General features: G+C 69.6%; 81 protein-coding genes and 1 pseudogene. 41 read left to right on the top strand and 41 right to left on the bottom strand.

The window, feature by feature from the left end:
• Window positions 1-500 precede the first annotated feature (500 nt).
• Window positions 501-1,667 carry an ATP-grasp domain-containing protein gene (locus AAFO60_RS17095; RefSeq protein ID WP_424326946.1) on the bottom strand — a complete coding sequence of 389 codons (1,167 nt, stop codon included), beginning with the start codon at window positions 1,665-1,667 and terminating at the stop codon, window positions 501-503.
• Between the two features lie 82 nt (window positions 1,668-1,749).
• Here AAFO60_RS17095 and AAFO60_RS17090 point away from each other — a divergent pair, with 82 nt between their 5' ends.
• Window positions 1,750-2,688 carry an EamA/RhaT family transporter gene (locus AAFO60_RS17090; protein ID WP_347957430.1) on the top strand — a complete coding sequence of 313 codons (939 nt, stop codon included), beginning with the start codon at window positions 1,750-1,752 and terminating at the stop codon, window positions 2,686-2,688.
• Between the two features lie 269 nt (window positions 2,689-2,957).
• Here the strand turns inward: AAFO60_RS17090 and AAFO60_RS17085 are convergent, their stop codons facing one another.
• From AAFO60_RS17085 to AAFO60_RS17075, 3 genes are read right to left on the bottom strand one after another with little or no spacing between them, the layout of a single operon-like run.
• Entirely contained in the window at window positions 2,958-3,725 is a 768-nt protein-coding gene (locus tag AAFO60_RS17085; protein WP_347957429.1) for a thiazole synthase, read from the bottom strand.
• A gap of 49 nt (window positions 3,726-3,774) precedes the next feature.
• Window positions 3,775-3,972: a sulfur carrier protein ThiS gene (thiS, locus tag AAFO60_RS17080; RefSeq protein WP_347957428.1), complete on the bottom strand. Its 198-nt coding sequence runs from the start codon at window positions 3,970-3,972 to the stop codon at window positions 3,775-3,777.
• Window positions 3,973-3,974: 2 nt separating this feature from the next.
• Entirely contained in the window at window positions 3,975-5,078 is a 1,104-nt protein-coding gene (locus AAFO60_RS17075) for an FAD-dependent oxidoreductase (protein WP_347957427.1), read from the bottom strand.
• 167 nt (window positions 5,079-5,245) lie between these two features.
• Here AAFO60_RS17075 and thiE point away from each other — a divergent pair, with 167 nt between their 5' ends.
• Together thiE and AAFO60_RS17065 are read left to right on the top strand one after the other, a co-directional pair.
• Window positions 5,246-5,911: a thiamine phosphate synthase gene (gene thiE, locus AAFO60_RS17070; RefSeq protein WP_347957426.1), complete on the top strand. Its 666-nt coding sequence runs from the start codon at window positions 5,246-5,248 to the stop codon at window positions 5,909-5,911.
• Between the two features lie 587 nt (window positions 5,912-6,498).
• Complete coding sequence (locus AAFO60_RS17065; RefSeq protein WP_347957425.1) at window positions 6,499-6,864, top strand: hypothetical protein; 366 nt, start codon at window positions 6,499-6,501, stop codon at window positions 6,862-6,864.
• Window positions 6,865-6,959: 95 nt separating this feature from the next.
• Here the strand turns inward: AAFO60_RS17065 and AAFO60_RS17060 are convergent, their stop codons facing one another.
• Window positions 6,960-7,421, bottom strand: a complete 462-nt coding sequence (locus AAFO60_RS17060) for an NUDIX hydrolase (RefSeq protein ID WP_347957424.1) — start codon at window positions 7,419-7,421, stop codon at window positions 6,960-6,962.
• Between the two features lie 128 nt (window positions 7,422-7,549).
• Between AAFO60_RS17060 and AAFO60_RS17055 the strand changes: the two genes are divergently transcribed.
• From AAFO60_RS17055 to AAFO60_RS17045, 3 genes are read left to right on the top strand one after another with little or no spacing between them, the layout of a single operon-like run.
• Entirely contained in the window at window positions 7,550-8,998 is a 1,449-nt protein-coding gene (locus AAFO60_RS17055; RefSeq protein ID WP_424307743.1) for a hypothetical protein, read from the top strand.
• Window positions 8,995-9,978 carry a glutamate ABC transporter substrate-binding protein gene (locus tag AAFO60_RS17050; protein WP_347957422.1) on the top strand — a complete coding sequence of 328 codons (984 nt, stop codon included), beginning with the start codon at window positions 8,995-8,997 and terminating at the stop codon, window positions 9,976-9,978. The genes AAFO60_RS17055 and AAFO60_RS17050 overlap by 4 nt, the downstream gene beginning before the upstream one ends.
• Window positions 9,979-9,983: 5 nt before the next feature.
• Complete coding sequence (locus AAFO60_RS17045; protein WP_347957421.1) at window positions 9,984-12,413, top strand: serine/threonine-protein kinase; 2,430 nt, start codon at window positions 9,984-9,986, stop codon at window positions 12,411-12,413.
• Between the two features lie 115 nt (window positions 12,414-12,528).
• Here the strand turns inward: AAFO60_RS17045 and AAFO60_RS17040 are convergent, their stop codons facing one another.
• From AAFO60_RS17040 to AAFO60_RS17015, 6 genes are all read right to left on the bottom strand, one after another.
• Entirely contained in the window at window positions 12,529-14,220 is a 1,692-nt protein-coding gene (locus tag AAFO60_RS17040; RefSeq protein WP_347957420.1) for an AMP-binding protein, read from the bottom strand.
• Window positions 14,221-14,648: 428 nt separating this feature from the next.
• On the bottom strand, window positions 14,649-15,863 hold the full coding sequence (locus AAFO60_RS17035) for an acetate kinase (RefSeq protein WP_347957419.1): 1,215 nt from the start codon (window positions 15,861-15,863) through the stop codon (window positions 14,649-14,651).
• The gene (pta, locus tag AAFO60_RS17030) at window positions 15,860-17,968 is read right to left on the bottom strand and encodes a phosphate acetyltransferase (protein ID WP_347957418.1); all 2,109 of its coding nucleotides are present in this window, start codon (window positions 17,966-17,968) and stop codon (window positions 15,860-15,862) included. Before pta ends, AAFO60_RS17035 begins: the two co-directional genes overlap by 4 nt.
• Window positions 17,969-18,033: 65 nt before the next feature.
• Window positions 18,034-18,582: a TetR/AcrR family transcriptional regulator gene (locus tag AAFO60_RS17025; RefSeq protein WP_347957417.1), complete on the bottom strand. Its 549-nt coding sequence runs from the start codon at window positions 18,580-18,582 to the stop codon at window positions 18,034-18,036.
• 78 nt (window positions 18,583-18,660) lie between these two features.
• On the bottom strand, window positions 18,661-19,074 hold the full coding sequence (locus AAFO60_RS17020; protein ID WP_347957416.1) for a DUF5709 domain-containing protein: 414 nt from the start codon (window positions 19,072-19,074) through the stop codon (window positions 18,661-18,663).
• 35 nt (window positions 19,075-19,109) lie between these two features.
• Entirely contained in the window at window positions 19,110-20,009 is a 900-nt protein-coding gene (locus tag AAFO60_RS17015; RefSeq protein ID WP_347957415.1) for a cation diffusion facilitator family transporter, read from the bottom strand.
• 98 nt (window positions 20,010-20,107) lie between these two features.
• Between AAFO60_RS17015 and AAFO60_RS17010 the strand changes: the two genes are divergently transcribed.
• A complete protein-coding gene (locus AAFO60_RS17010) occupies window positions 20,108-20,677 on the top strand; it encodes a hypothetical protein (RefSeq protein WP_347957414.1) in 570 nt (189 codons plus the stop codon).
• 29 nt (window positions 20,678-20,706) lie between these two features.
• On the opposite strand, the gene AAFO60_RS17005 is transcribed toward AAFO60_RS17010, so the two are convergent.
• Complete coding sequence (locus AAFO60_RS17005; RefSeq protein ID WP_347957413.1) at window positions 20,707-21,279, bottom strand: HdeD family acid-resistance protein; 573 nt, start codon at window positions 21,277-21,279, stop codon at window positions 20,707-20,709.
• Window positions 21,280-21,303: 24 nt separating this feature from the next.
• On the opposite strand from AAFO60_RS17005, the gene AAFO60_RS17000 reads away from it, so the two are divergent.
• Together AAFO60_RS17000 and AAFO60_RS16995 are read left to right on the top strand one after the other, a co-directional pair.
• Window positions 21,304-22,146, top strand: a complete 843-nt coding sequence (locus AAFO60_RS17000) for an acyl-CoA thioesterase domain-containing protein (protein ID WP_347957412.1) — start codon at window positions 21,304-21,306, stop codon at window positions 22,144-22,146.
• Between the two features lie 81 nt (window positions 22,147-22,227).
• Window positions 22,228-22,449, top strand: coding sequence for a hypothetical protein (locus AAFO60_RS16995; RefSeq protein ID WP_347957411.1), 222 nt, complete (start codon window positions 22,228-22,230; stop codon window positions 22,447-22,449).
• 42 nt (window positions 22,450-22,491) lie between these two features.
• Here AAFO60_RS16995 and AAFO60_RS16990 read toward each other — a convergent pair whose 3' ends face one another.
• Window positions 22,492-23,823, bottom strand: a complete 1,332-nt coding sequence (locus AAFO60_RS16990; protein ID WP_432211723.1) for a phosphatase PAP2 family protein — start codon at window positions 23,821-23,823, stop codon at window positions 22,492-22,494.
• A 156-nt stretch (window positions 23,824-23,979) separates the two neighbouring features.
• On the opposite strand from AAFO60_RS16990, the gene AAFO60_RS16985 reads away from it, so the two are divergent.
• Window positions 23,980-24,747, top strand: a complete 768-nt coding sequence (locus AAFO60_RS16985) for a deoxyribonuclease IV (RefSeq protein WP_347957410.1) — start codon at window positions 23,980-23,982, stop codon at window positions 24,745-24,747.
• A gap of 169 nt (window positions 24,748-24,916) precedes the next feature.
• Window positions 24,917-26,743, top strand: coding sequence for an acyl-CoA dehydrogenase (locus AAFO60_RS16980; RefSeq protein WP_347957409.1), 1,827 nt, complete (start codon window positions 24,917-24,919; stop codon window positions 26,741-26,743).
• Between the two features lie 106 nt (window positions 26,744-26,849).
• On the opposite strand, the gene AAFO60_RS16975 is transcribed toward AAFO60_RS16980, so the two are convergent.
• Window positions 26,850-27,170, bottom strand: a complete 321-nt coding sequence (locus AAFO60_RS16975; protein ID WP_347957408.1) for an ArsR/SmtB family transcription factor — start codon at window positions 27,168-27,170, stop codon at window positions 26,850-26,852.
• Window positions 27,171-27,266: 96 nt separating this feature from the next.
• Here AAFO60_RS16975 and AAFO60_RS16970 point away from each other — a divergent pair, with 96 nt between their 5' ends.
• Window positions 27,267-28,505 carry an MFS transporter gene (locus AAFO60_RS16970; RefSeq protein WP_347957407.1) on the top strand — a complete coding sequence of 413 codons (1,239 nt, stop codon included), beginning with the start codon at window positions 27,267-27,269 and terminating at the stop codon, window positions 28,503-28,505.
• Between the two features lie 337 nt (window positions 28,506-28,842).
• On the opposite strand, the gene AAFO60_RS16965 is transcribed toward AAFO60_RS16970, so the two are convergent.
• The gene (locus tag AAFO60_RS16965; protein WP_347957406.1) at window positions 28,843-29,361 is read right to left on the bottom strand and encodes a glycine cleavage system protein R; all 519 of its coding nucleotides are present in this window, start codon (window positions 29,359-29,361) and stop codon (window positions 28,843-28,845) included.
• Window positions 29,362-29,790: 429 nt separating this feature from the next.
• Here AAFO60_RS16965 and AAFO60_RS16960 point away from each other — a divergent pair, with 429 nt between their 5' ends.
• From AAFO60_RS16960 to AAFO60_RS16950, 3 genes are all read left to right on the top strand, one after another.
• On the top strand, window positions 29,791-30,288 hold the full coding sequence (locus AAFO60_RS16960; protein WP_347957405.1) for a MaoC family dehydratase: 498 nt from the start codon (window positions 29,791-29,793) through the stop codon (window positions 30,286-30,288).
• 52 nt (window positions 30,289-30,340) lie between these two features.
• Entirely contained in the window at window positions 30,341-32,020 is a 1,680-nt protein-coding gene (locus AAFO60_RS16955) for a PHA/PHB synthase family protein (RefSeq protein ID WP_347957404.1), read from the top strand.
• Between the two features lie 107 nt (window positions 32,021-32,127).
• Window positions 32,128-32,412, top strand: a complete 285-nt coding sequence (locus AAFO60_RS16950; RefSeq protein WP_347957403.1) for a hypothetical protein — start codon at window positions 32,128-32,130, stop codon at window positions 32,410-32,412.
• An 80-nt stretch (window positions 32,413-32,492) separates the two neighbouring features.
• Here AAFO60_RS16950 and AAFO60_RS16945 read toward each other — a convergent pair whose 3' ends face one another.
• A complete protein-coding gene (locus tag AAFO60_RS16945) occupies window positions 32,493-32,861 on the bottom strand; it encodes a helix-turn-helix domain-containing protein (protein ID WP_347957402.1) in 369 nt (122 codons plus the stop codon).
• 119 nt (window positions 32,862-32,980) lie between these two features.
• Window positions 32,981-33,757: an SDR family NAD(P)-dependent oxidoreductase gene (locus AAFO60_RS16940; RefSeq protein WP_347957401.1), complete on the bottom strand. Its 777-nt coding sequence runs from the start codon at window positions 33,755-33,757 to the stop codon at window positions 32,981-32,983.
• Window positions 33,758-33,936: 179 nt separating this feature from the next.
• Here AAFO60_RS16940 and AAFO60_RS16935 point away from each other — a divergent pair, with 179 nt between their 5' ends.
• Entirely contained in the window at window positions 33,937-34,890 is a 954-nt protein-coding gene (locus AAFO60_RS16935) for a sulfotransferase domain-containing protein (RefSeq protein ID WP_347957400.1), read from the top strand.
• A 6-nt stretch (window positions 34,891-34,896) separates the two neighbouring features.
• Here AAFO60_RS16935 and AAFO60_RS16930 read toward each other — a convergent pair whose 3' ends face one another.
• A complete protein-coding gene (locus tag AAFO60_RS16930) occupies window positions 34,897-36,585 on the bottom strand; it encodes a VanW family protein (RefSeq protein ID WP_347957399.1) in 1,689 nt (562 codons plus the stop codon).
• A 242-nt stretch (window positions 36,586-36,827) separates the two neighbouring features.
• Complete coding sequence (locus AAFO60_RS16925) at window positions 36,828-38,135, bottom strand: acetyl-CoA C-acetyltransferase (protein WP_347957398.1); 1,308 nt, start codon at window positions 38,133-38,135, stop codon at window positions 36,828-36,830.
• Window positions 38,136-38,355: 220 nt separating this feature from the next.
• Between AAFO60_RS16925 and AAFO60_RS16920 the strand changes: the two genes are divergently transcribed.
• The 3 genes from AAFO60_RS16920 (at window position 38,356) to AAFO60_RS16910 (ending at window position 42,224) form a co-directional block, all read left to right on the top strand.
• A complete protein-coding gene (locus tag AAFO60_RS16920; protein WP_347957397.1) occupies window positions 38,356-39,717 on the top strand; it encodes a 3-oxoacyl-ACP reductase in 1,362 nt (453 codons plus the stop codon).
• A gap of 14 nt (window positions 39,718-39,731) precedes the next feature.
• Window positions 39,732-40,616 (top strand): MaoC/PaaZ C-terminal domain-containing protein, encoded by an 885-nt coding sequence (locus AAFO60_RS16915; protein WP_347957396.1) that lies wholly within the window; start codon window positions 39,732-39,734, stop codon window positions 40,614-40,616.
• 213 nt (window positions 40,617-40,829) lie between these two features.
• Entirely contained in the window at window positions 40,830-42,224 is a 1,395-nt protein-coding gene (locus tag AAFO60_RS16910) for a lipase family protein (RefSeq protein ID WP_347957395.1), read from the top strand.
• An 11-nt stretch (window positions 42,225-42,235) separates the two neighbouring features.
• Here AAFO60_RS16910 and AAFO60_RS16905 read toward each other — a convergent pair whose 3' ends face one another.
• Entirely contained in the window at window positions 42,236-42,859 is a 624-nt protein-coding gene (locus AAFO60_RS16905; protein ID WP_347957394.1) for a TetR/AcrR family transcriptional regulator, read from the bottom strand.
• Between the two features lie 28 nt (window positions 42,860-42,887).
• Window positions 42,888-44,096, bottom strand: a complete 1,209-nt coding sequence (locus AAFO60_RS16900; protein WP_347957393.1) for a glycoside hydrolase family 3 N-terminal domain-containing protein — start codon at window positions 44,094-44,096, stop codon at window positions 42,888-42,890.
• 55 nt (window positions 44,097-44,151) lie between these two features.
• On the opposite strand from AAFO60_RS16900, the gene AAFO60_RS16895 reads away from it, so the two are divergent.
• Window positions 44,152-44,349, top strand: coding sequence for a DUF2613 domain-containing protein (locus AAFO60_RS16895; protein ID WP_347957434.1), 198 nt, complete (start codon window positions 44,152-44,154; stop codon window positions 44,347-44,349).
• Complete coding sequence (locus AAFO60_RS16890; protein WP_432211724.1) at window positions 44,346-48,800, top strand: alpha-(1->3)-arabinofuranosyltransferase domain-containing protein; 4,455 nt, start codon at window positions 44,346-44,348, stop codon at window positions 48,798-48,800. The genes AAFO60_RS16895 and AAFO60_RS16890 overlap by 4 nt, the downstream gene beginning before the upstream one ends.
• Here AAFO60_RS16890 and AAFO60_RS16885 read toward each other — a convergent pair.
• Both AAFO60_RS16885 and AAFO60_RS16880 read right to left on the bottom strand, forming a co-directional pair.
• A complete protein-coding gene (locus AAFO60_RS16885) occupies window positions 48,768-49,196 on the bottom strand; it encodes a hypothetical protein (RefSeq protein WP_347957392.1) in 429 nt (142 codons plus the stop codon). The two genes, AAFO60_RS16890 and AAFO60_RS16885, sit on opposite strands and share 33 nt — an antisense overlap.
• A complete protein-coding gene (locus AAFO60_RS16880) occupies window positions 49,193-50,365 on the bottom strand; it encodes an acyltransferase family protein (RefSeq protein WP_347957391.1) in 1,173 nt (390 codons plus the stop codon). The genes AAFO60_RS16885 and AAFO60_RS16880 overlap by 4 nt, the downstream gene beginning before the upstream one ends.
• 102 nt (window positions 50,366-50,467) lie before the next feature.
• On the opposite strand from AAFO60_RS16880, the gene AAFO60_RS16875 reads away from it, so the two are divergent.
• Entirely contained in the window at window positions 50,468-51,562 is a 1,095-nt protein-coding gene (locus tag AAFO60_RS16875; protein WP_347957390.1) for a porin PorA family protein, read from the top strand.
• On the opposite strand, the gene AAFO60_RS16870 is transcribed toward AAFO60_RS16875, so the two are convergent.
• A complete protein-coding gene (locus AAFO60_RS16870; RefSeq protein ID WP_347957389.1) occupies window positions 51,507-52,775 on the bottom strand; it encodes a lipopolysaccharide biosynthesis protein in 1,269 nt (422 codons plus the stop codon). The genes AAFO60_RS16875 and AAFO60_RS16870 overlap by 56 nt on opposite strands.
• Window positions 52,776-52,855: 80 nt before the next feature.
• On the opposite strand from AAFO60_RS16870, the gene AAFO60_RS16865 reads away from it, so the two are divergent.
• From AAFO60_RS16865 to AAFO60_RS16855, 3 genes are all read left to right on the top strand, one after another.
• The gene (locus AAFO60_RS16865; RefSeq protein WP_347957388.1) at window positions 52,856-53,770 is read left to right on the top strand and encodes an HpcH/HpaI aldolase/citrate lyase family protein; all 915 of its coding nucleotides are present in this window, start codon (window positions 52,856-52,858) and stop codon (window positions 53,768-53,770) included.
• A gap of 15 nt (window positions 53,771-53,785) precedes the next feature.
• Window positions 53,786-55,519 carry a hypothetical protein gene (locus AAFO60_RS16860; protein WP_347957387.1) on the top strand — a complete coding sequence of 578 codons (1,734 nt, stop codon included), beginning with the start codon at window positions 53,786-53,788 and terminating at the stop codon, window positions 55,517-55,519.
• A 245-nt stretch (window positions 55,520-55,764) separates the two neighbouring features.
• Window positions 55,765-56,418, top strand: a complete 654-nt coding sequence (locus AAFO60_RS16855; RefSeq protein ID WP_347957386.1) for a ScbR family autoregulator-binding transcription factor — start codon at window positions 55,765-55,767, stop codon at window positions 56,416-56,418.
• Window positions 56,419-56,820: 402 nt separating this feature from the next.
• On the opposite strand, the gene AAFO60_RS16850 is transcribed toward AAFO60_RS16855, so the two are convergent.
• Window positions 56,821-57,951, bottom strand: coding sequence for a glycosyltransferase family 4 protein (locus AAFO60_RS16850; RefSeq protein ID WP_347957385.1), 1,131 nt, complete (start codon window positions 57,949-57,951; stop codon window positions 56,821-56,823).
• A gap of 28 nt (window positions 57,952-57,979) precedes the next feature.
• On the opposite strand from AAFO60_RS16850, the gene AAFO60_RS16845 reads away from it, so the two are divergent.
• Window positions 57,980-58,774, top strand: coding sequence for a class I SAM-dependent methyltransferase (locus AAFO60_RS16845; RefSeq protein ID WP_347957384.1), 795 nt, complete (start codon window positions 57,980-57,982; stop codon window positions 58,772-58,774).
• A 283-nt stretch (window positions 58,775-59,057) separates the two neighbouring features.
• Here AAFO60_RS16845 and AAFO60_RS16840 read toward each other — a convergent pair whose 3' ends face one another.
• The 7 genes from AAFO60_RS16840 to AAFO60_RS16810 form a co-directional block, all read right to left on the bottom strand.
• Window positions 59,058-59,561, bottom strand: coding sequence for a hypothetical protein (locus AAFO60_RS16840; protein WP_347957383.1), 504 nt, complete (start codon window positions 59,559-59,561; stop codon window positions 59,058-59,060).
• A gap of 34 nt (window positions 59,562-59,595) precedes the next feature.
• Complete coding sequence (locus tag AAFO60_RS16835) at window positions 59,596-62,181, bottom strand: ABC transporter permease (protein WP_347957382.1); 2,586 nt, start codon at window positions 62,179-62,181, stop codon at window positions 59,596-59,598.
• Between the two features lie 3 nt (window positions 62,182-62,184).
• The gene (locus tag AAFO60_RS16830; protein WP_347957381.1) at window positions 62,185-62,982 is read right to left on the bottom strand and encodes an ABC transporter ATP-binding protein; all 798 of its coding nucleotides are present in this window, start codon (window positions 62,980-62,982) and stop codon (window positions 62,185-62,187) included.
• 159 nt (window positions 62,983-63,141) lie between these two features.
• Window positions 63,142-64,968 carry a phosphoenolpyruvate carboxykinase (GTP) gene (locus AAFO60_RS16825; protein WP_347957380.1) on the bottom strand — a complete coding sequence of 609 codons (1,827 nt, stop codon included), beginning with the start codon at window positions 64,966-64,968 and terminating at the stop codon, window positions 63,142-63,144.
• Between the two features lie 117 nt (window positions 64,969-65,085).
• Window positions 65,086-65,379, bottom strand: coding sequence for a DUF6802 family protein (locus AAFO60_RS16820; RefSeq protein ID WP_347957379.1), 294 nt, complete (start codon window positions 65,377-65,379; stop codon window positions 65,086-65,088).
• Between the two features lie 98 nt (window positions 65,380-65,477).
• Window positions 65,478-66,650 (bottom strand): hypothetical protein, encoded by a 1,173-nt coding sequence (locus AAFO60_RS16815; RefSeq protein WP_347957378.1) that lies wholly within the window; start codon window positions 66,648-66,650, stop codon window positions 65,478-65,480.
• Entirely contained in the window at window positions 66,647-67,426 is a 780-nt protein-coding gene (locus AAFO60_RS16810; RefSeq protein ID WP_347957377.1) for a hypothetical protein, read from the bottom strand. Before AAFO60_RS16810 ends, AAFO60_RS16815 begins: the two co-directional genes overlap by 4 nt.
• 181 nt (window positions 67,427-67,607) lie before the next feature.
• On the opposite strand from AAFO60_RS16810, the gene trmB reads away from it, so the two are divergent.
• The 5 genes from trmB to AAFO60_RS16785 all read left to right on the top strand — a co-directional run bounded on the left by trmB (window position 67,608) and on the right by AAFO60_RS16785 (window position 74,039).
• Window positions 67,608-68,405: a tRNA (guanosine(46)-N7)-methyltransferase TrmB gene (trmB, locus tag AAFO60_RS16805; RefSeq protein WP_347957376.1), complete on the top strand. Its 798-nt coding sequence runs from the start codon at window positions 67,608-67,610 to the stop codon at window positions 68,403-68,405.
• A complete protein-coding gene (locus AAFO60_RS16800) occupies window positions 68,402-69,055 on the top strand; it encodes an NYN domain-containing protein (protein ID WP_347957375.1) in 654 nt (217 codons plus the stop codon). Before trmB ends, AAFO60_RS16800 begins: the two co-directional genes overlap by 4 nt.
• A gap of 94 nt (window positions 69,056-69,149) precedes the next feature.
• Window positions 69,150-72,389, top strand: coding sequence for an MMPL family transporter (locus AAFO60_RS16795; protein ID WP_347957374.1), 3,240 nt, complete (start codon window positions 69,150-69,152; stop codon window positions 72,387-72,389).
• Window positions 72,390-72,423: 34 nt separating this feature from the next.
• Window positions 72,424-73,608 (top strand): lysylphosphatidylglycerol synthase transmembrane domain-containing protein, encoded by a 1,185-nt coding sequence (locus AAFO60_RS16790; RefSeq protein ID WP_347957373.1) that lies wholly within the window; start codon window positions 72,424-72,426, stop codon window positions 73,606-73,608.
• Window positions 73,609-73,637: 29 nt separating this feature from the next.
• Window positions 73,638-74,039: a DUF3054 domain-containing protein gene (locus AAFO60_RS16785; protein WP_347957372.1), complete on the top strand. Its 402-nt coding sequence runs from the start codon at window positions 73,638-73,640 to the stop codon at window positions 74,037-74,039.
• 12 nt (window positions 74,040-74,051) lie between these two features.
• Here the strand turns inward: AAFO60_RS16785 and AAFO60_RS16780 are convergent, their stop codons facing one another.
• Window positions 74,052-75,683, bottom strand: a complete 1,632-nt coding sequence (locus AAFO60_RS16780) for an NTF2-like N-terminal transpeptidase domain-containing protein (protein WP_347957371.1) — start codon at window positions 75,681-75,683, stop codon at window positions 74,052-74,054.
• 130 nt (window positions 75,684-75,813) lie between these two features.
• On the opposite strand from AAFO60_RS16780, the gene AAFO60_RS16775 reads away from it, so the two are divergent.
• The 3 genes from AAFO60_RS16775 (at window position 75,814) to AAFO60_RS16765 (ending at window position 80,709) form a co-directional block, all read left to right on the top strand.
• Window positions 75,814-76,542, top strand: a complete 729-nt coding sequence (locus AAFO60_RS16775; RefSeq protein WP_347957370.1) for a pirin family protein — start codon at window positions 75,814-75,816, stop codon at window positions 76,540-76,542.
• 60 nt (window positions 76,543-76,602) lie between these two features.
• A complete protein-coding gene (locus AAFO60_RS16770; RefSeq protein WP_347957369.1) occupies window positions 76,603-78,597 on the top strand; it encodes a M13 family metallopeptidase in 1,995 nt (664 codons plus the stop codon).
• A gap of 72 nt (window positions 78,598-78,669) precedes the next feature.
• On the top strand, window positions 78,670-80,709 hold the full coding sequence (locus AAFO60_RS16765; protein WP_347957368.1) for an MMPL family transporter: 2,040 nt from the start codon (window positions 78,670-78,672) through the stop codon (window positions 80,707-80,709).
• Between the two features lie 25 nt (window positions 80,710-80,734).
• Here AAFO60_RS16765 and AAFO60_RS16760 read toward each other — a convergent pair whose 3' ends face one another.
• Entirely contained in the window at window positions 80,735-81,400 is a 666-nt protein-coding gene (locus AAFO60_RS16760; protein ID WP_347957367.1) for a PadR family transcriptional regulator, read from the bottom strand.
• Window positions 81,401-81,504: 104 nt separating this feature from the next.
• Between AAFO60_RS16760 and AAFO60_RS16755 the strand changes: the two are divergent.
• The 3 genes and pseudogenes from AAFO60_RS16755 to AAFO60_RS16745 all read left to right on the top strand — a co-directional run.
• Window positions 81,505-81,954, top strand: a pseudogene (locus AAFO60_RS16755) (PIG-L deacetylase family protein); the annotation flags it as partial.
• Window positions 81,955-82,379: 425 nt separating this feature from the next.
• On the top strand, window positions 82,380-83,633 hold the full coding sequence (locus AAFO60_RS16750; protein WP_347957366.1) for an FAD-binding oxidoreductase: 1,254 nt from the start codon (window positions 82,380-82,382) through the stop codon (window positions 83,631-83,633).
• A 196-nt stretch (window positions 83,634-83,829) separates the two neighbouring features.
• A complete protein-coding gene (locus AAFO60_RS16745) occupies window positions 83,830-84,792 on the top strand; it encodes a R2-like ligand-binding oxidase (RefSeq protein ID WP_347957365.1) in 963 nt (320 codons plus the stop codon).
• Between the two features lies 1 nt (window position 84,793).
• On the opposite strand, the gene AAFO60_RS16740 is transcribed toward AAFO60_RS16745, so the two are convergent.
• Complete coding sequence (locus tag AAFO60_RS16740; protein WP_432211722.1) at window positions 84,794-85,951, bottom strand: L,D-transpeptidase; 1,158 nt, start codon at window positions 85,949-85,951, stop codon at window positions 84,794-84,796.
• 65 nt (window positions 85,952-86,016) lie between these two features.
• A complete protein-coding gene (locus AAFO60_RS16735; protein ID WP_347957364.1) occupies window positions 86,017-86,322 on the bottom strand; it encodes a hypothetical protein in 306 nt (101 codons plus the stop codon).
• Between the two features lie 52 nt (window positions 86,323-86,374).
• Between AAFO60_RS16735 and AAFO60_RS16730 the strand changes: the two genes are divergently transcribed.
• The gene (locus tag AAFO60_RS16730) at window positions 86,375-87,232 is read left to right on the top strand and encodes an alpha/beta fold hydrolase (protein ID WP_347957363.1); all 858 of its coding nucleotides are present in this window, start codon (window positions 86,375-86,377) and stop codon (window positions 87,230-87,232) included.
• Window positions 87,233-87,297: 65 nt separating this feature from the next.
• Here AAFO60_RS16730 and AAFO60_RS16725 read toward each other — a convergent pair whose 3' ends face one another.
• The 5 genes from AAFO60_RS16725 to AAFO60_RS16705 are packed head-to-tail and all read right to left on the bottom strand — an operon-like array spanning window position 87,298 to window position 90,697.
• Window positions 87,298-87,921: a TetR family transcriptional regulator gene (locus tag AAFO60_RS16725; protein ID WP_347957362.1), complete on the bottom strand. Its 624-nt coding sequence runs from the start codon at window positions 87,919-87,921 to the stop codon at window positions 87,298-87,300.
• Window positions 87,918-89,099, bottom strand: a complete 1,182-nt coding sequence (locus AAFO60_RS16720; protein ID WP_347957361.1) for an NAD(P)/FAD-dependent oxidoreductase — start codon at window positions 89,097-89,099, stop codon at window positions 87,918-87,920. Before AAFO60_RS16720 ends, AAFO60_RS16725 begins: the two co-directional genes overlap by 4 nt.
• On the bottom strand, window positions 89,096-89,284 hold the full coding sequence (locus AAFO60_RS16715) for a rubredoxin (RefSeq protein ID WP_347957360.1): 189 nt from the start codon (window positions 89,282-89,284) through the stop codon (window positions 89,096-89,098). Before AAFO60_RS16715 ends, AAFO60_RS16720 begins: the two co-directional genes overlap by 4 nt.
• A gap of 1 nt (window position 89,285) precedes the next feature.
• The gene (locus AAFO60_RS16710) at window positions 89,286-89,453 is read right to left on the bottom strand and encodes a rubredoxin (protein WP_347957359.1); all 168 of its coding nucleotides are present in this window, start codon (window positions 89,451-89,453) and stop codon (window positions 89,286-89,288) included.
• Window positions 89,450-90,697 (bottom strand): alkane 1-monooxygenase, encoded by a 1,248-nt coding sequence (locus AAFO60_RS16705; protein WP_347957358.1) that lies wholly within the window; start codon window positions 90,695-90,697, stop codon window positions 89,450-89,452. Before AAFO60_RS16705 ends, AAFO60_RS16710 begins: the two co-directional genes overlap by 4 nt.
• A gap of 132 nt (window positions 90,698-90,829) precedes the next feature.
• Between AAFO60_RS16705 and AAFO60_RS16700 the strand changes: the two genes are divergently transcribed.
• Genes AAFO60_RS16700 through AAFO60_RS16690 form a run of 3 tightly spaced genes read left to right on the top strand, consistent with a single transcriptional unit; the run spans window position 90,830 to window position 93,471 of the window.
• Window positions 90,830-91,618, top strand: coding sequence for an SGNH/GDSL hydrolase family protein (locus AAFO60_RS16700; protein WP_347957357.1), 789 nt, complete (start codon window positions 90,830-90,832; stop codon window positions 91,616-91,618).
• Window positions 91,619-91,651: 33 nt separating this feature from the next.
• Window positions 91,652-92,647, top strand: a complete 996-nt coding sequence (locus tag AAFO60_RS16695; RefSeq protein ID WP_347957356.1) for an ATP-binding cassette domain-containing protein — start codon at window positions 91,652-91,654, stop codon at window positions 92,645-92,647.
• Window positions 92,644-93,471, top strand: coding sequence for an ABC transporter permease (locus AAFO60_RS16690; RefSeq protein ID WP_347957355.1), 828 nt, complete (start codon window positions 92,644-92,646; stop codon window positions 93,469-93,471). Before AAFO60_RS16695 ends, AAFO60_RS16690 begins: the two co-directional genes overlap by 4 nt.
• The last annotated feature ends 182 nt before the right edge of the window (window positions 93,472-93,653 follow it).

Below are 93,653 nucleotides of genomic sequence, written 5' to 3'. Positions count from 1 at the left end.
GAGCTGACAAGTCGAGACGAAGCCCACCATGATGGCCGCACATACGACACCAGTCCCACTCGGACAAGGAGCTAGAACCAAGCCTTCCAGCTAGCACCAGACCAGCCAATACCCATTAGAGATACGCTCGCTCACCCTGGGGGCGCTTCTCAGGCTGGTCGAGTAGGCCGAGGCGCTAGCCGAGGACGTATCGAGACCCCGTCACCACAGGTCTCGATACACTCGCGAACTCCGTTCGCGGGCTACTCGACCAACCTGGGGGACGCTGCTCAGGCTGGTCGAGTATCGACACCCCGTCACCTCGGGTCTCGATACGCTCGCTCACTCCGTTCGCGGGCTACTCGACCACCCTGAGGGACGCTCCTCAGGCTGGCCGAGTATCGACACCCCGTCACCACAGGTCTCGATACACTCGCGAACTCCGTTCGCGAGCTACTCGACCACCCTGAGGGACGCTGCTAAGGCTGGTCGAGGACGTATCGAGACCCCGTCGCCGGGGGTCAGATCTTGTGACCGTCCCACTCGTGGTCGTGCATGAAGGCTTCGGCGAGACCGACCTTGTATTTGACACCGTGGGTCAGGATCGCGGCGTAGGCGGGGATCAGCATGGCGGCGGGCTTGCGGTCGAGCGGATCGTAGATGACGTCGCTCGCGGCGCGGAAGTCTCGCAGGAACGTGCGGAACCGATTGTTCGGCAGCGAGTCCTTGCGCCACCCGTACAGCGCCATGCCGACCCCGATCATCCGCGTCCGGCCGACCGGCGGATGAATGATCTCGGTGTTCTCCCCGAGGAAGGCGCGGTCGATTCCGCTGTCGCGGGTGAACATCATGATTCCGCTGGTTCCGCGCGGATTGCACTCGATGGTGAACAGTCCGCGTTCGGGATGGTCGATGAAATCCAGGCCCATGTGGCCGGTGAAATTCACCGACTTGGCGAACCGCTGAACCCATTCTTGAATCGGCTGATGGTCGACCTGCTCGAAAGTCAGGCACGAGCTGCCCCCGATCGCATAGCGCACCGGATAGGTCGCGTGCGCGAAGACCTCACCCTCGCGACAGATCGAATAGGTGCAGTACCGCTCGCCCTCCAGCCACTCCTGGGCGATCCACGGATTGTTCGGATCGAAGGTCAGGTAGTCGAGCGACTCGCCCGGTCGGACCTTGTACACCTGCTGCGAACCGCGCGAATACGTCTGCTTGACGGCGAAGGGCGTGTCGAAGTCGAGCTGCGCGACGTCGTCGGACGACGCCACCCTGCGGAACTTCAACGTCTGGAATCCCCGCTCCACCAAAGCCTCCTGGAAGGAGAGCTTGTTGTGCAGCATGTCCTCGACCTCGAACGGCGACAGGAACAGATCACACGAGGCGGGGAACAGCCCGGCCATCATCGACAGGATGTCGGTCTCCTCGTGGATCGGGATCACCATGTCGATGCCCTCCGTCTCCACGATGTGCGCGACTTCCCGGCAGTACTCCTGCGGTTTGAACTTGGGGGCGCTGACCCGATGGAATCCGGAGACGGCATTCGAATAGCGGCCGACGGCGATCGGCAGACTGTCGCAGACCGACACGCGGTGTCCCGCCGCAGCCAGCAGTCGAGCCAGGTTGAGCGTCAGAAACGAGCGGCCGAACGTGATCAGGATGTGTTTGCGCATACCGGAGTCCACAAATACACAGTAGACACGGGAACAACCCTGCCGTGTAGCGTGTTCTTACCGAGGACTCATCAACAGCTCAGGGGAATCTTCGTTGTACGTAATCGGGATCATCGCGGCGTCGATGGCTGCGGTGGCCTACGGGGTCTCGACGGTTCTGCGTGCTCTCGGCGCCCGTCGGGTCGCTGTCGAGCAGCGCGAAGACGGTAAGGCCGGGATCGACGGCAGCACGTCGCCGTCGGTCGGTTCAACGTTCTCCACCATCGCCGACCCGGCGTTCATCTTCGGCACCGTCATGGTGGTCGTCGGCTTCGCGGGCGGCGCCGTCGCGGCGCGCTTCCTGCCGCTGTTTCTGGCCCAGTCGATCGTCTCGGCCAACCTGGTCGTGACGGCCCTGCTGGGCACCTTGATGTTGGGCATCACCCTGCACACGCGCGACTGGGTCGCGATCTGGCTGGTGGTGCTGTCGCTGTTCATGCTCGGCGTCTCCTCGGCTCCGGGGGCCGACGACGACGCCTCGATGACCTTCCACTGGGCCCTGCTGGCGGCGACGGTCGCGCTGTGCGCCGTCTCCCTGATCGGCGTGTACAGCGGCGGGAAGTTCGCGGCGCCGATCGGCGGCGCGGGCGCCGGCCTGCTGTTCGGTGTCATCGCGTGCTCGGTGCGCGTCCTCCACGGACTCGAGCCCTTCAACCTGCTGACCGTGCTCGCCGACCCGGCCGCCTGGTCGATCGCGATCGCCGGGGCGATCGGCTTCTACGTGCAGACCGTCGCCCTGCAGGTGGGCGCCGTCAGCGGGGTCACCGCCATGCTGGTCGTCGGCGAGACGGCAGGCCCCAGCGTCATCGGCGTCGTCTTCCTGGGCGACTCCGCACATCCGGGACTCGGCTGGCTCGCCGTCGTCGGCTTCGTCGGCGCGGTGGTCGGTGCGGTGCTGGTGGCCTGGTACGGCACCGGCGATCCCGACCACTTCGGCGAGGCTCCGCCGGAGAAGGGCGGCTGGCGGCGCGGCCGCGAAGACGTCGAGGCGTAGTCGCCCCGACGTCCGCGCGGCTCGAGCTGTCGGCTACGGCAGCCAGTCGGCGATCACCGCGGCCAGTTCGGCGACGAACGGCGCGCAACTCCGTGGAATCGGCGTTGCCCTCGTGGTAGACCTTCGGCATCAATTCGCCAGTGCAGTCCGCGTACTGGGTCGCGGACTGCAGTCGCTGAACGTTCCCGCCGTATGGAGGTACAAGAACTCGACTACAGACCAACGACTGTCAGCGATCCCGGAACCGTGTCGGGGTGCGGCCACGCGTCTCAGACCCGGGCCGGTGACGAGGCGCGCGCCCAGAAGCGCTTGGGGATGCGACCGGCCCGCGCCGCCAGGAACCCGCCGATCACGGCGTGACGCATGGCGGCCGCCATCGTCTCGGGATCGTCGGCCCGGGTGACGGCCGAGGCCAGGAGCACCGCGTCGCAGCCCAACTCCATCGCGAGCGCGGCGTCGCTGGCGGTGCCGATGCCGGCGTCGAGCACCACCGGCACCTGCGCCCGCGCCACGATCATCTCGATGTTGTGCGGATTGCAGATGCCCAGTCCGGTACCGATCGGTGCGCCCAGGGGCATCACCGCCGCGACACCGGCGTCCTGCAGCCGCAGCGCCAGCACCGGGTCGTCGTTGGTGTAGGCGAGCACCTGGAATCCGTCGGCCACCAGCGCGGCGGCGGCGTCGACGAGTTCGAGCGGATCGGGCAGCAGGGTGCGGTCATCGGCCACCACCTCCAGCTTGATCAAGTCGGTCTCGCACGCCTCCCGCGCCAACTGCGCCGTCAGCACGGCCTCGGCGGTCGTGTGGCATCCGGCAGTGTTGGGCAGCACCGCGATGCCCAGCCGTCTGAGCAGGTCGAGCACCCCCGTGCCCGATCCGGGGCTGATTCGGCGCATCGCCACCGTGGTCAGCTCGGTGCCCGAGGCCACCAGCGCCCGCTCCAGCGTCTCCAGGTCGGGGGCGCCTCCGGTGCCGGTGATGAGCCGCGACCGGAAGCTCCGGCCGCCGATCGTCAGCGGCGCACCTACATGCGCCATCCCCGCGTCCGGTGTTCCCGCGTTCGGTGTTCCCGCGTCCATCATCGGGTCAGCCGCCCTGGACCGCGGTGAGGATGTCGATCTCGGCGAAGGGTTTGAGCGGCCGATCCCAGTCGGCGCTGGGGCGGACGACGCCGTCGACGGCGACCGCGACCCCGCAGTCCGGCAGGTCGAGGCAGGTGAGCAGTTCAGCGACGGTCGGGGCCGCGTCGAAGGTGACGACGTCCCCGTTCACGGTCAGTTCCATATTCAGACTCCTGTGTCGATCGTGTTCTGTATCTGCTTGTCGGACAACGCGTTCGCCAATCCGTTCCGCGCCTCGTCGAGCAGGTCGACGAACCGGTCGGCGGTCCAGGGGGCCAGCGCGACGCCGTTGCGTCCGTGCCCCGCGGCGACCGTGATCCGGTCGTCTATCCGAGAGACGACGGGCACGCCGTCGGGCGACGAGGGCCGGATGCCCGCACCCGCCTCGGCGAGCTCGTAGGTGCGCAGGCCGGGCATCAGTTCGCCGGCGTCGGCCAGCAGGTCCGCGACGCCGCCGGCCAGCGGTGCGCGGTCGGCGTCGTCGTACGCCTCGTACTGGGTGGCGCCGAGGACGAGTCCGTCGGCGCGCGGGGCGAGGTAGACCGGGCGCCCGTGCCAGCGGGCGCGGATCACGTGCCGGGGCGGCGGCACCGACCATCGGGTCCGCCGCAGCCGGAGGATCTCGCCCTTCTCGCCGCGCAGATCGACCTCGGGCAGCAGCCTCCTCGTCCCGAGCCCGGCCGCGACCAGGACCTGATCGCCGGGCACCTGAGACAGGTCGGTCACCTCGGCGGCCACCCGCTCGACGCCCGCGGCGTCCAGCGAACGGTGGAGCGCGGCGATGAACTCCCGGTTGTCGACGGCGCCCTCGCCGACCGCGCGGAAGCCGCCCGCGGTCCCCCGCACCAGCGCGGGTTCGTCGGTGCGCAGCTCCCGCGCCGTGCGGGCGATCAGCCGATCGGCATCGGACGGCGCCTGGGACAGCAGGAACCCGACCTGCGACCGGAGATGCTCCACATCGGCCGGAGTCGCGCCGATCAGTAGACTGTCGGTGGCGACGCGGACGTGCGGGTCGTCGAGTCGCGCGAGCAGCGCGGGCCAGCGCGCGACCGAGTCCCGGGCGATCGCCAGCAACCGGTCCTGGCCGGGATGCCCTTCGGCGAGACAGCCGAGCATCCCGCCGGCGACGTGCGCCGCGCGCCATCGCGGACCGGCGTCGAAGACCCGCACCCGCCATCCGCGATCGGCGGCGGCGAGCGCGCAGGTCAGTCCGACGGCGCCGCCGCCGACCACGGACAGGTCGCCGACGGGCACGATGCCATCACTCATGGAGAGTCCTTCCTTCGCCGGCATGATCCGGATCAGGTGTGACGGTCAGCGCCGGCGCAGCGCACTCTCAGCCCGGCGGACCTCCGGACTCCCGTGTCGATATCTGCCTCCGACTCTACCGCCCGCCGCAAGTCGGCCGCGGACCTCGCACCGCTAGGGTGGCGGTCATGAACGCGCGCACCCGACTGGCCGACGCTCACCTGTACCTGTGCACCGATGCCCGACGCGAGCACGGCGACCTGGTCGACTTCGTGCGGGCGGCGCTCGACGGCGGCGTCGACATCGTCCAGTTGCGCGACAAGAACTCCCCTGGTGAGCGCGCTTTCGGCGAGCTCACGGCGCAGCAGGAGCTCGAACTGCTGGGGCAGATCGGTGAGCTGACCCGCGCCGCCGGCGCGCTGCTGTCCGTCAATGACCGAGCCGACCTCGCCGTCGCCGCGGGCGCCGACGTCCTCCACGTGGGCCAGGACGACCTGCCGCCCGCGGTCGCACGGCGGATCGTCGGACCGGAGGTCGTCATCGGCCTGTCGACGCACAGCGTGGAGCAGGCGCGCGCGGCGGCCGCCGACCCCGACGTCGACTACTTCTGCACCGGTCCGTGTTGGAGCACCCCGACCAAGCCCGGCCGGGCCGCGACGGGCCTGGACCTGGTCGTCGCGACCGCCGCCGACGGTCCGACCAAGCCGTGGTTCGCGATCGGCGGCATCGACGCCTCGCGCATGTCACAGGTCCGGGCGGCCGGGGCGCAGCGCGTCGTCGTGGTCCGGGCCATCACCGGTGCCGAGGATCCGGCCGCCGCCGCGCGCCTGCTGAGGTCGTCGGTCACGGCGTAGTGTGCTGCGGCGGGCGGATCTCGATGCGCTTCCTCCGCTTCGCTCCGGATGCTTACTCGATCACCCTGGGGACGAGCCCCGGTGGCGTCGGCCCCGGGCGACCTGAGCGAAACGCCGCCCAGCAGGCTGATCGAGAAACGACCCGAACGAAACGCCGCCCCAGGCTGATCGAGTGAGCGACCCGAACCAAGCGCCGCCCCAGGCTGATCGAGTAAGCGACCGGAGCGAAGCGGAGGCCGCGCATCGAGATCCACGTTCCGCTCCACCCACAAGCCGCGCAAAATCGGCTTGCCTTTCCCGCGCAGCCGAGTAGGCTGCACTCCAATCATGTTGTGGAATCTTCTTGTAGCCCGCCGCAGCGGGGTCTGATCACGGCCGACCCCCCGCTGCGGGTTCGTCGTCTCCACTCCTGGATCTGTCGGTCACCGATTCTTCGACCGAAATGAAGCCTCCAGATGCGCACCATTCAGTTCTCCTCGACATCCTGTATCCGCAATGGGTTCGACGCCGATCGGGCGTACGGACCGCAGGGGCGTCGCCAACCCGACCGGCGGTTGCCACACTGGTTTCCGCGGGAGGCGGCAGGAATGTCCACGCTCGATTTCGACCGAACCTATGCGCCGGACGGCGACATCACGCTGCAGACGCTGTCGATGGAACTCGACCGCGCCGACACCGTCACCTGCCGCGCCCGGATCACCCGCGGGCGCCGCAGCCACGACCTGGCCGCCACCGCCACCGGCCCCATCGGCGCGATGACCGAGATCCTGTACGCGCTCGGCGTCGGCGTCGAGATCGTCTCACTGTCGCAGGAGCGTGACGGCGACGAGACCGTCGTCTACCTCCTGTGCGAACGGGATGCACGCCGAGTCCGCTCGTACGGCCGGGGCCGCACGGGCGACGAGGCTGCCGTCAACGCGCTGATCGCGGGCGCCAACCGGCTCACCGCCTGACCGACCGTCGCACCACTTCCCGCGTATCGCACCGCTTGTGTTCTGCGCACTCGGTCGCGACCGGGTGCGCAGAACACAAGCGGTGCGATACCGGCTCAGGTCAGACGCGGACGCAGCCCCGGCCACGCCTCGGCCAGGCCCGGATGCAGCGCGAGGTCGGCGACCTCGTCGACCGGCACCCAGCGCAGTTCGGTGGACTCCCCGTTCCCGACCGTCGCGACGGGCGAATCGGCCTGCGCGATCACCGTCGTGTAGCTCCAGCCGCCCGGCGCCCGGTGGGTCATGATCGACTCGACCACCCGCACATCGCTGTCGCGGATCCCGGCCTCCTCGCCCGCCTCCCGGACCGCCGCCTGCTCGACGCTCTCGTGCGAGTCGCGGGCCCCGCCGGGCAGCCCCCACGTGCCGCCCTGGTGCGACCAGATCGCCCGGTGCTGCAGCAGGACCGCGACACCGCCGTCGACCGGCGCGCACAACAGCAGACCGGCTGCGCCGTGCCGTCCCCAATAGCGCGCACCATCGGCGTCGAACACCCAGCCATCACCGTCTCCGCGCACTCCGCGACCTCCTGCGCCCACGCCCTGCCTCGAAGCAGGGGTCTCTGACGAATCACCGTACCGGGCTGCTCACGCGAGCGCAGTCACGCCGACTAGGGTTGGACACAGTTCAGCCGAAGGGACAGCTCGTGGCCGGCCAGGTTTATCGAGTGCGCTCCGCACTCACCCACGCGGGCCGCAGTGTGCTGCCTGAGCGCGAGCCGAACAGTCCCACCCTGCGGCAGGTGATGGCCGACCGCCGCGAGATCTCGGCGATCACCCGCGAGCGGGTCGCGTCGCCGCTGGTCACCTTCCGTTTCTACGCCACCACGACGCCGGGGAAACTGCTGCTCATCACCTTGGCGATGGTGTTCGCGTGCGGGCTCACCGGCTGGTACTCGTCGATCTCCCTGACCGACCGCAGCCAGACCCTCGAAGCCCTGGTGAACCGCGCCGAACCCCAGGCCGAGGCCGCGGAAGTCCTGTACAGCTCGCTCTCGGTCGCCGACGCCGCCGCGAACTCCGCGTTCATCTCGGGCGGCCGCGAATCACCCGAGCTCCGGCGCGAGTACACCGATTCGATCGCGACCGCGTCGACCGCGCTTGTCGCCGCCGCCGACGGCGTCTCCAGCGGGGCCGAGACCTCGACCGGCGACCGTGCGGCACGCGCCGACCTGGACACGCTCGCCACCGCGATCCCCGTCTACACCGGGCTGATCGAGACCGCCCGCACCAACAACCGACTGGCCAATCCGGTCGGCTCGGCGTATCTCGGCGTGGCGTCGAACCTGATGCTGGGCACGATTCTCCCGGCAGCGCAACGACTGTACGAGGACCGCTCGTCGGCCATCTCCGACCCGCAACGCACGCTGACAGTGCCGCCGTGGGGTGTGTACATCGCGCTGTTCATCATCATCGCGATGCTGATCGTCACCGGCCGCTACCTGGCCAGACGCACGCGCAGGCATTTCAACATCGGTCTGATCGGCGCGTTGAGCGCCCTCGTGCTGGGCACGGTGTGGCTGCTCGTCTCGGGACTGCTGTCGGTGGCTGCGGCCAACACCGCCAAGAGCTCGGGGGCCGAGCCGCTGCACACCCTGACCACCATGCGCATCCTCACCCAGCAGGCGCGTTCGGCGGAGACGCTGTCGTTGGTGAAGCGGACCGATCCCGGCGAGATCGACGCCGGTTTCACCCACGACCTCGAGCAGATCGGCGTCTTCGCGAACCGGCTCTCCAGCACGCCGACCCATGCGAACAACCCGGGGCTGACCCAGCCGATCAACGACGTGCGATCGGCGTTGCAACGATGGCGCAGCGCCCACGAAGAGGTCAGCAGGCGTCTGGCCGGCGGCGACTTCACCGCTGCCCGATCGCTGACGATCGGAAGCGGCAGCATCAGCACCGCCACCGGATACACGGAGGTGAACGACGCGCTGGTCCAGGCGATCGCCGAGGCCCGCGCCACCTTCCGCGACAACATCAATGCCGCGCAGCGCCTGCTCGGCTACACCGGAACCGGGATCGGCGTCCTCTGCGGCATCGCCGCGATCGCACTGGTCGGCGGCCTCACCCCTCGAATCCGGGAGTACCGATGAGCCGACACGCTCGCCTTCGGCGCCTCGCCGCTCTGCTCGCCGTCGTCCTCGTCGGCGTCGCCGGGTGCGCCGCCCAACCGGCTTCGGCGGGAGCGCCGCCGTCGGCCACCGCCACCGTTCCGCTGCCTCCCGACGTGACCTTCGGCGCGCAACCGGACACCCCGCTCCCGACGACCGACTGCGATGCGACCGCGAGCCTTCGCCCCACTGCCATGCCTGCGCCGCGGCAGATGCCCGCCGGGTCGACGATGGCGCGGATCGCCTCGCGGGGACGCCTGATCGTCGGGACCGACCTGGGCAGCAATCCGCTGAGCTTCCGCGATCCGTTCACCGGCGATGTCGTCGGCTTCGACATCGACGTCGCGCACTGGATCGCCGAGGCGATCTTCGGCGACCCCAACGTGATCGAGTATCGGATGCTCTCGAACGAGAATCGCATCAAGGCCCTGGAATCGGGTGCGGTCGACGTCGTCGTCAAGAGCATGTCGATCACGTGCGATCGGCTCAAGTCCGTCTCCTTCTCGGCCCCGTACTACGCCGCCTCCCAGCAGCTCCTGGTGTACCGGAACTCGGGCATCTCGCAGGCCATCGACCTCGCCGACAAGAACGTGTGCGCCACCCGCGCGTCGACGTCGATCGCGCGGGTGCAGCGTCTGGTGCCGAGCGCGCGGTACGTGACGACGGCCAGTTGGGCCGACTGCCTGGTGATGATGCAGCAGGGGCAGGTGGAGGCCATCACCTCCGACGACCCGATCCTGGCGGGCATCGCCTCGCAGGATCCCTGGGTGCACGTCGTCGGCAACAGTCTGGGGACCGAGTACTACGGCGTCGGAATCCACAAGGGTCAAGACGATCTGCAGCGCTTCGTCAACGGCGTCCTGGCCGCGCGGGAAGCCGACGGCAGCTGGCAGCGTTCCTACAATGAGTGGTTGTCGCTGCTGGGTCCGGGCAGCCCGCCACCGATGACATTCCGGGATTGACGGCGATGAGCGAGAAGAAGCAGAAGAAGCGCAAGAAGCTGGCCGAGGAGCCGGTGCAGACGCAGGCGTCGATGATCGACTACGCGGCCACCGAGGGTGCCGATCTGCATGTCCAGACCCAGGCGGGCACCGTGCCGACGCCGATGGCGACGGTCGGCACGCAGGCCGGCACCGCGCCGACCTCCACGCTCACCCAGTCCACCCAGGTCCGACGCATCCTGGACGACATCGCCGCCTCGCGCCGCAAGAGCCGCAAGAGCGCCCACGTCCACGACCGCCGCCTCGGCAGCGAGCTGGTGCAGCTGCCGGAGATCACCGACATCGACCCCGCCGACGCCGTGCTGTCCGACCCGGTGATCGTGGAGAGCAAGCGGAGGTGCTGGAACTGCGGCGAGCCCGTCGGCCGCAAGTCCGGGCGCGGCAAGGGGCCGCTCAGCGGCACCTGCTGGAACTGCGGGTCGCGCTACTCGTTCGTCCCCGGCCTCAAACGCGGAACGCTGGTGGCCGACCAGTACGAGATCGCCGGCGCCATCGCGCACGGCGGCATGGGATGGATCTACCTGGCCGTCGACCACAACGTCTCCGACCGTCCGGTGGTCCTCAAGGGCCTGCTGAACTCGTCCGACTCGCAGGCTCAGGCCGTCGCGATCTCCGAGCGCCAGTTCCTGGCGTCGGTCAACGATCCCGGCATCGTCAAGATCTTCAACTTCGTCGAATGGGTCACCGACGACGGTCGGCCGGTCGGCTACATCGTGATGGAGTACGTCGGCGGTCACACCCTCAAACAGCTGACCACCGGCGACGACGGCAAACCGAAGCTGCTGCCGATCGAGCAGGCGATGGCCTACATCCTGGAGGTGCTGTCGGCCGTCGGCTACCTGCACTCGGTCGGGCTGGTCTACAACGACGTCAAACCCGACAACATCATGATCACCTCCGACGAGGTCAAGCTCATCGACATGGGTGCGGTGTCGGCAATCAACGGCACCGGCCATCTGTACGGGACACCGGGCTTTCAGGCGCCCGAGATCGTGCAGACCGGCCCGCAGGTGGTGACCGACATCTACAGCGTCGGCCGCACCCTGGCCGTGTTGACCGTCGACATGCCGATGACCGACGGTCGGTACGACGACGGGCTGCCCGACCCGCACACGACGCCGCTGTTCGTCGAGAACCCGTCGTTCTACTTCCTGTTGCAGCGCGCCACCTCCCCCGACCCGAACGAGCGGTTCTCGTCCGCCGAGGAGATGACGACGCAGGTCCTCAACGTGCTGCGCGAGACCGTCGCGCTGCACACCGGCGTCCCGCGGCCGTCGATGTCGACGGTGTTCACCCCGCAGCGCTCGACCTTCGGGACCGAGCTGCTGTTGGCGCCCGTCGACGGCTTCTTCGATCCCAAGGACGCCGCGATCCACGATCCGGCCGACATCGCCCACGCCCTCCCGGTCCCCCTGGTGGATCCGGCCGATCCGGCGGCCGGGGTGCTGACCTCGGCGGCGTTGTCGTACCCGCGGCAGACGCTCGACACCATCCGCGCGGCCCGCGCCGACGGCTTCAAGGCGCTGATCCACGCCGAGCCGAGCCGCGTCGACGTCGATCCGCTGCATCCGTCGCTCGAACTCGACCTCGCCGAGGCCCGCGCGCATCTGGAGCTCGGCAACCTCGACACCGCGCTGCAGTTGTTGCGCGAGGTCGCCGTCCACCACGGCGATTCGTGGCGGCTGCAGTGGTACCTGGGGATCTGCTCGCTGCTGAACGCCGAGCCCGAGCTGGCGTTCGACCGATTCCACGAGGTCCTGGAGGCCATGCCGGGTGAGGTCGCACCGAAGCTCGCGGTCGCCGGCACCGCCGAGCTGATCGGCTATTGGCTCTCGGCCGAGGAGTTCACCTCCAACGAGCAGTTGGCGCAGGTGGAGCGGTGGTACGAGATCGCGCGCCAGAACTACCACGACCTGTGGCTGACCGACCACGGCATCGTCTCCGCGGCCTTCGGACTGGCGCGGATGATCTTGGCCGAGGGCAGGCACGACGCCGCCATCGAACCCCTCGACGAGGTGCCGACCACCAGCCGCCACTACGGCACCGCGCAGATCTCCGCGATCGTCACCCTGGTCCACGGCCGACCGCCGAGTGAGGTGAGCCGGTGGGAGCTGTTCGAGGCGGCGGAACGGTTCGAGGAGATCAGCTGGGACGATCCGCGACGCGGCCGCCTGCAGCTCATCATCCTCGGCACGGCCCTGGGGTGGATCGACGCCCATCTCGACGAGGATTTCGCCGCGGACGACTTCCTCGGCTTCCCGTTCAACGAGCACGGTCTCCGCGCGGGCACCGAGCGGTCGCTGCGTGAGCTGGCGAAGGCGACGCGCGACAACCGCGCCCACCGGTTCCTTCTGGTCGACCTGGCGAATCTGATCCGGCCGGCGACACTGTGGTGAGGCACGGCGTCGGATAGTCGCCCATCCGCTCGGTTCATCGACAGACGCGGTGTCCCAGCCACCGCGTCTGTCGACGAAGCACGCGGATGCGCGCCGAGTCAGACGACGCGCCGAGTCAGACGAGCAGGTCCTCGTAGCGGTACTCGGTCGAGATGTCCTCGCCGGCGGCCGACGCGGCCGACTCCCGCTGCTGCAGCTCCACGCGCCGGATCTTGCCCGAGATCGTCTTGGGCAGTTCGAAGAACTCGACGCGACGTACCTTCAGGTAGGGCGCGAGGTGGTCGCGGGCGTACTCCATGATCGTCTTGGCGGTCTCCGCGGTGGGCTCCCAACCCGCGGCCAAGGTCACGTACGCCTTGGGCACCGCCAGCCGGGTCTCGTCGGGTTGCGGGACGATCGCCGCCTCCACCACGGCGGGATGCTCGATGAGCACGCTCTCCAACTCGAACGGAGAGACCTTGTAGTCCGACGATTTGAAGACGTCGTCGGTGCGGCCGACGTACGTGATGTAGCCGTCCGCGTCGCGGGAGGCGACGTCGCCGGTGTGGTAGTAGCCCCCGGCCATCACCGCCTCGTTGCGTTCGGGGTCGCCGAGATAGCCGGTCATCAGGTTGCGCGGATGCTTCGACAGGTCCAGGCAGAGCTCGCCGTCGTCGGACAGTTCGCCGGTCAGCGGGTCGACGAGCACCACCGGGACGCCGGGCATCGGCCGGCCCATCGAGCCGGCCTTGAGCGGCTGGCCGGGCGTGTTGCCGACCTGGAGAGTCGTCTCGGTCTGGCCGAAGCCGTCGCGGATGGTCAGTCCCCACGCCTGCTCGACCTGGCGGATGACGTCGGGGTTCAGCGGCTCGCCCGCTCCGAGGAGCTCGCGCAGACCGGTCGGCTTGGTGCCGAGGTCGGCCTGGATCAGCATCCGCCACACGGTCGGCGGGGCGCAGAAGGTGTTGACGGCCGCCCGGTCGAGCTGGTGCATGAGCGCGGCCGCGTCGAATCGGGAGTAGTTGTAGACGAAGATCGTCGCCTCGGCGATCCACGGGGCGAAGAACAGGCTCCATGCGTGCTTGGCCCAACCGGGCGAGCTGATGGTGAGGTGGACGTCGCCGGGTTTGACGCCGATCCACGCCATCGTGGTGAAGTGTCCGACCGCATAACTGACCTGGGAGTGCTCCACCAGTTTCGGCTTGCTGGTGGTGCCGGAGGTGAAGTAGATGAGCATCGTGTCGTCGACGGCGGTGTCGGAGACGAAGGGGCCCGCCGAGACGACGTCGGCGCTGTCGGCGTACGGCGTCCAGCCCGCCGCGTTCCCGCCGACGACGATGCGGCGGTAGTCGCCGGGCACGTCGTCGAACTTCGCCGTGTCGGCGACGTTGGCGATCACCGTGCCCGCCCCGCCCCGCGAGATCCGGTCGGTGAGATCGGCCGACCCGAGCGCCGACGTCGTCGGCATGACGACCGCGCCGAGCTTCGCGATCGCCAGCATGAGCTCCCACAGCTGCACCTGGTTGCCGAGCATCAGGATGACGCGGTCGCCTTTGCCGACGCCGAGGCTCTGCAGCCAGGTCGCGACTCGGTCGGAGTTCGAGGCCATCTCGTCGAAGGTCACGCGGACCTCCGAGCCGTCCTCCTCGGTGATCCAGAGGGCGAGGCGATCGTTGCCGCGGGCGAAGGCGTCGAACCAGTCGATGGCCCAATTGAAGGTGCCGGTGATGTCCGGCCAACGGAACTCGGCGACAGCACGGTCGTAGTCGTGGATCAGGTCGATCATCTGATCGCGGCTGCGGCGGTAGAGCTCAGTGTTCGTGGTCATGCTCACATGATCCACGTCACAGGAGGTGGAGAACACCCTCCGAAGGGGGGTGCGTGTCGCCGGGTCTCGATACGCGTCCTCCGCTTCGCTCCGGTCGCTACTCGACCAGCCTGAAAAGCACGCCCCAGGATGGTCGAGTAGCCCGCGAACGAAGTGAGCGAGCGTATCGAGACCAGGCGGGCATCGATACGCGTCCTCCGCTTCGCTCCGGTCGCTACTCGACCAACCTATGGAGAGCATTCCCAAGGCTTGTCGAGTAGCCCGCGAACGCAGTGAGCGAGCGTATCGAGACCAGGCGGGCCTCGATACGCGTCCTGCGCTTCGCTCCGGTCGCTACTCGACCAACCTATGGAGAGCATTCCCAAGGCTTGTCGAGTAGCCCGCGAACGAAGTGAGCGAGCGTATCGAGACCGGGCGGACGGCGACTCCTACGGGGTCTGGCCCACGACCTCCATCGCCTGCCGTGCGATCGCCAGCTCTTCGTTCGTCGGCACCACGAGCACGGTGACCTTCGAGTCGGCGGTGGAGATGACGCGCGGGTCCGGGGAGCGGATCGCGTTGCGGTCGGCGTCGATCTCGATTCCGTAGCCGGCCAGCCCGGCGAGGGAGTCGGCACGCACCTGGGCGGCGTTCTCGCCGACGCCGGCGGTGAAGACGATCGCGTCGACGCGGCCGAGTTCGATCATGTAGGCGCCGATGTAGCGGCGCAGTCGGTGCAGGTAGACCTCGTACGCGAGCTTCGCCGACTCGTCGCCCGCCTCGACGCGCTGCAGGACCGCACGGAAGTCGTTCTCGCCGCACATCCCCTTGAGCCCGGAACGCTTGTTGAAGAGGGTGTCGATGTCATCGATCGACATGCCGGCGACCCGCGCGAGCTGGAACACGACGCCCGCATCGATGTCGCCGGTCCGCGTGCCCATCACCAGCCCCTCGAGCGGGGTCATGCCCATCGTCGTGTCGATCGGCTTGCCGCCGGCAACCGCCGACATCGAGGCGCCGTTGCCCAGGTGCAGGACGATCTGGTTCAGCTCCGTCAGATCGCGGCCGAGCACCTCGGCGACCTTGCGGGACACGTACTCGTGACTGGTCCCGTGGAAACCGTAGCGACGCACCGCGTACTCGTCGGCGACCGCCGCATCGAGCGCATACGTCGAGGCGGCAGCGGGGAGATCGTGGAAGAAGGCGGTGTCGAAGATCGCGACGGCAGGCACCCCGGGCAGCAAGGCGGTGACGGCGTCGATGCCGACGAGGTTGGCCGGATTGTGCAGCGGCGCGAGCGGGCAGATCCGCTCGATCTCCGAGCGCACGGCATCGTCGATCAGGGTCGGCTCGAAGAACGACCGTCCCCCGTGCACCACTCGATGCCCGACGGCGGCCAGTCCCGAATCGGCGACGTCGACGCCGTCGGCCGCGAACAGCTCCAGCACCGCGGCGATGGCGGCGTCATGGTCGGCCAACGGTCCCTCGAGGACCACCTCGTGCCCCCGGTACCAGTGCTTGATCCGTGACGTGGACTCGCCGATCTGCTCGGCGAGCCCGTCGGCGATGACCTCCTCCGTCGCCGGATGCAGCACCTGGTACTTCAGCGACGACGAACCCGCGTTGACCACGAGCACCGAGCCGTCGATGGGCGCCTCGCTCATGCGTCGGCCTCCTTGCTGTTCAGGGCTTTCTTGTTGTTCTGGGCCTGGATGGCGGTGATCGCGACCGTGTTGACGATGTCGGAGACCAGCGCACCGCGCGAGAGATCGTTCATCGGCTTATTGAGTCCCTGCAGAACCGGACCGATCGCAATGGCGCCCGCACTGCGCTGCACCGCCTTGTAGGTGTTGTTGCCGGTGTTGAGGTCGGGGAAGATCAGCACCGTCGCGCGGCCGGCGACCGGCGAGTCCGGCATCTTCGACGCGGCGACCGTCGGCTCGATGGCCGCGTCGTACTGGATCGGCCCCTCCACCAGCAGTTCCGGCGCCCGTTCCCGGACCAGGCCGGTGGCGGTGGCCACCTTCTCCACGTCCTTGCCCGATCCGGACCCGCCGGTGGAGTACGACAGCATCGCGATCCGCTGGTCGATGCCGAAGGCGGCCGCGGTCCGCGCCGACGAGATCGCGATGTCGGCGAGCTCCTCGGCCGTGGGGTCGGGGACGACGGCGCAGTCGCCGTAGGTGAGGACCTTGTCCGCCAGGCACATGAAGAACACGCTCGACACGGTCGACACGCCGGGCACGGTCTTGATGATCTCGAAAGCGGGGCGAATGGTCTGCGCGGTGGTGTGGACGGCACCCGACACCATGCCGTCGACGAGCCCGGTGTGCAGCATCATCGTCCCGAAGTAGGACTCGTCGCGCACCACCTCCGAGGCCCGTTCCAAGGTCATGCCCTTGTGCTTGCGGAGTTCCACGTACAGCGGCGCGAACTCGTCGGCCAGCGGTGAGGTGGCGGGATCGATGACGTCAACCGCGGACAGGTCGATGCCGAGCTCGTTGCCGCGACGGCGCACTGCGTCGGGATCGCCGAGCAGGGTCAGTTTCGCGACGCCGCGGCGCAGCAGGCGGTCGGTGGCGCGCAGGATGCGGTCGTCGTTGCCCTCGGGCAGCACGATGTGCTGCGGATCGGACTTGGCCTGGGCGATGAGCTGATACTCGAACATCTGCGGGGTCATCACCGCGGGCTCATGCAGGTCGAGTTCGGCGAGCAGATCGGTCGGCGAGACGTACTTCTCCATCAGCGCGAGCGCCGCGTCGATCTTGCGCACCGAGCCGGTCGCCATCCGACCGCGCGTATGCGCGGCGGTGCGGGCCGTCTCGTATGTGCCGTGATCGCACGAGATGATCGGCAGGGTCGGCCGCAGGCCCTTGACCAGCGCGTCGATCATCGGGTGCGGGTGCAGACCGCCGTTGATGATGATGCCGGCCAGGCGCGGGAAGCCGTCGGCGGCATTGGCGTTGACCAGCGCCAGCAGCACGTCGGAGCGGTCGGCGGGTGCGATCACGACCATCGATTCGCTGAGCCGTTCCAGGATGTGCTCGACGGTCATGCCGCCGACCATCACCTCCATCGCCTCGCGTTCGAGCAGGTCGGCGTCGCCGGAGTACAGGGATCCGCCGAGCGCCTCGCACAGCTCGGTCATGGTCGGCGCCACCAGGATCGGCTCCTCGGGCAGCGCCCACGACTTGATGCCGAGCCCGGCGAGGGCGATGGACACCTCGCGGCGCCGCTCCGGATCGCACCGGTTGGCGACGACGGCGCAGGTGGTGGCGTGCGCGGTCTTGATGTCGGCGACCAGCAGATCGGCGACCGCCCGCACCTCGGCGGGCTCACGGTCGAAGGCCTTGACGACGAGGATGATGGGCGCGGCCAGGTTCGCGGCGATGCGGGCGTTGAAGCTCAGTTCGGACGGGGAGGCGACATCGGTGTAGTCCGAGCCGATCACCAGCACGTTGTCGCACTGCTGCGCGACGGCGTGATAGCGGGCGACGATCTCGGCGACGGCCGCGTCGGGATCGGCGTGCACATCGTCGTAGGTGACGCCGATGCACTGCTCGTAGGGCACGTCGACGGAGGCGTACTGATGCAGGAGGTCGAGGACGTAGTCGCGCTCGCCCGCTGCCGCGCGCGAGATGGGGCGGAAGACGCCCACCCGACCACCGGCGGCGGTGAGGACCGCGAGCACGCCGAGCGCGATGGTCGACTTCCCGGTGTCTCCTTCGGCTGACGCGACATAGATGCTGCGGGCACCGGTACTTGTCATAACCCCAGAGTACTGGCCGAGGCCGCTACTCCACAGTACGCGGCTCCGACCGGCGGGCCGACGGCTCAGCGCACCACAGCGCGCACCACGAGATCGGCGATCTCATCGTGCGACAGGCAGCTGTCGGGCACCAGCATGCACGAGTACACCACCCGCACCATGAATTCGCTGCCGCCGCGGACCGTCGGGTACAGCGCGGCTTCCTCGTCGGGTTCCACGTCGGGCAGGGTGGCGTCGACGATCATGTCGATGAGCGACGGCCGGCCCGAGCCGGAGGCGCTGATCAGGGCGCGCACGACCTCCTCAGGTTCGTTGCGCAGCACGTACTGGAGCGCCTCGTGCTCGGCGATGTAGGCCAGCGACCGCCGGACCCGTTCCCGGATCCGCTCGCTGACGTCGGACTCCTGCGCCCCCCACTCGATCATCTGCTGGCGCAGTTGCTCCAGTTCGCGGGACATGATGGCGGCGACGAGGGCGTCCCGGCCGCCGAACATCCGGTAGGCGGTGGCCCGCGCGACGCCCGCCTGTCGGGCCACCGAGGTCAGGCTGAGCGCCTTGGCCCCGAAGCGCGAGACGAGCGCGACGCCCACATCCACCAATCGGTCACGATCCATGGATTAGACGGTAGCGAATCTCACCGGCGCACCCGCATGAACTTCGATCCCCGGTGTCCTAGTGTCCGGTACCGGGCACTAGTCGTCGATGTAGTGCATCGCCGCCTCTTCGGCGGAGGCTCCGGCGCCGTCGACGCCGGCGTCGGTCGCCAGCAGCTGATTGTCGACGTCGGGCCCGAACCCCTCGTCGGGGGCGATCAACCGACCCGCACGACGGGTCCCGACCTCCTCGTGTTCCGGATAGTCGGGGTCGTCGCGTTCGGCATAGTCATGGTCGTCGCCTTCGGCGTCGTAGTCGACGTCCGGTTCCTCCTCGGCCAGCCGGGAGTCGAGGCAGTCGTGTTCGCGGTTCGCGGGCGCGTAGTCCGGCGGCGAGTACCCGCGGTCGAGGACATCGGCCAGCTCGGTGTCCTCGAGGGTGTCCTCGGGCTGCAGCTGGTCGGTGTCGTCCCTGTCGTACTCACCGCCGTCGTATGCATCGCGAGCGCTCATGTGTCCAGGCTATCGCGGTCGGCGACCGTCTGACATCACCTTCGCCAGGGCTCGTAGCTGCGCGGATCCTCGATCGGTTCGAGGTGGATCGTCGGCACCAGATCCGCCACCGCCTCATGCAGCGCGGCCTCGACCTCTTCGAGGAGATCATGCCCGCGCTGCACGCTCCAGGCGCCGGGCACCAGCATGTGCAGCTGCACGAAGCGCAGGTGCCCGGCTTCGCGCGTCCGGACGTCGTGGAAGTCGACGCCGTCACTGCGGAAGCGGTCGAGCACGGCGTCGATGGCGGCGCGTTCGGTGTCGGGGATGGCGGTGTCCATCAGTCCCCTGGTCGACTGCGACACCAGCCGGTAGCCGACGAAGACGATGTTGACGGCCACGACGATCGCGATGACCGGGTCGAGCACCGACCACCCGGTGAGGGCGACGACGGCGACGCCGATCACCACCCCCGCGGTGGTCCAGACATCGGTCATCAGGTGCTTGCCGTCGGCCTCCAGGGTGAGCGACCGGTACCGCCGGCCCACCCGGATCAGTTGCCAGGCCACCGCGGCGTTGATGACCGACGCCAGCACGGAGACGGCCAGGCCGATCCCGACCGATTCCAGCTCGCGCGGATTCAGGAGCCGCTCCACGGCGGTCGCGATGATCACCACCGCGGCGACGGCGATCATCACCCCTTCGATGACCGCGGAGAAGTACTCACTCTTGACGTGCCCGAAGTTGTGGTCGTCGTCGGCCGGTTTGGCGGCGATCCGCAGGGCGATGAAGGCGACCACCGCGGCGACGAGGTTGACCACGGACTCGGCGGCGTCGGACAGCAGGCCCACCGATCCGGTCAGCGCCCACGCCAGCATCTTGAGCGCGATGACCACGATCGACGTCGCAATGCTCAGCAGCGCCCACTTGCTCAGGTCCCGAGTCTTCTCCGTCACCGGGCCATCATCGCGCAGCCCGGCCGACGGCGCATCCGCCGACACGTCATTACCGCCATTGCGCTGCGGAAACCCGACGATCCGGGGACGATGGAGACATGCTCGACGAGTTGAACGACCAAGCCCTCGCCGACTACGACGCCGGCCGGTTCACCCTTGCCCTCGCGGGCTTCTCCGTACTCCGGGAGACCCGTGCGCGACGGGAGGGTCCGTACTCGGTCAAGTACCTTGCCGCACTGCACAACAGCGTCCGCTGCATGTCCAAGCTGGAGATGTGGACCGACTCGGATCTGCTGTGCAGCGAATTGCACAGCAAGTACGTGCGCACCCTCGGGCGCGGTCAGTCAGTGACCGTCGACGTGGCCAAGCACTGGGCGTGGGCGATGATGCACATGCGGGATCTGCGCGCGGCGATCAACCTCTACCTCACGACGGCCGACGCGATGTGGGACTCCGACTCGGCCGGGGCTCGCCGGTTGATCGGCGCCGCCGCGGCGGTCCCGGCGGTACGACCCGCGGCCCTGGTCTGGAAGGGCATCGTCGACGGCGTCGTCCTGCGGCACACCGACGAGTTGCTGACGGTCCTCGGCTCGTGGACCGAGGTGCTCTCCGAGGAGGAGAACGCCAAGCCGACCATCACCTTGGACGGGCTGGCCCTGACGGCCTGACGAGTTGGGGACGTGCCGGGGAGGTACGACTAAGCGAGCACGGCGCCGACCTTGCTCGGCACGGTGAACAGCGTCACCAGGCTGACCACGATCAACAGGACCGCCAGAATCCACAGGATCGCCGACAACGTCGCGACCGCAGGCAGGACGATCATCGCGATGCCCGCCAGCACCGAGACCACGCCGGAGACGACGACCAGCCACGCCGGCACCATCGTCTGAGTCAGCCGGGCCCCGAACAGGTCCTGGAAGCCGCCGACGATCCAGCCGACGCCGATGAACATTCCGAGCAGGACCAGCGACTGGGACGGGTTGATCGTGGCCAGGACGCCGACGGCCGACACCACGCCGCCGAACACCCCCAGCAGCAGTCGCAGCGACGACGGCGCGCGGGTGAGCGCGAACGCGGCGAACAGTCGAGTCACGCCGGCCACGATCAGCGCGATGCCGAAGAGCACACCGACGACGGCCAGCGATGCCCGCGGCCACACCAGCACGGCGATGCCGAGCGCGAGTCCGACCAGCGACGAGAAGATCACGAAGGTCCGGACCGCGCCGACCGCGTCGTTCGGCAAGGCGGACGGTGTTGCGTGAGTGGTCATGAACGCAGCGTAGCGTGAGGCCGTATGGCAACCATGAGCTTCTTCACCACCGACGGCGCCGGTCGCTTCGACCCGACCGACTACGCGTTGAGTCTGTGGGGACCGGATGCACTCAACGGCCCTGCCGTCTGCGCCGTCGCCGCCTACGCGGCCGAGAACGCCGGGGTGCCGAACGGTTTCGCGCCGGCACGGTTCACGCTCGAGTTGTTCAAGAGCGCCCGCAAGCTGCCGACCACCACGGAGACGAAGACGATCCGCGACGGTCATCGGATCCGCGTGGTCGAAGTGTCGGTGAACCAGTTCGACGGCGCCGAGTCCGCGACGGTCGCGCGCGGCAACGTGGTCTTCCTGAAGCAGGGCGACAACCCGCCCGGCGCCCGCTGGCAGCGACCGGCGCAGGAGCAGACCTTCACGCCGCCGTCGTCGGTCGGCGAGGGGTACCGGCCGTGGTTCCGGACCGAGTCCCAGGACTGGACCACCGATATGGGGTCGATGCAGAACGCCGACCGGCTGAGCCTCTACACGCGGCCCTTCAACGTGGTCGACGGCCAGACGCCCACAGCCTTTCAACGCGCCGTGATCGCCGCGGAGTCGACGTCCCTCGTCACCAACATCGGCGACGGCGGAATCGGGTTCATCAACTGCGATCTGACCGTCGCCCTCACCCGCCTGCCGGCCGGGGACCGGTTGGGCGTCGAGGCCGACTCGCACCTGGAGAGCGCCGGGCTGTCGGTCGGGACCGCCAACCTGTACGACGAGCACGGTCAGTTCGGGGTCGGGCTGGTGACCGCCGTCGACAACACGCGCGCCATGATCGACTTCTCGAAGATGAAGCCGAACTCGTTCCGCGCGCCCGAGCTGAGCTGACGCGACGGGTGAGGTCGGCCCCGCACCGCCGCCGGAGCGGTAGTGTCCTGTGTCACAGGGGTTTGTTCTTCGGAGGCAGTCGTGACCAACAGGTATCTCAGATACGGAGACCGTCGCTTCATCATCACGCGTGAGATCCAATCTCGCCTGGATCGCGCGCTGGACAAGGTCTACGCCAGCGGCAGCAGCGGGCACGAATGGCTCAGCCTCTACCCCGACAGCGAAGCCGAGTGCCGGCTCCTGATCGCTGCAGGCGTGCCGATCAGCATCGAGACCGAACCGCAGTTCGACGGTCCGCACTGATTCTCGCCCGCTCGGCATCGATCGCTGTGCACCGGCGGCAGGTCATGGAACCGCTCGGGTGCGGGCCGTCTCGGCGGCGTGGATCTCGTCGATCGTCGAGTCGACCGCCCGTTCCCGCTCGGCCTCGCGTCGGGCATGTCGCGGCGCGATGAGCCGAGCGTCGACGACGCGGTACGCCGTGTACACCGCCCCGGCCAGCCCCCACCCCAGCAGGATGTCGAAGACGTAGTGCTCGGCGGTGTAGACCAGCGCGAAGGCCATCGCCCACGCGTAGCCCATGAACATCGTCCTCCCGAGCCATCGGGTCCGCGGCCACATGAACAGCGCGAGGATCATCGTCAACCCGGCGTGCAGCGAGGGGATCGCGGCGACCAGGTTCGACTTGGCCTGCCCGATGTTGATCGCGCGCATCACCAGATCGAGTCCGACGACGCGCCACCCGCGGTCGGAGATCCTCTCCACGTAGGGGTTGGCGCCGTCGTGCTGCGGCTGCACCTCCCCCAGGATGTTGTCCGGAACCGCGCCGCCGCGGTAGTACATGCACGGTGGATCGTGCGGGTTGTCGGCGACCTGCGACGCCGTGCACCTGGCCGCCGCCCACGGCGGTGCCGCGGGCACCAGCGAGTAGCCCACCAGTCCCAGGAAGCTGACGGCGATGAAGCAGGCGGCGAAGCGTCGCCACACCTGCCGGTCGCGCACCCACAGCACCGCGGCCGTGGCGTAGGGGACGATGAAGTACGACATGTAGACGACGCTCACGACCACCTCCCACCACGGCGGCGAGGCCTCCTTCAAATGCGCCTGCAGCCAGACGGTGAGATTGGTCCCGAACATCCATCGGTCGACGTCGGGGGCGAGCAGCCAGTGGGTCGGCATGTCGAGCCACAGGGCGACGTCGCGCGTCCAGTCGTACAGCATCAGGATCAGCACGAACGGGAGCCAGTCGATGAACAGCGCGCTCATCCGCCGTCGGCCCACCGTCGCCGCCGCCATCCCGAAGGCCAGGATGACGATCAGGCTGGTCCGATCGGCGGCGATCCCCTCCCGCCAGAAGAACAGACCCACCGAGACCGCCCACACCGCGAGCAGCGATCGACGCAGCAGTCGGTAGTCGCGGGCCTTCTCCTCGACGACCACGATCGGAGCCGAGGGCGGGGCGGGTGCGGATTCGGTGGGACCTGCGACGGTCGGGACGTCGGCGGTCGAGGCGGCAGGCGGTTCGTCGGCTCGCGGCTCGTCGGCTCGCGGCTCGTCGGCTCGCGCTTCGTCGGCCGGTGGTTCGCCGACAGTCCTGTCTTCAACAGGAGAGTCGTCGACGGCCAGCGCCTCGTCCGGCTCCCCCGATCCGCGGATCGGCACCTCCCTGACACTCACGCGAGTCCTCCTGACGGCCGGGGCCGCACACCCGACGGCGTGCTCGACCGCCCGCGCCGAACTCTATAGAAGTTTGCTCGCAGTTTGGTTCGCGTACACATTTCGGCCGCACTCCACCCGGCCCGCGGGCTGCGGTCGAACCGATAGGCTGGCGGTATGCGTGTTGGAGCCCATCTTCGCCAGGACGAGAACCCGATCGCGACCGCCGAGGAACTCGGGATCGACATCTTCCAGATGTTCGTCGCCGATCCGCAGGGATGGAAGAAGCCGGTCCCGCATCCACATGCCGACGAGATCCGCGAGTCGCCGATCGACGTCGTGGTGCATTCGAGCTACCTGATCAACGTCGCAAGCCTGAACAACCGACTGCGGATGCCGTCGCGCAAGGCGGTCGAGCAGCAGGCGGCGGCCGCCGCCGAGCTGGGGGCGATCGGCCTCGTCGTCCACGGCGGGCACCTCAAGGACGGCGAGGACGCCGCCGAGGGGTTCGCCAATTGGCGCAAGCTGTTCGAGCGGCAGGCCGACAAGGGCGGCTTCGGGGTGCCGATCCTGATCGAGAACACCGCGGGCGGCGATCACGCGATGGCTCGCACGCTCGAGTCGATCGAACGCCTGTGGGATGCCGTCGGCGACTTCCCCGAAGCGGGCTTCTGCCTGGACACCTGTCATGCGTGGGCCGGCGGCGAGGACCTGGTCGGCCTGGTCGAACGGATCAAGGCGATCACCGGCCGCATCGACTTGATTCACCTGAACAACTCCCGCGACGAATTCGACTCCGGACGAGATCGTCACGCCAATCTGGAATCCGGACAGATCGACGCGGAGGTGCTGGCCGAACTGATGAGAACCGCCGACGCGCCCGGCGTGCTCGAGACGCCGGGCGACGGGATCGCAGCCGACCTCGAGTACTTGCGAGCGAACTGACCCGCCGTCCGCTTGCAATTGTCAGCGGGACCACACGGAGACCGTATTGTCCCGACGTGACGCTACCGGTATCGTGTCAATAGTTACCGGCAAGTAACTTATCGGCTCCGTGTCAGCCACCGGAGTGCGACCGGCAATCGAACTTCCAGAACAGCGAGTTAGGAAAACCATGGGCCATTACAAGTCCAACCTGCGCGACCTGCACTTCAACCTCTTCGAGATGTACGAGCTCGACAAGGTCCTGGCCTCCGGCGCCTTCGGCGACCTCGACCACGAGACCGCCGTCGACATGCTCCGCGAAGTGAAGAACCTCGCCGAAGGCGTCATCGCCGACTCGTTCGCCGATGCCGATCGCAACCCGCCGGTGTTCGACCCCGCCAACCACACGGTGACCATCCCCGAGAGCTTCGCCAAGAGCTACCACGCCTTCATCGATGCCGGCTGGGACAAGGTCGGCGTCGACGAGAACCTGGGCGGCCTGCCCGCACCGCGCTCGCTGTACTGGGCGCTGGGCGAGATGATCCTGGGCGCCAACCCGCCGGTGTTCATGTACGCCGCGGGCTCGGGCTTCGCGAACATCTTCTACGACAACGGCACCGATGAGCAGAAGAAGTGGGCCGCCATCTGCGCCGAGCGCGGCTGGGGCGCCACCATGGTGCTCACCGAGCCCGACGCGGGCTCCGACGTCGGCGCGGGCACCACGAAGGCCAGCCTCCAGGAGGACGGCACCTGGCACATCGAGGGCGTCAAGCGCTTCATCACCTCGGCCGACCAGGACATGACCGAGAACATCTTCCACCTGGTCCTCGCGCGCCCCGAAGGCGCCGGTCCGGGCACCAAGGGCCTGTCGCTGTTCTTCGTCCCCAAGTTCCACTTCGACCACGAGACCGGCGAGCTGGGTGAGCGCAACGGCGCCTTCGTCACCGGCGTCGAGCACAAGATGGGCATCAAGGCCTCGGCCACCTGCGAGGTCAGCTTCGGTCTGCACGGCACCCCCGCCAAGGGCTGGCTGGTCGGCGAGGTCCATTCCGGCATCGCGCAGATGTTCGACGTGATCGAGCACGCTCGCATGATGGTCGGCACCAAGGCCATCTCGACGCTGTCGACCGGCTACCTGAACGCCCTCGAGTACGCCAAGGAGCGTGTGCAGGGCGCCGACCTGACCCAGATGATGGACAAGACCGCTCCGCGCGTCACCATCACCCATCACCCGGACGTGCGTCGCGCCCTGATGACGCAGAAGGCGTACGCCGAGGGCTTGCGCGCGGTCTACCTGTACACCGCCTCGCACCAGGACCCGGTGGCCGCCGAGATCGTCTCCGGCGCCGACGCGAAGATGGCCCACAAGGTCAACGACCTGCTGCTGCCGATCGTCAAGGGCGTCGGCTCCGAGCGCGCCTACGAGAAGCTCACCGAGTCGCTGCAGACCCTGGGCGGCTCCGGCTTCCTGCAGGACTACCCGATCGAGCAGTACATCCGCGACTCGAAGATCGACTCGCTGTACGAGGGCACCACCGCGATCCAGGCGCAGGACTTCTTCTTCCGCAAGATCATCCGCGACAAGGGCCAGGCGCTCGGCCACGTCGCCGGTCAGGTCCAGGACTTCATCGAGAACGGCAAGGGCTTCGATGCCGAGCGCGCACTCCTGGCGACCGCCCTCGGCGACGTCCAGGCGATGGCCGCCAAGCTCACCGGCTGGCTGATGTCCGCCCAGGAGGACCCGAAGCAGCTGTACCTGGTCGGCACCGCCTCGGTGCGCTTCCTGCTCGCCGTCGGCGACTTGGTGATCGGCTGGCTGCTGCTGCGCCAGGCGGTCGTCGCGCAGGCCGCTCTCGACGCCGGCGCCACCGGCGACGACAAGGCCTTCTACGAGGGCAAGGTCGCCTCGGGCGTGTTCTTCGCCAAGAACATGCTGCCGCTGCTGACCTCGGTGCGTCACATCGTCGAGAACAACGTCGACAACGACATCATGGAGCTCGACGAAGCCGCCTTCTGATCGAACCTCGATCGACTCACGACACGCAGAACCCCGCCGGGCGACCGGCGGGGTTCTGCGTGTCCGGGGTGGCGTAGAGGCGCCCGGCGCGTAGGAATCGCTGCTGCTACGAGGCGTTCGCGGCGGCCAGGACCGCCGGGAGCAGCCCGGGATAGGCGGCCTCCACCTCGTCGGAGCGCAGTTCGTACCGCGCTCCCTGGCCGACGGCACGACGTTCGACGAGCCCCGCGGCCCGCAGGATCTTGAAGTGATGGCTCGCGGTCGCCTTGGTCACGGTGTCGTACAACTGGGCGCACGAGAGCGTGTCGTCGGCGTTGTGGAGGCGGCGGACCATCTCCAGCCGCACCGGATCGGCCAAGGCGCTCAGCACCGACTGGAGGTCGGCGACCGCCTCGCGCCCGTCGGTCGGGACATCGGTCGTCGTCATGGCTGAAGGCTCCTCGATCCATACCGTTTGATGACCATCGAACAGTGCCGTACTCTCGAAACAGTTCGATCGCCATCAAACATACCCGAGGATGCCATGGCCAGCACCGCCGTCGCCGCGACGCAGAGAACGCAGACCGTCCACCCACAGCGGTGGTCGTACCTGCTGCTCCTGTCCCTGCTGGCATTGGCCCTCGGATGCTCCGGTCTGCCGTCACCGCTGTATCCGATCTACCAGGAGCAGTGGGACATGAGCCCGCTGACCGTCACCGTCGTCTTCGCGGTCTACGCGATCGGCGCCCTCGGATCCGCGTTGACTGTCGGACCGATCTCCGACGCCGTCGGCCGCAAACCGGTGCTCATCACCGCGCTGGTGTCGATCCTGACCGGACTGGTGCTGTTCCTCATCGCCACCAGCGCCTGGCAGCTGATTCTCGCGCGCTTCCTGCACGGCATGGCGATCGGTGCGATCACCGTCGTCGCCGGTGCGGCACTGCTCGACGTGCGCCCGCACGACGGCGCCCGCAACGGCATGGCCAGCGGGGTCGCCCTCAACGTCGGCATCACGATCACCGTCCTCGGGGCGGCCGCCGCCGCGCAGTGGACGACCCATCCGCTCCGGGTGCCGTTCGCCGTGGTCGGCGTCGTGGTGTTGGCGATGCTGGCCGCGGTGATCGCCCTGGCGGAGCCGCACACGGGCCGCACCGGCGGACGCGTCCGAATCCAGCGACCGTCGATCCCCCAGGAGATCGCCTCCGACTTCTGGTTCTCGGGCATCGGCATCATGACGTCCTGGTCGGTGCTCGGCGTCTTCCTCAGTCTCTATCCGGCACTGACCCAGCAGGCGACCGGTCACACCTCGATCATCTTCGTCGGCATCGTCGTCGCGGTGATGGCCGCGGCGTCGGCGGCCTCGCAGTGGCTCAGCGGCCGCATCGACCCCCGCAAGGCCGCGATCACCGGCGACCTCGGGATGATCGTCTCGCTGCTGTGCGCCATCTGGGCGCTGCGCAGCGGTTCCACCGCGTTCGTGATCATCGATTCGATCGTCCTCGGTGCGGCGTTCGGCCTGGCCTTCGGCGGCTCGCTGCGTCACCTCAACGACGTGGCACCGCCCGAAGCCCGCGGCAGAGTGATGAGCGCCTACTACCTTCTCGGATACCTCGCCATGGGTATCCCGACGGTGATCGCCGGCGCGCTGTCGTCCCGGTTCGGCACCGCCGCGGTCTTCCCGTGGTTCGCCGTCGCCGTCGCGCTGGCCTGCCTGGTCGCCGCGTTGCTCGGCGCCCTCGGCGGGCGCACCAGACCCGTCGCCGAATCCCCGGTCAACCTCTGAATCCGTGGTCGGCGCGTATGCCCGCCGCATCGAGCAGGCTGAACCGGGGTCTCGATACGCCGCCTCGCTGCGCTCGGTGGCTACTCGACCACCCTGTTGGAGTCCGCTTCTGCCAGGGGCCGGTGAGCGAGTAGCCCGCAACGCCGTGAGCGAGCCTTCCGGGCTCAGCGAGTAGCCCGCGAACGAAGTGAGCGAGCGTATCGAGATGCCACACCACGACCGGGGTCTCGATACGCCGCCTCGCTGCGCTCGGTGGCTACTCGACCAGCCTGTTAGCCCGCGTCTTCCAGGCTCATCGAGTAGCGAGCGTATCGAGATGCAGCGCCGACCGTCGCGTCTACGAGCCGTCGATCCCGAGGTCGACGAGCAGTTCCTCGGCGATGCGCTCGAGATCGCCGCGGATGACGGCGAGGTCGGCACTCGGCGGAACCAGCACCTCGAACTGCGCCTCGAAGAGCATGCCGCCCGCCATCGGCGCCTCCCGCGTACCGGTGGTCATCTTCTCGATCGACACTCCGCTCGAGCTGAGCGCCGCCGAAAGCTCCTGAACGATCCCCGCACGATCGTTGCCCAGGACGCCGATCGTCAGACCCGCCCACTCGGAGGTGCGCGAGGCGCCCGCTCCCGCGTCGTGCACCGCGACTTCCAGCAGCCCGTCGAGTCCGGTCACCGCACCGATCAGTTCGTCGGCCTGCTCGGCCGACACCGCGACCACCACGATCCCGGCGAACTTTCCGGCCAGGTGCGCGAGCTGGCCGCGCTCCCAGTTGCCTCCATGAGAGGCCACCGCATCGGCCAGCGCCGACACCAGGCCCGGACGGTCGTCCCCGATTACCGACAGCACCAGATTCCGCATGTCTGCCAGCCTATCCGGCCGCACACGAACCGGCGGGAACTTCACAATCAGCACGAACATTCAAGCATCACAATGGAATTCAGACCCCCATCTAATTAGACAATTCGGTATCGCAGATACGCCCACGGAAACTACTCTTCAGTACGGGTCTAAATGTACTTACGGGTAACCCTTGCCGACAGATTCCCACCAGTCGGGAATCGACCGAATCTGACCCATGACCACGCCAGATGTGCGTCAAGTCGTACCGAGTCAGATTCCTCACAAACCATTGATGGCGGCAATTTATTTGCTTAACGTAATTCACATCAAGCCGAGTTCTCGGCACATTCTCACCAGTGAATGAACTCCTCGAGAACTCCGTTTGAATTCCCTGTTTCGTCATCTCATTGATCGACGAAACGGCAACTCTCGACAGATTAGGACGATGTGACCGACCTCCGCACCCCTGCCGCGACCACCGCTCCCTCCCACCGGATCTCCGTCGCCGAGCTCCCCTCCCTGGCCGGCCGAGATCTCGGAACATCCCAGCGCATCCGCATCACCCAGGAGCAGATCGACGCGTTCGCGGCCGCGACCGGCGATCACCAGTGGATCCACGTCGACCCGGAGCGCGCGAAGGACGGACCGTTCGGCACCACCATCGCGCACGGCTATCTGACCCTGGCGCTGGCCGTCCCCCTGTTCTGGGAGATCCTCGATGTCGACGACGCCACCCAGATCATCAACTACGGACTCAACAAGGTTCGTTTCCCGGCTCCGGTCCCGGTGGACTCCGAGGTCGGCGCCTCGGCCCGCATTCTCGCCGTCGATCCGGTGCGAGGCGGTTCGCAATTGACCGTGGCACTGACATTCACCGCTGCGGGAATCGATCGTCCCGTCTGCGTCGCGGAGATGATCATCCGCTACCTCGGCGCCGACGCATAATCCACCCGCGCCGCCCCGACACCTCCACTCCCCGAATCAGTAAAGCAGCAGTATGAAGCATCCCCTCCTCACCCGTATCAGCGCCGAGATCGATCCGGTCGGCTTCCTCGAAGCCACCGTCAGGACCGCAGGCGAGACAGCGAAGAACCCCCTCGGCGTCGCGCGAGCCACCGGCGACTTCGCGACCCGCCTGCTGAAGCTCCCCGGAGCGACCACCCGGGTCGCACTCGGCCTCGGCGACGCCCCGCGCGCCCCCGAGTCGCTGCGCGACCGCCGCTTCGCCGACACCGCCTGGCAGGAGAACCCCGGCTACTACGCGATCGCCGAGTCGTACTTCGCGACGCGTCGTTACGCACTGGATCTGATCGATCTCGCGGGCGACGACGCGGCCACCACCGCCAAGGCCCGGACCTTCGTCGAGTTGCTCTCGGACATGTTCGCGCCGACGAACTCGCCGCTGACGAACCCGACCGTCCTGACCAAGGCGATCGCCACCGGCGGCAAGTCGCTGGCGCGCGGCGCCCAGCACGCCGTGTCCGATGCCGTCAAACGTAACGGCCGCCCGCTGCGCGTGGACATGGACGCCTTCACCGTGGGTGAGAACATGGCGTGCACACCCGGCCAGGTGGTGTACCGGAACGAACTCATCGAACTGATCCAGTACACGCCGCAGACCGAGCAGGTCCATGCCGTGCCCATGCTCGCGAGCCCGCCGTGGATCAACAAGTACTACGTGATGGACCTGGCGCCCGACCGCAGCCTCATCGAATGGGCCGTCAAGCACAACCGCACGGTCTTCGCCGTCTCGTATCGCAATCCCGGCGCCGACATGAGCACCGTGACCTTCGACGACTACCTGACGCTGGGCATCCGCGCAGCGCTCGATGTGGTCCAGGAGATCACCGGCGCGCCCAAGGTCGACGTCACCGCGGTCTGCCTGGGCGGTGCGATGGCAGCCATCGCCGCGGGCACCGGCGACGAGCGGATCGGCGATCTGACCCTGATCAACACCCTGCTCGACTACTCCGCGCCCGGCGAGCTGGGCATGATGACCGACCCGGAGACGCTCGACAAGGTCGAGGCGCTGATGGCCAAGAAGGGCTACCTGGCCGGCGACGACATGGCCCAGACCTTCGACCTCCTGCGCGCCAACGATCTGATCTTCAACTACTGGGTCTCGCGCTGGATGCTCGGCGAGGAGCCGCCGGCCTTCGATCTGCTGGTGTGGAACGAGGACTCGACCAATATGCCCGCCGCCATGCACATCCAGTACCTGCGCGAGTTGTACGGACAGAATCTGCTGGCCGCCGGCGAGTTCGAGATCTGCGGCACCAAGGTCGACCTGAGCGCAGTCACCGGCAACGTCTACATCGTCGGCGCCGTGAAGGATCACATCGTTCCGTGGAAGTCGTCGTACGCCGGGGCACGACTGTTCGGCGACGACGTCCGGTACGTGCAGTCCAACGGCGGACACATCGCGGGCATCGTCAACCCGCCGAACAAGAAGAGCTGGGCCGCCGCGCTCGGCGAACCCGATGCACCCGCCATGCCCGCACTCCCCGAGGATCCGGACCAGTGGCGCGAGGCCGCCACGGTCTTCGACTGCTCGTGGTGGGAGGACTGGGTGCGCTGGTACACGCCCCGCGCCGGTGAACTGCAGGCTCCGCCGTCGATGGGCAGCAAGGCGCATCCCGTGCTGGCCGCGGCGCCGGGCACCTACGTGTTCAGCTGACCGGCGAACACCCCCTGGACAGTTAGCAATCATCGTGCTAACGTGTTAATTATCGAGCGGTCAAGCGCTCGAAGCCCCGAGACTTCCGAACCCACCAGGAGATTCACATGACCACGAACCAGAAGGTCGCCGACAAGGTCCTCAACACCGCCGACGAGGCGACCAAGCAGATCCAGAACATCTCGGAGACCCTGCTGGCCACCTCCAAGCAGACCGCGCTCGCGTCGGTCGAGGCCTACGCCAAGTCGGTCGACACCGTCCTCGACTTCCAGCTCAAGTTCGCCGGCGCCACCGGCGTCGCAGCCGTCGACGACCTCGTCGCCGCGCAGGTCAAGCTCTTCGGCGACCTGAACGCCGCAGGCGTCTCGGCCGCTCGCTCGGTCCTCGCCTGATCACAGCCGATCACAGCGCACGCGAGAAGGGCGCGAACCCCACTGGGGTTCGCGCCCTTCTTGCGTTCTGCACCTGGATCTCAGCCGTCACCTCGTCGCCGATTGGCGACCGTCACGCCGCGGAAGGTCTCGTACATCTCTTCGAGGGCCGCGCGTTGAGCACGGGTCAGGTCCGGGTCGCGGCGGATCGCCGCGACCACCTCCGGCTGCCCCTCGGGGTCCGACGGGCGCGCCGAGGCGGCCAGCGAGTCCGCCGACAGGTGGAGGTTGTGGGCGATGGCCTCCAGCACCCGGTCGCTCGGCTCGCGCAGGTTCCGCTCGATCTGGGACAGATACGGGTTGGAGATGCCGACCATCTCGGCGAGCTTGCGCATCGGCAGGGCCGCCAACTCCCGCTGAGTCCGGATCAGCTCCCCGAGCGTGGGCGGGCGGGGGTCTGCGTCACTCATGCCCCCATGTTAATGCCACGACGGCGTGGCGATCCGCCCCGGAAGACGAGTCCCCCGCGGGCGATGTCGGGAAGACACCGCGCGCGGGGGACTCGTTCTGCTGCCGGGTTGAGCCCGATCTACTTCGGAGGCATCCGGATGCCGCCGTCGACGCGGACGACTTCGGCGTTCATGTAGGAGTTGGTGATCAGCTCCTCGACCATCGACGCCAGCTCGTCCGGCACGCCGAGGCGCTTCGGGAACAGGACGCTCTCGCCGAGCTTGGCCTTGAAGGCCTCCGACTCGGGGCCGGTGCCGTAGATCGGGGTGTCGATCAGGCCGGGGGCGATGCAGTTGACGCGGATGCCCGCGGCCGACAGGTCGCGCGCGACCGGCAGGGTCATGCCGACGACACCGCCCTTCGACGACGAGTAGGCGGCCTGGCCGATCTGGCCGTCGAACGCGGCGACCGACGCCAGGTTGACGATCGCGCCGCGCTCGCCGTTGGCGTTGGGCTCGTTGCGGCTCATCGCGGTGGCGGCCAGGCGCACGGTGTCGAAGGTGCCGATCAAGTTGATCGCGATGACCTTCTTGTAGAGGTCGAGGTTGTGCGCGGAGGCGAACTCGCCGTCGCGGCCGATGGTGCGCTGCGCCCATCCGATGCCCGCCGAGTTGACGACGGCCTTCAGCGGCCCGAGCTCCACGGCCTTGGTGACGGCCGCTTCGATCTGCGCAGTGTCGGTCACGTCGACGGTGACGAAGGCGCCGCCGATCTCCTTGGCCAGGGCCTCGCCGTCTTCGGCCTTCAGATCGGCGATGACGACCTTGGCTCCGCGGGCGGCGAGCCGGCGGGCCGAGGCCGCACCGATGCCCGACGCACCGCCGGTCACGATTGCACTTGCTCCAGTGATATCCATGTCGCGAGCTTAGCGGTCGGTGACCGAAGGCACACCGCCGGGCTGCAACACGTTCCAGTTCGGAGTTTCGATAGTATGTCTACGTTACTCTGTTCAGCCGATATCGTGGTTCTGGCCCAGTAGTCCGTACAGATGACTATTGTGCCTTTGTGAGCTTATTCCGCAAGAGGCCGACTAGAGTGACCGACTTCGACGCAGACCTGTTCGCCACCTCGTACGAGTGGACGACCGAATTGTTTCTGCTCCGCTTCAACGACCGTCCGATCCGCGAGCGGCTCGCCCGGCGCGCGCAGTTGTTCGGGACCTGGCTGACCCGCCCGCTGCCCCACTACTGGGACACCCCGCCGCCGTGGCTGTACCTGGCGCGCAAAGCCACCGCGAGCAACCGCTCGATCCCGGACTTCCTGTGCCTGGGAGCGATCAAGAGCGGGACCAGCGACCTGGCGACCAACCTCATCGCCCACCCCAGCATCGGTACGCCGCTGTGCAAGGAGTTGCCGCACCACGACCCGGAGAAGTGGCGCCTCTACTACCCCACCGACGACGAGATGGACCTCATCCGCGAGTCGACCGGCACCGCGCGCAACGGGTACTTCAATCCGCATCTGATGGACCACGACTTCCCCGAGGCCGTCGCTGCGGCGAGACCCGACATGCAGATCGTGATCATGCTTCGCGACCCCGTCGATCGCATGTACTCGCACTTCAAGTTCGACTACATGTTCGGCGGCGCCAAGGCGCTGACCAATCCGGTCTTCGACGACTACGCCTCATACGTCGACTACGCCCTCGGCAAGTACCCGTACCCGTCGAACTTCTACACCCCGCAGGCGCCGCTGCATTCGGGCATCTACGCACCCCGGTTGAAGCGATGGTCGGAGTTCTTCCCGCCGGAGCAGATCCTGCTGCTGCAGGCCGAGGACTACTTCACCGACCCGGCCACGGTGCTGGCCCGGATCCACGACTTCCTCGACCTGCCGCCGGTCGACTACCAGCGCCTCCCGGTGGTCAACGAGAGCCCGGTGGCCGCGCCCGCCCAGGACGAGCAGTCCCGTCAGAAGCTGATCGACTTCTACCGGCCCCACAACGCCGAACTCGAGGAGCTGACCGGCCTGTCGTTCGGCTGGAACTGACACCCCTCAGCCGCAGCGGACGATCGGCTCCGGATCGTAGCGGACCGTCCGCGTGTGCCGGTAGGTCTCGCGCCCGGTGGCCGCGTCGCGGATGATGCGGGTGTTGGACGCGGTGAAACCGCCCTGCCCGCTGCTGGGCACGCAGCTCTCGGACGCGGGCACCTGTACCACCGTGGGCGAGGTCGGGTAGGTGCGCGATCCGGTCACCGACTCGACGTCGACGGTCTTGGTGCTCCACATCCGCACGGTGACGCTCGACGGACTCCATCCGGTCTCGATGACGATGCCGTACGGGGTGTTGTTCTTGAACTGCAGGTCTATGGCGCCCTCGTACACCGTCGCCTCGCGCGCCTCCGGGTAGCGCGAGATGTAGTAGCTGTGCTCGGTGTGCGCGACGTCCTCCAGGCCGGCGAAGTACGAGGCGTTGTAGAGGGTCGTCGCGAACTGGGAGATGCCGCCGCCGACGGCCTTCGACGGCCGCCCGTGGTCGATGATCCCGGACTCGACGTAGCCCTGCGCCGAACCGCGCGGTCCGGTGTAGCCGTTGAGCGAGAAGGTCTGCCCGGGCAGGATCAGTGCACCGTTCACCTGCTGGGCCACCAGGCGGATGTTCTCCCCCGAGGGACCGCTGAAGCCGCCGGTGGTGAACTCCGAGACCACTTCCTTCACGCCGAGCTTGCGGGCGCGTCTGGTGTCGACCTTCGGTTTGGTGATCCGATAGGCGACCTCGCCGGATCGGTGGTCGGGTTCGACGGCCAGGCCGGCGATGCGCTGGGAGGTCTGGCCCCAGTCCACTTTCGCCCCCTCGGCCGACGGGAGCAGCGTCGGCACGCCGCCGCCCACCCGGAAGGAGGCCTCCACCGGCACCGACTCGGTCTTCGCGGCGCGGTCGCCGAGAACGTCATCGGCGGCGCGGGCGTCGACGTGTGGCACCAGCCCGCCCTTGCCGTCCGGAACGAAGGTGACGAGCTTGCCGGCCTCTCGTGCCGAGACGATGACCCGCGCGCCGCGACCGGCCAGCGGAATCGGCCCCGCGGTCACGTGCTGCGCCGGACCGTCGAGGGTCGCCTGCACGGTCTGCGCCGACACGGTCGGCGAGAAGGGCTCCATCGCCAGGTCCACCGGATGCCCGCTGAGCCACTTCTCGGCGATCGAGGTCTTGGCCGCCGCCCGATCGATCCGGAGCCCCTTGGACGGGAAGTCGCCGACCGGCGTCAGGCCGTCGAAGTGCACGCCGCCTTCGACGGCCGCCTTCTCGAGTTCGCCGCGGTGCGCGTCGAGCGCGTCGTTGAACTTGCGGTCGTCCAACGACACCGCGGGCGCCACGTCACGGGTCACCCCCAGCATTCCGAGGAACCGATCCCACGGATTGCGCGGCTGGTCCATCAGTCGGTCGAGGGTGGCGTCGACGTCGAAGGTCGCGCCGAGCGCCGCGGGGTCGATGCGCGCCGAGCCGGTGTCCGTGCGAACCGACACCGGGCTGTGTGCGGACACGACGAGCGCCTCGAGTCGAGTGCGGGCCTGCGCCTCGTCGAGATCGCCGAAGTCGAACTCGGCGATGTGCGCACCGCGCGCGGTGTGCCCGTGTGTGAGCACGGCGTCGATTCCGAACGCTGCGCCGACCACGAGCAGACCACCGAGCAGACCGCGAACGATCCACCGGCGGGAATCGGAACGTTCGTCGGGTGGGGTCACAACTGTTGAATCCTAACGCGAAGACCTGTCTTCGGGGGAAACCGATTGTCCGAAATCCCCGGTCGTCGCGGGCTCGCCGGGCCGGTAGACAGAAGACTCCGACTGAACCGCCGGGTCGGGGGTCTGGCGGTTCAGCCGGAGCTACTCGGTATATAGTCGGAGCCTCGACACGCGTTACACGCGGACGAAAACTTTCTTCCGGACTCGGTCAGTCGCGGCGAAAGAGCTGGTCGGCGCCTCGATCAGCCTTCGACGATCGCGGTGACGCCCTGGCCGCCGGCGGCACAGATGGACACCAGCGCGCGTCCGCCGCCGTTGGCCTTGATCTGCTTGGCGGCCTGGGCGATGATGCGCCCGCCGGTTGCGGCGAACGGGTGTCCGGCGGCCAGCGAGGACCCGTTGACGTTCAGCTTGCTGCGGTCGATCGCCCCCAGGGGAGCGTCCAGTCCGAGCCGCTCGCGGCAGTACTCCTCCGACTCCCATGCCTGCAGGGTGCACAGCACCACCGAGGCGAAGGCCTCGTGGATCTCGTAGAAGTCGAAGTCCTGCAGGGTCAGGCCGTTGCGGGCCAACAGTCGCGGCACCGCGTAGGTCGGGGCCATCAGCAGCCCGTCGGGACCGTTCACGTAGTCGACGGCCGCGGTCTCGGTGTCGCGCAGGTACGCCAGCACGGGCAGCTTCTTCTCGGCGGCCCATTCGTCGGTCGCGAGCAGGACGGCCGACGCCCCGTCCGAGAGCGGAGTGGAATTACCCGCGGTCATGGTCGCATCGCCCAGGCCGACGCCGAAGACCGGCTTGAGCGTGGCCAGCTTCTCCACCGACGAGTTCGGGCGCAGGTTCTCATCGCGCGTCAGGCCCCGGAACGGGGTGACCAGGTCGTCGAAGAAGCCGCTGTCGTACGCGGCGCCCATCTTCTGGTGGCTGGCGGCGGCCAGTTCGTCCTGGTCGGCGCGGGAGATGCCGAACTCCTTGGCGGTGACGGCGGCGTGCTCGCCCATCGACATGCCGGTGCGCGGCTCGCCGTTGGCGGGGATCTCGATGCCGAGCTTGGTGACCAGGCTCAGCGCGGCCTTGATCCGGTCGGCGGTGCTGCGTGCGCGGTTCACTTCGAGCAGCTGGCGGCGCATGTCGTCGGAGACGCCGATCGGCGCGTCGGAGGTGGTGTCCACACCGCCGCCGACGGCGACGTCGTAGCGGCCACTGGCGATGCCGTCGGCGACCACCTGGATGGCCTGCAGGCCGGTGCCGCAGGCCTGCTGCAGGTCGAGGCCGGGAGTGTAGGGCGACAGCGACGAGCCGAGGACGGACTCGCGGATGAGGTTGAAGTCGCGCGGATGCTTGAGGACGGCGCCGCCGGCGACCATGCCGAGTCGCTCGCCCTGCAGGTTGAACCGGCTCACCAGGCCCTGCAGGGCGGCGGTGAACATCTCCTGATTGCTGGCGGTGGCGTAGGCGCGGTCCTGGCGCGCGAACGGGATGCGGTTGCCGCCGAGGATGGCGACCGGGCGCTGCTGACGGGTTTCCGGCTGGCGGGGCGTGTACGAGGCCACGTGCTTCTCCTGGAGTGTCGCGGGTGTCGAACCGAGTTCGACCTTGAGAGTATTCTTACTCGCGAGTAAGTTAGTTGTCGACTCCCGACCCTGCGGCACATGTCACAGTCGGGCGGACTACTGCTCGCCGCAGGCCTGTGCCTAGGGTCTCCGGCAGGGCCGGTTTCCCGACCCCGGGACGCCGAACGAAGCTTCACCGACCTCAATGAAGGAGACAGTCGTGGCAGGCAACACCGATCTGTATTCGTCCATCGTCAACAGCGGCCCGGGAGCGTTCATCGCCTCGCGCGTCGGCCTCCCGCAGCCGCCCACCCTGCGTCGATACGCGGCCTCCCAGCCCGCGCTGGCCGGCCCGGTCCTGCTCGGCGGCGCAGGCCGCCTCGTGGAGCCGGTCCGCGAGATCCTCAGCGCCGGCGACGACTACACCCTCGTCGAGAACAACGCGGGCGGCCGCTCGGCCGACAAGCTCGGTGCGGCAGTCTTCGACGCGACCGGGATCTCGTCGGCCGCCGAACTGGAGCAGCTGTTCGAGTTCTTCACCCCGATCATGCGCTCGGCCGGCAACTCGGCGCGCTTCGTAGTCCTCGGCACCACCCCCGAGCTGGCCGCGAGCCCCGACGAGCAGGTCGCCCAGCGCGCGCTGGAGGGCTTCACCCGGTCGCTCGGCAAGGAGCTCCGCAACGGCGCCACCGCGCAGCTGGTGTACGTCGCCCCGAAGGCCGCGACCGGCCTGTCGGGTGTGGAGTCCACCCTGCGCTTCCTGCTGTCGGCCAAGTCGACCTACGTCGACGCCCAGGTGATCCGGGTCGGCGACGCCGACGCCGCCGCCGTCGAGAGCTGGGACAAGCCGCTGGCGGGCAAGGTCGCCCTCGTCACCGGCGCCGCCCGCGGCATCGGCGCGACCATCGCCGAGGTCCTGGCGCGCGACGGCGCCCACGTCATCGCCGCCGACATCCCGGCCGCGGGCGAGGCGCTGAGCGAGACCGCCAACAAGATCGGCGGCACCGCCCTGCCGCTGGACGTGACCGCAGCCGACGCCGGTGAGCAGATCGCCGAGCACGTCGTGCAGCGCCACGGCGGACTCGACATCATCGTCAACAACGCCGGAATCACCCGCGACAAGCTGCTGGCCAACATGGACGCCGGCCGCTGGAACTCGGTGATCGCGGTGAACCTGATCGCCCCGCAGACGCTGGTCAACGAGCTCGTCGAGCGCAAGGCCCTGCGGCCCGGCGGCGCCGTCGTCGACGTCTCCTCGATCGCGGGCATCGCGGGCAACCGCGGCCAGACCAATTACGGCGCCTCCAAGGCCGGCGTCATCGGTCTGGTCGACGCCTACGCGCCGATCCTGGCGAAGTCGGGCATCACCATCAACGCGGTGGCCCCGGGCTTCATCGAGACCGCGATGACGGCGGCCATCCCGCTCGCGACCCGCGAGGTGGGCCGTCGGATGAACTCGCTGCAGCAGGGCGGCCAGACCGTCGATGTCGCCGAGACCGTCGCCTACTTCGCCAACCCGGCGAGCAACGCGGTCACCGGCAACGTGGTCCGCGTGTGCGGTCAGAGCCTGCTCGGCGCCTGAGCCCGGAGACGCCGATGAGTAAGACCATCATCCTCAAGTCCCTGCCGGGCGCAGGTCAGATCTACCCGAAGGCCGTGAGCGCCATGCTCCCGGTGATCGGGAAGCCTGCACGGATCGGCGCGGACGCGTCGTTGCCCGACACCGTGTACCGGATCGAGAACCTGCGCGTCGATCAGGATCGACTGCACGAGTATTGCCGGACCACGGGCCTGCAGTTCGGTTCGCAGGTGCCACTGACGTACCTGTTCGTGTTGCAGTTCCCGCTCGCGATGACCGTCATGGTGGCCCCGGACTTCCCGTTCGGCGCCGTCGGCGCGGTGCACTTCGAGAATCGGATCGAACGGTTCCGCGCCATCGGCGTCGACGAGCCGCTCACCGTCTCGACTCACGCAGAGAATCTGCGCGAGCATCGCAAGGGCATGCTCGTGGACGTGATCTCGGAGTTCCACGTCGGCCGCGAACTGGTGGCAGTGCAGACCGGGACGTTCCTGAAGCAGCAGCGCACCGGTCTGTCGGACGCCGAGCGCGGACCGAAGCCGAAGGACACCGCCCCGCCGCCGCCCGACCGCGTGGTCGGCGTCGACCTGGGGCTGATCCGCCAGTACGCGAACGCCTCGGGCGACCGCAATCCGATCCACATGGCCGATCTGACGGCGAAGGCCTTCGGTTTCAGCCGCGCCATCGCTCACGGCATGTGGAGCGCCGCGGCGGTGCTGGCGAACGTCGAGGCGCAGCTGCCGGAAGCGGTGGTGTACGCGGTGCGGTTCGGCAAGCCGATCCTGCTCCCGGCGAAGGTGAACATGTACACCGAGGCCGTCGACGGGGGCTACGACCTGTCGATCCTCAACCGGCGGAAGGGCTACCCGCATCTGACGGCGACGACGCGTCCGCGCGGCTGATCGCGCCGCCGTCGACGCCAGGCGCCGACTGCCGGTCCCATCGGGCCCGTTCTCGGGACCCGAAGGACGCCGGGAGTCGGCGCCTGACCGCTGCCCGATCGACGCCGCTCGATCGACGCTCGCCCGCCCCGCGCCGCCCGCCCCGCGCCGCTCGCCCTGCGCCGAAACCGCCGAAGACCGCCGCGGCCACCGCCCGCCGACTACCTTCGGGTCATGGGGGTGTCTGCGAGATCCGGCATAGGCGCACTGATCCTCTGCGCCGCCCTGCTCACGGCACCGGGAGCGGCGCACGCCGCACCGCACACCGGCTGGGAACCGCCGAACATGATGGCCGTCCCCCGAGCCGTTCCCGAGATCATCGACCGCGTGGTGCCCGCGCCCCCGTACCCGCGACTCGCCACGATCCCGCAACGCGCGCAGGCCCCCGGCTTCGACGAGCAGACGCTCTCGCTGCGGGAGGCCGCGCTTCCGTCGCCGACCGGCGATCCGATGTTCGACCGCTGGTCGCCGACGCTGCGCGAGCACACCCCCGGCGACGTGCTCGCCGTCCGCGACGTGACCGCCGTCGCCGCCCCGCTGGTGTCCGCGCCGATCACCCGCGCCCGTCTGATCAAGTTCGCCTCGACCGACGCCCTGGGCCGACCGTCGTTCGGGACCGCGACGATCCTCGAGCCCCGCAACGCGGCGCCGATCCGCGGGCCGCGACCGATCCTGGTGAACAACATCCCGATCGACTCGCTCGGCACGGCCTGCACCCCCGGCTACACCATGGCGCACGGGATCTCCGCGGCGAGCAACGGCGGCGACCTCGTGCCGCCGACCACCCAGCTCGCCCTGGCGCGGGGATACACGGTGATCGTGCCCGACCACGAGGGCCCGCGCATGGCGTACGCCGAGCCGACCGTCGCCGGGCACGTGGTCCTCGACTCGATCCGGGCCGCCGCCGCGCTGGACGCGTCTCGCTTCGGCGCCGGCCGCGTCGCCGTCACCGGATACTCCGGCGGCGCCATCGCCACCGACGGCGCGGCGAAGCTGGTGGCGACCTACGCGCCCGAACTGGTCGGCCGGATCGTCGGCGCCGCCATGGGCGGGGTCCCCACCGACTATCGGATGCTGGTCGGCAGCATGAACGCCAACCTCGCGACGGGCCTGTTTCACGCCGCGACCTTCGGCATCGCTCGCGAGCGGCCGTCGATCCTGACGATGGCGAACAACCTCGCGCAGTGGCTTGCGACGTCGCCGCTGAAGAACGCCTGCGAGCTGCCGCTGGCGATCGCGGGAGTGACGTTCATGCCCATGCAGTTGATGTCGAACGATCCCGACCCGTTCCACTCCCCGGTGGCCGAGCACATCTATCGCGTCACCGAGATGGCCGGCGCGAAGTCAGCCGTGCCACTGTACATCTATCAGGGCGCGCAGGAGTTCTGGATCCCCGCGGCGGGAGCCCGCGAACTGTTCGAGCAGCAGTGCAGGCTCGGCGCCGTCGCCACCTACCGCGAGGTCCCCGGCGAACACGTGATCGCCGCGATCAGCGGATATCCCGGCGCACTCGAGTGGCTCGACGCCCGCCTGCGCGGCGTCCCGGCCCGGAGCGGTTGTCGGACCTGACGGTCGGTCGCTCAGTGCTCGTCGCCGACGGCGTCCTCCGGGACGCCCACCCCGCGCAGTCCGCGCCAGGTGATTCCGAGCAGCAGGTCGGTCGCGGTCTCCAGGTCGATGTCGCCCTCGGAGATCCGGTCGGCGACGGCCTCGCCGGCGCCGACGAGCGCGACGGCCGTCAGCTCGAAGTCGACGTCGCTCGCACCCTCGGTGGTGGTTCCGCGCCGAATCAGATCGGTGACCATCGCGGTGACGTTCTTGCGGCTGTCGGAGACGATGTGGGCGAACGACGCGGTGCCGACCGCCACCCGGTACAGCACCCGCCACGACTCGGAGTTCTGATAGACGAACCGGAGGAATTCGCGAACCAGGGTCCGGGCCTGATCCTTCTGCCGCATCGACGGATCGAATCCGCTCGACATCGCCTCCATGAACCGACCGGATTCGCGGGCGATGCAGGCGCTGAACAGCTCGTCCTTGGAGCCGTAGTACAGATAGAGCATCGGTTTGGAGATCTTCGCCTCAGCGGCGATCGCATCCATCGACGTGTCGGTGAAGCCCTTCGTCGAGAACGCCGAGACGGCTGCGTCGAGCATCTGCTGCTCCCGCACCGCGCGCGGCAGACGTTTGGTTCCGCTGGCCATGCCTATAACTTACCACTGAGTAAGAACGTCACGGGCAATCCAAGACGCCCTTGGCCCGCAGAATGCGGACCACCGAACGATCCACCCGCTGCGTCGACAGCCGCCCCTTGGCGACGGCCGCCTCCAGCGAGTCGAGCACCGAGCCGACGCGGTCGGTCGACAGCCACAGCCCGATGTCGGAGCCGGCGACGATCGCGCGCAGCACGGCCTGCTCGATCGTGTACTGGTCGGTGATCGCCTTCATGCCCGACAGATCGTCGGAGAAGACCACCCCGTTGAATCCGGGACCGCCGTACTTCGTCCCGCTGCGGAGCATCCCGATGGCGGCCGGGCTGATGCTCGCCGGGGTTCCCGCACCGGTCAGGCCGGGCACGATCAAGTGACCGACCATGACCCCGGCGTTGCCCGGATCGCGCAGCAGCGTGCGGTAGGGCACCAGGTCGCTGTCCTTCAGCTGCGCCAGCGGCGGCGTCGTCACCGCACCGGTGTGCGAGTCTCCCGAGCCGTGGCCGTGTCCGGGGAAGTGCTTGAAGACCGGCATGATCCCGGCGTCCTGCAAGCCCTTGGCGAAGGCCGACGCGTACTCGGTCACCACGGCCGGATCGTTCGAGAAGGAGCGGTCGCCGATCACCTCGTCGTCGGCTTCGGCGCTCACGTCGACCGACGGCGCGAAGTCGACCGTGATGCCGAGCGCGGCCATCTTCTGCCCGGCGTCCTTGGCGAGCGCCCGCACCTGCTCGGGCGTCTTGGTCTGCGCCAGCACCCGGGCCGACGGCAGGTCGATGCCGAGCGACTTGAGCCGGTTGACCCGGCCGCCTTCCTGGTCGACGGTCACCATCAGCGGGATCGGCTGCTTCTCGGAGAGCTTCCGCAGCGAACCGTCGGTGAGCATCGACAAGTCGGTCCAGCTGCCGACGAACACCCCGCCGAGGTGCTCCCGCGCCACGACCCGCTCGGCGTCCGCGGCGTTCTGCACGCCGACCACCAGCAGTTGCGCCAGCTTGTCGCGCAGCTTCATGCTCGCCAACCGCTGCGCGCCGCACGTCTGCGGAGCCGGTGCCGCACTCGACGAGTGGCTCGCCGAAGCGGGCGTCGACGATGCCGCAGCGCTGCTCGACGTCGGCGCCGCGGTCGGTGCCGGAGGCGTATCCGAGCAGGCCGCAGAGGCGAACAGCCCGACCGCCGCCAGCAGGGCGACGACTGCGCGGCTGGGGCGGAGAAGTGAAGGCGGTCGCATGGAGTCCAGTCTCGCACGAGGCTCCCGGTGGCCGCCGAGATGGTAGTTTGGGGCAATGCGCGAACGCCTGATCTACGGAGCCGTCGCCGGGGTGGCCGGTGTGATCATCGGTATCGGCGCGGTCTTCCTCGGCGGCCAACTCGCTTCGGAGACCAAACCGTCCACGGACGTGAACAGCTTCAACGCGGACAACGGTTTCGTTCAGGGGTCGGTCGACTACGGATCCCGCGGCAGCGGAGACTCCAACAACTGACGCGCGAGCTGTCCCGGCGCGACGGGGTCGTCGTCGGTGTCGTCGCGCTGGTCATCTGCCTGCTGCAACGGCCGGGTCTCGTCTCCCCGGACACCAAGCTCGATCTGACCGCCGACCCGATCGGCTTCCTGATGCGCGCGGCGCACCTGTGGTCGCCCGACGCCCCGATGGGCCAGGTGCAGAACCAGGCGTACGGCTACTTCTTCCCCCACGGCCTGTTCTTCGCCGCCGGCGACCTGCTCCACGTCCCGGCGTGGATCGTCCAACGCTGCTGGTGGGCGCTGCTGCTGACGGCAGGCTTCATCGGCGTCGTCCGACTCGCCGAGGCCCTGCGCACAGGGTCGTTCTGGTCGCGGCTGGCCGCCGCGTGGGTGTTCGTGCTCGCGCCGCGCGTGATGACGACGCTCGGGACCATCTCCTCCGAGACCCTCCCGATGATGCTCGCGCCCTGGGTGCTGATCCCGCTGGTCCGCGCGCTCGACGACGTCGGCGACCGGCGGCCGCTGTGGCGCGAGGCCGCGCGATCGGCGTGCGCCATCGCCTTGATGGGGGCGGTCAACGCCGTGGCCACGGCCGCGGCCGTCGCGATCTCGGTGATCTGGTGGGTGCTGGCGACCGCTCGGCGCGACCGCTCGCGTCGTCGCCGGGGACTGGTCTTCGGCGCGTGGTGGGCGGCGGGTGCGGCGGCCGCCTGCCTGTGGTGGCTGGCCGGACTGGCGATCCTTTCGCGGGTCTCGCCGCCGTTCCTCGACTTCATCGAATCGGCGTCGGTGACCACCGAGTGGACCTCCCTCACCGAAGTGCTGCGCGGCACGGACTCGTGGACGCCGTTCGTCTCCCCCGAGCGCGCGGTGGGGGCGGTGCTGGTGTCCGAGCCCGCGGCGGTGCTGGCGACCGGCGTGCTCGCGGCGGCCGGGCTGGCGGGTCTGACGATGCGCGCCATGCCGTATCGCGGCCGCCTGCTGACCATCGCGGCCGTCGGCCTGCTCGCCATGTGCCTCGGCTACCCGGGGACCCTGGGGTCGCCGATCCGCGAGACGGTCGTCGCCTTCCTCGACGGCTCCGGCGCCGCGCTGCGCAACATCCACAAGTTCGATCCGCTGGTCCGACTTCCGCTGGCGCTGGGCATCGCCCATCTGCTCGCGCGCGTCCGCGTGCCCGCCCGCACCCATCACGCCGAGCGCGGTGTCGCCGCGGCGCTGGTGGTCGTGATCGCCGCGTTCGGGTCCGGTTCGCTCCTGTGGACCGGTGGGCTGGCGCCCGCCAAGAGCTACCGCGCCATCCCCGACTACTGGGCGCAGACCGCCGACTGGTTGGCCGCCGCCGAACAGGGTTCGGCCACTCCGGCGCGCGCACTCGTCGTTCCCGGCGCGCCCTTCGCCGATCAACTGTGGGGGCTCACCCGCGACGAACCCCTGCAGGCGCTGGCGCAGACGCCGTGGGCGGTACGCGATGCGATCCCGCTGACTCCGCCCGGCGCGATCCGCGCGATGGACTCCGTGCAGCGCGCCCTCAGTTCCGGGCGGGGATCGCCCGGGCTCGCCGAGACGCTGGTCGAGCAGGGGGTGAGCTACGTGGTGCTGCGCGCCGATCTGGACCCCGACACCTCGCGGTCGGCGCGCCCGCTCGCCGTGGCGCAGGCCCTGGCGCTCTCTCCCGGATTCGTCGAGGCGGCGCGATTCGGACCGCCGGTGGCGCCCGCCGCGCTCGACGGCATCGTCGTCGACGACGGCCTGCGACCGCCGCTGCCCGCGATCACCGTCTACCGCGTGGACCCCGACTGCTCGTCGTGCCTGCCGGGCGGGCCCCGACTCGTCGACGCCGCGGCCATGACGCGGGTCGACGGCGGCCCCGAAGCCCTGCTCGCGCTGGCGGACTCGCGGCGACGCAGCGGAGCCGAGCCGCTGGGACCGGCGCTCCTGACGACCGACGCGGCCCGCGCCGGACTCCCGGCGCAGCCCTTCGTCGTCACCGACACCCCGGTCGACCGGGAGACCGATTTCGGCAGGGTCGACGAGCACTCGTCGGCCGTTCGGGCGCCCGGCGATCCACGGCTCACCAAGAACGCGGCCCCCGACTATCCGGTGCCCGGCCGGCCGCTCGTCGAGGCGCAGTGGGTCCTCGACAATCGGCCCGGACAGGTGCGCGTCACCAGCTCCGGGTCGGCGGCCGACGCCACCCAGCCGGGACGCACCTCGCCCGCGAACTCGACGGCCGCGGCGTTCGACGGCGACCCGGCGACCGCCTGGGTCTCGCGCGGGCTGGAGTCGGCCGTCGGCCGCTGGCTGGCGGTCGAGTTCACGACGCCGCGCAGCGGTCTGGCCGTCACCGTCACCACGGCGAAGGCCCTCGGGCCGGACGTGTCGACTGTCCTGGTGTCCACGGACACGGGCAGCACCGTCGCGCAGGGGATCGAGCCGGGGGTGCCCACGCGGATCGTGCTGCCGGGCGGGCCGACCTCCCGGATAGAGGTCCGCGCCATCGACACCGCGAACGGTACCGGCGGCAACCAGTTCGCCGTCGCCGAGCTCTCGCTGTCGGATGCGAACAGCGGTGCGCCGCTGTCGATCCGCCAACGCACCGTGCTGCCGACCCGCGACGCCGCCGACCGGGTGTCGGAGTGGGTGCTCGGGCCCGAGTTCGGTGCCCGACCCGACTGCCTCACGCAGGAGACGGGCGACGACCGCGGTCGGGTGCGCTGCTCGCCCGCACTGGGCTCGGTCGCGGAGACCCCGGGCGTCTTCGGTCGGGTGCTGTCGGTCCCCGCGCCGACCGAGGTGGCACCGTCGGTGGTCCTGCGCCCCAAGCCCGGCGGCGAGCTGGCCGCCCTGCTCCGAGCGCCCGCGACCCTCACCGCCGACGGCGCCGCAGCCGTCACTGACCCCCGCGGCAATGCCTCGGCCGCGGTCGACGCCGATCCGAACACCGCCTGGATCGCCGCCGAACCGGCCGCCGACTCGAAGCCCCGCGGTCGAGGATCGTCGACGGCGCGTGAGAAGGACCGACCCCGCCTCACCCTGCATCTGCCGACGGCACAAGAGGTCTCGGGACTCAGACTCCAGACCCCGCACGACTATCCGGCGCGGCCCACGGAGCTCACGGTCGAGTTCCGCGACGGCGACCGGTCGGTCGGCCGGGAGCGAGTCGAGGTCCCCGCCGACGGCGCGGTGACCTTGTCGCCGCACCGCGCCGACTCGCTCGTCCTCACCGTCGAGAAGCAGAGCGATCTGATCAACGTCAACGACCTGGGCTTCGCGTCGGACGCCCCGGTCGGCATCGGCGAGATCGAGGTGCTGACCACCGACGGCGCCGTCGTCGGCGGTCGCGCAGACGACACCCGGCCGATCGAGATCCGCTGTGACGCCGACCCGTTGGGGCCGCACGCGCTGGGGCTGACCGTCTCCGGTCAGGTGGTGCGACTGCAGGCCCGCACCACGGCGGGCGCGCTGCGCCGCGGCGAGCCCGTGATCGCCTCCCCGTGTCCCGGCCCCCCGGTCCAGTTGGCCGCCGGCGAGCAGGAGCTGTCGGTCAACCCGGGCGGCGCGTTCACCGTCGACGCGGTGACGCTCACGGTTCCTGGTGCGCGAGCCGAGGCCCCCGCGGTGACTCGGCCCCGCGTCGAGAGCTGGGGTGCCACCGAGCGTCTGATGAGCGTCGACGCGGCCTCGACCGACCGCGTGCTGTCGGTCCCGGAGAGCACCAATCCCGGCTGGCACGCCCGCATCGGGGATCGCGAACTGACACCGGTGACGGTGAACGGCTGGCAGCAGGGCTGGGTGGTCCCGGCGGGAGCGGCGGGCACGATCGCCCTGACCTTCGACCTGGACTCCCCGTACCGGTGGGCGCTCGCGGTCGGCCTGTCGCTGGTCGCCCTGCTGTTCGCCGTCGCCTGGTGGCCCCTGCGCCGCACCACCTCCCCCCGCTCCGCCGCTGCTTCCACCCCCGCCCCCACCGCACCCCAAGCCACCCTCGACCCCACCGCCCCCCAACAGGCTGGTCGAGTAGGCCGAGGCGCTAGCCGAGGCCGTATCGAGACCCCCGCACTCACCGCCTCCCAAGCCACCCCCGACCCCCAACAGGCTGGTCGAGTAGGCCGAGGCGCTAGCCGAGGCCGTATCGAGACCCCAGCACTCACCGCGATCTCCCTCACCGCGGCGTTCCTGCTCGCGGGCTGGCCCGGCACCCTGCTCGCGGCCGCGACGGGCGTCGTCGTCTGGCGGTGTTCGCCGCGTATTCGGCCGGGTCTGACCTTCGGCGCGATGCTCGCCGCGACCGTCGTTCTGGCCGCGGGCCCGTGGCATTCGGGAGCGCCGTATCTCGGTTACAGCGGGTGGGCTCAGGCATTCGCGCTCGTCGCGGTCGCCGCGGCCGTCGCGTCGACCCTGGTGCCCGACCGCCCGCGGATCAGCCCGCCGGAGTCACCAGAGCAGGGCGACGACCGCGATCACTAGCGCGCCGACGGCGAAGACGCCGTGGGACAGCACCACGCCGATCGGCAGGTTCTGCTCCGCCGACGTCGCTCCGGCGACCCGCAGACTTCCGGCGCCGGGCCGGTAGCTCGGGATCCAGCGGAGGAACATCGCGATGCCCAGACCGGCCGCGACGACCATGAAGGCGATGCTGATCCATCCCGCGTAGGCGCGATCGATGATGAGGAAGCTCACCCAGGCGGTCACGGCGGCGACGCCGAGCACCATGTGGCCGAAGACCAGTTGGGGCGGCATGCGACGGTGCCGACCCGGCCCCGTCTTGGCGCGGCGCACGTGGGCGTTCGTCATCCACGCTCCGACCGTGACCGCGCCGGTGACGGCGGTGCACAGAAGCACGATCAATGCAGTGAGCATCATGGTGTCGAGGCTATCGTGGCGCGCGCCGTCCGTTTCTCCCATCGGCTCAACCGCACGCGTAGCGGTTCTTCGACGAAGGCGTAGCTCGCCGCCGACAGTGCGACGGTCAGGATCACGGTGAGCGCCCAGACTTCGACGAAGTGTCCGGCGAACATCGGGATGCCGAACAGTCCGAAGACGATGCTCAGGACCGCCAGGTGCCAGATGAAGATGCCGTACGACCATCGGCCGAGCGCGTTCATCACGGTCGAGTCGAGGAACGCGAATCGCCCCTCGCCCAGCACCAGGGGTGCCAGAACGGCCAGCGCGGCGACCGCACCGAGGACCATCTTGGCCACGTACGACAGGTGCGTCATGTCGCCGAGCCCGACGGGCCCGGCGAGCGGTGTGCAGGCCAGCGCATAGGCGGCGACGAACACCGCGAGCATCAGCGGCCGGTTGCGCGCGATCCGGACCGCCGGCGACCGGCCGTCGACGGTGCCCGCGGCGAGCGCCGCAACCGTCTCGGCGAGCACCAGGCCGACGGCGAACCACGGCAGATAGCCCGGCACCCAGTTGCGCGCCTCGACTCCGCCCGGCAGCGACAGCAGCCGGGTGATCCACGTCCATCCGAGGCTGCCGATCGCCACGGCGACGACGATCGGGATCCGCAGTCGGGCACGCGGTCCCCGCAGCCGGAACAGCGCGATCCCGATCACCGGAAGCAGCAGGTAGAAGGCCACTTCCACCGACAGGCTCCACATCTGGGTGAGTCCGGGCGCCAGCGTCAGCGGGACGAAGACCTGGGTCAGGGTCAGGTTGGCCAGCCACACCGTCGCCGACGCGCCGCGCGCCTGCGGCAGCAGCAGGAAGACGGCGATCACCACCAGCGCGTAGGCCGGCCAGATGCGAACGAAGCGGTGCCGGAGGTAGCGGACCACGTCGGGCCGCCCGGCAGCCCGCTCGCGCGCCGCGGTCGCGTACGGCCGCCACAGCAGGAAGCCGCTGAGCGCGAAGAACAGTGCGACGGCCAGATCGAGCCGTCCCAGGATCTCCCCGACCACCGGCCACTGCGTGGCGCGCGTCTGAAACGCGACGTGGGTGGTCAGCACGCCGAGCGAGGCGACGGCGCGCAAGCCCTCCAACTGCGGGTAGAAGCGCCGCGCGGGCGCCTGCGGGGAGTCGGTCATGTCTTCGCCCAGGGTAATCGCCGCGGCCCCGGCGCAGCTCGACCATCGTTCCCGAGCGGGTCAGCACGTCATTCGGGCCGGCGAGCACCTACAGTCGGTCCCATGCCCGACGCCGACGACGCCGTCTCCGATCCACCGCGCTGGTCGGCGCGCGAGCTGGTGGCGCCGACCGCCTTCTTCCTCGGCGCACTGCTGCTGGCGGCGGCCTTCGCGATGGGACCGATGATCGGGACGGGACTGAAGAAGCTTCCGCTGAGCATCGACCGCACGTGGGTCGGCGACGGCGCCGACGACGCCGTCGTCCTGGATCGGTGCTCGCTGGACGCTCCGGCGGCGCGAGTGCTGCCGGCGACGGTGCAGCAGCGGCAGCGGACCGTCGCCGTCCGGCCGGCCGATTCCGACGTGGTCACCCTGCAGACGGGCACCGCGCTCGGCGTCCGCTCGTACACCGTCGACGGCCGGTCGGTCGACGCCGAGCAGGTCTGCCACGAGCCGACCCTGGCGGCGACGATCGACCGGGTGACGCTCGACCGACGCACCGCGGCGCCGACCGGCCGCTCCGAGATCCAGTACGACGACAAGCGCGCCGCCGTCGCCGTGCCCGACCGTCGGGGCCGCACCTACGTGCTGCCGTACGGTTTCCGCACGCCCGGCGAGTACTTCGACGTCCCGACCCGTCAGACGGTCCCCCTGCACGAGGTGGGGCGCACGCAGATCGACGGGCGCGAGGTCATCCGGTTGCGCGCGACGATCGCCGACACCGACCTGGGCGCGCTGGGCACCGATCCGCGCGGCGTGATCGTCCGACCGGCGTCGTGGTTCGGGCGGTTTCCCGGCGTCGCGCCCGACCGTCCATTGACGGCGACGCTGCATCACCGCGCCATCCACGACCTGTACGTCGACACCGCGACCGGCACGCTCGTCGACCAGCGGGTGGAGATCGACGAGGAGTACCGGTTCACCGCCGACGAGTCTGCTCGCGATCCGGCTCTGGCCGACTTCGTCCTGCCGAATCTGCGGGCCACGGTGACCGGTGATCAGCGCAGTCGCTCCGACGGCGCTGCCGCAGCGCAGGCCCGCGCCTTCCCGGTCCGGCTGACGACACGGATTCTGCCGCTGGCACTCGGCGCGGCGGGCGCCGTCATCGTGATCGGCGGCGCCGTCGTCCTGGCGCGGTCGGCGCGTCGCCCGCGGTAGCGGCCGACCGAGGTCGGTCGGCGGCGACGAGCCAGACTCCGGTTGCGACCACCGCGCACGCCGCAGCACTCGCCGCGACGCCGATCAACTCGATCACCGAATCGACGCAGGTCATGATCACGATCACCTCGGCGACCAACACGACCAGTGCGGGCAGGGCGCCCCGGGTCCGGTTCTGCGCGATCGCCGTCAGCAGCATCAACTGCAGCACCGACAGCAGCGCGCCGGTCAGCGCGAACAGCCACATCAGCCCGGCCACCGGCCGGTAGTCGGCGGAGATCACCGTCGGCACCAGCGGCCCGCCGAGCGCGGCCGCGGCGGTGACGGCGAAGCCGATCAGACCCAGCACGACGACACCGCTGCGCAGCGCCGTCCCCGACCGCACCGGGTCGGCCAGGCGCGGGTAGACGACGACCCCGACGGCCTGCGGCAGCCAGAACGCGGCCTTGGCGGCGACCGCTCCGAGTGCGTACACGCCCGCATCGGCCGGGCTCAGCACCGAGCGGGACAGCAGGAGATCGACCGAGACCGCGACGATCATCACGAACTGCACGCCCGAGGCGGCCAGCACGTCGGGCAGCGCGATCGCCGAGCGGCGGTCGTCGGCCGACCCCGAACCGCCGGCCGGGTTCGCAGCGATCAGCGCGACGACGACGGCCGCGATCACCGTGCCCGCGGTGCCCGCGACCAGTGCCCCGGTGGCGTCGGACCCGAAGTACACGGCCGCGACCACCGGCGCCGACCGCAGCACCCCGACCGCGGCCAGGACGATGCCGAGCAACTGGAACCGGCCGGCGGCCTGCAGCAGGCCCTGTCCGCCCGCGATCAGCGCCAGCGGCGCCGCGCTGGCGAGGGCGGCGGCCGTGGAGTCGAGGCCCGTGTGGGCGAGCCGCATCATGACCCCGGTCGCGACGACCGACGCCGCCAGCACGACGGTGAAGACGATGCCGATCAGCCGCCACAGCCGCGGCTCCGACGTGCCGCGGACGCGCTCGCGGGCCACCACCGACTGCAGCGCCAGCGCCGGCACCGAGGCCACCAGCATGGCGGCGTTCAGCACGGAGAACTCGCCGAAACCGTCGGGGCCGAGCACCCGGCTGGCGGGCACCTGCACCGCGTAGGCCAACAGGTTGGCCAGCATCGTGCCTGCGGTGACCCAGCCCAGCGAGCGCACGGTGGACCCGCGGACGGCGGGCGGGGCGGGCGGGGCCATGCTGACCAGTCTGCCCGCAGACCCCGCGATAGACTTCATCGGCAGTATCCGGATCTGATCGAGACGAGCGCGAAGAGTCGATGTACGACACCGAACCATTCCACGAGCCCGACCCCGCCGACGTCGGGAGCCGCATCGACCCGGTCCTGGCGCGCAGCTGGCTGTTGGTGAACGGTGCCCAGTACGACCGTTTCGAGGCGGCCTCGCGCTCGCGCGCCGACATCGTGATCCTCGACATCGAGGACGCCGTCGCACCCAAGGACAAGGACAGCGCCCGCGACAACGTGATCGGTTGGCTCGCCGACGGGCACTCCGACTGGGTGCGGATCAACGGTTTCGGCACCCCGTGGTGGGCGGCCGATCTGGCAGCGCTGTCGGGCACGTCGATCGGCGGCATCATGCTGGCGATGGTCGAGTCGGTCGACCACGTCACCGAGACCGCGCAGCGGATGCCGGGCGTCCCGATCGTCGCCCTGGTGGAGACCGCCCGCGGCCTGGAGCGGATCACCGAGATCGCGTCGGCCAAGGGCACCTTCCGGCTGGCGTTCGGCATCGGCGACTTCCGCCGCGACACCGGTTTCGGCGAGCAGCCCGCGACCCTCGCGTATGCGCGGTCCCGGTTCACGATCGCGGCGAAGGCGGCCAACCTGCCGTCGGCGATCGACGGTCCGACCGTCGGCTCCAGCGCGCTGAAGCTGTCGGAGGCGACCGCCGTGAGCGCGGAGTTCGGGATGACCGGCAAGATCTGCCTGACGCCCGACCAGTGCGCGGCCGTCAACGAGGGCCTGTCGCCGTCGCAGGACGAGATCAAGTGGGCGCGCGAGTTCTTCACCGAGTTCGAGGCCGACGGCGGCGAGATCCGCAACGGCTCCGACCTGCCCCGCATCGCCCGCGGCACCAAGATCCTGGAGCTGGCCCGCGCCTACGGGATCGTGCCCAGCGACCACGGCATCAACGACCACATGCCCGCCCCCACCGACACCTACCACTACTGACGAGGTCGGCCCGACGTGCTGTACGCGGTCAGCGCACTGCTCACCGCGCTGATCTGCGGGCCGCTCTTCGATGATCATCTGCTCTACCGCGACGCCGTCGCGACCCCGCGGTTCCCGCTGGTCGCGGCGGCTTTCGGCATCGACGGCGCCCCGCCGCGCGCGGTCCCGCAGGATGCATTTCTGGCGCTGACCTCGCGCCTGGTCGACGGCGGCTGGCTGGTCGCCTCGCTGACCGCGCTCGCCCTGTTCGCCGCGGGCGTCGGCTACGGGCGGCTGGCGCTGCGCCTGGTGCCGTCGGCCGGCCGGGCCGGTGCGACGGCGGCGGCGACGGTCGGGATCTGGAATCCGTTCGTCGCCGAACGTCTGCTGCAGGGGCACTGGAGCCTGCTGGCCGGGTACGCGGCGCTCGGCTGGGTCGTGCCCGCGGTCCTCGACCTGACCCGCGCGCCGACGCGCCGACGGTGGGCTGCCCTGGCCGGGATCTTCGCCGCCGGCGGCCTCACCCCGACCGGTTCGGTGCTGGTCGTGATCGTGGCCGCGGTGGTGGCCGCGGCCGCGCGGTTGCCGCGTCGGCGGGTCGCCGTGGCCGCCCTGTGCTGGCTGGCGACCGCGTCGCCGTGGCTGGTGGGTGCCGCGCTCGCCACCGGCACCGGGAGTTCGGGCGGCGCAGCCGTTTTCGCGCTGCGGGCCGAGCCCTGGCTGGGGACGGTCGGCACCGCGCCGGGGTTGGGCGGCATCTGGAACGCCGATGCCGTCCCCGCCAGCCGTCAGGGGCCGTGGGCGTTGGTCGCGACCGCGTGTCTGCTGCTGATCGTGGCGGTCGGCACCCGGCGGCTGCTGCGACACGGCACGCGACCGGCCACCGTCGAGCGCGCCGTGGTGCGGGCGCTGGCGGGACTCGCCGTGGTGGTCGTGGTGCTGGTGATCGCGGCCGCCACCCCGCCCGGGCTGGTGCTCGTGGAGGCGCTGTTGCGCGATGTTCCGGGCGCCGGACTGTTCCGCGACACGCAGAAGTACCTGGCTCCAGCGGTGCCTTTCGCGGCCCTCGCGGCGGCCGGCGCCGTCGACGCGTTTCGACGATCGGTGCCCGCCGGCTTCGCCGCTGCGGCGGTCGTCGCGCTGATCGTCGCGCCCCTTCCCGATCTTGCGTGGGGTGTCGGCGGAAGGATCGCACCGGTGGCTTATCCCGGCGACTATGCGCAGGTCACCGCACTGATCGGGGACGACGCCGACGGCGCGTCCGGCGCTGTCGCGGTGTGGCCCGCCGACGCGGTCCGCAGGCTCTCCTGGACCACCGGACCGTCGCTGACACCGCTGCCCCGCCTGCTCGATGCGCCGGTCGTCGTCTCCGGCGAACTGACCGTGGACGGTCGGACCGTCGACGGCCCCACCGGCCGGACAGCGGAGATCGTCGAGGCGCTGCGCGCCGGCGGCGACCCGCGGATCCTCGCCGAGTCGGGTGTGGGGTGGGTGGTCGTCGAGGAGGCCGACCCGCCGCCGCTGCTGGCCGAGAGCGGGCCGCCGGTCATGCGCGGGCCGCATCTGTCCGTCTGGCGTATCGACGGCGCACAGCCCTTTCCGGAGCCGAGCGTCGCGGCGTGGGCGATGTCGGTGACGGCACACATGCTGTGGCTGGGCGCGCTGCTCGGTGGGATCGGGGCGCTGCTCGGCGCGGGAACGACGTCGATCCGGGCTGGATTCGCCCGATGGTCGCCGCGCAGACACGCAGGTGCGCCACCCCCGCGATAGTTCTGCGCGGGAGTCGCGCACCGAAGCCGGTCACCGCCTGCGGACGGTCTCTGAAACACCCCTCGGCCCGTCGGCGGAATTCCTCCGTGCTCCCAGCCGATGTCACAGCTTCAGTGTCACGCCCGGCAAAACCGGTTCACCGGTATGTAACGCTATACTCTCGAGTAATGACATGCAAGGTTCGAGTCCACTTTTCGGACTAATCGCCGCAGGTCAGATGGGGTAGTTCACATTCGGAGGGACTGATGGCGCAGCAGGCGAGAGCTGTCCAGACCCGGCGTCAGATCGTCGACGGCGCTGCCGAGCTCTTCGGCCGCGCGGGGTTCGAGCGCGCTCGCCTCAACGACATCGTCGGCGAGACCGGTCTGACGCGGGGTGCGATCTACTTCCATTTCGAGTCCAAGGAGGAGTTGGCCACAGCGGTCGTCGACGAGTTCGGCGTGCGGTCGGCCGCCGCGGTCGCCGCGGTCACCGCGGTCACCGCGACGGGCGACTACGCCGTGCGGCAGATCGCCATGCTCTGCCGCGAGATGGGCCGGCTGCTCGGCGACGACCCGGTGGTCGGCGCCGGGATCCGGCTCGTCATCGAGCTGAACTCCGGGCAGGTCCCGATCCCGGTGTACTCCGCGTGGATCGAGGCGCTGAAGCACTTGGTCTCGATCGGCCTCGCCGAGGGCGATGTGCGGCCCGGCACCGATCCGGCCGAGGCCGCCACCTTCATCACCGAGGCCTTCGTCGGCGCCCACGTGCTGTCGTACGCGGTGTCCGGTCACGACGATCTCAGCGCCCGGATCGACCATCTGGCCGACACGCTGATGTGGACGCTGATGCCCGCAGAGCGGGTCGCCGCGCACCCCGATCTGCTCGGCGCACAGTTGGCCGAGTCCGTGCCCGCGTGACTCCTCGTCTCGATGCGCTCCGTCACTCCGTTCCTCCGCTTACTCGACAACCCTGAAAAGGCCCTCCGAGAAACCCCCACCCAGGCCGCCCTTCCCAGGCCGGCAACCGCAAGGCCGCCCACCCAGGCTGGCCGAGAAACCCCCACCCAGGCCGTCCTCACGCCGGCCACGCAAGCCCGCCTTCCCAGGCTGGTCGAGTAAGCCTGCGAGCGCAGCGAGCAAGCGCATCGAGACCCCCGCACATCGCCTCGATGCGCTCCGGCACTCCGTTCCTCCGCTTACTCGACAACCCTGAAAAGCACTGCCACCCAGGCTGATCGACCACCTGAAAACACCCCAACCCAGGCTGGTCGAGTAAGCCTGCGAGCGCAGCGAGCAAGCGCATCGAGACCCCCTGCACGATCAGGGACGGACTGCGGCGAAGACCTCGGCGAAACCGTCGGCGGTGTCGGCCCACGAGTACTGCGCCGCGCGCCGGCGGGCCGCCTCGCCCAGTTCGCGGCGACGGACCGGGTCGGCGCCCAGCGTCGCCGTCGCCGCACACAGTTCGTCGAGGTCGTCGACGAGCAGTCCGGTGATTCCGTCGGTGACCGAGTCGGTCAGCCCGGCCGAACTGCGGTAGCCGATGGTCGGCACTCCGTGCTGAGCGGCCTCCACGACGGCCAGCCCCCACCCCTCCTTGCGGGAGGGCATCAGGTGCAGATCGGCGGCGGCGAGCAGCTCGTGTTTGCGGCGATCGCTGACGTAGCCGTGGAAGACGACGCGGTCGGCGACCCGCTGGGCGGCGGCCGCCTGATGGAGCCGCCCAGCCCACCAGCCGTCTCCCACCACGTCCAAGCGGGCGTCGACGCCGTCGGCGACCAGCCGCGCGACCACCGTGAGGGCATCTTCGATCTGCTTGTGCGGCACCAGCCGGGACACGGCGATCAAGCGCAGTCCGGCCCTGGCCGCAGGCGCGCTCACCCCGTCCGGAACCGGGTCGATTCCCGCACGCACCACCCGGATCCGGTGGCGGTCGACGCCCAGGTCGACCAGTTCGGCGGCCGAGGGCAGCGAGACGGTGATGTATCGATCGCGCCGGTGCACGCGCGGTGAGAGCCGGGACTCGATCTGCCATCCGATCCGGGACAGCACCGGGCCCGCGACCGGCCACTGCTCACGATGGCAGTGGTGCACCAGCACCACGGTCGGGGCTCCGGCCACCAGGCGGGCGAAGAAGGGCACCCCGTTCTGGGTGTCGACGACGACGTCGGGCCGGTAGCCGGCCAGTCGGCCGCGGCCCCAGCGCGCGGCCGCGAGTGTCGCCAGGGCCCGCGGGTACACCGTCAGCCGACCGCCCGCGCGCAGGATGCGGATCCCGCCCTTCATCTGCCTGCGCGGGGCGCCGGGATAGCGGGCGGTCAAAAGGGTGACGCGCGAGCCGCGTGCGGCGAGTTCGGCGCCGACGCGCTCCAGGTACTGTTCGCTGCCGCCGCCCTGCGGATGGCCGGTGTCGCGCCAGCACAGCAGCAGCACATCGGTCGGCACACTCACTCGGTCCAGCGTATGCGACGCTGACTGGATGCCGCCCTTCCGGATGCCATTCCGCCGTCCGCGCTCCCACCCCGTTCCGTTCGCCCGGCACGCGACCGTCGGTCGTTCGGTGCGGTTGCTGCGGGAGTTCGGGTACGAACAGTCCGAGCCCTCACGCTTCTACGCGGCGCTGGCCCGGGACACCGCGGACATGGTGGCCGGACTGCTGCCGGCCGACTGGACCGCCGGACTCGAGGGTGCCGCCGTCCTCGATGTGGGCGGCGGTCCCGGCTTCTTCGCCGACGCCTTCGCCGACCGCGGTGCCCGATACCTGGCCGTCGAACCGGACGCCGGCGAGATGTCGGCCGCCGGACTGTCGCAGCCGACGACCGTTCGCGCGCAGGGAGAGCACCTGCCGTTCCGGACCGGCAGCGTCGACGTCTGCTACTCCTCGAACGTCGCCGAGCACACGCCGACCCCGTGGGCGATGGCCGACGAGATGGTCCGCGTGACGCGCCCGGGCGGAATCGTCATCATCAGCTACACGCTGTGGTGGGGGCCCTTCGGCGGTCACGAGACCGGACTGGCCCACTACCTCGGCGGGCACCGCGCGGCCCGCCGCTACCTCCGTCGGACGGGCCGACTGCCCAAGAACCTGTTCGGCGTCTCGCTGTTTCCGATCACGGCCGCTGCGGGTCTGAGATGGGCGCAATCCACAAAAGATGCGGACCTGTTGACGGTGATCCCCCGTTATCTCCCCAGATTCTGTTGGCCGGTTGTGCACATTCCGATCCTTCGTGAGCTCGGCGCGACGAATCTGGTCATGGTCCTACGCAAACACTGAGGTCAGAGGCCCGCCAACGAATCTCAACACATTTGTGCAATCCATCCACATTGTGGAAAACACATGTGTGTAATTCGTTCACATTGTGGATAACCGCTGTGGACAAACTTTCGTCGACCAGGAAAAACGGGAAACCGCACCGGCGCCGCGGTCGCTATACCATGCACAGCCGAGAATATCGAACTGACTTTCGATTTCGCGGCCGCGGGGCACAAATGAGGCGACCCGGTCCGGACGCAGAATGCGTCCGGACCGGGTCGTGAGGGGTCTGTCGTGACCGGTGTCAGCGGGGCAGTCGTCCGGCGCACCGCAGCGGACCGCCGTGACTGGTGCTGGAGGAGACCAGTTCGTCACCCTGCAGAATCGTGCAGGTGACCGGTCCCCGGATGACCACCGCGGTCAACTCCACATCACGGTCGGCGACCGTCGTCCGTTGCGTCCACGGCGTGCCGGTGGCCGCGACCAGCACCCGACCGCTCGAGTTGCGGTAGGCCAACGCCACCACGTCGCCGTCGCCGGTGAGCTGATAGGTGACCGACCCCGGCGCCACCGACGTCGCCGTCGGCTGCGGCCGCGGCTCGGCGGAGGTCCGGGACGTCGAGGTCGGCGATGTCTCCGTCGTCGACGACGTCGCCGGTGCCGTCGGCGTCGAACCGCTGCCGGGCAGCGGCGCCGAGCTGTCCCGGAACACCAGGAAGCCGACCAACGCCAGCACGACGACCCCGAGGACGACGACCGCAGACAGGAGGACGGTCCGCCTGCGGTCGTCCGGTGAACCGTTACTCATGACTTCACCGTATCCAGCCCGGCCGCGCGCACCGTCATTCGGCGGTGATCGCTTCGAGTGGACGGGTCCGCGCAGCGGTGATCGCCGGCCACAGTGCCGCGATCACGCCGACCACCGCGGCGCCGACCAGGGTCCCGGCGATCAGCCCCCACGGAACGACGACCCCGTGCAGGCCCCAGTGCGCCAGGGTGCGGACGAGCGGAACACCGATCGCCAGTCCCAGCACCGTGCCGAGAAGGGCTCCGAACACCGCGATGTACGTCGACTCGAGGTAGATGGTCCGGCGGACCTGCGCCCGGCTCATGCCCACCGCCCGCAGCATGCCGATCTCCTGCCGACGCTCGACCACCGACAGGGCGAGGGTGTTGATGATGCCCAGCACCGCGATCACCAGGGACAGGCCCAGCAGCGCGTACAGGGTCGCCATCATCTGGTCGATCTGCGAGGAGATCGCATTCTTGAACTGGTCCCGGTTCTGCACCTGAGCCGTCAGATAGTCGGCGGTGGCGTCCTCCAGCTCGGTCCGCAGCGTGGCCGCGCCGACTCCCGGTTTGCCGATCACCAGCACCGGCCCGGCCGCACGCTTCATCGCGACCGGCATCAACTGCTCGTACGAGTCCCAGGCGACCATGGTCGGCGCGATCGCCTCATTGGACTTGAACACGCCGGTGACCCGCGTGGGCACCTCGTCGCCCGCGGTGCTGGTGAAGGTGATCTGCTGGCCCAGCTTCCAATTGTTGTCCCGGGCCACGCTGTCGCTGATCAACAGGCCGTCCCCGGTCAGCGAGGAAGTGCCCTGCAGGATGTCGATGGACGCGACCTGGTCGATGGAACCGCCGTACGGCGAGGCGACGTAGACGTCCCGGCCGTCGTACTTGGCCAACCCGTACGCCTGCGCGACCACCGTCCCCGCGCCGGGGGCCTCCTTGACCGCGTCGACCACCGACAGCGCCAGGGGCATGTTGTTGGTGCCGGTCACCACGAAATCGGCGCGCAGGCCGGTGTCGACCGACGAGTCGACGGTCCCCTTGAACGACCATCCGAGGGTGCCGATCACGACGACCAGCATCAGCCCCAGCGTCAGCGCGAAGGCCGTCGCCGCGGTGCGGCGAGGGTTGCGGACCGCATTGGTGCGCGCCAACCGCCCGACGGTGCCGAAGGGCTTCTCGAAGACCGCGCCGAAGGCGCCGACGACGGGTTTGGAGATCGCGGGTGCACCCAGCACCACGGCGATCACGGCCAGCAGGGCGCCGGCCGCCACCGCGAGTGCCGGCCCGGATCCCTCTCCCAGCCCGCCGATCACCAGGATGACGATCGCGACCAGCCCGAATCCGGCGGCCACCAGGGTGCGGACCCGCAGCGAGCCCGCGCCGGGTTCCACCGTGCTCTCGCGCATCGCCTCCACCGGCGGGATCCGCGACGCGCGACGCGCCGGAATCCAGGCGCTGAGCAGCGTCACGATCACGCCGACGAAGATCGCCGAGGCGATGGCGCCGATCCCGACGTCGAGGCCGTTGGACGGCAGGCCCTGCGATGCGGTGAACGCGAGCATCGCGGCCGCGATGCCGACACCGAGCCCGAGCCCGATCACACCGCCGACGATGCCGACGATCAATGCCTCGAGCAGAACCGACCGCGAGACGTTCTCCCGGCTGGCGCCGATGGCCCGCAGCAAGGCCAGCTCGCGGTTGCGCTGCGCCACGATCATCGAGAACGTGTTGTAGATGATGAACGTGCCGACCAGCAGTCCGATCGCGGCGAAGGCCAGCAGGATGTAGCGGAAGATGGTCAAGAACTGCTCGATGCTCTTCTTCTGGTCCTCTCGCACCTGCTCCCCGGTGCGGACCTGGTAGAGCTTGTCGACCGCGACCTTCTTGCCCTGTGCGGCCACGAACTTCGTCAGATGGGCGTCGACGGCGTCCCGCAGTTCGGTGTCGGAGATGCCCTTGCGGGCGGCCAGATCGACGGTCGAGACGTACTTGCCGTCGGAGAACAGCTTGGCGGCGGTGGCTTGATCGAACAGGACTCCGACGTAGCCGCCGGTCGAGGACGGCATGTCGGTGATCCCGACGACGGTCACCTCCAGCGGGGCGCTGAGGCCCGCCCCGATGACGACCTTCGTCTTGCTGCCGACCCGCAGGCCGCCCTTGTCGGCGGCCTCGGAGTTGACGGCGATCTCGCCCGACCGCTCGGGCGCGCGGCCCGCGGCGATCGTGACGTCTTCGCCGACCGCCTGGCCGGGCGGCAGGTAGCTCATGCCGACGCTGGGAGCGCCGCCGGTCTGCAGCGCACGACCCGAGGCGTCGGCGAGCGTCACCAGGCCGGTGTTGCCGACCGCGAGCCGTTCGATCCCGAGGGCCTGCTGGTTCTTCTTCAGGTCGTCGACGATCGTGATCGGGACGCCCGGCGACTGCGGTTCGGCGGAGCTGACCTGGACGGCCACTCCCTTGGCGACGTTGTCGAAGATGGAGTTGAAGGCACCCGAGACCGTCGAGGTGAAGATCACCGCCCCCGCGACGAAACTCGTTCCGAGCACCACCGAGAAGACGGTGAGGATGAGTCGGATCTTGTGGGACGCAAGGCTCCGCAGGGAGACCTTGCGCATGACATTCGACGCCATCGATCAGTTCCCCTCGCCGGCCCCGGACGGGTCCGACTGCTGCGGCCGGTCGTCGAGGGTGCGCATGACTTCGAAGACGTCATCGGCCGACGGCCGCTGCAGTTCCCGGACGATCTGGCCGTCGGCGAGGAAGACCACCCGGTCGGCGTACGACGCCGCGCGGGGGTCGTGCGTGACGATCACGACGGTCTGGTTGAACTCGTCGGTCGCCGCCCGCAGGATCGCCAGCACCTCGCCGGAGGACCGCGAATCCAGATTGCCGGTCGGCTCGTCGCCGAAGATGATGTCCGGGCGTCCCACCAGGGCGCGCGCGCAGGCCACGCGCTGCTGCTGCCCGCCCGACAGTTCGCTGGGGCGGTGGGACAGACGGTCCCGGATCCCGAGTCGGTCGACGACGGTGTCGAACCATTCGCGGTCCACGTCGCGCCCGGCGATGCCCTGCGGCAGGGTGATGTTCTCCTCGGCCGTCAGGGTCGGCACCAGGTTGAACGCCTGGAAGACGAAGCCGATCCGGTCGCGCCGCAGCTTCGTCATGTTCTTGTCCGACAGTCCGATCAGTTCGACGTCGCCGATCTGGACCTTGCCGCTGCTGACCGTGTCGAGTCCGGCCAGGCAGTGCATCAGGGTCGACTTGCCCGAACCCGACGGTCCCATGATCGCCGTGAACTCGCCCGCCCGGAAACCGATCGACACGCCGCGGAGGGCGTGCACGAGGGTGTCGCCGCTGCCGTAGGTCTTGACCACGTCGTCTGCTCGGGCCGCCACCATCGCGTGCTTTCCTGCCGCTGCTGTTGCTGTCATGGAACAACCGTGTCAGAACGGCGGCCCGCGCGCATCAGGGACCACCCCGAATCGGACGATCAGAGAGAAGTTCCACACCCGCCCGCTCCGGGGTCCGACGACGAGACAGGCCCGACCGGAATCCCGGTCGGGCCTGTCTCGATCTGCTCGTCTCGGGGATCAGCCGAGTCGGCTGCGGAGCTCCTCGAGCTGAGCGGCGAGTTCGGCGGGCAGCTTGTCCTTGCCGACGAAGTCGAACCACTCTTCGATGGTCGGGATCTCCTCGCGCCACTCGGCGTTGTCGACCGCGAGCGCCTCGACCAGGTCGGCCTCGGCACCTTCGAGCCCGGTCAGGTCCAGTTCGCCCGGGGCGGCGACGGTGCCGATGGCGGTCTCGACGCCCTGCACGTTGCCCTCGATGCGGTCGACCATCCACTTCAGGACGCGGCTGTTCTCGCCGAAGCCCGGCCACAGGAAGCGGCCGTCTTCGCCGCGGCGGAACCAGTTGACGTAGAAGACGGCGGGCAGCTGAGCGCCCTCCTTGCGGCCGATGCTCAGCCAGTGGGCGAAGTAGTCGCCGACGTGGTAGCCGAGGAAGGGCAGCATCGCCATCGGGTCGCGGCGGACGGTGCCGACCTTGCCCTCGGCGGCGGCGGTCTGCTCGGAGCCGACGGTCGCGCCCATGAACACTGCGTGCTCCCAGTCGCGGGCCTGCGTGACCAGCGGAACGGTGGTCTTGCGGCGGCCGCCGAACAGGATCGCCGAGATCGGCACGCCCTGCGGGTCGTCCCATTCGGGGGCGAGGGTCGGGCACTGCGACATCGGCGTGCAGTAGCGCGAGTTCGGGTGGGCGGCCTTGGTGCCGGACTCGGGCGTCCAGTCGTTGCCGTGCCAGTCGATCAGGTGCGCCGGAGCGTCGCCGTCGATGCCCTCCCACCAGATGTCGCCGTCGTCGGTGCGCGCGACGTTGGTGTAGATGGTGTTGCCGGCCTCGATGGTCTTCATCGCGGTCGGGTTCGAGTCGTGGCTGGTGCCGGGAGCGACGCCGAAGAAGCCGAACTCGGGGTTCACCGCGTACAGGCGGCCGTCCTCACCGAACCGCATCCAGGCGATGTCGTCACCGACGGTCTCGGCACGCCAGCCTTCAAGCGTGGGATCGATCATCGCGAGGTTGGTCTTGCCGCAGGCCGACGGGAACGCCGCGGCGACGTAGTAGACCTTGTCCTCCGGGCTGATGAGCTTCAGGATGAGCATGTGCTCGGCCAGCCAGCCCTCGTCGTGCGCCATCGCCGAGGCGATGCGCAGCGCGTAGCACTTCTTGCCCAGCAGCGCGTTGCCGCCGTAGCCCGACCCGTACGACCAGATGACGCGGTCCTCGGGGAAGTGGACGATGTACTTCTCGTCGTTGCAGGGCCACGCGACGTCGGACTGACCGGCCGCCAGCGGGGCGCCGACCGAGTGCAGGGCCTTGACGAAGAAGCGGTCGTCGCCGAGCGCTTCGAGCACCTTCGGTCCCACGCGGGTCATCACGCGCATCGACAGCACGACGTACTCGGAGTCGGTGATCTCGATGCCCAGCTTGGGATCGTCGGAGCCGAGCGGTCCCATGCAGAACGGGATGACGTACATCGTGCGGCCGCGCATGCAGCCGCGGTACAGGTCGGTCATCGTGGCGCGCATCTCGTCGGGCGCCACCCAGTTGTTGGTCGGGCCCGCAGCCTCTTCGGTCTCGCTGCAGATGAAGGTCCGGGACTCGACGCGCGCGACGTCGGCGGGGTCGGACAGGGCCAGGAACGAGTTGGGCTTGCGCTCGTCGTTCAGCTTGACGATGGTGCCGGCTTCGACGAGCTGCGCCGTGAGCCGATCCCACTCCTCGTCGCTGCCGTCCGACCAGACCACCCGGTCGGGCTGCGTCAGTTCGGCAACCTCGGCCACCCAGGCGATCAGCCCGGCGTGGTTGGTGGGGGCGCTTCCGGGCTCGATGCCCGGAATGGTCGCAGCGGTCATGCGGATCTCCTCATCGAAACTCACGGTTGCCTGCGCACAAGGGTGACTGGGCGCATACTGGCCCCAGGATACGCGGAATAAGGTGCGGCTTGAACCCGCGGCCCGTTAGCAGACCTTTCAGTCGATCCGTCCGACCGCCGTCGGACGCCACGGCATCCCCGCTCGGTCGAGGGACCCGCCACCGACCCGGCCATCGGGATACAGCACAGACATCCGGTCGACGCGGCCGTCGCCGTCCGTGTCGGTCAATACCGCGGGCGCCCCGTCAACGTCACTGGTCAGCGAGTCGGATCGGCCGTCCCCGTCGGCGTCGAACTCGGCCGGACCGAGGTCCCACGCCATGCCGTCCGCGTACCACCAGAGATTGTCGTGAACTTCGGCACAGACATCGTCCGACGTGTCGCAGCCCATACTCCAATTGTGCCCGGGCGCGAGCCCGTCGGCCCCGGAGATGAGACCATCTTCACTTTCTCCGCCGCACTCCGGGGGCAGTCCGTCCATGGAATCCATCAGATCTGCCCCGCCCGGTCGCCCGCCCAGATCGCTCGGCCGCACTGGGCCTCGACGGCGGCGGCATAGGCGCCGATCCGGTATTCCAGCCCCGCGCGCCGGGCGGCGACCGTCGCGGCCGCCCACCGGTGCAACTGCGCACGATGCGTGCCGGTCCGGCGGACGAGCACCACCCAGCACGCCAGCAGCAGGCCTGCCGCGATCGACAAGACCGTGCCCGCCACCCCGAACCCGGCCCAGTGCAGCGCCGGCGCGATGACCATCCGGCCGACGCCGAAACCGAGCGAGGCCCCGACCAGAATCACCATCAGGTCCTCGGACCGACGGCCGGCCGGCGGCGGTGCGGGTGCCGGTTCGGCACCCGTCTGGGGCGCGCGCACCGGACCTACGGTCATCGCCGCCCCGGCCGATCCGCGGGTCGCGACGCCGCAGACCTGGTCGAGTCGGTGCACGGCGGTCGCCATCACGCGCCGATCGAGTTCGTCGAGCACCCCCCGCAGCCAGTCCTCGAAGCCCGCGGCCGGTTCCGTCTCGGCGATCGTGACGCCGAGGTCGGTCGTCGCCGTCCGCACCGCCGTGACCAGTTCGGCACGGGTGGCGACCACACCCGCCCGCAACCCGGCCACTCGATCGGCGCGGCCCGGCCCGGGTACGGCCCGTGGTGCCCGTGCGTCGGTCCCGATTGCCGGCCGGCCCGCTGAATCGGGGACTGCAGTGTCGGGAACTGCGGGATCGGGGACTGCGGGATCGGGGACTGCGAGCTTCGGAGGCTCCCGGCACCAGTCGACGAGATCGTCGACGCCCGAGGCCGCGCCGGGCACGTCGGCCAAGACCGTCGCGACCGCGAACAACGGCAGCCGTCGACCGGGGTCGAGCATCGTCCGAGACACGGCGACCGCTTGCGGCCACGCGGGAAAGGCATCGACTCGGCACGCCGTCAGGGCAGTGGGAATCGCGCGCCGACCGAGTTCGGCCAGCAGCGCCTCCTCCTCGTGCGAGGCGGGCATCGACGAGTCCAACGCGAGTATCGCCGCGTCGATGGGGCCGGGATGGGCGGCCAGTTGCGCCGGCCGCTCGACCACCGCAATCTCCCCCGACCATCCGCCCGCACGCAGCGCGTCGGCCAGCGCCGCCGGTTCGGCTCCCGCCGTGCCCGCCACCACCAGGGTCATCGCACCGACTCCCGCGCCAGGCGGGCTTCGGCCGCCGCGCGGTCGAAGCCGCGCGCCGCGAGCAGCCTCAGTCCGGCCAGGCGCCGCACCCGACGCCGCGCGGCGATCACAGGCGCTGCCGCGACGATCGGCGCGATCAGCGCGTCGATTCCGCTCATCGCGTGCAGGTGCGCGGCCAGGCCGGCCTCGTCGACCGCGGGGTGCCTGCCGACCGTCGCGACGGCCGCGGTCAAGCCGCTCCGGCCCAGCCGTGCCAGCAACTGCGCACGAAGCCGCTGTTCGTTCCGGTCGGCGCCGGCCTCCTCGGCGAAGGCGGCCGCCGCCACGGGCACCGAGATCCCGTCGCGGTGCCACCGTCGCAGAGCGTCGAGGTCGGCGCGGCCGATCGTCGCTCCCGCCAACAGCCCGGACACCGCAACCACCGGACGCCCCAGTTCGCGGGCCGCCGCCCGCGCCTGCTCCGCGGCCGCCGGCCGGGTGTCGGCCTTGCCCGCCACCACGACGACCGGGACGTCGGCGGCGGCGATCGCAGCCCTATCGGCGGCGCGCAGCTGGGCGCCGATCACTCGGAGTTCGAGGTCCGGCGGTACCGGGGCGTCGCCCGGACGACGCGCGACCTTCTCGATCCCGGATCCGGTCGCCTCGACCTCGAGACCGGTCGTCTGGACTCCGAAACGCGCCGCCAGCGACGCTCGCATCGTCGTGCTCCCGGCCCCCGGCAATCCGCTGACCGCGATGACGACATCGGCGACCGCCGCGATACGTCCGTCGACCACCCCGCACACCTCCCCCGTACACCTGCCCGAAAGGGCCCATCTCCCCCGAGACGGCTGTGTTGACTGAGAACCTACCGCGCAGGTCCGACATCGATGCGGCGGTCGACGGAATCGGACGCGAATCGGCCGGTTCAGGGGTGTCTATTGTGAGCGAGCAGCAGAAATAGGCCACCATAGACGTGTGAATACCGACGCCGCCGAGGGATCGTCGCCCGATACCGACCGCTCACGCCTCTATCCGAGGGTGACCAGCTTCCGCTTTCGGCGGGGGACGCTGACCGCGGGTCAGCAGCGCAACTGGGAGAGTCTATGGCCGCAGCTCGGCCGCGATCTGCGCACCGGCCCCGACCGAACAGACGAGCCGCCGCTGGACGCCGAGGCCTGGTTCGGGCGCGAGGCACCCCTCATCGTCGAGGTCGGCAGCGGAACCGGCATCTCGACGGCGGCGATGGCCGAAGCCGAGCCGGACGCCGACGTCGTCGCCGTCGAGGTCTATCAGCCGGGTCTGGCCCAGCTGGTCGGGCTGGTCGACCGCGCGGGTCTGACCAACGTCCGCATGATCCGCGGCGACGCCACCGTGGTGCTGACCGAGCTCGTGGCCCCCGACTCGTTGACCGGCGTCCGGGTCTTCTTCCCGGACCCGTGGCCCAAGTCGCGGCACCACAAGCGCCGGTTCCTGCAGTCCGGCACGATCGAGCTGATCGCCGACCGGCTCAAGCCCGGCGGGGTCCTGCACATCGCGACCGATCACGCCGACTACGCGCTGTGGATCGCCGAGTTGCTGGCGACGCAGCGCCCCGACCGCCCGCACGTGGTCCCGCTGACCTTCGACTCCCCGATCCTGCTGGAGCGCCCCACCACCAAGTTCGAGGGCCGCGCACAGACCGAGGGCCGCGGCGTCAACGAGTTCGTCTACGTCAAACCACTGCCCAAACGCCCCCGCGGGGAATCGGGCGAGGCAGCGAAGGAGCAGGAATGAGCCCGGAGTTCTCCCAGACGATCGCGGGCACCAGCCCGTCCCGCCGGCTGCTCCTGGTCTGGGACGCGCCGAACATGGACATGGGCCTGGGCGGCATCCTCGGCGGCCGCCCCACCGCCGCGCACCGTCCCCGCTTCGACGCCCTCGGCCGCTGGATCCTCAAACGCAACGCCACCCTCGCGGCGACCCTGCGCACCGAGGTCGAACCGGAGGCCACGGTCTTCACCAACATCGTGCCGGGCAGCGCCGACGTGGTGCGACCGTGGGTGGAGGCGCTGCGGAACGTCGGCTATGCAGTGTTCGCCAAGCCGAAGCTGACCGACGACAGCGATGTCGACGCCGACATGCTCGACCACATCCAAGTGCGACGACACACTCCCGGACTCGCCGGGGTGATCGTCGCCTCAGCGGACGGACAGGCCTTCCGCGAGCCTCTCCTGGAGATCGCCGCCGAGGGTGTGCCGGTCACCGTCATCGGCTTCCGCGAGCACGCCAGCTGGGCGCTGACCTGCGAAGAGATCGAGTTCATCGATCTCGAGGAGATCCCCGGCGTGTTCCGCGAGCCGCTGCCGCGGATCAGTCTCGACTCGCTTCCGGACGAGGGCGCCTGGCTCACCCCGTTCCGCCCGCTGTCGGCGCTTCTCAAGTAGCGTGCACCCGCAAAGCTGAATCCACGGTCGCATTCTCTCAGTTAAGGCTGAGACAATCGCACTTTCGGTACCCGCAAGTAGGAAGGACACCGGCGTGTTCGGATCCATCGGCTCATTCGTCTACCGAATGCGCTACACCGTCATCGCCGTCCTCGTCGCGCTGATGGGCGGTCTGGGACTCTACGGCATCAACCTGCCGCAGTACCTGTCCCAGAGCGGGTGGTTCGATCCCACGTCCGAGTCGGTGTCCGGCTCACTCGTCGCCGACCAGGCGCTGGGGCGCGACCACAAGTCCGACGTCATCCTGCTGATCACCCCGCCGCCGGGCACCAAGGTCGACGATCCGGCGTTCCGCGTCAAGATCGAATCCATCGTCGACGACCTGGTCAAGGAGCACCCGGACATCGTCAGCCGGGAGAGCGGATCCGGCCACGCGGGCATCATCGATCCGTTCGACACCGGCGGCGGCGCCGCCGGCGCGACCGCCGCGCAGATCAAACAGGAGCGGATGTGGACGCCCGACCGCAAGCACGGCTTCGTCTCCATCGGCGTCGCCGGTGACGACGACACGTCCATCCTGAACAACTACAAGACCATCGAGCCCTTCTTCGACGGCCTGGCCCAGCGCTACGACCTGCCCGGAACGCAGTTCCAGCTGGCCGGTCTGCAGCCGGTCGCCGCCGCGATGAGCAAGGGCATGGAAGACGACATCAAACGGGCCGAGCTGATCGCCCTGCCGGTGGTCGCGATCATGCTCTTCTTCGTCTTCGGCGGCGTCGTGGCCGCGATCCTGCCGGTGTTCATCGGCGGTCTGACCATCGCCGGTTCGCTCGGCATCATGAAGGTGCTGGCCCAGCTCACCGAGCTCAACATCTTCGCCCAGTCGGTCGTCACCCTGATCGGACTCGGCATCGCCATCGACTACGGCCTGTTCATCGTGAGCAGATTCCGCGAGGAGCTGGCCGAAGGCTATACGGTCAAGGCCGCCGTCCGAAGAACTGTGATGACCGCCGGTCAGACGGTCGTCTTCTCCGCGACGATCATCGTCGCGGCGCTGGCCTGCCTGTTGATGTTCCCGCAGGCCTTCCTCAAGTCCGTCGCGTACGGCGCCATCGCCTCGGTCGGCTTGGCCGCGGTGCTGTCGATCACCGTGCTGCCCGCCATTCTGGCGATCCTCGGCACGCGCATCGACGCCCTCGGGCTCCCGTTCCTGCGCCGGTCCAAGACCCGCGAGGAGGTGGAGAGCGGCTTCTGGGGTCGGCTCGCCGGTTGGGTGATGCAGCACCCGGTCAAGACCGCGGCGCCGACGGTCCTGCTGCTGCTGGCGCTGATCATCCCGTTCGGGAACATCGCCTTCGGCGGAATGAGCGAGGCCTACCTGCCGCCCGACCACCCGAACCGGGTGGCGCAGGAGGCCTTCGACAAGCACTTCCCCGCCGAGCGCACCGAGGACCTGAAACTGGTCGTCGTCTACGACCAGAACACCGAGGACGCCGCCGCCAAGATCCAGCGCATCGCCGACGAGGCGAACAAGATCCCCGGCTTCACCCGACCGTTCTCGCCGACCGCCGACGGCGGCGCCCTCGAGGGCATCTACGGCGACGAGCAGAACGGGCTGGGCGTCACCCAGATGTCGGCCGGCCTGGTCGACCGCAACACCGCCCCCGAGGCCATCAAGGAACTGCGGGCGATCGACAAGCAGGGCCTGCGCGTCTACGTCGCAGGCACACCGGCGCTGACTCAGGACTCCATCGACTCGCTGATCCAACGGCTGCCGCTGATGGCGATTCTGCTGGTGCTCGTCACCGGTCTGTTGATGTTCCTGGCGTTCGGTTCGATCATCCTCCCGATCAAGGCCGCGCTGATGACGGCGCTGGGCCTGGGATCCACGCTCGGCATTCTGACCTGGATCTTCATCGACGGGCACGGCTCGTCGATCGCCGACTTCACGCCCGGCCCGCTGTTCGCCGCCGTGCTCGTGCTGATCATCGCGATCATCTACGGATTGTCGACCGACTACGAGATCTTCCTGCTGTCGCGGATGGTGGAGGCCCGCCAGCAGGGCGCCTCGACCACCGAGGCGATTCGGGTCGGCACCGCCCACACCGGGCGGATCATCACCGCCGCCGCCGCGATCCTGGTCGTCGTCACCGGCGCCTTCGGCCTGTCGGAGATCGTGATGATGAAGTACATCGCCTACGGCATGATCGCCGCGCTGATCCTGGACGCGACGGTCATCCGCATGCTGCTGGTGCCGTCGATCATGAAGCTGCTCGGCGACGACTGCTGGTGGTCGCCGCGCTGGATGCAGCGGCTGCAGCAGAAGATCGGCCTGGGCGAGACGATCCTGGAGGACGAACCGGAAGACAAGCGCCCCGACTACTTCCTGACGCACGGCGAGGGCACCTCGGGCGGGGTGGTGGCCGCGGCCGAGGCCCCGACGACGGCGATGCCGATGGCCGCGGCGACCGCCCGCCCCGTCGCCGGGCGCGCCGAGCCGACCGGACGACGTCGCGCCGAACCGACCGGACGGCGTTCCGCCGTGGGCACCGCGGGCGGCCGGACCGACAGCGGTCCGCAGCCGACCGCCGACAGCACCCTCGACGAACTGGTCGACGACGCCACCGTCGCACCGCCGACCACTCGCCCGGGAGTCCGCGACTCCGGTCCGGACACCGGTTCGTGGAAGCTCGGATTGGGCGGGGTCCGGCAGACCGGAACCGACCAGCGTCCCCGTCCCGCCGCGCCGCCGCAGAACTCAGCACCCGCCCCGACCGGTGCGCAGCCTCGGCCCCAGCGACAGGGTCCGCCGCCCGCGCAGGCGCCGCAGGCGCGGCCCGCCGCCCGCGGACCGGTCACCCCGACCAGCGGTGCGCTGCCGGTGGTCGTGCCCCGGCCTGGTCCGGGCGCACCCGCCGGGCCGCCGACCGGGCGCCGGCCCATCGGCGCGCCGGCCCCGCGACGGGTGCCGCCGCGCCAGGTGGTCGCCGACCAGGTGCCGCCGTCCCACCCGACGACCCCGGCACAACCGACGACCACGTCGCGCCCGGCGACCCCGGCGCGACCTGCGCCCCAGGTGCGGCCGACGACGCCGCCGCGCCCGCCCGCCCCGGCGCCGTCGGAGGCCCGCAAACCCGCGGCTCCCGCGCCGACCCCGCCGCAGGCACCGACACCGCCACCCGCGCAGGCACCGGCGTCCCCGCCCGCAGCCGCGTCGACCACCCCGCAGGCGCCGTCGCGGGAGCTGCGTTCGGGCCGCGAACGGTCCGACAGTCAGATCAGCGTGCAGGACCTGCTTCGTCGCAGTCGGGCCCAGCAGTCCGACGACGAATAGGTCAGGTTCCTACTCGACGGTTAGGCTGGACCCCATGCCTGACGACGACGCCGACGACGTCGCCGAGGACCGGCCGCACGGCCCGACGTCCTCGCGACCTTGGCGGCGGCGCCTCCGCTGGGTGCTGATCGCCGTCGTCGTGACCATCCTGACGGTCGAAGCGGTGCTGATCTGGCCGACGCTCGCGCAGGCCTGGGCGAAGATCGGCGACCTGCGCTGGGCGTGGGTGCTGCTCTCGATCGTCGCCGCAGCACTGTCGATGGACAGCTACGCGCAGGTGCAGCGCGTGCTGATGCGGTCCGCCGGAGTGCACGTGCGACAGCGCGAGTCGCTGGCCGTCATCCTGGCCTCCAACTCGGTGTCGCAGACCATGCCCGGCGGACAGGTGCTGGCACCGGCGTTCATCTATCGCGAGAGCCGCCGCTGGGGGGCCTCACCGGTCGTCGCCTCCTGGCAGCTGGTGATGTCCGGGCTGCTCGCCGGAGCCGGACTCGCCCTGCTCGGTCTGGGCGGAGCGCTGCTGGCCGGCGCCAAGACCAGCCCCTTCTCGGTCATCTTCAGCGTCGCGGCGTTCGTCGTCTTCGTGGCGGTCGTGCAGTACATGGCCAGCCACCCGCTCGTCCTGGAGACCATCGCCGCCCGGCTGCTCTCCTGGTTCAACCGGGTCCGCGACAAGCCCTCGGAGTACGGCGCCGATAAGCTGCACCAGATCATGACCCAGCTCCAAGCGGTCAAGCTCGATCGTCGCAACGCCACCGAGGCCTTCGGTTGGAGCCTGTTCAACTGGATCGCCGACGTCGCGTGTCTGGCCGCGGCCTGCTACGCGGTCGACGCCCATCCCTCGATTCCGGGGCTGATGGTCGCCTACGCGGCGGGCAAGGCCGTCGGCACCGCGGTCCCGCTGCTGCCCGCGGGCATCGGCGTGGTCGACGGCGTGCTGGTGGCCGCGCTCGTCTCCGCGGGGATGCCCACCGCCGACGCCGTCACCGCGGTCGTCATCTACCGGATCGTGAGCTATGTCATCGTGACGCTCGCGGGCTGGGCGGTGATCGCCGTCCGGTACCGCGGCAGCTTCAAGTCCGGCCGTACGCTCGACGACGAGCTCGCCGAGGACACCACGGTCAAGAATCCGGTGATCGACCCGACGTCGCTCCCCGATCCCGAGTCGCCGCCGCGCCCGGATGACACCGACGAGAGACCCGACACACGGGATCGGTGAAGCCCCGCACCGACCACTACCGTGGAAGCATGAGCGTCTCCTCCCCCGCCCCGACGGCCGCACGCCGCCTCGCCCTCCCGGTCGTCGCCGATCTCGTCGCGATCGGCGTCTTCGTGGCGATCGGTCGCAACAACCACGACGAGGCCGCCTCGGTCAGCGGTTTCCTGAGCACGCTGTGGCCGTTCGTGGCGGGCGCGGCGATCGGGTGGGCGATCGCGGCCGCCGTCGCTCGTGGCCGCGACCTCGTTCCGGCCGCCCTCTGGCCCGCGGGCGTGATCGTGTGGGTGTCGACGGTGGCCTGCGGCATGGTGCTGCGGGTGATCGCCGGTCAGGGCACCGCGGCGTCGTTCATCGTCGTCGCCACCCTGGCGACCGGTCTGCTCCTGCTCGGCTGGCGCGCGGTGGCCCTGCTGATCGCTCGTCGCGCGTGACCCGCACCGCCCTCACTTCGTCTTGAAGTACTTCTGCGCCACCTGCAGGGCCGCGGTGCCGGACTTGTCGCCCTCGCAGTAGATCACGATCACCTTGCCGCCCTGCACGCCCAGGAACCATCCCGGCCCCTGCGGACCGTTGGTGCCGACCAGTGCGCGCAGACCCGGAGCCCCCGTCAGGTCACTCGCGTCGCCGGTCTTGGCCGTGGTCGTCATCGACGCCCGGATCTGCCGGACGACGGCGTCGTCGAGTCTGCCCAGCTGCCCGCCCGCGATCTTGGTCTGCGTCCCCTTGATCACGTAGGGCGCCGCGCCGTCCTTGCCCGACGCCGATCGCTCCAACGCCACTCCGAGGGCGGCCATGTTCATCATCGACGCGGTGAAGTCCTGGGGGTGATAAGCGGCCGCGGTGACCTTCGGCGCACCCCCTGCGGGCAGACTCACCCCGGGCGCGGTGAACTGCACGCCGAGCCCGAGCGAGTGCAGCACCGTCTCGGCCGTCCCCCGATCACCGCCCTTGCCTGCGGCGTCGATCGCGCCGAAGACCGGATCCAGGGTGCTGCCGACCGGGTATGCGGTCCCGGCGTCGATCTTCCGTTTGGCGGCGGCGTCGTTCTGCGCCATCGCCAGAATCGCACCGGTGTCGGCGTCGAGCGTCATGATGGTGGCCGGCTGCGCCACCTCCACCGCGACGTCGCCGAGGGTGAGCTGCTCGTTCTGATCGATCGTGGTGTTCACATCGGGGCCGGGGCCGTCCTGCCGGCCCGCGAGCTTCTGCGGCGGGGTGCCGGGCACGACCATCTGCACCTGCCAGCCCGCGGTGGCGTCGCGGATCGCATTCCAGTAGTTGGTCAGGCCCGCGCTCAGCGGCGTCGACAGGCGTCTGTCGGTCATCACCAGCATGCCGGTCTTGTTGACGGTGACGCCCGCGATCCGGGACGGGTCGGCGGTGAGCATCGCCATGTCGGGGTCGCGGAGCGTGACAGCCACGATCTCCCGGCCCTGCGCGGCGGCGAGCCGGTCGTCGACCGCCTTGACGGTGACCATCGGCGCGACCGGCGCGACCGCGTCGACCACCGCCCGGACGGTCTTGTCGAGGTTCTTCGTGGCGGCCGGGTCGACGATGATCTGGTTGACCGGCTCGATCTGCATGAACGGCTTGCCGCTGGTGCTGCGGACGGTCGGCGCCGGGGTCGCATCGGTCCGGATCTCCTGCAGGCGGCCGTCGGCGGTGAGGCCGGTGTACAGCAGGCCGGGATCCCACTGCACCTTCCAGCCCGCCGACAGGCGTCGCGCGGATCCGGAGGTCTTGGTCTCGAACGAATGATCCCCGGCCCACGTCCACTTCGTGTTCAGCGTGAACGAGGCGCTGCCGTCGCTGTACTCCACCAGTCTGCCGGTGTCCACCGACACTTCGCGCGCATGCATGCCCGCGAAGGTCACGCCCAGCGCCTCGGCCGCCTGGCTCGGCGACGTCGTCATCTCGGCGGCCCCCTGCGTGTCCTGGCGTGCCATCGCCTCCGCGAACGCGGTGACCGCACGTGAGGCGTCCGTCTCCCCGTCGGACGAGCACGACACCAGAGCGAGGGCGGTGACCAGCGCAGCGATGAGTGCGACCGCAGTCGATCGACCCCGAATACCCATAGTCACAATTATCACTTCATTCCCACCCGTTTCACTGGCCACATGCTAGCGATCTGGAGACTATGTGGTCACGATCGCACAACACCTTCGGATTGGCGCCGATTCCATTCGGGAAGGGACAATGGACACCATGAGCAAGACAGTCATTCGTTCGAGTGAACGCGCTCGGACCGAGACCGACTGGCTCGATTCGGCGCATTCGTTCTCCTTCGGCGACCATTACGATCCGGCCAACACCCACCACGGCGTCCTGCTGGTTCAGAACGAGGACGTCGTCCAACCCGGCCAGGGCTTCGACATGCATCCGCACGCCGACACCGAGATCCTCACCTGGGTGGTATCGGGGTCGCTGGTGCATCAGGACTCGCAGGGCCGGTCCGGCGTCATCCATCCGGGGTTGGCGCAGCGGATGAGCGCGGGCACCGGGATCCTGCACTCCGAACGCAACGATTACGCCGAGACCGGCGAGCGGCCAGTCCATTTCGTGCAGATGTGGGTGATGCCCGACGAGTACGGCATCACGCCCGGGTACGAGCAGTTCGACCTGTCGGGCGAGCTGTCGCCGGGCCGGCTGGTCACGGTCGCCTCGGGGGTCCCCGGACTCGACTCCGCGATCCGCATCGCCAATCGCGGCGCCACCTTCTCGGTGGCCAGACTCGCCGCGGGGCAGCGGGTCTCGGTCCCGACGGCGCGCTTCACACACCTGTTCCTCACCGCAGGCCAGGTCGAGGTGGACGGCGAGGCACTGCACGCCGGCGACGCGCTTCGCGCCGCCGACTTCGGCGGGTCGACGATCCGCGCCGTCGCCGACGACAGCGAGGTCCTCGTCTGGTCGATGGACAGCAGACTCGGCGAGTAGTCCTCCCCGTCCGACCATCGGCTTCGCCGGTGCGGGAATTGTGCTGCCGCGGATGACACTATGGAGGACGTGACTATCGAGCAGACCTCCGGGCTCGACCTCGAATGGGTCGAGAACTCCGTACGCGCCGCAGACGACCTCTTCACCCACGTCAACGGGAAGTGGCTGGCGACCCACCAGATCCCCGACGACCGCAGCATCGACGGCGCCTTCCACGTGCTGCGCGACAACGCCGAGGCCGACGTCCGGGCCATCGTCGAAGAGTGTGCGGACGGCAGTCCCGCGCCCGGCAGCCCGGCCGCGAAGGTCGGCGATCTCTACACCTCGTTCATGGACACCGACCGGATCGAGTCGCTGGGCATCGCGCCGATCGCCGAGCAGTTGGCCGAGATCGACGCCGTGACCGACACCGCGGAACTGGCCGCGGTGCTGGGCCGGATGCAGCGCGACGGCGTCGGCGGGCTGTTCGGCTTCTACGTCGACACCGATGCGCGTCAGTCCGACCGCTACCTGGTGCACCTCACGCAGAGCGGGCTCGGGCTGCCCGACGAGTCGTACTACCGCGAGGACAAGCACGCGGCGACGTGCGAGGCCTACCGCGCGCACGTGGCGACGATGCTGGAGCTGGCCGGGATCGCCGACGCGCAGGCCCGGGCCGCGGCGGTCTTCGAGCTCGAGACGGCGATCGCCTCGCATCACTGGGATGTGGTCCGCAGGCGCGACGCCGAAGCCACCTACAACCTGCGCACGCTGGCCGAGTTCACCGATCTGGCCGGGGGCTTCGACGTGCCTGCGTGGCTCGGCGGCGTGGGCGCGGGCAGCACGTTCGACGAGGTGATCGTCGGGCAGCCGTCGTTCATCGAGGGCGCCGCCGCGCTGATGGCCTCGCAGCCGCTCGCGGCGTGGAGGAGCTGGCTCACCTGGCGGCTGCTGCGGACCACCGCGCCGTACCTGCCCGCGGCCTTCGTCGATGCGAACTTCGCCTTCTACGGCAAGACGCTGACCGGCGCCGAGGTGATCCGGGACCGTTGGAAGCGCGGTGTCGGATTCGTCGAGGAGGCCGCGGGCTTCGCAGTCGGCGAGGTGTATGTGGAACGCCACTTCCCGCCGGCCGCCAAGGCCCGGATGGACGAGCTGATCGCCAACCTCGTCGAGGCCTACCGTCGCAACATCGTCGACCTGCCGTGGATGACACCGGCCACCCGCGAGAAGGCGCTGGTCAAACTGGGCAAGTTCACGCCCAAGATCGGGTATCCCGCCACCTGGATCGACTATTCGAGCCTGGCGGTCGACCCGACCGATCTGATCGGCAACTCGCGCCGGGCAGCCGCTTTCGAGAACGCCCGCGAGCTGGCCAAGATCGGCGGCCCGGTGGATCGTGACGAGTGGTTCATGACCCCGCAGACGGTGAACGCCTACTACAACCCCGGGATGAACGAGATCGTGTTCCCGGCGGCGATCCTGCAACCGCCCTTCTTCGATCCGAACGCCGACGACGCCGCGAACTACGGCGGCATCGGCGCGGTGATCGGTCACGAGATCGGTCACGGCTTCGACGACCAGGGCGCCAAGTACGACGGCGACGGCAATCTCGTGGACTGGTGGACCGACGACGACCGCACCGAGTTCGGCGAGCGCACCGCCGCGCTGGCCGCGCAGTACGGCGAGTTCACGCCGAACGGGCTCGACCCCGAGTACAAGGTCAACGGCGAGTTCACCCTCGGTGAGAACATCGGTGACCTCGGCGGCCTGTCGATCGCGCTGGTGGCCTATCAGATCGCGCTCGAGAAGGCGGGCGGGCTCGATACAGCTACGGCGCCGGTCATCGACGGGTTGACGGGTGTGCAGCGGGTGTTCTTCAGTTGGGCGCAGATCTGGCGAACGAAGACTCGCGACGAGGAGGCAATCCGGCGGTTGTCGATCGATCCGCATTCGCCGCCGGAGTTCCGGTGCAACGGCGTCGTCCGCAATGTCGACGCCTTCTACGACGCCTTCGGCGTCGCCCCCGGCGACGGATTGTACCTGGAGCCGGGCGAGCGCGTCCGGATCTGGTGACGCTGCTGCCCAATCGAGCCTAACCGGCAACCCGGATGGCGCACGGCGCGCCGACCCGGTAGACATGAACCCATGACTGCCGGGCGGCTGCGCCGCACTATGATCCCCGCGCTGCTCCTGCTGATCTGGCTCGCGATCGCGGGGGCGACCGGTCCGTTGGCCGGGAAGTTGGCGACGGTCACGACGAACGATGCGAGCGCCTTCCTGCCGTCGTCGTCGGAGTCGACGCAGGTGGCGGCGCTGCTTCCGGAGTTCACCGATACCGAGTACTTTCCGGCGATCGTGGTCGCCGAGAAGGATTCGACGATGACTCCCGCCGACCGCGCCTTCGTGGCCGAGGCCGTCGCTCCGCTGGCGGGCACACCGGGCTTCGCGCCGCAGTTCTCGCCGGCGCTGCCGTCGGCCGACGGGCAGGCCGTGCAGTTGTTCGTTCCGGTGTCCACCGAGGGCAAGCCGAAGGAGCAGATCGCCGCGCTCCGGTCGGCGCTGGCGAGTCCGCCGCCCGGGGTGGTCGTGGCCGTGACCGGTCCGGCCGCGCAGGCCGCCGACCTGTCGAACGCCTTCGCCGGCATCGACGGCGTGCTGTTGCTGGTGGCGGGCGCGGTGGTCCTGCTGATCCTGATCGTGGTGTACCGCTCGCCGATCCTGCCGCTGGTGGTGTTGATCTCGGCGGTGTTCGCGCTGGCCCTCGCCTCCGGCGTCGTCTACGCGCTGGCCTCGTCGGGCGTCCTGGAGTTGAACGCCCAGAGTCAGGGAATCCTGTTCATCCTCGTCTTCGGCGCCGCCACCGACTACGCCCTGCTGCTGGTCGCGCGGTACCGCGAAACGCTGGCCGACCACTCCGATGCACGCGCGGCGCTGCTGATCGCGTGGCGGGCCACCCTGCCGCCGATCGGTGCGTCGGCGGCCACGGTGATCCTCGGGGTGCTGTGCCTGTTGCTGTCGGATCTGAACTCGAACCGCAGCCTCGGCCCGGTGGCGGCGATCGGCATCGCCGCCTCGCTGCTGGCATCGGTCACCTTCCTGCCCGCTGCCCTGGCGCTGATCGGCAAGGTCGCCTTCTGGCCTCGGCATCCCGAATCGGGGTCGGGATCCGCACACCGGATCTGGGAGCGGGTCGCCGCCTTCGTGGCGCGCTCGCCCCGCAAGGTGTGGGCCGCAACCCTGATCGTGCTGCTGGCGGGGGCGGCGTTCGCGCCGGCCTTCCGCGCCGACGGCATCTCGACCGACGACTTCTTCCTCGGCGGGGCCGAGTCGGTGACCGGCTCGCAGATGCACGCCCGACACTTCGAGGCGGGTTCGGGCACCCCCACCTGGGTGATGGTCGATCAGGCGGCGGCCACGGCGGTCGCCGAGCGCGTGCGGACGGTCGACGGCGTCGCCTCGGCGCAGGTCCTGACCGCCGACACGGGACCGGTGACCCGCGACGGCAGGCAGGCCGTCCAGGTCACCCTGGCCGACGACGCGAACTCGCTGGCCGCACAGGACACGGTGGTGCGGATCCGGGACGCCGCCGGCGCCGTCCCGGGCGCCGATGCGCTGGTCGGCGGCAGCACGGCCGTCGATCTGGACACCCGGCTGACCGCACAGCGCGACCGCAACGTGATCATCCCTATCGTGCTGCTCGTCGTCCTGGCGGTGCTGATCGTGCTGCTGCGCAGTCTGGTGGCACCGCTGGTGCTGTTGGCGACGACGGTGCTCTCGTTCGGGACCGCGCTCGGGGTGGCGGCGCTGCTGTTCAACGGTCCCTTCGGCTTCCCGGGTGCCGACCCGGTGGTGCCGCTGTTCGCGTTCGTGTTCCTGGTGGCCCTCGGCATCGACTACAACATCTTCCTGATGACCCGGGCTCGGGAGGAGGCGCAGCTGGTCGGCACCCGCGACGGCATGATCCGCGCCCTGACCAGCACCGGCGGCGTCATCAGCGCGGCAGGCCTGGTGCTGGCGGCCACCTTCAGCGCCCTGGCGGTGATCCCGCTGCTGTTCCTCGCGCAGGTCGCGTTCCTGGTCGCCTTCGGCGTGCTCGTCGACACGTTGATCGTCCGGTCGCTGCTGGTGCCTGCGCTGACTCTCGACATCGGCCGCCGCATCTGGTGGCCGAGCCGCTCGTCGTGACCGAGGCTCGCGCAGTCGACCTCGATCAATGCGGCGGCCGGGCTCCGGCGACGTCGGCGAAGATCGCGGCGGCTTCCGGCCAGTCGACGTCGGGCCAGTCGGCATCGGGCCGGTCCCAGTCCGCGACCGCTGTCCGCGCCCAGTCGGCCCAGTCCTCGATCGTGCGGTTGAGGTCGGCGACCAGCCGCACGCTGAGCGCGTTGACCGCCGACCGGCGCGCGATGCCGCTCTCCTCGATTCCCGCGACCACTTCGGCGAGCTGCCGGCGGGCCGTGGCGGCCTGATCGCCGATCCGGTCGATGTTCCGCCGCAGCTGGTCGACGGTCCCCTGTTCGCCGTAGAAGACCCGGATCAGCTGTTCGACGTCGAAGGTGGGCGGCGGCCCCTCCGAGTCGAGCCAGTCGCTCATCGCATCGCGCCCTGCCTCGGTGATCCGGTACTGGACGCTGCGCCGGTTGCCGGTGCTCGCCGGGTCCGCGACCGCGTAGCCCTGTTCGACCAGCTTCTTGGGGATGTCGTAGAGCAGTCGTTCGGCGCGCGGCCACACCCAGTGAACCGAGCGTTTGGCCTGCTTGGCGAGCTCGTAGGTGGTCCACGGCCGCGGCCACGCGGTGATCCCGAGGAGCCCCAGCAGGGCCGCGCCGTTCGCGGTCAGCGCCGGACTGCGCGGGGGTGTGTTCGCATCTGCCATGTTCACTTGTTTACCCGACAGACATACTGCAGTTTGCAGTATGTACTGAGTTTCACCCGTTCGACCGCCACGGTCGGACTCCGGATTCCCGAGCTGGTGCCGCGATGACTCACCGTCCAGTCCCCGATCAACCCTCACCGGCCCCGACCCTGTTGGTGACGGTCGCGCACCCCGACGACGAGTCGTTCGGCTGCGGGTCGGTCATCGCCGGCTGCGCCGCTCGGGGCTGGACCGTGATCGTCTGCTCCGCGAGCCGCGGCGAAGCCGGCGAGGACGTGTCGGGAGGCGGCCGACGCGGCGCCGACCTGGCCGCGGCCCGCGAGGTCGAGCTGCGGGAGGCCTCGGCGATCCTCGGCTCCACCGAGGTGGTGATCCTGGATTTCGCCGACTCCGGCTGGGACGGTGATGCACCGACCGGCTCACTCGTGCACAGTCCGGAGCGGTTGAGCTCGGCGGTCGCCGAGCTCATCGCCGCCCACCGCCCGGACGTCGTGGTGACGATGGACCCCACCGGCTCGGACGGGCACCGCGATCATGCCGCGATCGGCGCCGCGACCACCGCGGCTTTCGCCGCGACCGTCGACTGGCCGGCGAGCCTGTACCACTGGTGTCTGCCGCACTCGCTGATGGATCGGTGGGCGCGCGAGATCGCCGCGACCGACCCGGACAGCGTCTATCTGGGGACCGAGCTGGGCCGCGCCGACGCGGACGTCACGACCGTCGTCGACGGCTCCGCCGTCCGCGAGGCACGCCGGCGGTCGATCGAGGTGCACCGCACCCAGGCCGGTCCCTACCGGACGATCTCGGCCGATCTCACCGACGCGTTCGTGACGCGCGATCACCTGATCCGCATCGTGCCGCCGTGGACCCCTGGGCCCCGCGAAACTGAACTGCACGTTCCCGCAGGCGGCGGTGTGCGGCGTCGACCGCGCACCAGGCCGGGACGGCCGAGTACGACGCCGCCTGCCTCGCCTTCAACGTGGCGGCGACACCCGCGCCGACGATCGCGGTCCACGCCGGTTCCGCGGCGCAGGTCCGGGCCGCCGTCGTCTACGCCGCCGAGCAGGACCTGCCGGTCTTCCCGCACGCCACCGGGCACGGTGCGGCGCAGCCGGTCGTCGGCGGACTCCTGATCAACACCGCGGCGATGAACGCGGTGACGGTGGATCCGGCGCGGCGGACCGCGACCGTCGGCGCAGGTGCCCGCTGGCACCAGGTCATCGAGGCCGCCGCACCGTTCGGGCTCGCACCGCTCAACGGCTCCTCACCGGACGTAGGGGTGGTCGGCTACTGCCTGGGCGGCGGCATGGGTCCGATGGCGCGCACCTTCGGCTTCGCCGCCGATCACGTCCGCTCGTTTCGGATGATCGACGCACGCGGCGAGGAGCGGACCGTCGACGCCGACCGCGAATCCGACCTGTTCTGGGCCATGCGCGGCGGGAAGCTCCCGCTCGGCGTGGTCACCGAGACGACGCTCGACCTGATGCCGGTGCCCGACGTCTACGGCGGCGCCGTGTTCTATCCGGGACAGACCGCGCCCGCCGTGCTCCACGCCTTCCGCGAATGGGCGCCGACGCTGCCGGAGAGCACGACGGTCTCGGTGGCGCTGTTGCGGCTGCCCGACGTGGAGCCGGTGCCGCCGCCGCTGCGCGGCCGCCTGAGCGTGCATCTGCGCTATGTGCACGTCGGCGACGACGCCGCCGGCGAGCGCCTGCTGGCCCCGATGCGTGCGGTGGCCCCGCCCATCGTCGACCTGGTGGGGCGGATGCCGTACACCGCGATCGGGTCGGTGCATCAGGACCCCACCGATCCGATGCCCGCCTGGGACAGCAGCTGTCTGCTCGGCGAGCTGACGCCGGGCGCGGTCGACGCGATGCTCGAGATCGCCGGGCCCGGCCGCGACGTACCGCTGGTGATCGCCGAGTTCCGCCTGCTCGGCGGGGCGCTGGCCCGCGAACCGCAGGTGGCCAACGCCGTCTCCGGCCGTCACGCCTCCTTCCTCGCCTGCGCCGTCGGCCCCTATCCGCCGCCGCTGAGAGACGCGGTCGATGCGGTCGGCGGGGCGCTGATGTCGGCGCTGCAGCCGTGGTCGGTGGGCGTCCAGGCGAACTTCCCCGACCGGGTCATCGCTCCCGGCGACACCGCCCGGATGTGGTCGGCGCCGGTCCTGGATCGGTTGCGGACGGTCGCGGCCGCCGTCGATCCCGACCGCCGGTTCGCGGCGGCGTGGTGACGCGTGGCGACCGCGTGGTGACCGGGCCGAATCGGCGGGTCCGGGACGCCGGACACCGAGACCGCGCGGTCGGGCCGCGCCGACCCGCCGTCGGTCCCGGCACGTCGCGCGGTCGGACCAATCCGCTGCCACGTCGTGTCAGAACGGACTAGCGTCACGGTCAACCGATCCGATCGACCTCCGGAAGTGATCCGTCGTGACTGCAGTCTCCCCAGAACCGGATGTGCGCCAGGGCTTCACCACGTTGCGGGCGGGAGGGATGAACTGGCGTTCCTTCCCGCTGCGGTTGTTCACGAAGGGCAACACGAGGACGTGGGACCCCGCCGCCATCGACTTCGACACCGACGCCGCCGACTGGGCGGCCCTCGACGACGAGCAGCGACGCAGCGCCACCTACCTCGTCTCGCAGTTCGTGGCGGGGGAAGAGGCCGTCACGCACGACATCCAACCGTTCATGTCGGCGATGTCGGCCGAGGGTCGGTTCGGCGACGAGATGTATCTGGCGCAGTTCTGCCTCGACGAGGCCAAGCACGCCCAGGGCTTCCGGTTGTGGATGGACGCGGTCGGCCTCACCGACGACCTGCACCCCTATGTCGCCGAGAACCCCTTCTACCGCGAACTGTTCTACGAGCAGTTGCCGCAGGCGCTGCAGATCCTGCGCTCGGATCCGTCGCCGGTCAACCAGGTGCGGGCCAGCGTCACCTACAACCACGTCATCGAGGGCAGCCTGGCGCTCACCGGCTACTACGCGTGGCGGCGGATCTGCGTTGAGGAGCAGATCCTGCCGGGCATGCAGGAGCTGATCGGACACATCGCCGAGGACGAGACCCGGCACATGGCGTGGGGCACCTTCACCTGCCGTCGGCACGTGGCGGCCGACGACTCCCTGTGGCAGGTGGTCACCGACCGGTTCGGCGAGTTGGTCCCCCTCGCGATGGGGATGATCAAGTGGGTCAACGACCAGTTCGACGAGCCGCCCTTCGGCATCGACAACGAGGTCTTCCTGACCTACGCCGCCGATCGCGCGCAACGGCGGTTGCACGCGATCGAATCGGCGCGCGGCCGGGCCGTCGCCGACATCGACGTCGACTACAGTCCGGTCACCCTCGAGGAGCAGTTCAACGCCGAGGACGAGGCCTCGCTGCAGCCCGAGCAGTAGCTCAGGCGCTGCCCGCCCGCCACTGGTCCCAGCTCAGCTCCCAGTCGCCGTAGGTGTCCCACACCGGCAGCGGCGGGCCGCCGGAGTTGGTCACCTCGACCACGTCGCCGAGGCCGAAGTGGTCGAACATCCACTGCGAATCGGCGGGGCTGAGGTTGACGCAGCCGTGCGAGACGTTCGCCGACCCCTGCTGTCCGACCGACCACGGCGCCGAATGGACGAACTCACCGTCGTTGGAGATGCGCAGGTCGTTGTAGACGGTCTCGCGGTAGTACCCGGGGTCGCCCTGGCAGACGCCGTAGGTGCACGAGTCCATCACCGTCTGCGCGGCCTTCTCGGAGATCACGTGCGGCCCGTTGTGCGACGGGTTGTTCGGCTCGCCCAGGCTCATCGGCATCTGCCGCACCTGCCGGCCGTTGTGGAAGACGGTGAGCAGTTCGGTCGCGCCGTCGGCCTTGGCGATCCACGAGTCGTGGACGGTGTAGTCGACCGCGTTGTCCTCGGCGCCGTAGACGCCGTCGCCCAGGTCGACGCCGTACACGTCGGCCTCGAGGTGGATCTTGGTGCCGGGCTGCCAGTACTCGGGGCCGCGGTAGTGCACGTTCTGATCGTCGATCCAGTACCAGGCACCCGGCTGCGACGGCACGGTGGTCACCTTCAGGTGCTTGAGCACCTCGGCCTTGTTCTTCACCGGTTTCGTGAACTGGAAGACCATCGGCTGCCCCACCCCGATCCCCACGCCGGAGACCACGTCGGGCGACGGGATCACGTTGGCGTACGCGGTGTCGTCGGGCGTGATGGTGGTGACGGTGAAGGTCTTGCTCGTCGGCTTCTTCGCACTGTTCACGGCGGTCGCGTTGACGGTGTACGTGCCGCCGTAGCCCAGGTCCTCGCTGGTGGTCCAGTGCTCGCCGCCCGCGTCGAGCTTGCCGTCGACGGTCTTGCCCGCGGCATTGGTCACGGTGACCGCCGTCAGCCTGCCTGCGGTCGCGTCGACCACGATCGGGGTCGTCGGGTTGATCGGCTTCCCGGTCGCCGCCGGAACGGTGAGGGCCGCGGGCGCCGGAGCCGCGGCGGGCGGAGTGCTGCTGCATCCCGCGATCGCCATCGCCACGGCGACCAGACACGCCAGTGCGACCGCATGCTTACGCCGAATCATCCGCTGCCCCCTCGGCCTGGTTTCTGCCACCTGACGATTCTCCACCCCGATCCTGTGAATTCGCGCTAAGCGCGGTCGGCGGCGGCCAGTACCGCCGCCGTCGTCCCCGCCGCGACACCCGTCACGACCAGCACGGACGGCCAGGGGCCGAGCTTCTTGGCCAGCGGATGTGAGATTCCGAACGCACCCAGGTAGGCGGCCGACAAAACTCCCGTAACGGCCGTTCCACGCGCAAGCCAGCTACGACCCGCCGCGACCCCCGCCGCGGCCAGCACCGCCCCGCCGAGCGGACGGACGCCCGAGTAGCGGGCGGTGGCGAATCCGCCGATCAGGCCGGCGGCGACGAGCGGGACGGAGGCATCGATGTTCACGCACTCCAGCGTACGACTGTCCAGAAACTAGAACACGTTCTATTGTGTTGGCATGGACGTGACCTACGAAGGAACCAAGCGCGAGATCGGCACCGACGCCGGCGTGATCCGCTACCACGAGGCCGGCGAGCAGCACGACGACGTGCTGATCCTGCTCCACGGCTCCGGCCCGGGCGTCAACGGCTGGCGCAACTACCGCGGCAACCTGGCGTTCTTCGCCGAGACCCACCACACCTACATCATCGAGTTCCCCGGCTTCGGCGTCTCCGACCCCGTCGACGGCCATCCGGTGCTGACCGCCGGCGCGTCGGTCATCCGGTTCATGGACGCGCTCGGCATCGCCTCGGCCGCGATGATCGGCAACTCGATGGGCGGGGTCGTCGGCATCAACCTCGCGATCAGGCATCCCGAGCGCGTCGAGAAGCTCGTCACCATCGGCGGCGTCGGCCCCAACATCTTCTCCTCCAGCCCATCGGAGGGCATCCGCCTCCTGCAGGAGTTCACCGACGCTCCCGACCGCGACAAGCTGGTCCGCTGGCTGAACGCGATGGTCTACGACCGCGGCGTGGTCACCCAAGAGCTGATCGAAGAGCGCTGGGAGGCCGCCAACGATCCGGCCGCGCAGCAGACCGCGGCGATGATGTACGGCTCCAAGGCCTTCGCGATGATGCAGAAGTACCAGGCCGATGCCGACACCCCGCCGTACTGGGCGATGATGCACAAGGTGAAGTGCCCGACCCTGCTCACGTGGGGTCGCGACGACCGCGTCAGCCCGCCCGACATGGCTCTCGCACCGATGCGCCTGATCCCGAACGCCGAACTGGCGATCTTCCCGAGCTCGGGGCACTGGGTGATGATCGAGGCCAAGGCGGCCTTCGAGTCGACCGTTCGGGCGTTCCTGACTCGATGAGCCGGAGTTCTCGGTGCACTACGCGGTTCACCACGAACCGCGAATGCACCGAGCATTCGCCGGTCTCAGCTCGTCCGCGCCGCCATGATCGCCGGGGCCAGCACCGACGCCAGATCGTCGGCGACGTCCGCGTCGGCGTCGGGCCCGGGCGGCATCGACACGTAGCTGAGGGCCATGCGCGCGATCATCCGCGCGATCGCGCCCGCCGCGTCGTCGTCGATCGCGATCCACGACTCGACCAGCACCGCCTGCAGCCGCGCGCTGGCCGCCTCGATGATGGGTGCGGAGTCGGTGGTGATGAGGCCGAGCAGATCCGGCTTCGCCTCTCCCGACAGCAGCGACTGGATGAGCGGATCGTCGGCGGCGCTGGCGAAGAAGCGGGTGAATCCCGAGCGCAGAGCGCCCGGCACGTCGCCCTCGTTGACTTCGATCGCGGCCGCGATCTCGCCGGTGAACTCGTCGGCCAGCCGCAGCGCGTAGGCCTGCGACAGCCCGGCGCGCGAGGAGAACTCGTTGTACACCGTCTGCCTGCTGACCCCGGCCTGGCGGGCCACGTCGGCCATCGTCACCCGCGCCCAGTCCTTCTCCCGCAACAGATTGCGCAGACCGTCGAGCAGGGTGGTCCGCAACAGCTGCTTGCTGGCGGCGGCGAAACTCGTCGGCGCGGACCGGGAGACGGGGCTGGTCACACGGTCGAGCCTAGCGTCGCGGCGATCTGGGAACGAAGTTCGGCGGCGACGCCGGCCCGGCGGCCGACGGTGACCGCGCCGACCAGGACGCCGCCCACGCGCGTGGTGACGGTCGCATCCCGGTCGTCGAGCGAGCCGTCCACCTGCACCTCACCGGCTTCAGCGGGCCAGCCGACCATCTGCATGTTGACCCCGTACTGCACGGTCCAGGCCCGCGGCACGTCGACGAACGCCTGCGCCGGGCGGCCCTCGAGGTACGCCTGCACCGACTGTGCGACCGCCCGCCCCTGATCGGTGGCGCCGAACCAGTGCTCGCCGCGAGCCGCGACGCCGGTCCGCGGATCCGGCAGCGCCGCGGCGTCACCGGCGGCAAAGATCCCGTCGACGTCGGTGGCCAGGGTCGCGTCCACCTCGATTCCGGCGGGCCCCGTGCGGACCCCTGCCGACTCCGCGAGTGCGGTGTCGGGTGCGGCGCCCATCGCCGCGACGACGGTGCCCACCAGCTGCTTGCCGCAGGTCAGCTGCACTCGCCGCGCGTTGGCCGATTCGGCGGGCGACCCGATGCGCATCCACACGCCGTTCTCCACATGCAGGGCGGCCAGGTAGTCCGACACGACCCTCGGCATCACCCGGCTCGCGACGCGGCCGGTTCCCTCGACCACCGAGGCGAGCAGGCCGTGCGACGCGGCCGACGCCGCCAACTCGAGGCCGATCAACCCGCCGCCGATGACCACCAGCCGCTGGGACCGATGCAGTTCCTCGCGGATGGCCAGGGCGTCCTCGCGGGTCCGGAGGGTCGCCACCTCGGCGTCGAGCCACGGCGGTCGGACCGGCCGACCGCCGGTGGCCAGGACCAGCGCCCGATAGCCGAGGTCGCTGCCGTCGTCGAGCCGCACAACCCGGGCTTCGGGATCGACGGCCACCACGCGGACACCGCCGCGGACGTCGATGCTCCGGGCCCGCCACGAATCCGGCTGCTGCAGGGCGATCCGCTCGGTCGACAGATCGGCGCCGAGCAGATCCTTCGACAGCGCCGTGCGTCGGTACGGCAGGCCGGCCTCGGCGCCCAGCAGCGTCACCGGGCCGGAGTATCCCTGCGTCCGCAGGGTGGTCGCCGCGGTGACGCCTGCGGTGCCCGCCCCGACGATGACGACGCCGCGTCCCGCGTCGCCGCTCATGAGCGAGCGACCTCGACCATCTCGAAGTCGGCCTTGGCCGCGCCGCAGTCCGGGCAGCTCCAGTCGTCCGGGATGTCGTCCCACCGAGTACCCGGCTCGATGCCGTCCTCGGGCCACCCCTGCGCCTCGTCGTACTCGAAACCGCACTGCATGCAGCGGAAGAGCTTGTAGTTGTCGGCGGTCATGTCACGCTCCCATCGGTTCGAAGTCGATCTTCTCGCGGACTCCGCAGTCCGGACAGGCCCAGTCGTCGGGGATGTCGGTCCAGGCCGTCCCGGCGGGGAAGCCTTCACGCGGCGCCCCGCTCGCCTCGTCGTAGACATAGTCGCAGACCTCGCAGCGGTAGCGGCTCATGACGCCTCCCGACCGAAGCGCGCGAGCAGCTTCTCCTCCTTGCCGGGCTGCAGGTTGGCCCGGGTGACGTCACCGTCGTAGTGCGCCAGGACCCGCTTGTCCATCACGCTGCGCCAGATCGGCGGGAAGTACGCCAGGGTGATCATGCTCGCGTAGCCGCTGGGCAGGTTGGGCGCCTCGTCGAAGCTCCGCAGCGTCTGATAGCGGCGGGTCGGGTTGGCGTGATGATCGCTGTGCCGCTGCAGGTGGTACAGGAAGATGTTGGTGCAGATGTGGTCGGAGTTCCAACTGTGCTGCGGGGTGCAGCGCTCGTACCGGCCGCGCTCGTTCTTCTGTCGCAGCAGGCCGTAGTGCTCGAGGTAGTTGACGGTCTCCAGCAGCGAGAAGCCGTAGACGGCCTGAATGGCGACGAAGGGCAGGATCTGCCAGCCGAAGATCGCCGTCAGCGCGCCCCACAGGACGATCGACATCGCCCAGGCGTTGAGGACGTCGTTGCTCGGATGCAGGACCGGCCGCTCCAGTCGTCTCATGCGGTTCGCCTCCAGCTCCCACGCCGACCGCAGGCTGCCGATCACGCTGCGCGGCAGGAAGGTCCAGAAGTTCTCGCCGAATCGCGAGCTGGCCGGGTCCTCGGGGGTGGCGACGCGGACGTGGTGGCCGCGGTTGTGCTCGATGTAGAAGTGCCCGTAGAAGGTCTGCGCGAGGGTGACCTTCGACAGCCAGCGTTCCAGGCTGACCTTCTTGTGCCCCATCTCATGCGCGGTGTTGATGCCGATGCCGCCCATGGCGCCGACCGAGAACGCCAGACCGATCTTGGCGGCCAGGCCCAGGCCGCCGTCGATGCCGAGCACGCTCAGGTCCGGCGCGGTCCACAGGTAGCAGGCGAAGACGATGCTGACCAGCTGGAACGGGATGTACGCGTAGGTGCAGTACCGGTAGTACCGGTCGGCCTCGAGTTGCTCCATCAGCTCTTCGGGCGGGTTCTGTCCGTCGGGGCCGAAGAAGACGTCGAGGATCGGCAGCAGGAGGTAGATCAGGATCGGGCCGATCCACCACCAGACCGGCGAGACGGTCGACAGCCACCCCCAGTCGAGCCGATCGCCGGCCCAGTTGAACAGGGCCACCATGCCGGTGGCGATGAACACCGCCGTCGGCGGGACGAGGCCCAGCAGCCACAGGTGGCGCTTGCGGTCTCGCCACGGCGCCGTCGGCGCCGCGTTCTGATCGATGGTGGGATTCGCCATGTCGTCCTCCTGGTCCGGCGGCTGGTGATTTGACAATATCTGATGACACGTTCGTCGTCTAGACATTTCTGCATCTTTTGTAAAGTGCGCTATTTCACGTCCGCCATCGGGTGAGCCACTACGATCGGGCCCATGACCTATTCGCGTTTCGTGGCGATCGGCGATTCACAGACCGAGGGCATGTGCGACGGCGACGACGCCTCGGGGTACCGCGGATGGGCCGGCCGACTGGCCGACCGCCTCGCGCGACTCAACCCCGACCTGCGCTACGCCAACCTCGCGATCCGCGGCAAGAACACCCGCAACACCCTCGACGAGCAGTTGGCGCCCGCGCTGGAACTGCGCCCCGACCTGGTCGCGGCGCCGCTGGGCATGAACGACGTGATCGGGCGCGGCGACCTGGCGACCGTCCACGCCGATCTGCGCCAGATCTACGGCAGGCTCGCCGAGTCCGGCGCGACCGTCGTCGTGTCGACGTTCCCGGACATCACGGGCACCATCCCGTTCGGGCGCCGCCTGTCGGACCGATTGGCGACGCTGAATCAGATGATGCGCGAGTTCGCCGCCGACTACGAGTTCGTGCTGGTCGATCTGCACGCCGCGCCCGTCCTGACCGATCTGCGGTCGTGGTCGTCGGACCGGCTGCACGCCTCCCCCGTCGGCCACGAACGCTTCGCGGCGGGTGCCGCGTACAGCCTCGGACTGCCGGGCAGTTCCGCCGACTGGGGCCGGCCGCTGCCCGATGTCACCGACCCCGGCATCGTCGCCCGGACGCTCCGCGACAGCCGGTGGGTCGTCGAGTTCTTCACCCCGTGGGCCATCCGCAAGGTCCGGGGCCGGTCCCTCGGCGACGGCCGTTCGCCCAAACGCCCGACGCTCGCGCCGGTGATCGTTTCCCCCGCGGCCACCGAAATTCAGTAGTCGAGCACGCCCGATTCATCGTACGGTTGGCCGATGAACTCACCGTCGAGCGAGTCCATCGCCGTCGAAGCCGTCGATCTGGTGAAGCGGTTCGGCGACTTCACCGCCGTGGACGGGATCAGTTTCGCCGTCCCCGCGGGCACCGTGCTGGGGATGCTCGGCCCCAACGGCGCCGGCAAGACCACCGCGGTCCGGATGATGACCACCCTGAGCACGCCGACGTCGGGCACCGCGCGGATCAACGGTCACGACGTGCGCGACGACCCCGACGGCGTCCGCCGCAGCATGGGGCTGACCGGACAGGCGGCCACCGTCGACGAGCTCCTGACCGGCCGCGAGAACATGCGGATGGTCGGCGGCCTGTACGGCATCGGCCGCCGCGCGCTGAAGCAGCGTACCGAGCAGTTGCTGGCGCAGTTCTCCCTCAGCGACGCCGGCGACAAGACCGTCCGCGAGTACTCCGGCGGAATGCGGCGGCGCATCGACCTCGCGGTCAGCCTGTTGGCGGCGCCGCCGGTCCTGTTCCTCGACGAGCCGACCACCGGCCTGGATCCGCACAGCCGGAACGAGTTGTGGGAGGTGCTGCGCGGGTTGGTCGACGGCGGCACCACGCTGGTGCTGACCACCCAGTACCTGGAGGAGGCCGATCAGCTGGCCGACCGGATCGTCGTGATCGACACGGGCAAGATCATCGCCGAGGGGACCCCGTTGGAACTGAAGACGCAGGCCGGCGCCGCGAGCCTGGTCGCGACCGTCACCCACGCCGCCGACCTGCCCGCCGCGCGCGGTCTGCTCGACCGCGTCAGCGACGAGGTCTTCGTCGACGAGCACGCCCGCACCCTCACCCTGCCCGCCGGCGGCCTGGCCGATCTGACTCGCGTGGCCGCGCTGCTCGACGAATCCGGCATCGCGGTCGACGACCTCGGACTCTCCCGTCCGAGCCTCGACGACGTCTTCCTCAGCCTCACCGGGCACCGCGCACAGCACGCGGACGACACCGCCGACGATCCGCAGGGAGCCGACGCATGATCACCCCGACCGCCCAGCAGCCGATCGCCCCTCCCAGCATCTGGCGTCAGACGTCGATCATGGTGCAGCGCAGCATGATCCACACCAAACGGATGCCGGAGATGCTGTCGGACGTGACCGTCCAGCCGATCATGTTCGTGGTGCTCTTCGCGTTCGTCTTCGGTCCCGCCATGCCGATCCCCGGCGGCGGAAGCTACCGCGAGTACCTGTTGCCGGGCATCATGGGCCAGACCATCGTGTTCACCGCCTTCATCGTCGCCAACGGCATCACCGCCGACGTCGACAAGGGCATCGTCGACCGGTTCCGCTCCCTGCCGATCAACCGGACGTCGTACCTCGTAGGGCGCGCGATCGCGTCGCTGATGCATTCGTCGATCGGCATCGTGGTGATGGCGCTGACCGGGTTGGCGATCGGGTGGCGCATCCACACCTCGCTGCCCGAGGCCGTCCTGGGCTTCGTCCTGGTGCTGGTCTTCGGGTTCGGGATGATCTGGTTCGGCATCCTGGTCGGCTCGTGGCTCAAGTCGGTGGAGGCCGTGAACGGCTTCATGTTCACCCTGCTGTTCCCGCTGACCTTCCTCTCCAACGCCTTCGTGCCCACCGCCCCCATGGCCACCTGGCTCCGGACCCTCGCCGAGTGGAATCCGGTGTCGTCGCTGGTGCAGGCGATGCGGCAGCTGTGGGGCAACGGGCCGCGCGCGACCGACGCCTCCGCGCTGCCCCTGCAGCACCCGATCCTCGCGACCGTCCTCTGGTCGCTCGCGCTGACCGCGGTCTTCGCCCCGTTCGCACTGCGGGCCTTCCGTCGTCGGACCGCGGACTGAGGACCGCAGCGTAAATCAATCCCCGATACGGAATCTACTGGCGCGTAACCCCGCTTTTCAATGCGTGCCAAGCTGTGTGTGAGTCGGTTCCAGGAAGGAACGTGATGAGTGCTAAGCCGAACTTGTCGGTCGCGGAGATCGAGTTGCTTGTTGAGGAGTACCTCGACTTGCCGCGTGGGACG

This window comes from Gordonia aichiensis, from assembly GCF_039946255.1.
Classification (GTDB): Bacteria; Actinomycetota; Actinomycetes; order Mycobacteriales; family Mycobacteriaceae; genus Gordonia; species Gordonia aichiensis_A.
Note: the sequence above shows the minus strand (reverse complement) of the source record. Positions and strands in the feature narration are given on the sequence as shown.

What these genes read in the sequence shown, in the direction of transcription:
- AAFO60_RS17085 (WP_347957429.1), bottom strand. Translation starts at nt 3,725, where the DNA reads ATGGCGCATGTAGGTGCGCCGCTGACGATCGGCGGCCGGAGCTTCCGG.
- thiS (WP_347957428.1), bottom strand. Translation starts at nt 3,972, where the DNA reads ATGGAACTGACCGTGAACGGGGACGTCGTCACCTTCGACGCGGCCCCG.
- AAFO60_RS17075 (WP_347957427.1), bottom strand. Translation starts at nt 5,078, where the DNA reads ATGAGTGATGGCATCGTGCCCGTCGGCGACCTGTCCGTGGTCGGCGGC.
- thiE (WP_347957426.1), top strand. Translation starts at nt 5,246, where the DNA reads ATGAACGCGCGCACCCGACTGGCCGACGCTCACCTGTACCTGTGCACC.
- AAFO60_RS17065 (WP_347957425.1), top strand. Translation starts at nt 6,499, where the DNA reads ATGTCCACGCTCGATTTCGACCGAACCTATGCGCCGGACGGCGACATC.
- AAFO60_RS17050 (WP_347957422.1), top strand. Translation starts at nt 8,995, where the DNA reads ATGAGCCGACACGCTCGCCTTCGGCGCCTCGCCGCTCTGCTCGCCGTC.
- AAFO60_RS17045 (WP_347957421.1), top strand. Translation starts at nt 9,984, where the DNA reads ATGAGCGAGAAGAAGCAGAAGAAGCGCAAGAAGCTGGCCGAGGAGCCG.
- AAFO60_RS17040 (WP_347957420.1), bottom strand. Translation starts at nt 14,220, where the DNA reads ATGACCACGAACACTGAGCTCTACCGCCGCAGCCGCGATCAGATGATC.
- AAFO60_RS17035 (WP_347957419.1), bottom strand. Translation starts at nt 15,863, where the DNA reads ATGAGCGAGGCGCCCATCGACGGCTCGGTGCTCGTGGTCAACGCGGGT.
- pta (WP_347957418.1), bottom strand. Translation starts at nt 17,968, where the DNA reads ATGACAAGTACCGGTGCCCGCAGCATCTATGTCGCGTCAGCCGAAGGA.
- AAFO60_RS17025 (WP_347957417.1), bottom strand. Translation starts at nt 18,582, where the DNA reads ATGGATCGTGACCGATTGGTGGATGTGGGCGTCGCGCTCGTCTCGCGC.
- AAFO60_RS17020 (WP_347957416.1), bottom strand. Translation starts at nt 19,074, where the DNA reads ATGAGCGCTCGCGATGCATACGACGGCGGTGAGTACGACAGGGACGAC.
- AAFO60_RS17010 (WP_347957414.1), top strand. Translation starts at nt 20,108, where the DNA reads ATGCTCGACGAGTTGAACGACCAAGCCCTCGCCGACTACGACGCCGGC.
- AAFO60_RS17005 (WP_347957413.1), bottom strand. Translation starts at nt 21,279, where the DNA reads ATGACCACTCACGCAACACCGTCCGCCTTGCCGAACGACGCGGTCGGC.
- AAFO60_RS17000 (WP_347957412.1), top strand. Translation starts at nt 21,304, where the DNA reads ATGGCAACCATGAGCTTCTTCACCACCGACGGCGCCGGTCGCTTCGAC.
- AAFO60_RS16985 (WP_347957410.1), top strand. Translation starts at nt 23,980, where the DNA reads ATGCGTGTTGGAGCCCATCTTCGCCAGGACGAGAACCCGATCGCGACC.
- AAFO60_RS16980 (WP_347957409.1), top strand. Translation starts at nt 24,917, where the DNA reads ATGGGCCATTACAAGTCCAACCTGCGCGACCTGCACTTCAACCTCTTC.
- AAFO60_RS16975 (WP_347957408.1), bottom strand. Translation starts at nt 27,170, where the DNA reads ATGACGACGACCGATGTCCCGACCGACGGGCGCGAGGCGGTCGCCGAC.
- AAFO60_RS16970 (WP_347957407.1), top strand. Translation starts at nt 27,267, where the DNA reads ATGGCCAGCACCGCCGTCGCCGCGACGCAGAGAACGCAGACCGTCCAC.
- AAFO60_RS16965 (WP_347957406.1), bottom strand. Translation starts at nt 29,361, where the DNA reads ATGCGGAATCTGGTGCTGTCGGTAATCGGGGACGACCGTCCGGGCCTG.
- AAFO60_RS16955 (WP_347957404.1), top strand. Translation starts at nt 30,341, where the DNA reads ATGAAGCATCCCCTCCTCACCCGTATCAGCGCCGAGATCGATCCGGTC.
- AAFO60_RS16950 (WP_347957403.1), top strand. Translation starts at nt 32,128, where the DNA reads ATGACCACGAACCAGAAGGTCGCCGACAAGGTCCTCAACACCGCCGAC.
- AAFO60_RS16945 (WP_347957402.1), bottom strand. Translation starts at nt 32,861, where the DNA reads ATGAGTGACGCAGACCCCCGCCCGCCCACGCTCGGGGAGCTGATCCGG.
- AAFO60_RS16940 (WP_347957401.1), bottom strand. Translation starts at nt 33,757, where the DNA reads ATGGATATCACTGGAGCAAGTGCAATCGTGACCGGCGGTGCGTCGGGC.
- AAFO60_RS16915 (WP_347957396.1), top strand. Translation starts at nt 39,732, where the DNA reads ATGAGTAAGACCATCATCCTCAAGTCCCTGCCGGGCGCAGGTCAGATC.
- AAFO60_RS16910 (WP_347957395.1), top strand. Translation starts at nt 40,830, where the DNA reads ATGGGGGTGTCTGCGAGATCCGGCATAGGCGCACTGATCCTCTGCGCC.
- AAFO60_RS16905 (WP_347957394.1), bottom strand. Translation starts at nt 42,859, where the DNA reads ATGGCCAGCGGAACCAAACGTCTGCCGCGCGCGGTGCGGGAGCAGCAG.
- AAFO60_RS16900 (WP_347957393.1), bottom strand. Translation starts at nt 44,096, where the DNA reads ATGCGACCGCCTTCACTTCTCCGCCCCAGCCGCGCAGTCGTCGCCCTG.
- AAFO60_RS16895 (WP_347957434.1), top strand. Translation starts at nt 44,152, where the DNA reads ATGCGCGAACGCCTGATCTACGGAGCCGTCGCCGGGGTGGCCGGTGTG.
- AAFO60_RS16885 (WP_347957392.1), bottom strand. Translation starts at nt 49,196, where the DNA reads ATGATGCTCACTGCATTGATCGTGCTTCTGTGCACCGCCGTCACCGGC.
- AAFO60_RS16880 (WP_347957391.1), bottom strand. Translation starts at nt 50,365, where the DNA reads ATGACCGACTCCCCGCAGGCGCCCGCGCGGCGCTTCTACCCGCAGTTG.
- AAFO60_RS16875 (WP_347957390.1), top strand. Translation starts at nt 50,468, where the DNA reads ATGCCCGACGCCGACGACGCCGTCTCCGATCCACCGCGCTGGTCGGCG.
- AAFO60_RS16870 (WP_347957389.1), bottom strand. Translation starts at nt 52,775, where the DNA reads ATGGCCCCGCCCGCCCCGCCCGCCGTCCGCGGGTCCACCGTGCGCTCG.
- AAFO60_RS16865 (WP_347957388.1), top strand. Translation starts at nt 52,856, where the DNA reads ATGTACGACACCGAACCATTCCACGAGCCCGACCCCGCCGACGTCGGG.
- AAFO60_RS16855 (WP_347957386.1), top strand. Translation starts at nt 55,765, where the DNA reads ATGGCGCAGCAGGCGAGAGCTGTCCAGACCCGGCGTCAGATCGTCGAC.
- AAFO60_RS16845 (WP_347957384.1), top strand. Translation starts at nt 57,980, where the DNA reads ATGCCGCCCTTCCGGATGCCATTCCGCCGTCCGCGCTCCCACCCCGTT.
- AAFO60_RS16840 (WP_347957383.1), bottom strand. Translation starts at nt 59,561, where the DNA reads ATGAGTAACGGTTCACCGGACGACCGCAGGCGGACCGTCCTCCTGTCT.
- AAFO60_RS16835 (WP_347957382.1), bottom strand. Translation starts at nt 62,181, where the DNA reads ATGGCGTCGAATGTCATGCGCAAGGTCTCCCTGCGGAGCCTTGCGTCC.
- AAFO60_RS16830 (WP_347957381.1), bottom strand. Translation starts at nt 62,982, where the DNA reads ATGACAGCAACAGCAGCGGCAGGAAAGCACGCGATGGTGGCGGCCCGA.
- AAFO60_RS16825 (WP_347957380.1), bottom strand. Translation starts at nt 64,968, where the DNA reads ATGACCGCTGCGACCATTCCGGGCATCGAGCCCGGAAGCGCCCCCACC.
- AAFO60_RS16820 (WP_347957379.1), bottom strand. Translation starts at nt 65,379, where the DNA reads ATGGGCTGCGACACGTCGGACGATGTCTGTGCCGAAGTTCACGACAAT.
- AAFO60_RS16815 (WP_347957378.1), bottom strand. Translation starts at nt 66,650, where the DNA reads ATGACCCTGGTGGTGGCGGGCACGGCGGGAGCCGAACCGGCGGCGCTG.
- AAFO60_RS16800 (WP_347957375.1), top strand. Translation starts at nt 68,402, where the DNA reads ATGAGCCCGGAGTTCTCCCAGACGATCGCGGGCACCAGCCCGTCCCGC.
- AAFO60_RS16790 (WP_347957373.1), top strand. Translation starts at nt 72,424, where the DNA reads ATGCCTGACGACGACGCCGACGACGTCGCCGAGGACCGGCCGCACGGC.
- AAFO60_RS16785 (WP_347957372.1), top strand. Translation starts at nt 73,638, where the DNA reads ATGAGCGTCTCCTCCCCCGCCCCGACGGCCGCACGCCGCCTCGCCCTC.
- AAFO60_RS16780 (WP_347957371.1), bottom strand. Translation starts at nt 75,683, where the DNA reads ATGGGTATTCGGGGTCGATCGACTGCGGTCGCACTCATCGCTGCGCTG.
- AAFO60_RS16775 (WP_347957370.1), top strand. Translation starts at nt 75,814, where the DNA reads ATGAGCAAGACAGTCATTCGTTCGAGTGAACGCGCTCGGACCGAGACC.
- AAFO60_RS16770 (WP_347957369.1), top strand. Translation starts at nt 76,603, where the DNA reads ATGGAGGACGTGACTATCGAGCAGACCTCCGGGCTCGACCTCGAATGG.
- AAFO60_RS16765 (WP_347957368.1), top strand. Translation starts at nt 78,670, where the DNA reads ATGACTGCCGGGCGGCTGCGCCGCACTATGATCCCCGCGCTGCTCCTG.
- AAFO60_RS16760 (WP_347957367.1), bottom strand. Translation starts at nt 81,400, where the DNA reads ATGGCAGATGCGAACACACCCCCGCGCAGTCCGGCGCTGACCGCGAAC.
- AAFO60_RS16740 (WP_432211722.1), bottom strand. Translation starts at nt 85,951, where the DNA reads ATGATTCGGCGTAAGCATGCGGTCGCACTGGCGTGTCTGGTCGCCGTG.
- AAFO60_RS16730 (WP_347957363.1), top strand. Translation starts at nt 86,375, where the DNA reads ATGGACGTGACCTACGAAGGAACCAAGCGCGAGATCGGCACCGACGCC.
- AAFO60_RS16720 (WP_347957361.1), bottom strand. Translation starts at nt 89,099, where the DNA reads ATGAGCGGCGACGCGGGACGCGGCGTCGTCATCGTCGGGGCGGGCACC.
- AAFO60_RS16715 (WP_347957360.1), bottom strand. Translation starts at nt 89,284, where the DNA reads ATGACCGCCGACAACTACAAGCTCTTCCGCTGCATGCAGTGCGGTTTC.
- AAFO60_RS16710 (WP_347957359.1), bottom strand. Translation starts at nt 89,453, where the DNA reads ATGAGCCGCTACCGCTGCGAGGTCTGCGACTATGTCTACGACGAGGCG.
- AAFO60_RS16705 (WP_347957358.1), bottom strand. Translation starts at nt 90,697, where the DNA reads ATGGCGAATCCCACCATCGATCAGAACGCGGCGCCGACGGCGCCGTGG.
- AAFO60_RS16700 (WP_347957357.1), top strand. Translation starts at nt 90,830, where the DNA reads ATGACCTATTCGCGTTTCGTGGCGATCGGCGATTCACAGACCGAGGGC.
- AAFO60_RS16695 (WP_347957356.1), top strand. Translation starts at nt 91,652, where the DNA reads ATGAACTCACCGTCGAGCGAGTCCATCGCCGTCGAAGCCGTCGATCTG.
- AAFO60_RS16690 (WP_347957355.1), top strand. Translation starts at nt 92,644, where the DNA reads ATGATCACCCCGACCGCCCAGCAGCCGATCGCCCCTCCCAGCATCTGG.